This is a genomic window from Streptomyces roseus (genome assembly GCF_001044425.1).
GTDB lineage: Bacteria > Actinomycetota > Actinomycetes > Streptomycetales > Streptomycetaceae > Streptomyces > Streptomyces roseus.
Map to the genome: position 1 here is coordinate 1 of NZ_LFML01000126.1, position 111,223 is coordinate 111,223.

Consider the following 111,223-nt stretch of genomic DNA (forward strand, 5'->3'; position numbering starts at 1 on the left):
TCGGGCTCGTCCGCCGTTGACGCGGGGGTCTGATCCGGCGGCCGCACTACGCCGGCCCCGTACCCTCCGCGGGCTCCCTCCGGCATGGTCATCGAGCTGCCGTGATCCCGATTTCGTGGAGCAGGCCGCGGACGCGCTGCTCGATCTGGTCCCGGATGGGACGGACGGCCGCGACGCCCTGGCCTGCGGGGTCTTCCAGGGTCCAGTCGAGGTACCGCTTGCCGGGGTAGTACGGGCAGGCGTCGCCGCAGCCCATGGTGATCACGACGTCGGAGGCCTGGACGGCTTCGGCGGTGAGCACCTTGGGGGTCTCGGCGGAGATGTCGATGCCGACTTCGCCCATGGCCGCGACCACGGCCGGGTTGACGGTGTCGGTCGGCGCGGAGCCGGCGGAGCGGACCTCGACGCGGCCTTGGCCGAGGTGGGTGAGGAAGGCTGCGCCCATCTGCGAGCGGCCGGCGTTGTGGACGCAGACGAACAGCACGGTCGGGCGCGAGGGGGACGGGTTCACGGCAGGGTCTCCAGAGGTTGTTCAGCGGGCGTCGGGGACGACGACGATCGGCACGGGCGCGTCGGCCCTCTGCCGGAGGGCCGGGCCGAAGACGAGGGTCAGCAGACCCAAACCGGCGGCGGTTCCCAGGAGTTGGGCGGCGATGAACGCGGGGACGGAGGCGGGGGCGATGCCCGCGAAGGAGTCGGTGAAGGCCCGGCCGATGGTGACCGCCGGGTTCGCGAAGGAGGTGGAGGAGGTGAACCAGTAGGCCGCGCCGATGAACGCGGCCACCACCGCCGGGGCGAGGTTCCCCCGGCCGGTCCGGTTCAGGCCGAAGGCCACCAGCAGCAGGCCGGCCGTGGCGACGGCCTCACCCAGCCACAGGTGGGGAGCGGAGCGGTCATGGACCGAGAGGGCGAGCACGGGCCGGCCGAAGACGGCGTTGGCCAGGAGCGAGCCGGCTATCGCGCCGCCGACCTGGGCGGGTACGTACGTGGCCACGTCTCGCGGGGACGGCCCGTCGCCCGAGCGGCGGTCGGCGAGCCAGGAGCCGAGGGTGACCGCGGGATTGAAGTGGGCCCCTGAAACGGGTCCGAACACCGCGATCAGCACGCCGAGGCCGAACACGGTAGCCAGGCAGTTGGTCAACAGCTGGACGCCCGCGTCATGGGAGAGCTCCGAGGCCTGGATGCCGGAGCCCACCACGACCGCCACGAGCAGGGCGGTCCCGACGGCCTCGGCCGCCACGCGACGACTGAGCGGCACCGCGTCCGTGCTCACGCGTTCACCTCCGCTGCCTGCGGGGCCGTCAGGACCGCGGCGAGCCGTTCCAGGGCGGCGGGCAGGACCCGGTAGTAGACCCAGGTCCCGCGGCGCTCGCTGTCGACCAGGCCGGCCTGTCGCAGCAGTTTGAGGTGGTGGGAGATCGTCGGCTGGGACAGCTCGAAGGCCGGGGTCAGCTCGCACACGCAGACCTCACCCCCGGCCCGGGAGGCGATCATCGACAGCAGGCGCAGCCGCACCGGGTCACCCAGGGCCTTGAACACCTTCGCCAGGTCGCCGGCCTGGTCCTCGTCCAGCGGTGCGGAGCCGAGTCGGCCGCAGCAGCCGTCTGCGTCGTCCTGGGCGAGGACCACGAGCTCTTGTTTCGACATGCCTCTATGTTGACGTTCTTCGATCCAAGGCGCAAGGTTGATTCGACGAACATCAATGCAACCGCTCCGCCGCATCGGGCCGGGGCTTCGGCCGTCGGGAGCCATTGTCATGAGCGAGCAGTCCACCCACCTGCGCGAGACCGTCCGGGCCCGCTACGCGGCCGCCGCGCGGAAGGTCACCGACGGCGGCACCGCCTGCTGCGGGCCCGAACCGGTCGGGATCGACGCCAACTTCGGCTCGGCCCTCTACACCGGAGGTGAGACCGAGCAGCTTCCGGCCGAGGCCGTCGCCGCCTCGCTGGGCTGCGGCAACCCCACCGCCGTCGCCGACCTGAACGCCGGCGACCGTGTCCTGGACCTCGGCTCGGGCGGTGGCATCGACGTGCTCCTGTCCGCCCGCCGGGTCGGCCCCACGGGCAAGGCGTACGGCCTGGACATGACCGAGGAGATGCTCGCCCTCGCCCTGGCCAACGCCGCAAAGGCCGGCGCGACGAACGTGGAGTTCCTCAAGGGCACCATCGAGGCCATCCCCCTCCCGGCCGCCACGATCGACGTGGTGATCTCCAATTGCGTGATCAACCTGTCCACCGACAAGGCAGCCGTCTTCGCCGAGACCTTCCGTGTCCTCAAGCCCGGTGGCCGCCTCGGGGTGTCCGACGTCGTCGCCGACGACGCCCTCACCCCCGACCAGCGGGCCGAACGCGGCGATTACGTCGGCTGCATCGCCGGCGCCCTTTCCTTCGCCGAGTACCGGGAAGGGCTGGAGGCGGCCGGTTTCACGGACATTTCGATCGCTCCGACCCATGCGGTCGCGGACGGCATGCACTCCGCGATCGTCAGAGCCGTCAAGCCCGACGTCACGGGGGCGGCCTGCGGGGTTGCCGCCGGCCGCAGCCCGGCTGAGGAATCGGCGACGCCGGTCGGGACGTGCCAGGCGCACTGTTGCGGGACGACGGATTCGACGACGACTGCTGACTGAGAGGGAGCCCAGGAGGCCTGCGAGTACCGGCTGCGCGGGCGGCCAAGGGGCGCCTGCGAGCAGTTCATCCAGGGACTGCTGGAGACACTCCTTCCCCTGCTCGCCATGCGGCCAGGAGCCTGATGCGCAGGAGGCGGACGGCGGGGGAGTGCTCGTTCGGGCGTGTGACGAGGCCGAGCCGGGCGCGTGCGGCCGCGTCGCCGAGGGGGACGGCCCGTAGGTCTGCGCCTCGGGCGGAGGATGTGCTGAGTACGGCGACGCCCGCGCCGCGTTCGGCGAGGCGTAGCAGCGTGGCCGGGGAACTGGCCTCCAGGTCCACCCTCGGGTCGAGGCCGAGCCGGCGGCAGGAGTCCTCGTAGGCGGCGCGGATGCCGGTGCCCCGGGGCAGGCAGAGGATCTTCTCGCCCCGGAGGGCGGCGAGGTGCAGTTCCGCCCGGTCGAGGGCGTGGCCGGGCGGAACGACGGCGGCGAGCGGCTCGTCGATGACGACGCTCGCCTCCAGGCCGTCGGCAACCGGGCCCGAGTAGCCGATCAGGGCCAGGTCGAGGGAGCCGGCAAGGACGTCTGACTGGAGTTCGTCGGAGTCGGCCTCGTGCAGGCTCAGTTCGATGCCGGGGTGGGTGCGGCCGAGGTCCGCGAGGGTGTCCAGGAAGGGAGGGAGGGAACAGCCCCTGATCATGCCGATCCGGATCCGGCCGCGGACGGCGTCGGCGAACTCGGCGGCGGTGTGACGGATGGTGTCCAAGGTGGCGAGCGCGCTCTTCGCGAGGGGGAGGACGGCCTCGCCGACCGGAGTGAGGCGCACGTGGCGGCCGGAGCGGTCGAAGAGCCGCTGCCCCAGCTCGCGTTCCAGCTTCGCCACCTGCGTGCTGACGCCGGACTGGCTGACGTGCAGGCGCTCGGCGGCGCCGGTGAACGTGCCCTCGTCCACGACGGCTGAGAAGTAGCGCAGCTGATGCATCTCCATATCCACGGATGATAGATCCGATCGGATTCATCTGTTGGACGGATGGATCACGGATCGGCAGCATGGAGTCATGACGACGCAGACGAGTGCACGAGAGCTTGCCGAGACCTATTTCCGCGCCTGGGAGGCCGGCGATTTCGACACGATGCGCGGGCTGTTGGCCGACGACGTCGACTTCGTCGGAGCGCTGGGAACGGCGCGGGGGACGGAGGAGGCCCTGGCCGGGCTGAGGGGTCTTGGAAAGGTGCTGGAGAAGATCGACGTGAAGGTACGCGTGGCGGAGGGCGACGAGGTGATCACCTGGTTCGACCTGTGCACCGCTGTCGCACCGCCCGCGCCGACCGCGAACTGGATGCACGTGGCCCACGGCAAGATCGCCCGGATCCGGGTGACCTTCGACCCGCGCGGACTGCTGGAGGGATTCGCGAAGTCGAGCTGACGGATACCACGACGCGGCCGGAGGGGGCGGGGAGGCGCCGAGGGAAATGCGGCGGGGTCAACCCTGCGCCGCAATGTGCTTGATGACGGACAGGAACGCGTCGGTGGGCGAGAAATCGACGTACTCGCAGTCTTCGAGCGCCACGGGTGCGTGCCCGGTCGGCCAGTAGAACGCCTGTCCCGCTTCGTACACCTCCTCGCCGTCCTTGGTCGCCATCTTCAGCCGACCCTTGAGCATGTACCCCCAGTGAGGACACGGACAGAGATCATCGGGCAGGCCCTTCACCGCTGGGCGCAGGTCCGCGCCCTGGGGCAGGCGTACGAAGCCGACGGACAGGTCTCCCCCGATCTCGTGCGTACGGACTTCGACCCCGTCGCCCTCGATCGCGACAGGGGTGTCCTGCCGTGTCATCGCTGTCATGGCGGCTTCCCTTCGTTCGGGTTGCGGCTGTGTGCCTCCTTCCCAGACTGGCTCTCGCGACCGGGCCGTGCCACGCGAGCGCCGAGCGCTGCCGGACGTGTGGTCGAGGACCGGTGGCGCGAGCCGTTCCCGAGGCCTTTCAGGGGGCCGGGACGCGCACGGCGAGCAGGACGGTGTCGTCCTCGGGCTCGGCTGTCCCCACGGTCTCCAAGAGGGAGTGCAGGGCTGCTTCCAGCGGTGTCTCGGGTGGGGTGGCGGCGAGCTGCCGGCCGAGACGGTCGATGTGCTCGTCGATGTCGTGGCCGCGTTGTTCGACGAGTCCGTCGGTGTAGAGGAGGAGCGTGGTGCCCGGCGCCATCGGGCGCGTGTCGTAGCCGCGGGGCGCGCAGGGCAGCGCGGGGTGCAGCAGCACATCGTGGCGGGTCAGGCGTTCGACCGTGCCGTCGGGGTGGGCGAGCAGCGGCGGCGGGTGGCCGGCGTTGCTCCACCTCAGATGCCAGCTGCCCCCGGCCGCCGGGGTGAGGTGGGCGTGGACCATGGTGCAGCTCGCATCGAGGCCCAGCCGCAGCCAGGCCCGTTCCACGGCGCTCAGTGACCGGTCGGGGCCCTGGCCGGGATGGTCGTGATCGGCTTGCCGCAGCATGCTGCGGACCTGACCCATCACGGCGGCCGCCCTCATGTCGTGGCCGGTGATGTCGCCCACGGTGACGGCCAACGCCCCCTCGCCCTCTGCGCTCGTACCGGGGTCCGGCAGGGGATACGCGTCGTACCAGTCCCCGCCGACCAGGTCGTCGCGTGCGGCCGGCCGGTAGAGCGCGGCCAGCTCAAGACCCGCCACCGAGGGGAGGTCGGTGAGCATGGCCTGCTGGAGCTGGCGCGCGACGGTGACGCGATCGTCGAGGTGGAGGGCGCGCTCCACGGCCTGGGCGGCGTATCCGGCGAGCGTGGTCAGCACCGCGCGTTCGGCAGTGTCGATGACGTAGCGGCCCTCCCACCCCAGCACGAGCACCCCCACGACCCCGCGAGTGCCTCGCAGGGGAAGGCACACTGCCGTGCTCAGGCCCAGGGAGTCGAAGCCCGCGACGGCCTCCGGACCGTACCCGGCCGTGATCTCGGACCGGTCACCGAGCACGATCATGCGGTTCTCGCGCGCCGCCCGGGCGCTCGGCCAGCGCGAGCTGAGCGCGTACGCCGCGGGGACCCTCTCGAAGGGCTGGTCACCGCTCACCGGGTCCGCGACGCGCCGCAGCCCGCCGTGCTGCACGAGGGCCAGGCCGATGTAGGACGGTTTGAGATCCCCGCTGACCAGGTCCCCGACCCTGCGCCGTACCTCGTCCAGGCCACTGGTGTCGGCGAAGTCCTCGGCGGCCCGCAGCAGCAGCTGGGAACGGTCGAGGCGGGAGCGCAGTCCGGCGGCCGCCGCCTGCGCCGCGTCCGCCGCCTCCGCGGCCTCCTCCTGCGCCCGGCGCCCGCTCTCGGCCCGCACGCGCGCGCGGACCTGCGCACTGCAGGCGGCGGCCAGGTCGGACAGGTCCCGTACTTCGTCCGCGGTCCAGGAACGGGGCCGGTCGTCCACCACGGCCAAGACGCCCAGGAGCTCGCCGGAGCCGCCCGCCAGCGGAACGCCGGCGAACGCGAAGTCGGGATCGCCGCCGTCCTGGGAGAGGAACAAGGGCTGCCCCAGTTCGGCTACGCGCAGACAGCATCGGATGACCCGGGGCGGCACGCTGGTTCCGCCGGGCCAGCACTCGGGCGCCGCGCCCGCGGACTCACCGGGCGGGTTCAGCCAGACGAGCCCCCGGGGCGTGTCCAGCAGACGGGTGGCGAGCCGGGCGAACCGGTTCAATGCAGCTCCCTCATACCAATGGATCGTCTCCAGTCCCATTCTCGGGTACCCGAGAAATGACCCGCGGAATACGGCACCGAACGGGCATGCCCGAGTGGCGGCGCTTCCAGTGGGACGTCACCGATCCGCTGGAGGTCACGGCCGCGCGGCCCCAGGTGGACGGTTGGCGCGACTGCTGCGGGCGCGGGCCTGCGCCGAGCGGGGGTCGTCCGGCTCGTGCAGGCGCGCGTGGTGTGTGAGGGGTGGCAGGGCGGATCGCGGGTAGAGGCACTGCATGATCGCTACTGAGACTCTCGCAGCTGCGGGTCAGGCATCCCTGTTCTTGATCATTGTCGGAGTGGTGCTGGTCGTGCTCCTGATCGGCGCCTTCTGGTACGGCAGCAGACGCCGGCGCCGTGCTGAGGCTCCGCCGCAGCCCGCCGAGCAGAATCCGGTGGCCCAGAGCCGTGAGGACTCCTGGCAGACGCCGGAGGAGCATGCGAGGGACGAGGAGAGGCACCGCTACCCCGAGCAGTGAGGGGCGCCGTGGTCCGGCGAGCCTGATTCCTCGGCCGCAGACCCCGTAACCCCCCCTCGACCCGTCGCGATGCGCGCCACAGGACCACCGCCCCGCTCGACGTCGGCCGGGCGGCGCGCCCGTGGCCACCCGCCCGGGGTCCACCGCGGCGCGCCCGCCTCTGCGGAGCAGCGTGCCGCGGTGGTGTCACGTGGTGGCGGTGAGGAGGGGGAGGGTGCCGGTGATTTCGAGGAGCCGGTGAATTTGCCGGTTGAGGCCGGTGAGGTGGATCCGGGTGCCGTTCGTCTCGGCTGTGATGCGGGCCGTGATGAGGGTGTTGAGGCCGGCGGAGTCGCAGAAGGTGACCTGGCTGAAATCGACGAGGACGGGCCGGGTGGGCGAGGCGTGCCGTAGTGCCTCGGCGAGAGCGTGGCCGAGGTCGTCGGCGGTCACCAGGTCCATCTCGCCGCCGGCGCGGACCGTCACCGTGTCCTCGGAGACCTCGACGGGAAAGCCGGCCGTCGACCTGTGAGGTTCACGGTTGATGATCATTGGAAGGTGCTCCTGGTCGCGTGGCGGGAGGTGTGGGCTGCGGGGATCATGAGCGGCGTTTGTCGTCGCTGTCGGAGCGCAGACGCCGGGTCTGCTCCCGTAGTTCGTCGACCCGTTCCGCGAGGGCGGCGTGGCCGGGGCTGAGCGCCGAGTGGGTGGCCGTCAGGGCCTCGACGAGCTGGGCCGCCCCGTCCTCGCCGAGAGCCGCCGTCAGCTTCTTGATCCGGTCCTCGGACTCGGCGGGCAGGTCGGTCAGCCCGATGATCTGTCCGGCGAGCTGGCGCAAGGTGGCGATGTTCTCCCCGGCCCAGGCGGAGACGGTGCGGTCCGCGGCCCGCTGGTCGCGGACGGCCTGGACGCGCTGTTCGCCGGTGGTGTCCGCGGCTCCGGGGCGCAGGCGGAGGTAGCGGCGTTCGGCTGCCTGCCTGCTGGCCACACCGAGAGGCGGCGCCAGATCGGCCCAGCTCGCACCCGCCTCCCGCGCGGTCTCGATCAGCCCGCTCTCCCAGCCGGCGAGCTGCTCGCGGATCTCCCGCAGCATCAGCAGCGCGGCCAGGGCCGGGTGGGGGCCCGCGTCGGCCGGGAGCGGGTCGGCGGTGATCGGCGTCCGGCCGAAGGATCGCTGCGCGTCCTTCACGGACCGGTCGATGGCCTGCAGTGCCGCGGCGGCAGCGCGGAAGGGGACTGGTGTGGTCGGCGCGGTCCGTGTGGTTGGCGTGGCCGCTTTGGCGGCTTCGTTCATGGGACTCTCCGTCGTTCTGTCATCCTCTCGATGACGCCTTACTTGTCATCGTTCCGATGACATGTTACAACAGAGGCACGTTGAAGCGCATTGGCAGTCTCTGCCTGAACCAACTGGAGGTGTTTCGCGATGTTGATGCGCACTGACCCGTTCCGCGAGATGGACCGGATCGTCCAGCAGCTGTCGGGTACGTCCGGGACCTGGTCGAAGCCGTCGGTCATGCCGATGGACGCCTACCGCGAGGGCGAGGCGTACGTGATCGCCTTCGACCTGCCGGGTGTGAGCACCGAGGCGATCGACATCGATGTCGAGCGGAACATGCTGACCGTCAAGGCGGAGCGCCGCCCGGTCGCCAAGGCCGACTCCGTGAAGATGGAACTCTCCGAGCGGCCCCTGGGTGTCTTCTCCCGCCAGATCATGCTGGCCGACACCCTGGACACCGAGCGCATCGAAGCCGACTACGACGCGGGTGTCCTGACCCTGCGCATCCCGATCGCCGAGCGCGCCAAGCCCCGGAAGGTCAGCATCAGCGCCGGCTCCGGCCGCAAGCAGATCTCCGGCTGAACCACCCCCCTCAGCCGGTCGCGGAGGGCGGGAGAGCCCGTTTCCCCCTCCGGCACCCGCCCTCCGCACCCTTCGCCTCTTCACCCCTTCACCGGAGGTGGCGCGATGTCGATCCGCAGGGAGTCGTTCCTGGCCCACGTCCAGGAACGCGGCAAGTACACGACCACGGAGGAAGCCGACCGGGTAGCCCGCGTCGTCCTGGCCCTCCTCGGCGCACACCTCGTCGGCACGGTTCGGGCCGAACTCGCCGCGCGTCTCCCGGAGACGTACGCCCTGATCCTCCTCAACCCGCTGCAGGCGGCGGAGCCGCTCTCACCGGAACGGTTCGTCCGCGCGACCGCCGCCTGGATCGAGGGCGCCACCGAGAAGACGGCCCTGTGGGACATCGGCGCCGTCCTGTCCACCGCGGCCGCCACCGCAGGCGATGACCTCACCCGCGAGGTCCTGCTCCAGCTCCCACCCGGCTACGACCTCCTTTTCGGCCACCCCCACTCCACCTGACCGCCCCCACCGGCCCGAGGCCGGACCCTCCGCAGAGAAAGGCAACCCGCAGCCATGTACGACCAGCCTCGACCGAACGCGTCCCAGACGGCCATGACGTTCGACCAGATGCTGGAACGCGTGCGCTACGAAGGCGCCTACCCCACCCGCGAACGCGCCGCGGAAGCCGTCCACCACGTTCTGGCCGCCCTCGGCCGCCAGGTCACCGGCGACGAACGCATCGACCTCGCCCAGTGCCTGCCCGTCGAAGCCGCCCTGACCCTGACCGCGCAGATCCCCGACACCGAGCCCCTCACCGGATGGGGCTTCGTCAAGGACCTGGCCGCTCGTACCGGTGCCACGCCGGCCACCACCCGCTGGGACACCGGTGCCGTCCTCTCCGTCGTCAGCCGCCTGGCCGGACCCGACCTCCTCGGCCGGATCCTGCGCGGGCTCCCCGGCGGTTACGCCCTCCTCTTCGGCCAGGCGGAACTGCCCCGGCCCCAGCCTGCCTCCGCCTGACGCGCGCCGGCCGCTCACGCCCGCAGGCCTGCCGGACGCCCGCCGACATGCGCGAGGGCCGGGACCGCCCGGTCCCAGCACACGTCGGCGGGCCGGGGCGGGATCAGGCAGATCCCGTCAGGACGTGGCCGGCGTCCGGCAGCTCCCGGATGTGAGCGGCCGTCCCTTCCAGCGGCAGAAGGGGGCGCAGAGGGCAGGAAGCGGGGGAGTGGTCGTGATCGACCTTCCAGGTGGGCAGGGATTCGGCGCCGCCGCCGTTGGTGGAGACGGCGTAGAGCGTGCCGGAACAGCCTCGGCACACCAGCGAAGCGTGGATCACGAAAGTGCCCTTCCGATGGCGCCGACTCGGCTCGCCCTTCCCATGTTCGGTCTCACCTCATCAAAACGATTCTTCCGCCTCGCAGACACCCTTTCGAGCACATCGTTCGGACGATCTCGCCCTGGCCGCGGCATCGAGCAGGTCGTCCGGGCCTTCGGGCAGCCCTCGCTGGGACCTCCCCGGCTTCCACCAAGGCGCCGCCAGCCGCAGACCGGCCACCGCCCGCGTAGCCCGTGCCGTCCGGCCAGGTCTCCCGACCAGCGAGCGCCCTGGGAACCACCCACAGGCCCATGTCACAGCCGGCGGGGCGTATTCCCAGAAAATGGCACTCGGGGGAATCAATATCTGTTCCGGCGGTCAGAGAATCTGGCTCTTCCCGCAGAGAGAGTTTTTCCGCAGCCCGCACGAGGGACACATTCAACCGCGCACCGACCGCTGCCGCGTGCTACTGTCGATCTCGGTTGCAGTTTTGGTACCCAAAAACTTCAAGCGCTTCAGCAGGCCTCCGTGCCGGCCGGGCGCTTCGTATTTCCGGTCATTTTCCGGCGGGGCATCATCGCGGCGACATGGTGTCCGTGCAGTGCGGATGCCGTACTGCCCTAAAGGAGATTGACATGGCATCTGGTACCGTCAAGTGGTTCAACGCGGCCAAGGGTTTCGGCTTCATCGAGCAGGACGGTGGCGGCGCGGACGTGTTCGCCCACTTCTCGAACATCGCCGCCCAGGGCTTTCGTGAGCTGGCGGAAGGCCAGAAGGTGACCTTCGACATCGCGCAGGGCCAGAAGGGCCCGACGGCCGAGAACATCGTTCCCGCCTGACGCTGACGCGCAATCCGTAGCTGGGGCCCGCATCCCTCGGGGTGCGGGCCCCACCTGCACACGGTTCCCGCAGTGACGTCACCTGCGGAAAGAAGCATGCGGGATCCAAAGACCGCCACGGTTTCACCTGCTCGATTTTCTTGTATTCGCGCCCATATGGCGCAATCTCGCCTCGGCGTCGGCGTCAGCGGTTCTACGCAATACCAGTAGGTCGTATTCGCTTTCGCTTTCGCATTCCATTCGGTCCGTTCTCGTGATTCCCTGCGCTTCACATCCGCTGCGGGAATTCCTTGATACGTGCCGTATCAAGGAAGGTTCTGCATGAACCGCACACGTACGAACACCCGTTCTTCTCGCAGCCGTAACGGCGGCGGCTCCGCATTCGGCGCTGCCGGAGGTACGGAGCGGGGCAGCCGATTCGGATCGTCCGCCCCGAGCCGTTCCGGCAGTCCGAGTCGTTCCGGCGGTCCGAGCCGCTCGGGCGGCTACGGCCGACGGCCCGCCGCGGTACAGGGCGAGTTCGCCCTGCCGAAGACCATCACTCCCGCGCTGCCCTCCGTCGAGGCCTTCGGCGACCTCGACATGCCGGCCGAACTGCTGGCCGCCCTCGGCGCGCAGGGCGTGACCGTGCCCTTCCCGATCCAGGGCGCCACCCTGCCCAACACCCTCGCGGGCCGTGACGCCCTCGGCCGCGGACGCACCGGCTCCGGCAAGACGCTCGCCTTCGGCCTCGCGCTGCTGGCCCGTACCGCCGGGCAGCGGGCCGAGCCCCGTGAGCCGCTCGCGCTGGTCCTCGTACCGACGCGTGAGCTGGCCCAGCAGGTGACCGACGCGCTCACCCCCTACGCCCGCTCGGTCAAGCTGCGGCTGGCCACGGTCGTCGGCGGTATGCCCATCGGACGGCAGGCCGGCGCACTGCGCGGCGGTGCGGAGGTCGTCGTGGCCACGCCGGGACGGCTCAAGGACTTGATCGACCGCGGGGACTGCAGGCTGAACCAGGTGGCCATCACCGTCCTCGACGAAGCCGACCAGATGGCCGACATGGGCTTCATGCCGCAGGTCACCGCCCTGCTGGACCAGGTACGTCCCGAGGGCCAGCGGATGCTGTTCTCCGCCACCCTGGACCGCAACGTCGACCTGCTGGTCCGTCGCTACCTGAACGACCCGGTCGTGCACTCGGTGGACCCGTCGGCGGGTGCGGTGACCTCGATGGAGCACCACGTCCTGCACGTCCACGGGGCCGACAAGCACCGGATGACGACCGAGATCGCGGCGCGCGAAGGCCGGGTGATGATGTTCCTGGACACCAAGCACGCCGTGGACCGCCTCACCCAGGACCTCCTCAACAGCGGGGTCCGCGCCGCCGCCCTCCACGGAGGAAAGTCCCAGCCCCAGCGGACCCGCACCCTGGCCCAGTTCAAGACCGGGCACGTCACCGTCCTGGTCGCCACGAACGTGGCCGCCCGCGGCATCCACGTGGACAACCTCGACCTCGTCGTGAACGTGGACCCGCCGACCGACCCCAAGGACTACCTCCACCGTGGTGGGCGCACCGCCCGCGCGGGCGAGTCCGGGAGCGTCGTCACCCTGGTCACCTCCAACCAGCGCCGCGACATGACGCGACTCATGGCGGCCGCCGGCATCGTCCCCCAGACCACCCAGGTCCGCTGCGGCGATGAGGCACTGGCCCGCATCACGGGAGCCCAGGCCCCTTCCGGAATCCCCGTGACCATTACGGCGCCTGCGCCCGAGCGGCCCAGGCGCAGCGCGGCCTCGCGGGGTCGGCGCAGCCCCGGAGCGGCCGCCCGGCGCGGCAGCGTGCGGCGTTCGGCCCTGGACACGGCGGCCTGACCGCCCAGTGTTCCGGAAGCTGACCCATCTCTGCAGGAGGCACGTTGTGACGCTGGTCCAGATGCAGCCCCGCTCGGCAGGCGCCGATCCGGCGCCCCAGACCGTGGAGAACGCCATGGAGGCGCCCGGGCCCCAAGTCTGCGATGACATGACGGTCGAGGTCGCCCTGTCCGTCATGGCCGGCGCCCGCACCGGACATCTGCTCGTCTGTGACGACGACGGCCTGTGCACCGGACTGGTCACCCGGGCCCGGCTCGCCGCCGTCCGCGCCGGCGGCGCGTACACGGACCGGATCCGGCTGCGTGACGTCCTCGGCGACAGCGGGCCGTTCGCCTCGCCCATGACCATGGTGGCCGAGGCCGAGCACGCGATGCGCTACCGCCGGCTCGACGCCGTGCCCGTCGTCGACGAGCACGGCGGCGCCCTGGGCGTCCTCGCCCTCGCCCGCTGAACGGCCTCACCCCCCCCGGTCGGACCATTCACCTCTTCTCCTTGTGAGGCTTCATGCGCTGCGTCATCGCCCGCTTCCCGTTCGACCTGACCAAAAGCGGTGTCCTGGAAGCGATGAAGGGCATCAAGCCCGAACAGGCCGCCGGCGCGTCCGTGATCATCGGCCGCCGTACCTACCCCGTCAAGCAGGTGGGCCAGGTCATCACCCGCCAGGACCGCCGCGACTTCAGCGCGGGTGAAGTCCTGCGGGCCATGACCCAGCTCGGGTTCACCTGCCGCGGCCTTCCCGAGGCAGTAGCCCCCGCGCGCGCCCTCAGCCCGCTCCAGAAGGCGGCCGCCTTGCTGGGGCATCCCGCAACCGTCTGACCGACCGACGGATCCGGCGCGAGGCGACACGGACACAGCAACGAGGGCCCGACCGGCACGTGCCGGTCGGGCCCTCCTGCGTAGCGACTGGTTCCCCTGCCCGGCGCAGATCAGTGGTCGTAGTAGCTGAAGTCGCCCACGGTCCAGGCGCTGACGTCCGCGATCGAGACGCGGTACATCCCACCCGTCTCCGGGATCCCCACCGTCCCCTGCAGGATGCGGGCCACATGGAAGTGGAGATGGGTGGGAGGCCCCTCCCGGCGGGTCGTGGCGGTGAAGACGGCGGAGAACTCGGCCAGGCGGGCCGAATCCGTCAGCACCTCCGACACCCGCCGCCTCCACACGGCTTCGGGAGCCAGCCGGCCGGTGATGACGGCACCGCCGGTGACCACGGTCAGGGACATCTGGTTGCTCTGCCCGGACTCCACCAGGGTGGCGACGTCAACGAGCAGCTGGTCAGGCTTCGACATGGGAGCCGATTGTATTCACGGCCTCCGGCCCGCTCCAGCGGTCGCTACCAGGCGAGGAGCGCACTCACCGTTTTTCCGCCGGAGGCCCGTCGGGTGACCGCGGTCGCTCGGGCGAGACGGTTGACCATGGCCCAGCCGAACCCCCCGGCGCCGCCCATGTCGGGGGTGCGCGTGCGCGGCGCGTGCGGGCTGGCGTCGTGGACGGCCACTTCGAGGCCCTCCACCTGGGCCGTGAGTTCCACGGTGCAGCTGCCCCCGCCATGGCGCAGGGCATTGGTGACGAGCTCGGACACGACCAGGACCACGTTGTCCGCGGCCTCCGCGGTCATCGACGGCCGGCGCAGCCGTTCGAGGAAAGCCAGCGCGGCCCGGCGTGCATCTGCAACGAGCACCACGGAACGCACGGTTGCGACACTCTCAGCCATGGTGTGCGTCATGGTGTTCATCAGGGTCACCCTGGTCTCCGGATCCTGCGCGCTGACTTTGCCTACCTGATCCCTGTGCCCGCTCCTCCGCGCGCCAACCCGGCTCCGCCTCCGAGAGTGGTCGAGGGGCGGTCGGAGTACGACGCCGATCGGCGCGACCCGGATCCCTGCGCGCCTCGTGGCCGCGCTCGCACGGTTCCGGCCCTCCCGCCCTTCCGGGCGCCTGACCTGCGGAGCGGGCCGTCGGCGGACTCCGGCCCGACCGCAGGAGACCGACTTGTCATCAGCGCAGGCGAAAATCTGTGGTGGCCAGAGTAGACATTGGTCTGTGTCGTGGGTATGGTTTCTCTGGTAACCCAGAGAGACAAGCAAGGCCCGGCAGAGACGAACTGCCGGGCAGTGGTACCTGAAGTTGCAGTTTGCAGAACGGTCCGGTGGTGGAGTTCCGAAGCCAGGTTTGTGCAGGACGGCGACGGGGCTGACGATCGGACCGGGTGGCCCGCAGTGATGAGGGGCCGCCACAGGCGGTACAGCAGTTCACGCAGTGGCAGTACCGGCAAGTGCAGTTCGCAGTACCCAGCAGTGAAGTAGGTAAGTGGTACCTCGGTGAAGGCGTCGGCTGCGGGCGCGCGCACCGGGAGGTTCGGCAGTGGGGTTCCAAGCCAGAGCAGACGCAGGATGGGCGACGGGGCTGGCTGCCGGAGAGTGGCGCTGTGACAGGCCACCGAGCAGTTCGCTTCACCAGCAGTTCAGCAGTACCGCAGTATGTAGTTGATCATCGAGGGAAGAACGGAGGGACAAAGCGCCATCAGGATCGCCCGGGCGGAAGTCTGAGCCCGGGTACCGCAGGACATCGATAGTGAGGTGGTCTCCGGTCGAGCAGCCGCGATCCCCGCAGCCCGGACAGCATTCAGGTCGGGCTTGCGGACACAGAAGGCCGACGCAGTATCAGGGTCGGCAGATGGTGTAGTAGTTCCTTCGGGGCCCTGGTGCCATAGGCGCCAGGGCCCCTCAGCGCGTTCCATGAGAGAGGTTCCATGACAGCAGAAATTCCGACGGGCCCGCTCGGCGGCCACCTGGACGACGACGACTACCCCGCCTACACCATGGGGCGGGCCGCCGAGATGCTCGGTACCACCCAGGGCTTCCTCCGCGCTCTCGGCGAAGCCCGTCTCATCACCCCGCTGCGCTCTGCCGGCGGGCACCGGCGTTACTCCCGCTACCAGCTGCGGATCGCCGCCCGGGCCCGGGAGATCGTCGACCAGGGCACGCCGATCGAGGCCGCATGCCGGATCGTCATCCTCGAAGACCAGCTCGAAGAAGCGCAGCGCCTCAACGCCGAGTACCGCCGCGCTGCCGAGGGAGCGCGTCCGACAGACGCTGCGTGAGCCGGAGAGCGCCGGCCGACCGGCCGGCGGGTCCGCCCGCACCTGTGTCGACGCAATTTGTCCACGCACGTCCTCTGGTGACAGCGTGTTGAGGGCGTGTAGCGTATGGGTCAGCTGTCGTGGTTCGGAAGTTCCCTTTGCCCACGCCGTAGGCGTGGGCGTTTTGCTGTGCTGTGCCGCAGGAACCAGGGCGATCACCTCCGCTTTCCACATGGGTGGGAGGCGTACTCGACTGGAAGGCATGAGACATGGCTACGGGAACCGTGAAGTGGTTCAACGCGGAAAAGGGCTTCGGCTTCATCGCCCAGGACGGCGGCGGTCCGGACGTCTTCGCCCACTACTCGGCGATCAACGCCTCGGGCTTCCGTGAGCTCCAGGAGGGCCAGGTCGTGACGTTCGACGTCACCCAGGGCCAGAAGGGCCCCCAGGCGGAGAACATCACCCCCGCCTGACCTTTTTCCGCCCCGCCGCACATCCGAGGACGCACGACCCGCACGTACGGCGGTCGTGGGCTCCCTTCGGAAGCGCGGACGCCGGCCCATCCGGCGATCAGCGGCATCTGGACGCAAGAGGCCCGCACGGTAACCGTGCGGGCCTCTTGCTGTCCTGGCAGGCATGGCCTCTTGTGCGGAGGACGTGGCCGGGTCCCGACCTGGGGGAGAAACGCGTTTGCCCGCCTGCATAGATAAGAAACCGGTAAGGATCAGGCGCATGGGTGCGGGGCGGGCGGGCATGCGGTGCTTCGGAGGTTGATAACTATGGTTCCCCTGCTTCTTGTTCTCCTGCTCATCCTGATTCTCGCCGGTGCCGGTTTCGCGCTGAAGATCCTTTGGTGGGTCGCCATCGCGGTTCTGATCCTGTGGCTGATCGGCTTCGTTGCCCGTCCGAAGGGCAGTAGCGGCCGCTGGTACCGCTGGTAGCCGGGCAGACCCCAGGCCGTATGCAGGGGCCCACCCCACGGGGTGGGCCCCTGCATGTCTGGTGAGATCACGAACCCCGGAAGCCTGGATGTGGTCCATCACGGGCCGCACAAGTCCTACGCCCCAAACCTCGCTTGCGTGGACGGGGCGAGGGGGGCACCGCGCGAGTGATACGCATCACGGAAGGCGGCGGTCATGGCAGACGGTTCGGTCCGTGGAAGGCGCCGCAGGGGTTTTGTGAACGGTGTAGCACCGGCCTGAGCGTAGAAGCCTCTGGTTTAGCCTGAGCAGGAGACTGCGCGAGGTGTCGGGCAGGTCGGTCGCGCGGAGATGGGGCAGGGATGGCCAAGCAGATGGATACCGGGAGCACGCAGACTCCGGGGATGGTGGGGGAGCAGCAGCTGCGCCAGTTGCTGGCGGGGCTGACGTCCGTGCGTGACGGTGACTTCGGAACCCGGCTGCCGGATGACGCGGACGGTCTCCTGGGGGAGATCGCCACCGTCTTCAACGGGATGGTCGACCAGCTCTCCTTGTTCACCTCGGAGGTGACACGGGTCGCTCGCGAGGTCGGCACGGAGGGGACCCTGGGCGGTCAGGCCGAGGTGCCGGGCGTCTCCGGGACGTGGGCCGACCTGACCGACTCCGTCAACGCGATGGCGGGCAACCTCACCACCCAGGTCCGGGACATCGCCCAGGTCGCCACCGCCGTCGCGCGCGGCGACCTCTCCCAGAAGATCGACGTGGCGGCCCGCGGCGAGATCCTGGAGCTGAAGGACACCGTCAACACGATGGTCGACCAGCTGTCCTCCTTCGCGGACGAGGTCACCCGGGTGGCGCGTGAGGTCGGCAGCGAGGGCCGGCTCGGCGGCCAGGCCGAGGTGCCCGGCGTGGCCGGGGTATGGCGTGACCTGACCGACTCGGTGAACTTCATGGCCGGCAACCTCACCGACCAGGTCCGCAACATCGCTCAGGTGACCACCGCGGTGGCCAAGGGCGACCTGTCTCAGAAGATCGCTGTTGACGCCCGGGGCGAGATCCTGGAGCTGAAGAACACCATCAACACGATGGTCGACCAGCTGTCGGCGTTCGCCGACGAGGTCACCCGCATGGCCCGTGAGGTGGGCACGGACGGCCGGCTCGGCGGGCAGGCGGACGTCAAGGGGGTCTCGGGCACCTGGCGTGACCTCACCGACTCGGTGAACTTCATGGCCGGCAACCTCACCGCCCAGGTCCGCTCCATCGCCGAGGTCGCCACCGCGGTGGCGCAGGGAGACCTGTCGCAGAAGATCCGGGTCGATGCGCGCGGCGAGATCCTGGAGCTGAAGACGACCATCAACACGATGGTCGACCAGCTGTCCGCCTTCGCCGACGAGGTCACCAGAGTCGCCCGCGAGGTCGGCACCGACGGTCGGCTCGGCGGACAGGCGGACGTCAAGGGGGTCTCCGGCACCTGGCGCGACCTCACCGACTCGGTGAACTTCATGGCCGACAACCTCACCGCCCAGGTCCGCTCCATCGCGGAAGTGACCACCGCGGTGGCGCAGGGAGACCTGTCGCAGAAGATCCGGGTGGACGCCCGCGGGGAGATCCTGGAGCTGAAGGAGACCATCAACACGATGGTCGACCAGCTGTCCGCGTTCGCCGACGAGGTCACCCGAGTCGCCCGCGAGGTCGGCACCGAGGGCAATCTGGGCGGCCAGGCCACGGTCCGCGGGGTGTCGGGCACCTGGAAGGACCTCACCGACAACGTCAACGTGATGGCGTCGAACCTGACCGGACAGGTGCGCTCCATCGCCCAGGTCGCCACGGCAGTGGCCCGCGGCGACCTGTCGCAGAAGATCACGGTGGAGGCCAAGGGCGAGGTCGCCGCGCTGGCCGGCGTCATCAACACCATGGTCGACACGCTGTCCGCGTTCGCCGACGAGGTGACCCGTGTGGCCCGCGAGGTCGGCACCGAGGGCCGGCTCGGCGGCCAGGCCCGGGTCCCCAACGTCGCCGGGACCTGGAAGGACCTCACGGACAACGTCAACTCCATGGCGAACAACCTCACCGGACAGGTCCGCAACATCGCCCTCGTCACCACGGCGGTCGCCAACGGCGACCTGTCCAAGAAGATCGACGTGGACGCCCGGGGCGAGATCCTGGAGCTGAAGACCACCATCAACACGATGGTCGACCAGCTGTCCTCCTTCGCCGCGGAGGTCACCCGCGTGGCCCGCGAGGTGGGCAGTGAAGGCCGGCTCGGCGGTCAGGCCGAGGTCGAAGGGGTCTCGGGCACCTGGAAGCGGCTCACCGAGAACGTCAACGAACTGGCCGGGAACCTCACCCGCCAGGTGCGGGCCATCGCCGAGGTCGCCAGCGCGGTCGCCGAGGGCGACCTGACCCGCTCGATCACCGTCGACGCCTCCGGCGAGGTCGCCGAACTCAAGGACAACATCAACTCGATGGTCGGCTCGCTGCGCGAGACCACCCGGGCCAACCAGGAACAGGACTGGCTCAAGTCCAACCTCGCCCGCATCTCCGGTCTGATGCAGGGCCACCGCGACCTCGCGGTGGTCGCCGACCTCGTCATGGATGAACTGACGCCGCTGGTGGAAGCCAGCTACGGAGCCTTCTACCTGGTCGAGGAGAACGACGAGGACACCTGGCTCACCCTGATCGGCTCCTTCGGCAGGCCCGCCGACCACCCGGCGGCCCAGCGCGTCCGCGAGGGCGAGACGCTTCTGGGGCAGGCGGCCCGCAGCCGTCGCATCCTCAGCACCACCAACGTGCCGCCGAGCTACCTGATCTCCTCCAGCCTGGGCGAAGCCACCCCGGCCAGCCTCATCGTGCTGCCGATCCTGGTCGAGGACCAGGTCCTGGGCGTGATCGAACTGGCCACCTTCACCTCCTTCACCCCCGTGCACCGCGACTTCCTGGGACGCCTGATGGAGACCATCGGCGTCAACGTCAGCACCATCGTCGCGAACGCCCGCACCGACGAACTCCTGGAAGAGTCCCAGCGCCTCACCGGCGAGCTCCAGGCCCGCTCCGAGCAGCTGCAGGTCCAGCAGGAGGAGCTGCAGCGCTCCAACGAGGAGTTGGAAGAGAAGGCAGCACTCCTGGCCACCCAGAACCGCGACATCGAGACGAAGAACCTGGAGATCGAGCAGGCGCGGCAGGAGCTCGAGGACCGGGCCCAGCAGCTGTCTCTCGCATCGAAGTACAAGTCGGAGTTCCTGGCCAACATGAGCCACGAGCTGCGCACCCCGCTCAACAGCCTGCTGATCCTGGCCCAGCTCCTCTCCCAGAACCCCTCCCGCAACCTCACCCCCAAGCAGGTCGAGTACGCGGGCATCATCCACTCGGCCGGCTCCGACCTGCTCCAGCTCATCAACGACATCCTCGACCTGTCCAAGGTCGAGGCAGGCAAGATGGACATCAACCTGGAACGGGTGTCCCTCAAGGCCCTCCTCGCCTACGTGGAGGCCTCCTTCCGCCCTCTGACCACCCAGAAGGGACTCGACTTCGAGATCTCGACGGCGCCCGGCGTACCGGTGGACCTCCTCACCGACGACGCCCGCCTCCAGCAGATCCTCCGTAACCTCCTGTCCAATGCGGTGAAATTCACCGAAAAAGGCAGGGTCCGGGTCGAGATCCGGCCGGCGACGGAGGCAGAGCTCCCGGCCGAGTTGCAGGACGCGGGCTCGGTGGTCGCGTTCAAGGTGACCGACACCGGCATCGGCATCGCCGAGGAGCAGCTCGAAGTGATCTTCGCGGCGTTCCAGCAGGCCGACGGCACGACCAGCCGCAAGTACGGAGGCACGGGCCTCGGCCTGTCCATCACCCGCGAGATCGCCCGACTCCTCGGCGGTGCCGTCACCGCCACCAGCACGCCCGGCGTCGGATCCACCTTCACGCTGTACCTGCCGGTCACCCGCCCCGAGGAAGCTCCTGAAGCCAACCTCCCCGCCAAGCCGGCCCTCGAAGCGAAGCACCCCGAAGCCCTCCAGGAGGGGGACGCCGACGCGGCGGATACGACGGAGGAGCGCGGGGCGCGCCGGCTGCTGGTGATCGAGGCACGCGCCAACGGGCTCCTCAGCCTCGTCGCGGAGAGCGCGGCCTCCGAGCTGGCTGCCGGCCGGGCCCCCATCGACCCGGCGTCCGAGCAGGTGGAAGTCCTCACGGCCGTCAGCGCCACGGAGGCGGCCACCATGCTCGCCCAGGCACCCTTCCACTGCGTGGTCCTCGACCTCGCCGCGGGAGCGGAAGCCCTCAGCTTCCTGCGCGCTCTCGCCGGGGACACGGCCCTGGCCTCCCTGCCCGTACTCGCACACGACAACCGGCGCGTCACGGGAGAACTGAAGGAGGAAGTCGACCGGCATGCCTCCGGCCAGCGTCTTGAAGTACTCGCCAGCCTCGACGAACTGCGCGAGCGCATCACCCTGCACCTGTCGGTCGACCGTCTCAACGACGTCCTGCCCCTGGTGCGGACCGAATCCGCTCCCGCCGACCTGGCGCACCCCGATGCCAGCCTCGCCGACAAGTCCGTCCTCGTCGTCGACGACGACCCCCGCAACCTGTACGCCATCAGCGGCATCCTCGAACTGCACGGCATCCGGGTACTGCACGCCGAGAACGGCCGCAAGGGCATCGAATCCCTGACCAGCACGCCGGGCATCGACCTGATCCTGATGGATGTGATGATGCCCGAACTCGACGGCTACGCGGCCACGGCAGAGATCAGATCCATGCCCGCGTACGCGGACCTGCCGATCATCTCGGTCACCGCGAAGGCCATGCCCGGCGACCGCGACAAGAGCCTCGCGGCCGGATCCAGCGACTACATCACCAAGCCCGTCGACGCCAACGACCTCCTCGCGCGTCTGCGGCACTGGCTCCTGCCCTCGGACGCCTCGGGAGCCCCCCGTGCCTGACTCCGCCCCTTCCGAAGACGTCACCGCGCACGAGATCCCGGCGATGCGCGGCACCCCGGGTTCGGAACCGCCGCGTACGTCGGCCCCGGTCACCACGGCGTCCTCGGGTGAAGTCGGCCTGCTCGCGGCCACGGTCGAGCGTCTGCGCAAGGAAGCCCTGGAAGCCCAGGAGGCCGCTGACGGCCGTGCGCTGATCGAACTGGCCAAGGGCATCCTCGTGGGGCGCCTGGGCTGCGGGCCCGGCGAGGCGTCCCGCCAGCTCGCCAAGCTGGCCGAGCAGGCCGACCAGCCGGTCCTCGGCCTGGCGGTCGACATCATCAACCAGGCCGCGCACGATCACGTCAGTGAACTGGCGCGGGAGTTCCTTCGGGCCACCGATGCCGATCCGGCCGCCGCCGACACCCCAGCCCCACTCGTCCGCCTGAGGGCGGCCGAGAGCCGCATGCTCGCGGCCGGAAGCGACACCCAAGCCGTCGCCGGCGCCCTGCTGGACAACGCGCTCCACGCGCTGGGCGCCGCCGGGGTGGCGATCTGGGCGGCAGGCCCCGACGCCTCGCTGTCCCTGCACGGCCAGGCGGGGTTCACCCCCCAGGAGGCGGACCGCTGGCGCTACGTGCCTCCCGAGGTCGCGACCTGCGCCCGCCTGGCCCTCACCAGGCGCGAACTCACCATCGTGGACTCCCTCGCCGAATCCGGCATCCCCACCATCGGCAGGCGTCAGCATCCCGACGGCGGACGCATCATGATCCCGGCCGGAACGGGCGGACGCATCACCGGCGTCCTGGAAATCAGCTGGCCAGAGGCCCAGCCGCCGCGCCGGCCGGTGATCCTGCGGCAGCTGGAAGCCCTCGCCGAACTCTGCGCCCACACACTCGAGGAGCACGAGCCCGCTCCCTCGCCGCTGACGCCCAGCGCCGCGGACCTGGCAGGGGTCGCGGAGCTCACCGACCTCGCCGACCACCTCCACGACCCGGTGGTGATCCTCACCCCCACCCTCGACCAGGCGGGCCGTCTGGCCGACTTCCGCATCCACCACACCAACCAGCGCTTCACCGACCCCGCCGGGCGCACCCGCTCGAACATCACCGGAGCGCACTTCCTGGAGGCCTACCCGACGGCCGCCGAGAACAACGGCCTGTTCTCCATGCTGGAACGGGTGTACGCGACGGGGGAGCCCTGCCACGCCCCGCGGACCACCCTGACGGCAGTCGTCGACCAAGTGCCGCTGACCACGATCGCCGACGTCAGCGTCACCCGCCACGGCACCGCCCTCCTCCTCATCTGGAAGATCGAGGACGAGACCGCACGACTGGCGGCCCTGCTCCAGCACGCACAGCGCCTGGGGCGTGTCGGCGGCTTCGAGGAGCACCTCACCACGGGCGAGATCAGCTGGAACGGGCAGCTGTTCGCCCTGTTCGGCCTCCCCGCCACGGCCAGCCCGATCTCGCTCAACGAACTGACCGGCCACGTCCACCCGCACGACGTCAACTCCGTCGGCCGTTTCCTGCGCACGCTCCTGCACCGGCTGCGCGAGGCCTCGGTGGACTTCCGGCTCAAACGCGCCGACGGCATCGTCCGGCACATCCGCATGGTCGCCGAACCCGTCCTCGACCACCACGGACGCATCATCTCCGTCCGAGGCGCCTGCCAGGACATCTCCTCCCAGCACTGGACCGAAGTGGCCCTCGCCGCCACCCGGGACCAGCTCGCCGACAGCGAAGCCGAATCCGCGGACCGGACCAGGCTCGCCCTCCAGCTCCAGCACGCCATCATGCCCCCCGCCCCGGCCCCGCTGGAGGTCCCGGGCATCCGCATCGCCGTCCGCTACCGGCCCGCCGAATCCCAGTCCCTCGTCGGCGGCGACTGGTACGACTCCGTGGTCCTGCCGCACGGCAAGATCCTCATCAGCGTCGGCGACGTCGCCGGCCACGGGATCCAAGCCGCCACCGGCATGGTCATCCTGCGCAACGCCCTGCGCGGCCTCGCCGTCACCGGGGCCGGCCCCGCACAGCTGCTCTCCTGGCTCAACAGCGTCGCCCACCACCTCACCAGCAACGTCACCGCGACCGCCGTCTGCGGCATCTACGACCCCGACACCCGCACCCTGCGGTGGGCGCGCGCCGGCCACCTGCCCCCCGTCCTGGTCCGCGGAGACCACGCCGAGGCCTTCCCCCTGACCTCCGGCCTCCTCCTCGGAGCGCTCCCGGACGCCGACTACGCGGAAGAGGAAGTACAGCTCCAGCGCGAGGACACCCTCCTCATGTACACCGACGGACTCGTCGAACGACGGGACCTGTCCGTCACGGACTCCCTCGCGCAGCTCCTCGCCGTCGCCGCGCATCCCTCGGACTGCCTTGAACGCCGCCTCGACGATCTGCTGACCTACAGCGCCTCCGACACCGACGACGACACCTGTCTCATCGGAGTACAGGTGCGTTGACTCGGACGCCCCGCCGGCGGTCGTGCGTGCACGAGCGACGCCGGCCGTGTCCTGGCCGGTACGACGGCGTTGGCAGGGGGCGTAGGAGCTCTTCATGGCCGGATCCCCTCGATGCGTGTGCGGGCGGCGTTCCGGTGGGCGCGGCCGAGGCCGTCCGGCGCGGGGGGCATCATGGAGGACGTAGGAAGAACGGACTGTGAAAGGGAAGTGCGAGGGTGACGGCGACAACCACTGACATCGAGAGGGCAGCCGGTCTGCTGCGGGCCGGAGGCCTGGTGGGTCTCCCGACGGAGACCGTCTACGGTCTTGGCGCCAACGCCGAGGACCCCGCCGCTGTCACGAAGATCTTCGAGGTGAAGGGGCGCCCGCCCTCCCACCCGCTGATCGTCCACATCGCCGCCGCGGACCAGCTGGACGACTGGGTCGAGGAGGTGCCCCGGGCCGCGCGCGTGCTGGCCGACCACTTCTGGCCCGGGCCGCTGACCCTGGTCCTGCGCCGGGGCCGGCGCGTGCCGCTGGAGGCGACCGGTGGACTGGAGACGGTGGCCGTGCGCGTCCCTGACCACCCGGTCGCCCTCGCGCTGCTGTCGGCCTTCGGCGGTGGCGTGACGGCGCCGTCCGCCAACCGCTTCGGCTCGGTCAGCCCGACCACCGCGGACGACGTCCGGGCGGAGCTCGGCGACGGCGTCGACTTCGTCCTGGACGGTGGACCCTGCGAGGTCGGCGTCGAGTCGACCATCGTCGACGTCACGGGCGAGACTCCGGCGATCTTGCGTCCCGGGGGAGTGACGCGCGAGGACCTCGAAGCGGTGCTGGGGCGCCCGGTCGACGTGCCGTCCACCAGCGGTGTCCGGGTACCGGGCCAGCATCCCTCGCACTACGCGCCGCGGGCGCGGGTTGTCCTCGTCGAGCCGGAGAACGTCGTCGCCGAAGCCGAGCTCGCCCAGGAGGAGGGGCACCGGGTCGGTGTCTTCCTTCCTCCGTCCCTGGTCGGCGCGGAAGTGAAGGCGCACGCCGTGGTGACCGTGCCCGGGTCGCCGGCGGCGTACGCGCAGGGGCTGTACGGGTTCCTGCGTGAGCTTGACCAGCAGGGGTGCGACCTCATCGTCGCGTCCCTGCCGGTGGAGGCGGGGCTGGGGCTGGCGATCGCCAACCGTCTACGCCGGGCAGCCGGACCCCGGCTCCCTGTCTGAGCCACCCCTCTCGCGGGGGGCGGTGACGGCGGCGGCCCCGCCAGGCGGGTGGCTCAGGACGGGGAGTCGTCATCCCGGTCACGGGCCCTTCGCCGGTAGTCCTGCGGGGCCAGCACGTACAGCTCAGCGACTTCAGGACGGGCAGGGTCGTGTACGTCGGGTTCGTCGAGGAGCCTGCGCACCGAGCGCAGCATGGTCTCGACGGTCTGTTCCGGGCTCCACTTCGTGCTCAGCGCGTCCATGTCGATGCTGCCGCAGGTGTCGATGTTGGGGTGGTAGAGCGGCTCTGTGAATCGCAGTCGCGGTCGGTCGGCGGGATACGTGGGGGGCACCGTGATGTCCACGGGCAGGGGCCGGCCGGCGAACACCGAGGACGCGTCCGGCAGCAGGATCGCCTTCCACCGGAACAGATCACCGTCTATGCAGGGATTGATGAGCATCTCGTCGGCCGGGGGAGGCGACTGCGTCAGCTGTGTCGCTTCCGTCTTCAGCTTGACCTCAGCAGTGGAATCCACGGGGTGTTCCATCCTTCCGACGAGGTGGCGGGCTGCCGGTCCGGTCGCTGCGGCGATCCGCGACCGGGCGCATCCCGCGTATGCCCAGCTCGCCGTGTTCCAGCACGGGCGAGCCGGCATGACATACAGGGCGTGCCTTCCGGTACCGCGCAGGACGGGGCCCGGCTGTCGTCCCCATGCGCCGATCAAAAGGGCACGGACCCGGCGGCCGGACGCCGGATGGCCGCCACGTCATGAAGATCGCACGCATGGACGGTGGTCGCGCGGGCACTCGGTGCTTCGGAGGTTGATGACTATGGTTCCCCTGCTTCTTGTTCTCCTGCTCGTCCTGATTCTCGCCGGTGCCGGTTTCGCGCTGAAGATCCTGTGGTGGGTCGCCCTCGCGGTGCTGGTGCTGTGGCTGATCGGCTTCGTGGCCCGCCCGAAGGGCAGCAGCGGCCGCTGGTACCGCTGGTAGCCCAACGGCACCGGCGCGGCCGGGACATGGCACAGACGGTGGCTTGCGCCCTGGCCAAGGGCGCAAGCCACCATCACGTTTGCGCGCCCGAACGCGGACACGGATCTGCACGGGGTGAAAGCGGGACAGCGCGGGTATGCGCGCAAGCAGCCGGGGCGGTCGCCGTGACGCAGCAGGGGAATCTGCTCGCCTCCACCGATCGGCGCCCGTCCCGGCCCTGATCCGGTCATGGCAGGCGTGTGCCGTTGGGTCCATTGGCCACTCGGGGTGTGTTCCGGGGACGGCGGCCCGCACGCGGCACCCGGGGGGAAGGGGTACCGCGTGCGGTCGCCAGCCGCGGCGGTCGTCCGTCCGCGAAAACGCCGCCGTCATGAAGGCGTGTGTCCCCGATCTCCGTGCCCAAACGGCCTGTCGGTCGGCGCTGTCCACATTCCAGTCCTGCCGATCCTCTTGGGCTTGGCCACCGGGACGGCGAGGAGGGAGGGCCAACCCCGTCCAACGGCGAGCCCTGCCGGGGTCAGGGGTCAGGCGCAGGGCCCTTCCCGCCCGTAGGGCAGGCAGCGACGACGATGCCGTCCGCCCCGCGGATGCGTCGTGCTCGGGTCAGAGCATCTCGAAGTCCTCGTAGTCGAATCCGGGGGCGACGACGCACGTCACCAGGACAGGTTCGTCTCCTGCCGGGGTGGCGGTCTGCCAGACGCCGGCCGGTACCAGGAACTGGGGCTGCTGCCCGTTCTCCACATCGGGACCCAGCACCGCGGCGTCCACCTCCTCGGGTGCGGTGGCGTCGCCGCCGAGCCGGAGGGTGAGGGCCCCGCCGCGGTGCCACAGCCACATCTCGTCGGACCGTACGCGGTGCCAGCGGGAGACTTCGCCGGGGTGCAGGAGGTAGTAGATGCCGGTAGCGCACGGTCGGGTCCCGTCGCGGCTGCCGCGGGCGGCTTGCGGGCTGGTCTGCCAGGTACGGCGGAACCAGCCGCCCTCGGGGTGCGGTTCGAGAGCCAGAGATCCCGTACGGCGGCGATGAGCCTGGCCCGGCGCACGGCTGAACGCCCCGCGAGCAGGAACTCGTCTGCCTTCCATCGCTGCATGGCCCCCTCGGCGGTGGCTTCGAACCGTAGTGCCGGGGCCTGCGTACGCTTCGGCGTGCGGAAAACGGATGTCAAGGGCGCGCCTGACGCGGCAGGATGCTCCGCATGACCTTGTCCACCCCCGAGATACAGACCGCCCGGCTGCGACTTCGGCCGTTCACGGAAGCCGACGCGGCATCGCTCTACGCGCTGCACAGCAGCGCCCGTGTGCTGCGGTACTGGGACTCTCCGCCGTGGACCGAACCGGCCCGCGCCCAGCGCTTCATCGCGACTTGCCGGAGGATCGAGGAGGAAGGCGCGGGAGCGCGGGTGGCCGTCGACCGCGTCTCCGACGGCGCGTTCATCGGCTGGTGCGGCCTGACCAACTGGAACCCGGACTTCCGCAGTGCGTCCTTGGGGTATGTCTTCGACGCCGCGGCGTGGGGACACGGGTACGCCACGGAGACGGCGCACGCCGTCCTGCGGTGGGCGTTCGACAGCCTCGACCTGAACCGCGTCCAGGCCGAGACCGACACCCGCAACGTGGCGTCCGCCCGGGTCCTGGAGAAGCTCGGTTTCGTCCGCGAGGGCACGCTCCGCGAGGACTGCGTCGTCAACGGCGATGTCTCCGACTCCTGGGTCTTCGGCCTCCTTCGCCGAGAGTGGCACCCGCCGGCCACGCCGATGGACGGCCGCTGAGACCGGTACCCACACCTGCCTTTCGGACCGCAGCCTCTCCCGAGGTTGCCGAGGGGCCATCCGGCGAGACCGTCCAGGCCGACAGCGTCCGGCCAACACGCATTCCCCGGGGAGGAGGCCGATACGGTCGCCCCGCGTGGTCGCGGCCCGGCCCACCGCCGGGGTTACAGGCCGAAGGCACCGCCCTCGACGAGGATGAGCAGGCCGATGGTGATCAGTACCAGCGGCAGCAGACCGAGGTAGGGAACGGCGGACCTCGGCAGGAGCCCGATGATGCCCAGCTCCACGCGCGGCCGTGCTCCTTCGGTTCGGGTGTCCCGATGGACGGTACCGGGAGCGAACCCCGGCGACCAGTCAGAGCCAGCCCTGCTGCGCCGCTTTGAGGCCGGCTTCGAAGCGGCTCGTCGCGTGGAGGCGTTCCATCAGGGCGGACATCTGGCGCCGGACGGTGCGCAGGGACACCCCGAGGCGCTTGGCGGCGGCCTCGTCGGTCATGCCCGAGGCCAGGAGCTTCAGCAGTTCGAGTTCGGTCGCGGTGGGAAGGGTGTCGCTGGGGCGGGGCCGGTCCGCGCCGAGCGGTACCGCCGCATCCCACGTCTGCTCGAAGAGGCTGGTCAGGGAGGCCACGATCCCGGGCGCGCTGGTGCACAGGGCGCCGAGCCGAGAGTGGTCGGGGTCGATCGGGACGACCGCCACCGAGCGGTCGAATATCAGCAGGCGCGGTGGCAGGAGCGGGCTCGTCCGCACCTGGCCGCCCTGTTCGGTCAGCCACCGCGCGTAGGCCAGCGTCGTCGGATCGTTGCGGGCGCTGTCCTGGTAGACCGAGCGCATCTCGATGCCGCGGTCCAGTGCCCGCCGGTCCAGCGGCCGGGAAGCCTCCAGGCTCGCTTCCGACAGTGCGCCGCCCGGCAGGATCGCGAGGCATTCCCGGGTCAGTTCGTGGGCGAGCTGCTCCAGGCGGCTCTGGATGGCGTCCATCCCCACGAGCCGTTCCGCGCCGTCGACCTCGGTGTTGGGGCTGAGTCCGGCGAACTCGGAAACCACCTGCGCCGCGGCCGCCTTGCTGCGGGCCAGCTCCTGCTGCTGTCTGGCCAGCTCCTCCTCCTGGCGGCGCAGCAGCAGCTCCAGGCCCAGTTCGGGTCTCACCGCGCGCAGGCCGCCGGGGCAGTCCCGGGACGGTCTGAGCAGGTCGAGGTCGACGAGCCGGTCCAGGCTCTCGCGTACCCGGGTCTCGGTCAGACCGAGGCGGTCACCGAGCTCGGCGATGCCTCCCGAAGGGTCGGCGAGCATGCCCCGGTACACGGCTTCCACGTCGGCTCCGAGCCCCAGCGTGTGCAGCATCTCCCAGCCCCCCGGCTGTAGTCGGGCCGCCCCCGGCGAGCGTCGCCCCCGCGATCGTAGGCGAAGTCTGTCACCAAGGTGCCAGGCCTGTTGGTGCCAGCCGAAACCTCTTCTTCGCAGATCCCGCGGGCAGCAACATGGTGTTCACCGGGACGGCGGGGAGGGAACTCCCCGACTCAGGCCAGAGCCGCAAGGACGATCCGGACCAGCGCGCAGCACACCGCACCGAACGCCTCGCTTCCACGCCTGTGACCTGGGGGAACCATGTCCCGCACCGCCCGCTTCGCCGCTGTCGCCGCCGTCCTCACCGCCCTGTGCGCCGGCGCGGTCACCACCGCCTCGGCGGCCGCCGCCGACGACCACAGCATCAGCGCCGCCTCCGACGGCAGCATCAACTGGGACACGGCGCCCGCGTCCGTCGACGGCAGCATCAACTGGGACACCGCGCCCGCGTCCGTCGACGGCAGCATCAACTGGGACACCGCCCCCGAGTCCGCCCGGGACAGCATCAACTGGGACTGACCGCAATGCGCGTCGTACGGGCCTCACTCTCAGGGCCACGCGCCGATCCTGACCCGGAGGGCGTGCTCGCGCTCGTTTCCGATCTGATCTGGGCCCACACGCCCGCCGCCCATGGACTCGAACACCTGCGGACCAAAGCCGCAGCCGACGGCGTGGACGTCTACCTCTTCCTGAGGGCCGCCTCCGAAGCCGCGGCCCTCGTCCAGGCCCACGCCATCCTCGACGGCGCCCGCGCCCCGCTGCGGGCGCACGGCTACCGCCCCGGCGAGCCGCGCCGCGAACGTTCCCCGGGAGAACACAGTGACCGCCACCCTCCGTCAGGCCGCCCGTAAGAGCGCGGGAGCCGCCCTCTCGACCGCCCTCGGAGCCTGCCTGCTCACCGTCGGGGCCGTCGCCACCGCCCCGGCCGCCGAGGCCGCGACCACGTGCGGCGGGACCGCCTCGATCTACGGCGTCCTTCCCGACGGTCGCCTGACCTTCAGTACGATCACCCCGGCCACCGGCGCGCTGAAGAAGGTGCGGGTCGGAGCCGACCTGGGGTTCGAGCCCAGGGCGATGGCCACCCTCGATTTCAACACCGTCCTGGTGACCTCGACGACGGGCGCGCTCTACCGCCTCGACGTCCTCACCAACAACGAGTCCCTCGTACTGGAACGCCCGCCCGTCAAGATCTTCGACAGCGGCTGGACCCACGACAAGCTCACCTACGACGGACACGGCCACCTGTACGGCACGGCGGGCGGGGTCCTGCTCCGATATCTGGTCTCACAGCCCAAGCCGACCGGCTCGGCGCACATCGGCCAGCGCAAGGAGATCGGCAGCGGCTTCGTCCTGAAGACCCTCACGGCCGCCGGAGACGACCGTCTGCTCGCCACCACGTCGGCCGGCGCGCTCTACTCCTACAAGATCAACGCCGATGGCACCTGGGACCGGGACGACCTCAAGCCGTCCGGCTGGTCCGGCTTCGACCAGGTCGTATCGCCCGGCGGCGGCCTCTACTACGGTCGGATCGAAACCACGGGCGCCATGTACTGGTACAAGGACGCCGACCCGGCGGACGGTTCCGGAACCGACATCGCGTACCACAACGACATCCCCGTCAACACCGGCGGCTGGACACAACGACTGCTCTCCGCCCAGCCGGGGACCTTCAGCTGCACCACCACCGCGGACCCGCTCGACGGCCACGACATACCCGCCGTGAAGGCGGCCGGCCGCGACCTGATGAACCGGTACGACGGCGGCGCCTGGAACAGCACCGCGCAGTGGAACTGCCTGGAGCAGCTCTGGGACAGGGAGAGCGGCTGGCGCTACTGGGCCGACAACCCGAGCTCCACGGCGTACGGCATCCCCCAGGCCCTGCCCGGTTCGAAGATGGACGCCTTCGGCGACGACTGGCGCACCAACCCGGTCACCCAGATCAAGTGGGGCCTGTCCTACATCGACGGCCGGTACGGCACGCCCTGCGGCGCCTGGACGCACTTCCTGAACAACAACTGGTACTGAACGGCCCCGAGCCGCACCGGCTCGCCCGCTCGCCCGCTCGCCCGTTCCCCCTTCCTCACCTCCCGGCCCGACGCGCGTACGTCAGGGCTGCCCAGAACCAGGAGACACCCATGTCCTCGTCGTCACTCATGCGCCGCCTCGCCGCCACCCTGGCCGTCTCCGCCACCACGCTCGGCATGATCACCCTCACCTCGGCGCCCGCCCAGGCCGCTGCCATCTGCGGCGGCAACGTGTCGGTCTACGGCATCCTCCCCGACGGCCGCCTCACCTACACGGCGATAGCCCCCAACACCGGTGACCGAGTCAAGACCCTGGTCGGCGCGAACCTCGGCTTCACGCCCAAGGCGATGGCCACCCTCAACTTCAACACCGTCCTGGTGACTTCGACGGCCGGCGAGCTGTACCGCGTCGACATCCAGACCAACGACAGCGCCCTGGCCCTGGCCGGTGTCACGAAGATCTGGGACAGCGGCTGGACCTTCGACAAGCTGACCTACGACGGCGCCGGGCACCTCTACGGCACGGTCGGCGGCGAGCTCCACCGCTACAACGTCTCCCAGCCCAAGCCCGCCGGACCCGCCCACATCGCCAAGCACGCCGTGATCGACACCGGCTTCGTCCTGAAGACGCTCGCCGCCGCCGGCGACGACGTCCTCATCGCCAGCACCGCCGACGGCCGCCTGTTGTCGTACCAGATCAACGGCGTCGGAGACTGGGAGAGCTCGGAGCTCAAGAGCTCGGGCTGGTCGGCGGTCGACAGCCTCGTCTCGCCCGGCGGCGGCCTCTACTACGGCCGTACGAACGGCGGGATGTACTGGTACCACGACGCCGACCCCACCGACGGCAAGGGCGACGACATCGCCTACCACCCCGCCGACCCGGTCGACACGAGCGGCTGGACCCAGAGCCTGCTCTCCGCCTTCGCCAACGACTGCACCTACCAGCCTCCGGCGCCCCCCACCCCCACCCCCTCCACCAGGGGCGGGCAGATCGCCCGCAGCGAGATCATGAGCCGCGCCGCGAACTGGCTGAGCCGTGACATCGCCTACAACCAGGGCGCGTACGCCTCCGACCCGGACGGCGACCACACCTACCGCACCGACTGCTCCGGCTTCGTCTCCATGGCGTGGCACGCCGGTACCAGCTACACGACCCAGAGCCTGTCGGGCACCGCCGCCACCATCTCCAAGTCCGACCTCCAGCCCGGTGACGCGCTGAACACCCTGGACGGGCACGTGGTGCTCTTCGAGAAGTGGGTCGACAAGGCCGCGGGCAAGTTCTCGTACATCCACGAGGCGAACACCAACGACGACATGATGCGCGGTCAGGACTACCTGAACGGCGGCAGCGACGGCCGCATCGCCGGCCACGCCGCCTCGGGCTACGTAGCCCTGCGCTACGACCACGTCGTCAACGGCTGACCCCCGCGCGAGCAGAGGCCGGACCACCCTCCACCGGGCGGTCCGGCCCTCACGCGTGGGTCGCCCACCCGGGGTCTCACGGGGACGTCCGGCTGCTCTCGTGCCCGGGCCGGCAGGTGGCTGCGCTGGACGCCGAGGGGCGGTCGGGGACAGGAATTTCGGTCAATCTTCGAGCTTCTCCAGACCGGGCGGGACATCCCCGGATCCAGTGAAGACCGCATATGGGAGTGTGGGCCTACGGCACGAATGACGGGGGTCAGATGTCGCGCGAGGGTTATTCAGGACGGATGGTGGCCGGACGGTACCGACTCGTCAGCAAGCTCGGGGCAGGCGGATTCGGCCAGGTGTGGAAGGCCTGGGACGAGAACCTTCGTGTGGATGTCGCGGTCAAGGAAGTCTCGCTGCCGCAGGCGGGCTCGGCCGGGGAACGGGCCGAACGGGTGGCTCGCGCGGAACGGGAGGCCCGGCATGCCGCGCAGTTGCGCACTCACCCCCATGTGGTGGCCGTCCATGACGTCGTGGTCGAAAACGGTGTGCCGTGGATGGTCATGGAACTCGTGGCTGGGCGCTCGTTGGAGCAGGAGATCCGAAACAGTGGCCGAATGCCCGTGGCGAAGGTACGAAGGATCGCCGTGGCGATCTTGGAAGCGCTTCGGGCTGCACACGCGGCCGGCATCGTGCACCGTGATGTGAAGCCCGCCAACGTGCTGTTGGCCGACGACGGCCGCGTGCTGCTCGCCGACTTCGGCATCGCGGTGCACGCCGCCGACACCAAGTTGACCGGGACCGGGATGGTGATCGGCTCGGTGGAGTACATCGCCCCCGAGCGCGCCGAAGGCGACGACGGGCACTCGGCAAGTGACCTGTTCTCCCTGGGAGTGACCCTCTACCAGGCGATCGAGGGCACCTCGCCCTTCCGGCGGTCGAGCGCCTCTGCGTCACTGAGGGCTGTGCTGGCGCACGAACCGCCTCCCCCACAGCACGCCGGACCGCTAGCCGGACTCATCACGCGACTGCTGGACAAGGACCCCGCCAAGAGACCCACGGCTGAGACCGCCCTGACCATGCTTGGTGCCGGCATGACGGAAACAACAGTGACAGAGGGCTCGTCAGAGGTCGAACCGCAGACCAGGCAGGACGTTGCCGCTCTGGTCGTCGGGTCCTTGAGCCTTCTGGCAGGCGTCGCTCTCAGTATCGGCTTGCGCTTTCCGAACGCCTCCGACAAGGCTGATCCAACCATGACGTTGATCCCGCTCGTCACCCTCTTGGGGTTCGTATGGGGCCTGGTGTGGTGGGGATCTTCAATGCTGCTTGGATCAGCTGTGGACCGCTTCGCCAAACGGTTGCAGCAGAGCAGCATACTTTTCAGCCTCGTGGCTCTCGTGAACATCATGCACTGGGCGACATTGACCGCTCGCCCTTTGTGATGGGGTGAGGCTGTGGCCGCGATGCGTAGATGAGCCGGGATGTGATGAGCGCGGGCGGCGGTGACCTCGAGGGTACGGCCGGGTCGGGCAGCGGACAACCAGATCAGGTGGCCGGTCTCATCGCTCAGGGCGGGGGAGTGCAGGCCGTGATGGCGGTGTTAGCCGGGTGCCGTCGATCGGGCCGAGCCATCCGCGATCGGTTGCAGGCGAGGGCGCTGTCGCCGTTCACAAGGAGGGTGCCGCCATTCGCGCACGTCAGCCTGGTGGGACGGTCGCAGCGCCGGAGGGCCGGGAGCCGGCCCCTCCCGCGTGCGACACCCCATCAAACTCCGCGTCACCGGCTCCGGTCTCGGCTGTACCGATTGGCCCATGTGTACCGGAGAAACGCTGGCCCCCACCGCGGAAATGGGCGTGCACGGCGCCATCGAATTCGGAAACCGGCTCCTCACCGGCGCACTGTGCGCGGTAGTGGGCTGGGTCGTCATCACCGCACGCCTCCAGAAAAGGCCGATGCCCGCGGTACTGCGCGGTGGCTGGGCGCAGTTCTGGATCGTCGTGCTCAACGCGGTCGTCGGCGGAGTGACCGTATGGATGCGCCTGAGTCCGTACATCGTCGCCGCGCACTTCCTCGCTGCCACGCTGCTGCTCACCGCCGCGGTGTACACCGGGCGTGCGGCGTCCGCCGATCCTGACGCGGAGGGCAGCGCCGACGCGCAGGACGGGAGCGGCGGCAGCGAGCGCTCCGTCGCGCGGGTCGGGTCGCAGTCGGCGGACGGCGCTGCCCGCGCTCCTCGTGATGCTCCACCTGCTGGGTTCGGCGCTCGTCTGGACCGGGGTACTCCAGGTGCAGTTCACGGTCAAGCGGGCCCGTTCCGGTCATTCGGGTCCGCTCAGCGGTGCGCAGCTGCCGCGTGCGCGGGGCGCGGCGACGCACGCATGATCCGCCGGGAGGCCAGTGCGGGGCTCATGCGGTGACGCGTCCTCGTCGTTCTGCTGCGGGCTCTCCCAGGAGGATTCGCTTCGCAATGCAGTTCTTCTGGTCGGTGATCAGCTTTCGTGACGGCCTTTTCAGATCGGACATCGCCGGGACGCAATGCCCTGACCTGATATGGCAGCCCGCACCGGAGACCGACGCTGACGCGAGTGGGGGCGCGACTGCCGACTCCGGCCGGAGCGGCGTGGTGACCTGGGTGCGGTGGGGCGCGCAGGGAAGCATGCTGACTCAATGCCCGGGGGTGTCCTGTTCGGAGCCACGATGACGTGCCGTCCTCCCTGCGCGCGGCCGGCCGGAGCTATTCGCCTGCGCTCATGCGTCTGAGGGCGCCCACGCTCGAGCATGCGCTGCCGAAGATCACGAGCCCTCCGATCACGAACAACACGTTTGATGTGGTCGAATTTTCGGACTTCTGCTCTTCAAGGTTGTTACTCCCGGTCTGCTTGCCGTTCGAATAGCTGACGCAGGTGTCGCCCTCCGACATCTTCTCGCCGCCGCACTCGTCGGACGAACCCTGGAATCCGAGCCAGATGAGCGCCGCGCCAATGGCGAGGAATACGAGGCTCGCTAGGAGGTCCTGCGCCGGGGTGTTCTCTCTGCCTGACGCCATGACTTTCAGCCTTCCATCCGTGGGTGTGGGGTTTCGACCACGAGGTTGGTCCCCGGCCGGAGCGGAAGTACAGGTCACGCAACCGGTCATCTGTGACCGGCGGCCGCGGGACCGCGGTGGGCGGGGTTCTGCGGCGGCCTGCCGGCGGTTCCCGCCGGCGATCGAGTCCGCTCCACGCCGAGTTCGCCGAGCGGGGTGTGCGCGGGCAACTTCCGCGATAAGTGGCCGGCCTTCCGGTCCCGGCCTGCACGGGAGACACGTCCCAGCCGCCCCCGCCGGCCGCGCTCCGCGAAGACCTCGCGGCCGACGTGCCCTGCAGCCGCGCGAGCCTGGCCCCGGGGGCTGGGCCCTGGGTGGCAGGGTTTGATGGAAAGCTCACTCGGGGCGGGCGGCGCACCACTTCGCCCGCAGAGGTGCTGTACGCGTTCCCGCAGCGCGCCCGCTTGCCGATCATCGATCTGTATGAGCGTAAGAATTAGGCGCGGCTCTGCGAAGAATTCCGCTGAGCGATGTCATTTGATCCGCCGGTCCGCGCAGATCGCAGGCCGTAGCGGATCCCGTTTGTCGCGCACGTCCGCGAGCGCTGTCACAGCCCCGGGCGCCTCGGCGCCCCTCACCCGTCCGGGCGCGGGGATTTGCTCGCCGTTGCGGGGAGGGATCAGTGCATCCGAATCAGCGCCGGAATCAGAACAGCAGGCGTGGCATACAGCCGAGCGGGAGAGGTGTGGATGCAACATCTGTGGACGGCCCCGACTGACCGAGCCGGACCGAAGTCCGGCACCCCGCGAAATACCGGTACCTCTCCTACCGGCGCAGGCCCCGGCACCCGTCGTGCCGACGGTTCCCCGCCCACGGCGCAGGAAGCCGTCACGGCCGGCGAGGCCTTCCTCCAGGCACACCTGCGCACCGCATTGCGCACCTCCCGGCAGATCGACCAGGTGTTCACCGACGAGGTTGCGGACCGTGTCGCCGGCCTCGTGCGCAGGGGAGGCAAACGGTTGCGCACGGGGTTCGTGTGGTGCGGGTGGCAGGCTGCGGGCGGCCCCGGCGACCTCGCGGACGTGCACCGCCTCGGCGCTGCCCTCGAACTGCTCCAGGCGTGCGCCCTGGTGCACGACGACGTCATGGACGGCTCCCCGGTCCGGCGCGGCGCACCGGCCGTGCACGTCGACTTCGCGCGCATGCACCGCGAAGAGCTGACACACGGCTCCCCGGACGCCTTCGGGACCGGTGCCGCCATCCTCGCCGGGGACCTCGCCCTGGCCTGGGCCGACGACCTCTTCACCGAAATCGCCCTGCGCTCCCCGCACGGCGTGTGCCTGCACCGGGAGTGGCGGGCGATGCGTACGGAGATGGCCGCCGGCCAGTACCGCGACATCCGCGCCCAGGCCCTGGGGTCGTCGGATGTCACCGAGGCGGTCACCGTTGCGACCCTCAAAAGCGCGTTCTATTCCGTCGTGCGACCCCTCTGCCTCGGCGCCGTCCTCGCCGGCGCCGATGACTCCGTTCTCGGCGCGTTGCGGTCGGCGGGCCGCTGCGCGGGCCTCGCCTTCCAGCTCAGCGACGACCTCCTCGGCGCGTTCGGCGATCCCGCCGACACCGGCAAACCGGCCGACGATGACCTGCGCGCCCGCAAACTCACCTATCTCCTCGCCACCGCGGCCCGCCTCGCTTCGGCCTCGGGTGACGTCCAGGCCGGCGTTGTCCTCGCTCCCGGCGCGGAGCCCCGCTCGGACGCCGACATCGCGCAGATGCGCTCCGCCATGGAACGCACCGGGGCACGGGCCGCGGTGAGGGCGGAGATCACCGAACTCGCCGCGGCGAGTGTGGACCATTTCGCGTCGACCGGCGCGCCCACCCACATCGTGCGCGAGTTCGACTCCTTGGTGCGGCGGGCCGCGGGCGGCCCGGCAAGCACCGCACCAGGGGAGGCGTCGTGAAGACCGTACCGGGCCCGACCGGGCATGTCGTCGTCGTCGGAGCGGGGCTCGCCGGCCTGGCATGTGCCCTGCACCTGCTGGGGGCCGGGCGCAGCGTGGTCGTCGTGGAGCGCGAGAGCGGACCCGGCGGGAGAGCCGGCCGCGCGGAGACGGGCGGATATCTGCTCGACACCGGGCCGACCGTCCTGACGATGCCGCACCTGGCCGATGAGGCCTTCGCCGCCGTGGGCGACAGCCTGGCCGCGCGCGTCGAGCTCCTGCCCCTGGACCCCGCCTACCGGGCCGTGTTCGCCGACTCCTCCCGCCTCGACGTCCACACCGACGGCGAGGCCATGGAGGCCGAGGTCCGCAGCTTCGCCGGCGCCGCCGAGGCGGCCGGCTACCGCCGGCTGCGCACGTGGCTGGAGCGCCTGTACCGGGCGCAGATGCGTCGCTTCATCGACACCAACTTCGACTCTCCCTTCCAGCTCCTGCACCCGGACCTGGCCCGGCTCGCGGCACTGGGCGGCTTCGGACGTCTCGATGGCAAGATCGGCAGCTTCCTGTCCGACGAGCGGCTGCGCCGGGTGTTCTCCTTCCAGGCCTTGTACGCCGGCGTCCCGCCGGCCCGCGCCCTCGCCGCCTACGCCGTCATCGCCTACATGGACACCGTGGCCGGGGTGTGGTTCCCCCGCGGCGGCATGCACGCACTGCCCGCCGCCATGGCCGCCTCCGCCGAGCAGGCGGGCGCCCGGTTCCACTGGTCCTCCGAAGTCACCCGGCTCGAACACGCAGGCGGCCGAGTACACGCCGTACACCTGGCCGAGGGGCTACGGATCCCCTGCGACGCGGTCGTCCTGACACCGGACCTGCCCGTCGTGCACCGCCTGCTGGGACGCGCACCCCGCCGCCCCGTACGCCTGCGCCACTCGCCCTCCGCGGTGGTCCTGCACGCCGGCACCGACCGCACGTGGCCGGACCTCGCCCACCACACGATCTCCTTCGGCGGCGCGTGGGAGCGCACGTTCGACGAGCTCACCCGCACCGGAACCCTGATGAGCGACCCCTCCCTGCTGATCACGCGCCCCACCACCCACGACCCCGCCCTGGCGCCGCCGGGCCGGCACCTGCACTACGTCCTGGCACCCTGCCCGAACACGGACATCGGCCCCTCCGCGAGCGCCTGGCAGACCCTGGGCCCGCGCTACCGCGACTCGCTGGCCGCGGAACTCGAACGCAGGGGCCTGCACGGATTCGCCGACAGCATCGAGCACGAAGTGCTCGTCACCCCGGCGGACTGGGCCGCCCAAGGCCACGGCGCCGGCAGCCCCTTCTCCGTCTCGCACACCTTCGCCCAGACCGGACCCTTCCGGCCCCGCAACCTGGTGCGCCACCTCGACAACGTGGTCCTGGCAGGCTGCGGCACCACACCCGGCGTCGGCGTCCCCACCGTCCTCATCAGCGGAAAACTCGCCGCCGCCCGCATCACCGGCGTCCCGTCGACCGCCCGCACCACCGGCACCCGGCCGGCTCCTCCCACCGCGGCAGCCATCCCGCAGCCCGCATCGCCCGCGCCCGCCCCGCCGCCCGCCGGACCGTCGCAGGAAGGCCCCCGACGCCATGAACAGCCGTGAACTGGACGCCGCGGGCGTCACCGATCCGCACCTCAGGTCGGCCTACACGCTCTGCCGCCGCCTCAACGCCCGCCACGGACGCACCTACTTCCTCGCCACCCGTCTCCTGCCCGCCGAGCGCCGCCCCGCCGTCCACGCCCTGTACGGGTTCGCGCGCTGGGCCGACGACATCGTCGACGACCTCGACCGCCGCGAGACACCTGCCGTACGCGACCGGCAGCTCGTCGGCCTGGAGGCGGCCCTCGCCCACGGCCTCGCCACGGGGACCAGCACGGAGCCCGTCGTCCGGGCTCTCGCCCACACCGCCGCCCGCTACCGCATCCCGCACGCCCACTTCACCGACTTCATGGCCTCGATGCGCGCCGACCTCACCGTCACCGATTACCCGACCTACCAGGACCTGCGCGCCTACATGCACGGCTCGGCCGCGGTCATCGGACTCCAGATGCTGCCCGTCCTCGGCACCGTCACCGACCCGCAGGAGGCCGCACCCCACGCGGCCGCCCTCGGGGTCGCCTTCCAGCTGACCAACTTCCTCCGCGACGTCGGCGAGGACCTCGACCGGGGCCGCGTCTACCTGCCCGCCGACCTGCTGGCGGCACACGGCGTGGACCGCCCGCTCCTGGAGCACAGCCGCCGCACCGGCCGCCGCGACCCCCGTATCCGCGCCGCGCTCGTCGCGGCGGAGGCGCTGACCCGCACGGTGTACCGGGAGGCCGAACCGGGCATCGCCATGCTCGATCCGCGCGTACGGCCCTGCATCCGCACGGCCTACGTCCTGTACGGCGGCATCCTCGACGCCATCGCCGCCGACGACTACGCCGTCCTGCACGGGCGCTCCACCGTCCCCCGCCGCCGCAGGGCCGTCACGGCCGCCGCCGGGGCCGCCCAGGTCGCGGCCGCCCGCCTCTGCCACAGCAGGCCGCGCCGCAGCCCCCTCCCCGCACCCCACGACCGCATCCACTCCCCGCAGGGAACCCACGAATGAACGAGGACGCGCGTCGCCGGCGCCGACGGACCCCGCTGCGACTGCGCAGCGGCACCAACTGGGCCGCGCAGGAACCGACCTGGCGGCAGGCCCGGCCGGCGCTCATCGCCGCCGCCCTCAAGCGGGCCCAGGCCCGATCCGGCGGAAACTGGTTCGTCGTCGGGGCTTCCCGCAGCGTCGCCGCCGACGGCCGCCCCGCCGGCAGGACCGTCGCCGGCACGGAGATCGTCCTGTGGCGCACGAGCTCAGGTGACCTGCGGGCCGGCCCGGGCGCCTGCCCCCACCTGGGGGCACCGCTCCGCGAGAGCCGCGTGGTGTGCGGCACGCTGGTCTGCCACTGGCACGGCATGGCTCTGGACGGCGCCCCGTTCGCCGGATGGCAGCCGTACCCGGTGCACGACGACGGAGTCCTGGTGTGGGTACGGCTGGACCGGACCGGCGGCGAACAGTCGACCGACCGGCCGCCGCCGGTCCGCAGGCCGGATCCCGGCGGGGCCGTGGACGCGGTCGTCACCGTCGTCGGGCGCTGTGAACCCGAAGACGTGGTGGCCAACCGTCTCGACCCGTGGCACGGATCGTGGTTCCACCCCTACTCCTTCACCGACCTGCGCGTGATCAGCGCCCCCGAGGGGGAGCAGGACGAACCCTTCGTGGTGGAGGTCTCGTTCAAGGTGGCGGGCCGGCTCGTGGTGCCCGTACGGGCCGAGTTCACCGCCCCCGGGCCGCGCACGGTGCTCATGCGGATCACCGAGGGCGAAGGGCGGACCTCCGTCGTCGAGACCCACGCGACTCCCCTGACCCCGCCCGGCGCGGCCGTGCCGCGGACCGCCGTCGTCGAGGCGGTGGTGGCCGCCTCCGACCGTTCCGGCTTCCGCCTGGCGCGGTCCCTCGCCCCGGCCCTGCGGCCGCTGATGTCCCGGGCCGCGGGCCGCCTGTGGCGCGACGACCTCGCCTACGCCGAGCGCCGTTGGGCGCTGCGCAACGCCGGTACCTTCCCCGGCTGACGGCGGGGCGGGCGGCCGAACGCGGCGGCCGTCCGGTGCTCAGGACCGTGCCGCGACGCCCGCCAGGAGCCGCAGGGCGCGGGAGCGGCCCGCCCGTGGCACCGTCCACAGCACCTGTCCCCGCACCCCCCGATCGGCGAGCAGGGCATTGGCGGCGAGGAACCCGGTCGTGGCGGCCCGCTCCATCAGCGCGACCGGAAGACCGCAGCGCACCGCGTCCCCGGCGAGCGTCACCCGCGGATCTGGGGTGCGGACCGCCGGTCGGCGAAGGTAGCCGCCGACCGGGAAGAGCGGGCAGTCGGACCTCCATTCGTGGCGCGAGTCGATGATGCGCGCCTCGCGGGTCTCGGGGTAGATCTCCCGCAGCTTCGCCGTCAGGTGCTCCTGGACCTCCTCACGGCGTGCGGCGCCGTCGACCGCGTAGGCGTGGAGTTCGACGACGGAACCGCCCGTGCGCCTCGCCCAGCGGGCCGCCTCTCCCTCCCAGCGCTCCAGGACGCTGATGTTGTCCAGGCCGTCGAAGCCGCTGGTCCCGAGGAAACCCGCACGGCCCGGGTCCACCGGCCGGTCCAGCCAGAGCCGGGAGACCAGGAACGGGGGAGCGGTGCGCAGGCCCGCGACGTCCTCACGCCACGCGGCGGTGCCGAGGCCCGGCGAGCCCGCCACCGTTCGCCGCAGGCCGCGTACGTCGAGGGCCAGCACGGCCGCCTGGTGGCGGAACGTCCCGTCGCCGGTCCGCACGTCGAGAGCGCCGTCGGGGCAGGGGTCGACCCCGTGCACGGCGGTGCCGGTGCGCACCTCGGCTCCCAGCTCCCGCAGATAGGCGCCGAGGGGGTGCCACAGCGCCTGCGGGAAGGGCTCGTTGGGTACGTCGAAGAGCAGCCCCTCGGACGAGCCGAGGAAGTAGATGTGGAACATCAACAGCAACTCCGCCGCCGAGAGTTCTCCCGGGTCCGAGAAGAAGCTGCGGGAGAACACCTCGAAGGCCAGGTGGCGTGCGGCCGACGGAAAGCCGATGCGGTCGAGGAACTCGGCGGCGCCGATGCCGTCGTAGCGCGCGTACACCTCGGGCACCCGCACGTCGAGCAGCGGCAGCGCCGCCCGCGGGTCCATCGCCGCCAGATCGCGCCAGCCGAACGTCGGACTCAGCGCGACGAATCCCAGGGCACTCCACGGAGGTGTGCGCGGCACCCGCGCGAAGCCGTCCGTCGCCCCGCCGCAGTGCCGCAGCGGATAGTCGGACAGCGGCGTCAGCCGTGCGAGGGCCGGGTCGGTTCGCCGCAGCAGACCCCGCAGGTTGTAGTACTGGCGGAAGAACGCGTGGAAGCCGCGGCTCATCGTCACCTCGGAGCCGTCCGCCAGCCGGGTGGGCCATCCCGCGAGCCGGCCGCCCAGCGAGGCCTCCCGCTCGTACAGGGTGACCCGTGCTCCCCGTTCGGCCAGCGCGGTGGCCGCGGCCAGTCCCGCGATCCCCCCACCCACCACCGCCACGCTCGGGGCATCCCGACGCTCGAAGCGGGGCCGGCCCGGAGCGGGCAACACGACCTCCGCCCGCCGGTCGCGGCCGCGCCGGGCCGCGCCGGGGCCCGTACCCGAGGCGCACCCGAAGCCCTGGAGCAGGGCGCTCACCGGGCGGCCCGGGGCAGTCCGGACCCGTTGCGGCCCGTGAAGGTGTGGACGATGCCCGTCTGCCATCCGGCCACAGGAGCCGTGCGCACCGAGGTGAACCCCGCCCGGCGCAACCGGTCGGCGAAGACGGGTGCGGTGTCGAAGGCCGGCACGCTGTCGCACAGGTGCCGGTACAGGTCCCGGTCCCCGGTCAGAGTGCCCGCCGGCACGATGACGCACCGGCTGACCGCCTCCCACACGGCCCGGTGCCCGGCCCTCCCCGTGAGGCTGTACTCGTGCACCGCCAGGCGGCCGTTCGGGCGCAGCACTTCGCGTACCGCGGCCAGTACCGCGTCCGGATCGGTGACGTTGCGGAAGAGGTATGCGGCGAACACGGCGTCGTACGGACCGGTTCCCGCGGCGGGCAGGTCCTCCGCGGCGGCGTGGGCGAACCGCACGCGGGCCGGCCACGGCTTGGACCGCGCGCGGTCCAGCATCCCCGCGGAGGCGTCGACGGCGGTGATGCGGGCCAGCGGGGCGGCGCGCAGCAGCGCGCGGGTGGAGGCTCCCGTGCCGCAGCCGAGGTCCAGGACGTGCAGGCCCGCCCCGCCGCCGGGCAGTTGCAGGCGGCGTGCCGAGCGGTACAGCTCGGCGCGGTGGCCGGGGTTGAGGGCGGTCAGCCGGTCGTAGGAGCGCGAGGCGTGGTCGAAGGCGTGGGCCAGATCGTGGTCGCGGAGCAGCGTCACCGCGGGTTCTCCTCGGGTCGTGGGGCGCCGATGGCCCCAGGGCGGGTGCGCCGGCGCAGGAACGGCAGCTCGGCTACGGTGCGCAGCATCGGGGCGACGGGCGTGCGCAGTCCGATGGCGAACTCCTCCCGTGGCGTCGTCCGCCCGTCGAGGAAGCGCAGCAGCCGCTCACCGGGGACGGTGCGGAAGAGGTCCGTGAAGAAGGCCGGTCCGTCGATGCGGCCCGCGTCGATGCCCCGCAGGAGGACCGCGTCCATGGCGAGCGCGCGGCGGCTGTACGGGGGTGGCACGATCTCGCGGCCCCCCGCCCGCAGCGCGGCCGCGATGTCCCTGCTCTGCCGCTGCACGGCGGAGAAGGTGTAGCCGGTGGCGGGGCGGGTGGCGCCCCCGGCCGCCCCGATCCGGTACACGGACGGGCCCACGCGGCGCGGAAAGCGTGCGTCGGTCATCGGGATCACGCCCTGCTCCTCCGCGACGACGCTGTACGGGCCCAGCCGCAGCACGCGGCCCGCATAGTGGCGCAGGGCGGCCCCGTACCCGGCCGATGTCAGGGGCGCACGCGAGAACTCGGTGTACTCGACCAGTGCGTGATCGGGGGCGAGGGGCAGGACGTAGCCGAACGCCAGACCGTGCCGGGGCTGCGGCACCCGGAAGTCCATCAGGTCGGCGACCCCCGGGTCGAAGCGGTCGGAGGCGGTACGCACGAACCATCCCCGGAAGTGCTGCAGCAAGACCGTCCGGGCGGGAGGCAGCAAAGGCAGCGGCCGGGAGTCGAAGACGTACCGCCCGTGCAGCGCCAGACGGCCGCCCTCCGCCAGGGTGCACACCACCTCGGCACCCCCCGGGTACTGGCGGATCCCGTGCACGGCGCCCCGCACCAGCCGGGCCCGCGGATGGCCCGCCAGTCCGCGGTGCACCAGTTCCTCGAAGGCACCCGAGCGGATCATCCGGTAGGTCATGGGGGAGGGGTCGCTGACCACCGCGCTGCCGTCGGGGCCGCGGACCCGCAGGCGCTGCCACGATGCCGAGACCGCACTTTCGAACTCGCCCGGCCCCTCGGCCCAGTGGCACCAGGTCCGCTCAGGGGGGCGCAGCGGTCCGTGGGACGGCTGCACGACGACGAAGTCGCCGGTACCGGTGCGCGCCAGCCGGTGCGCCAGACTCAGCCCCGCCGCGCCACCTCCCACGATGACGACGTCAGCGAACTCCGCGCGGGCGTTCGACGACACCGCTGGTGTGTCCGCCGCCCGGCTCACCGCGCCGCCCGTGCGGTCCGGTCGACGGTGGGCGGAGCCGCCCCGGATCCGGTTGTGCACATGTCGTGGGCCCTCCCTGTTCCGGCCGGAGCGCGGGTGACCATCAGTCTGCCGGGAGCAGGCCCCGACTCGCCGCTTCCCCACGCCGGATTCCGGCCGGGAGCCCGCCACGGATGCAGCGGGCTCTGACATGCCGGCCCGCTGCCGAACGCCCCGTACTGGTCGAAGCGCGGATCAGCGTCGATACCGCCATCGACCTGCCCGGCCCCATGGCACCAGCGCTGTTTCCCCGTACGCCGGATGCCGAGCCGTTGTCGAGCACTCGGCGACGTGGTCTGTTCGGAGGCGTAGGGCCCGGGAGCCAGGGGGGAAGGGGTGGCGCCCGGGCCGTTGTCGCGGTACCGCGGGGGAGCGGTGTGCATTCCGTCGCGACAACCGGAGAAACGATTCACCGACGAGAAGGTAACGCCGACCCAGAGGGCAACGAGTTCTGCGTCGGGTGACCGAGTGGTCGCCCGGATCCCGTCGCGGCGGAACCGTCTTTGGTATGGACCTGCCAAACAGTGGCGGCTAGCGTAGCAGCTGACGCTCTGTGAGAGCGCTCTCAAGCGCTCGATCCCCCACACGAGGAGGTCTCGTGAAACACACCCGCCCCTTACGTGCCGCCGTCGCCGCCCTGCTCCTGACCGTCGGCCTGGGCGCCGCCCACGCCGGCGTGGCGAGCGCCGTCCCCCTCCCGGAACCGGCCGCAGCGCCGTCCGCCTCGGCCGGACTGCTCGACGCGATGCGCCGGGACCTCGGACTCACCGCTTCCCAGGCCGAGCAGCGGCTGAGCGCGGAAAAGGCCGCCGCGGCCGTGGAGAAGACCGCACGGCAGACCGCGGGCGATGCGTACGCCGGTTCCTGGTACGAGCCGTCCACCGGCCGGCTCGTCGTCGCGGTGACCGACCGCGCGCAGGAGTCCGAGGTGCGAGCCCTGGGCGCCGACACCCGCCTCGTCCGGCACAGCGCCGCCGCGCTGGACCGCGCCAAAGCGGGCCTGGACACGCTGCGCGCCCCCACCGGCGTGGCCGGCTGGCACGTCGACCCGCGGGCCAACAGCGTCGTCGTCACGGTCGTAGGTACCGAGCGGGAAGCCCCCGCCGTACGGGCGTTCGTCGACCGGGCCCGGGCAGGCGGTCCCGTCACCGTCGTCGAGACGGCGCAGGCACCCCGTACGTACGCCGCGGGCACCGTCGGCGGCGATCCGTACTACACCGGCAACGTCCGCTGTTCGATCGGCTTCTCCGTGTACGGCGGCTTCGTGACGGCCGGGCACTGCGGGCAGGCTGGGGCCGCCGTGCGCGGCTGGGACGGGTCCGCGATGGGCACCTTCCAGGGATCCTCGTTCCCCGGCAACGACTACGCGTACGTCGGCATCCACAGCGGCTGGTGGACCGTACCGGTGGTGCTCGGCTGGGGCACCATCCCGGACCAGCTGGTACGCGGCTCCGCCGAGGCACCCGTGGGCGCCTCGATCTGCCGGTCGGGGTCCACGACGCACTGGCACTGCGGCACCGTCCTCGCCAAGAACGAGACCGTCAACTACAGCCAGGGCGCCGTCTACCAGATGACGAAGACCAGCGTGTGCGCCGAGGGAGGCGACTCCGGCGGCTCGTTCCTCAGCGGGGACCAGGCCCAGGGCGTCACCTCCGGCGGCTGGGGCAACTGCTCGTCCGGCGGTCAGACGTGGTTCCAGCCGATCAACGAGATCCTCGGCCGCTACGGCCTGACGCTGCACATCGCCTGACGCTGCACCTCACCTGAGGCCGGCGCGGCACCGGGCGCCCGGCTCCCCGTACGGGTCTGGCGGCGCTGCTCGTCGAAGGTGTCCGGTGCCGCGGAACCAACCGTCAGCCGGGGCCGGGTTCGTGGGCGGAAGCGGGCAGTGAGTACACCGGCGCGGAGTGTTCCCGGCGGCGGTCGGCCGACGATCACGTGCGGCTCGGATTCACACCTCCCCGCATCAAGCCAGCCTTAAGAGAGCGTTAAGCCGAAGTCCCCAAGAGAAAACCGCAGTTCAGAGGCGTGCGAGGAGGGGCGTCTGACGTTGCCATCACGGTTACCTCTCCGTAATACTCGCTGCCTCGGGTGACCTTGCGTCACGTTTGAGAGCGCTCTCGCCTCGCTCGCGCCTCCCTCGTGCCGCTCTTCCCGGCTCGCCCGGTCTGGCCCTCCTCCTCCCCCCACCCAGACAAGGAACCATGCCCATGGCTGCTGCTCATCGCGCGCGTCGCCGCTCCCTCGGCGCAGTGGTGCTCCTCGTGGCCACCGCCCTGGTCGCGGCGGTGCTCATGTCATTGACCCGTTCGGTCGCCCAGCACGCCGGTGCCGCCGTCGTCGGGCAGAGCTGGTCCGACGAGTTCGACGGCGCGGCCGGCCGTGCTCCTGACGCCGCCAAGTGGACGCTGGAGACGGGTGGTTCGGGCTTCGGCAACCACGAGCTGCAGTACTACAGCAGCAGCACCTCGAACGCCGCGCTCGACGGCCAGGGCCACCTCGTCATCACCGCACGGAAGAGCAGTGACGCCGGCCTCGGCTGCTGGTACGGGCAGTGCCAGTACACCTCGGCCCGGCTGAACACCGCCAAAACCTTCACCCAGGCCTACGGCCGCTTCGAGGCCCGCATCAAGGTCCCGCGCGGTCAGGGCGTTTGGCCCGCTTTCTGGATGCTCGGCAACGACCTCGGCAGCGTGGGCTGGCCCAACAGTGGCGAGATCGACATCATGGAGAACATCGGCCGCGAACCCAACACCGTGCACGGTACGGTGCACGGCCCCGGCTACTCCGGAGCGGGCGGCCTCGGCGCCCCCTACAACCTGCCGGGCGGCCGCGCCTTCGCCGACGACTTCCACGTGTTCGCCGTCGACTGGAGCCCGAACTCCCTGGTTTGGTCGGTGGACGGCACCACGTACAAGACCCTCACGCCGGCCGACACCGGCGGCCACAAGTGGGTCTTCGACCACCCGTTCTTCGTCATCCTCAACCTCGCGGTCGGAGGGGACTGGCCCGGCAGCCCGGACGCCTCCACGTCCTTCCCGCAGACGATGACCGTCGACTACGTCCGCGCCTCCTCCGCCGACGCCCCCGCCGCACGCCCGGTCCGGGGCATAGGCGGCATGTGCGTCGACGTCGCCGGCGGCTCCGACGCCGACCGCACCCCAGTCCAGCTCCACGACTGCACCGGCAGCGCTGCCCAGCAGTGGACCATCGGGGGCGACGGCACCGTCCGCGCCCTCGGCAAGTGCCTGGACGTCGCGGGCGGCTCCACCGCCGACGGCGCCGTCGTCCAGCTCTACACCTGCAACGGCACCAACGCCCAGAAGTGGACGTACAGCGCCGGCCGTGACCTCACCAACAGCGGTGGGGGCAAGTGCCTGGATGCCAAGGGCAACTCCTCCGCCGACGGCACCCGCTTGCAGACCTGGTCCTGCACCGGCGCCGCCAACCAGAAGTGGACGGTCGGCTGACCCACCAGCCCCGCCGCCCTCCCCATTCCCCGTCCCTGCGTCCGACCGATCCCCGCCCGACCTCACGAAGAACGGACCCCCACCGTGACGGCTCGTCATCAGCGCACCATGCCCCGTAGAAAACTCCTCGCCGCGACAGCGGGCCTGGCCCTGGCCGTGCCCGCCGCGGCTGCCTGGCTCGAGGTCGGCGCCAACGCGTCCACCACCCCCACGCTCCCCTTGGACCTGGTGAACACCACCGGTAACAGCACGGTGTACGCCTATGTGCTCGGCCGTGACCCCGCGGCCGGCGGCACCTGGGCCTTCGTCCAGGCCAGCGGCTCCGGCCTGTACCACCCACCGGCCCCGGCCAACGACCAGACCCCGCTCGGCGTCGACTGCGCCATCCCGCTCAACGCGTCCGGCGCCGGGCCGCGGAGGGTGACGCTGCCGCGCCTGGACAGCGGCCGCATCTACTTCTCCGTCGGCACGAAGCTCACCTTCCTGGTGAACCGCGGCGGCGGCCTGGCCCTGCCGTCGGTGAGCAATCCGACCGACCCCAACGCGAACGTCCCTCACGACTTCTGCGAATTCACCTTCAACAGCGACCAGTTGTACGCCAACATCACGTTCGTCGACATGGTCTCGCTGCCGATCGCCTTCCAATTGGAGACCGGGCAGGGCACCCAGACGGTGCGCGGACTACCCGCCGACGGACTGTCCCGGGTCACCGCCGCGCTGCGGGCCCAGTCCGCCGCCGACGGCAGCGACTGGAGCCGGTTGATCGTTACCGCGGGCGGCCGCGACGTGCGGGTACTCAGCCCCAATCTGGCGATCCGCGGTAACAGCGCCCTGTTCCGCGGCTACTTCGACGGCTACGTCGACGAGGTGTGGAACAAGTACCGCTCCACCGACCTGCGCATCGACACCCAGTTCACCTGGGGCACCGTCACCGGCCGGGTGAACGGCGACGTCCTCACCTTCCCCGGAGTCGGCAGCTTCGCCAAGCCGTCCACGCTGTCGATCTTCTCCTGCAGTGACGCGCCCTTCACCACGGGCAACGACCTGATGGGCAATCTCAGCGCACGGCTCGCCGCCGCCTTCAACCGCACCACCCTGCTGGACAACCCCTACCAGCCGACCGCCGAGAATCCCGCCGCCTTCTACACCCGGCCTCGCACCAACCACTACGCCCGCATCCTGCACAACACCACGCCCGACCGTCTCGGGTACGCCTTCCCGTACGACGACGTGCACCCGGCCGGAGTCGACTTCGAGGGCAAGGTGCAGTCCGGCAGCCCCGGCCGCTGGACCATCACGGTCGGTGGTGTGGCCGGCGGCGGCACACCGACCCCGACCCCGACGCCGACCGCCACCACCCCGGGCGGCGGGGTCAGCGCCTTCACCACCATCCAGGCCGAGGCGTTCAACGCCCAGTCCGGAGCACAGGTCGAGGCCTGCTCCGACGGCGGCGGCGGATCCGACGTCGGCCATCTGTCCAACGGCGACTGGCTCAAGTTCTCGGCCGTCGCCTTCGGCACCACCGGTGCCACCCGCTTCGACGCCCGCGTCGCCTCGGGGGCCGCCGGCGGAGTCAGCGGCCTGGTGCAGGTCCGCCTCGACAGCCCCACAGCCACCCCCGTCGGCGGCTTCGCCGTCGCCAACACCGGCGGCTGGCAGGCATGGCGCACCGTCCCCGCGGACATCAGCCGCACCACCGGAACCCATGACGTATATCTCACCTTCGACAGCGGCCAGCCCGCCGACTTCGTCAACGTCAACTGGTTCACCTTCGCCTGACGAGCTCGTGCCCGGTGGGCCGTCTCCACCGGGCAGTGGGACGGCGCCTTCGGCGGCGTGTCACGGCCGCTCACTTCTCGTCGGAACCGGACTCTCTGTCTGAGAGGGTGTGGCGGCCGGTTCGCGCCAGGCGTATGAGGCGGGGTCGAAACGGCTCAGTCTGCGGACGAGGTGCCCGGTGGACCACGGCCAGGCGAAGGTGTTGCGTCCGCTGGGGCTGAAGTAGTAGCTGGTGCAGCCGCCGGAGTTGTACACGGTCCCGTCCAGCGCCTCCTGCACCGCCGCGTTGTACGCGGCCTGTACGCCGGGCCGCACCTCCAGCGCGCGGTGACCGCCCTCGTCGAGGCGGGCCAGGGCGGCGGTGAGGTAGGCCAGCTGGGCTTCCAGGACGGTGATCGCGGAGGTGGAGCCGCCGAGCAGGTTGGGCCCCAGGAGCAGGAAGAGGTTGGGGAATCCGCTGACGCTGGTGCCGAGATACGCCTTCGGTTCGCCGCCCCAGGCCTCGTGCAGGCTCCGGCCGTCCGGGCCGTACAGGCTGCGGGACAGGGGCAGTTCACCGACGCGGAAGCCCGTGGCCGTGATGAGGACGTCGGTGGGGGCGGCGGTGCCGTCGGCGCCGATGACCTCGTTCCCGCGTACGGCCGTCACGGCGGTGGGATGCAGGCGGACATGCGGCCGGGCCAGGGCGGGGTAGAAGGTGCTGGAGGTCAGCAGGCGCTTGCAGCCCAGCCGGTAGTCCGGCGTCAGCGCCTGGCGCAGCCGTCGGTCGCGCACCGCGAGCCGCAGGTGCGCACGGGCCCCCGCCTCGAGGACGCGGGCGAGGTGCGGGTGGCGGAAGGCGTAGCCGAAGCCCTCTTGGAGCGCGTACTGCCCGGAGCGCATGGCGCTCCGGGCACCGGGGAGGCGGTCCAGGGACCGGTTGAGTGCCGGGGGCAGCGCCAGATCGGGTTTGGGCAGCACCCACTGGGCGGTCCGCTGGAAGAGACGGACCGTCGCCGCGCGGGACTGGATGGCCGGGACGACCTGCACGGCGGAGGCCCCGCTCCCTACGACGGTCACCCGGCGCCCGGCGAGTTCGACACCGTCGTCCCACTCGGCGGTATGGAGCACGGGTCCGTCGAACCCCTCGATCCCGGGCACATCGAGGCGGCGCGGGACGTGCCACGGCCCGGTGGCCAGGACCAGCACCTCGGCGCTGTAGGCCCCGTCGCTGGTCTCCAACCGCCAGCGCCCGGCCGCCGGATCCCACCGCGCTCCCAGCACGCCCACTCCGCAGCGCAGTACGTCGCGCCCGAGCCCGTGGCGCTCGGCCGTGGTCCGCAGGTAGGCGTGGATCTCGCGCTGTCCGGCGAAGAGCCTGCTCCAGGCCGTATCCGGGGTGAAGGAGTAGCTGTAGAGCGTCGAGGGCACGTCACAGGCGCAGCCCGGGTAGGTGTTGTCCCGCCACGTGCCGCCGAGTTGGGGTCCCTTCTCCAGGAGGAGCACATCGCGTACCCCGGCCTGGCGGAGCCGGATGGCGGCGCCGATCCCGGAGAACCCGGCTCCGACGACCACGACGCGTACGTGCCGTAGTACAGGCCCCGAGGCCTGTGCCGGGATCACAGCGCCGGTCCGGCGGGAACGTCCAAGCCTGTGCCTTCGCGGCGGTCGACGGTGGTCAAGGGCGGGCCTCCTGCATCAGTGCGTTCTTCCGGCTGCACGGCATCCTGCCGACCCGCCACCGGGACGGAGCACCCGAAGCCAGGCCGCGACCGATCCCCTCGACCCCCTGACCAGCGGCGAAGCCCGCACCACACCCTGGCGGCGACCCGGGAGGAGCGCCCTTACGGGTGAACGATCTCCGCACGCGCGGACCGGCCGCCACCCTTCGGCGCGGCCCCGACCGGTGTGCCCGGCCTGCGTCAGGAGCTCGCCAGCGTGCTCAGGTAGGGTGCGCCGCCGTCGGTGTTCCCGACAGCCCTGTGTAAACGGAGGCGAAGGCCGAAGCTGCGGCGTCGATGGAATAGCGCCCCCGAACCGTGGCACGGGCGCGGCGGGTCATGGCATCGACGGCCGCCGGGTCGAGTTCCAACAGCCGTTCCAGCCCTTCGGCCAAGGCCTTGGACGACGAGGTGTCCAGAAGCAATCCGTTGACCGCGTCCTCCACATAGTGCGGAATGCCGCCTCGGCCGGTACCTGCGACCGGCAGGCCCGCGTCCATGGCCTCCAGCACGGCAATGCCGAACTCCTCCTTCGCGCTGGGGCAGACGTAGTGTGCTCGACCTGTGGTTCCTCCGCGGGCCAACGCCCGCTCCAGGCAACGGACCGCGTGGTTGGGCATCGCAGGCACCAGTGCCAATCGCGCGGCCGCATCCGGGTGCTCGTCGATCAGGTCGGCGATGGCCTCACGCACGTGGCGTTCTGCCGGATCTCGCACCACGGCCCGGCCGGACCCGCCCACCAAAACGAGCGTCGAACGGAGGTGGAGACCGGACTCGATCCACGCGCGGACCAGGACGTGCTGCTGCTTGAGCGGGTGGAGACGCCCCACGGTGAGCAGCAGGGGCAGGCCGCGCGCGGCTGGGTCGAGCGCCGAGGGGAGGTCGGTGACGAAGAGGCCCTCCAGCAGGTTCTGCTGCCTCAGTGCTTCATCGTCGGCGGGCCGGTAGGCGGTGATCCCCTCTTGGGGCGCGCGGGGTCCCTTCCCGTCCCTGACGGCGGCGAGCTGCGGAAAGTAGCGGATCAACTCGCCCGTGCCGCCGCGGCCGGGGATGCCGATGACTTCATCGGCACGCTCGACGAGCCTGTCCGCCGCGAAGACGCGGTGGAGATCTTGGCGTAGCTCCTCCACTTCGGGCTCGCCGGCTGTCGTGCGTCCGGCGTGCCGTTCGCTGATGCGCCGGTGCGGATCGGGCGTCGCGGTGAAGACCAGGCGTGCGCCCAGTCGCCGGGCGGCCTCGGCCACCGCGAGGGACCCTTCGTCCGCGTACCTGACGTGAACCAGGTCGGGGCGTCGGCCCAACCCGGTCAGTACCCTGCTCGCCCACCAGGTCAGGGCGGTTCCGGGGGTACTCCCGGGGGCTGCCTCGTCGTAAGGGTCGGTCGGCAGGGTGAGCGTCCAGTGTCCAGGCCCCCGACTGCTCAGGAGGTCGGGCTCCTCACCCAGTTCCCGCGCGTCTTTGGTCACCAGCGTGACCACCCCGTCGATGCCCGGCGTGCGCGCGAGTGCGTCGCCCAGACCGGAGAGGAGGACTCCGAGACCTCCGCTGCTCCCCTCACCGGGACTGTCCATCTGGCCGAGCAGCATCGACTGGACGACCAGAAGGCCGGACCTTTCCGGCATCGGGGGAGATGCGAACAACCGGTGGCCGGCGGCGGCCGCAAGCAGCAGGCGTTCGTAGGCGTTGTCGGCCGTGTCGGGCAGTGGAAGTATCTCGCGCAGGTCGATGCGGCTCGCGAGGTGACGCCACAGGGCGAGTCTGGACGTCCTTGCCTTGAGCGGCGGTGTGCGGGCCACATCGGCCCATCGGTCCGGTTCCAGAACGTGCAGGCGTCCCAAGGTAGCGAGGTCGATCAAGTGGGCCAGCGTCGCTGGGGCCGTGCAGCGCAGGATCTCGTCGCCCAGCTCCCGGCGGACCCTTGCGGTGCCATGGAGGGAAAGCGACAGAGGCCACGCCTCCGCGACCGTATTGCGCAGGCGGTGGTCCCCGCTGAGTGCTGCGGCCAAGAGCTCTTCGGGCGCGGGAGCCCTCCGGAGCCTCAGGTCGCGACGCAGTGAAGCGACTCTTTCGTCGAGGGGATCGGTCAGAAGGCGGACCGGATGCTCGTGGTGTTCGGCGAAGTACTCGGCGTGCAGGAAGGACGCCAGGACGTCCGGGGCGAAGGCAGTACTCGATGCAGTCCCAGGAGCCCAAAAGATCTGTCGGGCATCTACGAAGGGGTCGGTCCCGTCCTGCCGGGTGTTTGCGTCCATGGGGCGCTGCTCTCGCTCGGGCGAATGGTCACCTCCCCTTCCGTCACACCCCCGGCTTCGGATGCGGGCACACGTCTGTCGTACTGCTGCGTCCGGATCCGGTCCCGACCCCGAAGAGAAGGGCAAACCTCTGCCGGAAGCAGGTCTCTCATGCCGCGTGTCACCGTCATCGCTCCGCCCTTCCACTCACACGCGGCTCCCCTGTCGGTACTGGCACGCGAGCTTCAGGCAACGGGAGCCGAGGTCACGTTCGCCTGCGCGGAGGCCTTCGTACCGCTGGCCGAGGCCGCCGGGGTCGACTTCGAGCCGCTGAGGATCGGCCGCAATGCCAACACGGGAATCGCCCGGCGCACGCTCCAGGGCGAGGATGAGGCCAGACGCCTTGAAGAGTTCCTGGAGGCCACGCGCGCGGGCGCCGTTCCCGCCCTGCTGGTCCAGGCCCGCCACCGCAGGGCAGACATGCTGGCCGAACCGGAACGGGTCCTCTCAGAGCTGCGGGCACTGCATGCCCGCAGGCCGGCGGACTGGTACGTCGTCGATCAGCTGAGTTATGCGGTGACACTGGCCCTGCACTGTCTGGACCTGCCGTACGCGACCTTCTGTCCGGGGCATCCCAGCTACCTGCCGGCCGCACCGGGCGACCTGTTCGGCGTTCCCTACGCCTGGCCCCAGGCGGTGCGGCCGACCGCCGCAGACCTGCGGACGCTGCGCCGGGAGGCGCAGACCAACGATCACTCCTTCACCGCGCTGTTCGCCCGGTTCATCGCCCGTCACGCGCCTCACCGACCTGTACCGGGTCGGGCGTTCGCTCTGTGCTCCGCGCAAGCCGTCGTACTGAACTATCCGCGGCTGGACTGGCTGCCTCCACTGCCTGAAGGCCCGGCCTACGTATTCACGGGGCACCTCACCCACACTGGCGACCTCGACCCCGGCCCGTTCTGGAACGCCGAAGTGAGGCGGCTGCGCCAGGCCGGCCGCCGTCTGGTGCTGGTCGCTTTGGGAACGTTCCTGTCGGCCCGGCGGGACGTACTGGAGTCAGTCGCACGGGGCGTCCTCGCCGAGTGCCCCGACACGTCGGTGATCATCGCGGCCGGAGACCAGGCGCAGGCGCTGAGGACTCTGGCCGGTCCCCGAGTCGCGGTAGCCGCGACCGTCCCGCAGCAGGCACTGCTCCAGCAGGTGGATGCCATGGTCCACCACGGAGGCAACAACTCGTTCACCGAATGCCTGGCGGCCGGCGTTCCCGCCCTCGTGCTTCCGTTCTCCAGCGATCAGTTCTCCGTCGCCCACGACGCCGAAAGGTCCGGCGCGGGCCTCTGTCTCGATCCGCACCAGCTGGACTCCAAGAAGGCGGGTCGGGCCGTTTCCGCGCTGCTGGAAGCCCCGGGGCACGCCCTCGGCGCACTGTCCAGATACGTGCGCTCCCACGGTCCCCGGCACGCCGCCCGGGAACTGGCCACGCTGATGGCCTGACCCGCGGTCGGGTGGCTGGGGGGCGGGCCGGTCCCGGTGGGCAGCCGGGGCGCAGGACGGGAATCGCCGTCGGCCTCGGGCAGCGCCGCCCTCGGGCGGGTCGGAACTGAAGCGATGCACGAACGGTGCGATGTGCGGTCGGGTGGTCGGCGGCGGATGGTTCAGGAGTAGAAGCGACTGCGTCTGACAGAGGAGGCACGATGAGCGTCCAACCGGTTGCGCCGCAGGAAACCCCGTTGTGTGAGGGTTCCACGGCCGAAGCGCACCAGGAACGACCTGATGGCGGGATTTGGGAACACCCCTGGTTCTTTCTCGGGCTCATCCTGCTCGGCACGATGCTCGTGGCGGGATTCTTCGTGGCGCGGATCGCCGACCTGTAGGGGCCGGGGGACCGCCATGGATCACAGGGCGGCTGCGCTCGAACTGGTCTGAGGGGAGCGCGGGTGATGGTGGTGGGACGGCCGCTTGACCTCCCGAAGGACGGCGTCCCGACCGAGGCCTTGCGCGACTTGGTCGACCGGCGCAAAGGTGCGGCTCCCGCCGCGCGATGAAGCAGGGAGTGGCCATGAACGCGACCGAGACACCGGGCCGGCCCGCCGAGTCCGTGTGGGACTACCCCCGACCGCCGCGCGTCGAGGTGGACGTCCGGCACATCGTCGTCGAGTTCGCCGGGATCCGCATCGCCGACACCCGTCGCTCGGTCCGGGTGCTGGAGACGAGCCATCCCCCGGTCTTCTACATTCCGCCCCAGGACACGCGCCGCGAGCTGCTGCGGCAGTCCGATGCCCGGACGTATTGCGAGTGGAAAGGCGCCGCGACCCACTGGGACCTGTGTGTCGAAGGTAGGACCAGGGTCCCGGACGCGGCGTGGAGCTACGAGCAGCCCTCCCGCGGATTCATCGCGATCGCCGGCTTCCTGGCCTTCCACCCGTCCCGGGTGGATCGCTGTCTGGTCGACGACGAGGAGGTGCTCCCACAGCCGGGCACCTTCTACGGCGGCTGGATCACCTCCGAAATCAACGGACCTTTCAAGGGCCCGCCCGGGACATGGGGGTGGTGATGACCCAGCCCCGGCGCCGACGAGCGCGCACCCGGCCTGAGCAGCGGCGCACCGCGCGCCGGCTTGCGCTTGAGGTGCGGCGTCTGCCTGGTTCGACGGGGCCGGAGCGTCAGGCTTCGCTGTGGTGGGCCCGCACCGCAGACGGCAGACGTCCGGCCACCTTGTCCGCCAGCGCCTCGAACTCCCGCCTCAGGAACGGCTCGGCCAGCCTGGCCAAGCCGTTGAACCGGAGAGAGGCGACGTAGGTCAGACGCGTCGTGGTCGCCGACTGGGCCTCGAAGCGCATCCGGTCCCTGGCCGTCACGGTCTTGTTCACCCCGACGAACACCAACTCGCGCGGCCCTCGGGAATCAAGGCGGTACACCAGATCGGTGGTGCGCCCGCGAAACCGAGAGGTGTTCCGCCAACTGGAGCCGGCCCGCACGGGCCCCTCGTCGATGCGGAGACAGCGCACCGTGCCCGGGTCCCATTCCTCGGCGTGCCCGAAGTCCTGCAGGTAGGCCATCGTGGCGTCGAGCGGAACCTCGATGAGAAACGTGCGTTCCACAGTTATCACTGCTGATGCTCCTTCTGAGGTCCGAGAGGGCGGTGGGCTACCGCGCACCCACCTCTCCTTCGGCGTCCGGCCCCCCGGCGGATGCACGCCGACGCAGGGACGATGCTGAAAGGCCAGCCTTCCGGCGTCGCCGACAGGACGATCGCCGTCGGTATGCGAAGCCAGGAGGAGGAGGCCAACGCCGTGTCTTGCTCCGGTCCTCAGAGCCAGCCGTTGCGGCGGAAAGCTCGGTAGAGGGCGCCCGAGGCGAGGGCCATGAGGGCCACGGCAAGGGGATAGCCGTAGGTCCAGCGGAGTTCTGGCATGTGCTCGAAGTTCATCCCGTACACGCCGGCGACCATCGTGGGGATCGCGAAGATCGCAGCCCACGCGGAGATGCGACGCATGTCATCGTTTTGCCAGGTGCCCACCCGGGCCTGCTAGGCGCCGAGGACGGAGTCCAGGAGCTCGTCCAGGGTCCGGACCTCGATGTCGGTGCGGTGCAGGTGATCGGCGACGTCACGGATGTACGGGGCGATCTTCGACAGGTGGTCCTTTGCGCCCGGGCCGTCCAGGAGGCCCTGAAAGACCGGGACGAGTGGCTGCACCGCATCACGGAACTCGCGGACCTCCCGCTTGAGGGAGTAGATGCTTGGGGTGTGGTCGACCCGGGAAGTCGAGAACACCTCGTCCTCGAGCCGGTTCAGCGTGGCACGCACCCGGTGGGCCGCGTCGGTGTACGCATCGACGCAGACGTCCAGCACGGCGTGGAGCACGGCCCAGGGCCCCGTGCTCAGCATCTCCGGATGGGCGTCCAGCCGGCGTGCGGCCTCAGCGCACGGGTCGATCCTTCCGTGATTCACGGTGAGGACGCTGCGCGGGCCGACAAAAATCATGATGTCCCCGGTCTCCACCGCTGCGTCATCTTCGACGTACCGCAGCGGCTTCAGGGCTACGGCCAGGACGTCGCCGAAGCGCTCGCGCTTGGGGCGCTGTCGCCCGTGGAGCGCGTCTTCGACGGCCAGTGGGTGCAAGCCGAGGCTCCCGGCCAGCTCGGTCAGCTCGCCCTCCAAGGGGTCGGTCAGCCGGACCCAGGCGAACTCCCCGTCGCTCAAGTCCCGCAACCGTTTGAGGGCCGAGCCACAGTTGTCGTCCGCCAGCTCGCACTCCACATGCTCCGACCGGCCCGTGGCCCGCTCGTAAATGACGCATTCCATCCTCTGCGGATGCTTCAGCTCGCTGATTTCATGCGCCCTTTTCCTGGCGTCACGCGGAGGCCGCAGGCTCAGCCTGGCCGAATTGTCACCCGTCGCCCTGATTCCGGGCCTGCCCGAGGCGTCGGCCGGTCGGTGCCGGCCGACGCCGGGAGGTCAGGAGGTCGGGGCGGGGAAGCGCGCCCAGACGCGGTGGGTTCCCATCAACGCGGTGAGCTGGCGCAGTGCGGTCGGCCCGTCGGTGGCGATGACGACGCCCGCCTCACCGTTGTGGATGCCCGCCGCTTCGAACAGGCGCTCCGCGCCGTTCCAGCCGCCGACGGCCTTGCCGTGCTGGTACGCCTCGGCGAGCAGGGCTACGACGCGGGGATCGCCGACGGCGGCCCTGGGGTTGCCGGCCTTCGCGTCGCGGGCGCCGTAGGCGTCTGCTCCCGCTTCGGGCACCCCGGCGAGCAGCAGCGCGTCGAACTCGACCGAGCGCGCGGCCGCGTAGGTGCGCTGCACCGTCACGGGGTCTTTGTCACCGAGCAGTCGGCCGCCCGTGGGCGCGATCACCAGTGGCACCATCCCGGCGTCCAGGACGGCCTGGCGGACCTCCGCCACGCCGGCCAGGTCGGTGGTCGCGTCGGTGACGATGCCGACGGTCCGTCCGTCCAGCGGCCAACTCTTCCCGATCTGGGACAGGCTCGGGCTGGCGCCTACCTCTGTCGGCGGTTCGGTCGCGGAGGGGGCCTGCAGCCCCAGCCCGGCGGCGACCTCGCCGCACAGCTCGGCGTCGATGTTGGCGAGCGTCTGCAGGACCCGTTCCTTGATGGCCTGTTCGTAGACCTTGGACAGCTCGAAGGTGTAGGCGGCGATGATGTGCTCGCGTTCCACCGGGGTCATGGACTGCCAGAAGAGCCGGGGCTGCGAGAAATGGTCGTCGAAGGAGGCGGGTGCCTCGCGGACCTTGCGTGCGCTGGGGATCTCCACCGGGACTTCGATGTAGGCACCGGTGTCGGCGCCGGCGAAGAAGGGGCAGCCACCGTCGAGGCTGTTGGGTTTGTAGGGGGCCACCCCGCGGTGCACGGCGCTCTGGTGGGAGCCGTCTCGGAGCATGTCGTTGACGGGTGCGTGGGTCCGGTTGATCGGCAGCTGCGGGAAGTTGGGTCCGCCGAGCCGGGTGATCTGCGTGTCGAGGTAGGAGAACAGCCGGCCGGCCAGCAGCGGGTCGTCGGTGACGTCGATGCCCGGAACCAGGTGGCCGACGTGGAAGGCGACCTGCTCGGTCTCGGCGAAGAAGTTCGACGGGTTGGCGTTCAGGGTCAGCAGGCCGATCGCCTGCACCGGGGCCAGCTCCTCCGGGACGATCTTCGTGGGGTCGAGGAGGTCGATCCCCTCGAACATCTGGTCGTCGTTGTCGGGGAAGGTCTGGATGCCGAGCTCCCACTGGGGGAACGCGCCGGCCTCGATCGCGTCGGCCAGGTCGCGGCGGTGGAAGTCGGGATCCATGCCGTTGATCAGCTGTGCCTCCTCCCAGACCAGGGAGTGCACACCGAGTTTCGGCTTCCAGTGGAACTTCACCAGCGTCGTGTCGCCCTGGGCGTTGACCAGGCGGAAGGTGTGGACGCCGAAGCCCTCCATCATCCGGTAGGAGCGCGGGATGCCCCGGTCGGACATGTTCCACAGCGTGTGGTGGGTGGCCTCGGTGTGCAGGGACACGAAGTCCCAGAACGTGTCGTGCGCGCTCTGCGCCTGCGGGATCTCCCGGTCCGGGTGCGGCTTGCCGGCATGGATGACGTCCGGGAACTTGATCGCGTCCTGGATGAAGAACACCGGGATGTTGTTCCCGACCAGGTCGAAGACGCCCTCCTCGGTATAGAACTTCGTCGCGAATCCCCGGGTGTCGCGCACCGTGTCCGCCGAGCCCCGCGAGCCCAGGACGGTGGAGAAGCGGACGAAGACGGGCGTCTCGACATCGGCGGCCAGGAACGCGGCCTTCGAAATGGCTTGTGCCGTGCCGTAGGACTGGAAGACGCCGTGCGCGGCGGATCCGCGGGCGTGGACCACGCGCTCCGGAATCCGCTCGTGGTCGAAGTGCATGAGCTTCTCGCGCAGGTGGTGATCCTGTAGCAGCACCGGCCCGCGCGGGCCGGCCTTGAGCGAGTGATCGCTGTCCGCCAGCCGGGTGCCCTGGGCCGTCGTCAGGTACGCGCCGCTCTGCGCCATCCGTGCCTGATCGGCCCCCGTGGGCTGCCCGGTCGGGCTGACGGTCTCCGGGCCGCTCTGATCCGCCTTCGGGGGCAGGGGTTCGACCGGCTGGACGGGCTCGGCGAGCTGGGGGGAGACGGGTGCCGGCTTGCCGGGGATTCCCTCCTCCGGGCCCTCGCGCTTCGTCCCTCCGCCCGGCATGGCATCTGCGATCTTGTCGGACACGGCCTTCAGCGGGTTCTTCTCTGCCATCACATCTCCCATCCTTGGAACAAGGCGATACACGTGTGACCCCGGCCAATGCCTTTCAAACAGTGCTATATCGATTGAGCGGACTTCTGGTGCCGAGCCCGAACGCAGCACGTGATGCTCTGCCCCGGCTCCATCGGGCCCATCCATGGCGTGGCAGCGGCCGCTGCACGGCCCGGATGATCACGAGTTCCTCCTGCTCGTCGCCTGCGGTGGCCAGGCCTGCGCGGTGGAGCCATCGCCTGCGGGAGCGCGGTACGGTCCCCAGAGCGCGAGCCCTGCACCGCCCCCACGTCCCACCGGGGCCACGAAGGACGCAAGGACCCCTCCACGGCGGCTCGATCGCATGGGTTCCCCGAGGTCAGGGGCGTGCCGCGGCTGCGGACGTGTGCGCGGCAGCCGCAGAAGGCGGCCCACACTCGGAGGCGGCGGCCGGGCACCCGCAAACTTTTCTCGGAATCTCCGGTCGGGGATGTCGAAATCCGGGAACCTGCTCCTACCTCACCGTGAGAGCGGCCCTCCGACGCGGCGAGGGCAGGCGCACAGGAGAAAGAGGCACGGGACCATGAAGTACATGCTGCTCATGCAGTTCAGCGAGAAGACCGTCGACTTCCCGGGGATCGACGGGTGGACTCCCGAGGAGCTCCAAGCCCACATCCGCTTCATGAAGGACACCAACCGGCAGCTGGCCGATGCGGGTGAGCTCGTGGACGCCCAGGGCCTGGCGATGCCCGAGACCGCGCGGATCGTACGATCGCACGAGGGCGGCGCGCCCGTGATCACCGAGGGACCGTTCCCGGAGACCAAGGAGTTCCTCGCCGGCTGGTGGATCGTGGACTGTGACGGCGACGAGCGCGCGGTCGAGATCGCCGCGCAGGTCTCGGCCGCGCCCGGACCGGGCGGGCGGCCGCTGAACATGCCGATCGAGGTGCGCCAGGTGATGTCGGCGCCGCCGACCGAGCTGTGACCGAGGGCGATCACACCGTCGAGGACCTGCTGCGCGCACTCGCGCCGCAGGTCGTCGGCGTGCTCACCCGCCGCTACGGTGACTTCGCCACCGCCGAGGACGCGGTGCAGGAGGCTCTGCTGGACGCGGCCCGGCAGTGGCCCGGGGAGGGGTTGCCGCGCAATCCGCGAGGCTGGCTGATCCAGGTCGCCGTCCGCCGGATGACCGAGCACGTGCGCAGCGAGGAGGCGCGCCGCCGCCGCGAGGACCTGGTGGCCACCCGGACTCCGGCCGACCGGCGGGCTGCGCCGCCCGCGGACTCGGAGGACGGGGCGGCCCGTGACGACACCCTGACCCTGCTGTTCCTGTGCTGTCATCCGGCGCTCTCGCCCGCTTCCGCGATCGCGCTCACCCTCCGTTCGGTGGGCGGGCTCACGACGGGTGAGATCGCCCGCGCCTTCATGGTCCCGGAAGCGACCATGGGGCAGCGGATCAGCCGGGCCAAGCAGCGGATCAAGGCTTCCGGGGTGCCGTTCCGGATGCCCGGCGCGGACGAGTGGCCGGCCCGGCTGGACGCGGTGCTGCACGTGCTGTACCTGATCTTCAACGAGGGCTACGCCAGCAGCGCCGGGCCCGACCTGCAACGCACCCCGCTCGCGCGGGAAGCCATCCGCCTGGCCAGGGCCGTCCACGCGCAGCTCCCCGACGACGGCGAGGTCACCGGGCTGCTCGCGCTGATGCTCCTCACCGACGCCCGCGGGCCGGCCCGTACGGGGCCCGGAGGCGAGCTCGTACCGCTCGCCGAACAGGACCGCGGCCGCTGGGACTCCGCCGCGATCACCGAGGGCGTGGCGCTGATCACGGCGGCCCTGCCGCGCGGCCCGGTCGGTCCCTACCAGGTGCAGGCGGCCATCGCGGCCGTCCACGACGAGGCCCCCAGCGCACAGGAGACCGACTGGCCGCAGATCCTCGCCCTTTACGGGGTCCTGGAGAGGATGTCCGACAACCCCCTGATCACCTTGAACCGGTCCGTCGCGACGGCGATGGTCGACGGTCCGCGCGCGGGGCTCGCCGTGCTCGCCGCCGCGCCCGCCCTGCGGGAGCACCACCGCCTGTACGCGGTACGCGGCCACCTCCACGAGCTGGCGGGGGACCGCGAGGCGGCCGTCGCCGACTACCGGGCCGCCGCGAGGCGGACGGCGAGCCTCCCGGAACGCGACTACCTCACCCTACGGGCGGCCCGCCTCGCGAGCACCGCGGACGACGCCCGACCGTCGGCCGGCGGTCTTGCCGGAGCACCTGGGCAGGACGGGACGCGGCCATCCGGACCGGATCCGCGATGAGGAATCCGAGTCGGTGGGGCGAGGGCCGGTCTTCAGGGCGCGCTACTTGCCCTTCTTCCGCAGCGCGCTCGCCTTGTGCACTGCGGACCGGCCCGTCTTGTGGCTTTCCACCTCGTACTGGGGCTCCTCCGCAGAGGCGTCGACGGTACGGCCCGCCGCCCGGGTCCGCTTCGTGATCTTCTTCTTCACCTTGCCGGCGACCGTCTGGCCGTGGCTTTTCCACGTCACCTCGTCGCCGCGCCCCGGTTCCCTGTCGCCGTCCATGGGCGTCGCCTCCCGGTCCCTGTCCGTGTCCGTATCTGGCCGACTGCGTCTGCCCCCGCCGAACCGGTTCCATGTCATGCGGCGATCAAGAGGGTTCATAACCGCCTGAAACGGGCATGCGCCCGCTCGTGAACGGGAAAACGTCGCCGCCCCTCACCCCCGACGGGCACCATGTCGTCATCAAGGGCCGCCGGTGGCGCGCCACCGATCCAGCCGTCCCGGACGACGCGTCCGCCCGGCTGCGCGCCCACCTGATGGCGGCCCGCCGCGCGGTGGCCGCCGCTCGGCGCGCCGACGATCCGGAGGCGGAGCAAGCCGCCCGGGACCGGGTGCAGGTGGCAAAGGTGGCTCTCGGGGAGCGCGGTGTCCCCTGGTGGGAGCAGAGTGCCGCGGAGCGCCGGGCTCGGTGGGGTGACGGGCTGCGATCGCTCGACGCGTGAGGCGAGAAGTACGGGGGCCCTCGTGCCGTGATCAGGAGCGGGCGAGGCGGGCCGCGAGATAGGGCGCGGTCGCGCTGCGGCGGGCCTTCGCCACCTTGGCCGGCGGGCCCGCCGCGACCACCCGCCCGCCCGCGTCGCCGCCCCCCGGTCCCAGGTCGATGACCCAGTCTGCGGTGGCGATCGTATCCAGATCGTGCTCGACGAGGACCACGGTGTTGCCGGCGTCGACGAGCCGGTGCAGCTGTCTCAGCAGCAGCGCGATGTCCGATGGGTGCAGCCCCGCCGTCGGCTCGTCGAGCAGGTAGAGCGCATGCCCGCGGCGGGCCCGCTGCAGTTCGGTGGCCAGCTTGATGCGTTGCGCCTCGCCACCGCTGAGTTCCGTCGCGGGCTGGCCCAGCCGCAGGTATCCCAGTCCCACCTCGCGCAGCGTCTCCAGACTGCGGGAGGCGGCCGGGACGGCGGACAGGAACTCGGCGGCGTCGTCGACGGACAACGCCAGCACCTCCGCGATGTTCTTGCCGCCGTAGGTGACTTCCAGTGTCTCGGCGTTGTACCGGGCGCCCTGGCAGGTCGGGCACGGCGCGTAGGTGCCGGGCAGGAACAGCAGTTCCACCGCGACGAACCCCTCGCCCTGGCAGGTCTCGCACCGCCCGTCCGCCACATTGAACGAGAACCGCCCGGCCGAGTAGCCGCGCGCCCTGGCCTCGTCCGTCGTCGCGAACAGCCTGCGCACCGCGTCGAACATCCCCGTGTACGTGGCCAGGTTGGACCGGGGAGTCCGGCCGATCGGCCGTTGGTCGACCCGGACCAGCCGGTCGAACGACTCGACCCCCGACGCGTCCTGGACGTCGACCTCCAGCTGCGCCTCGTCCGGCTCCTCGGGTGCGAGTCCGAGGTTGCCGCGGACGACCTCGGCGAGCACCTGCGTCACCAGCGTCGACTTCCCGGAACCGGACACGCCCGTCACCGCCGTCAGCACGCACAGCGGTACGTCGACGGACACGTCGTGCAGATTGTGCCGCGAGACACCGCGCAGGTGCAGCCAGCCGTGCGGCGTGCGCGGCCGGTGATCGAGCGGCCGGGCGCGTCCGAACAGGTGCCGGCTCGTGGCCGATTCCGCGACCCGCTCGAGCCCGGCGACCGGGCCGCTGTACAGCACGCGCCCGCCGCCCTCGCCCGCACCGGGGCCGATGTCGACCACCCAGTCCGCCCGCCGTACGACGTCCATGTCGTGCTCCACGACGAACAACGAGTTGCCCGCCGCCTTGAGGCGGTCCAGCACGTCCAGCAGCGGCTCCGCGTCAGCCGGGTGCAGGCCCGCGGAGGGTTCGTCGAGGACGTAGACGACGCCGAACAGCCCCGAGCGCAGCTGGGTGGCGATGCGCAGGCGTTGCGCCTCGCCGGGCGACAGGGTCGTCGAACGGCGCCCGAGGCTGAGGTAACCGAGGCCCAGGTCAAGCAGTACGTCGATCCGCGCGACCAGATCGCCGCAGATCCGGACCGCGACCTCGGTCGTCTCCCCGGACCGGGCGGTCGACGTGGTGGCGTCGGCCTTGGACCGCCTCGCGACGGGCCGCAGCAGTGCCACGACGTCGGTGAGCGGCATCGCGTTGATCTCGGCGATGGAACGTCCGGCGAAGGTCACGGCGAGCGCCTCCGGCCGCAGTCCGCTGCCGTGGCACTCGGGGCAGGGCACACTCCTGACGAATCGCAGCGCCCGTTCGCGCATCTTCTCGCTCTTGGAGTCGGCGAGGACGTGCATGACGTGCTTGCGGGCGCTCCAGAACTTGCCCTGGTAGCCGTAGTCGATCCGGTCCTCCTCCGGCTCGATGTACACGGAGGGCTGCTCGTCCGTGTACAGCAGCCAGTCCCGGTCCTTCTTCCTGAGCCTGCGCCACGGTCGGTCGATGTCGATCCCCAGGCCGCTCACGACACTGCGCAGGTTCGCGCCCTGCCAGGCACCCGGCCAGGCGGCGATCGCCCCTTCGCGGATGCTCAGCGAGGGGTCCGGGACGAGCAGGTCCTCGGCGACGTCGTGGACGACGCCCAGTCCGTGGCACTCCGGGCAGGCGCCGGCCGCGGTGTTGGGGGAGAACGACTCGGCGTCCAGCCGTGCGGCCCCGGGCGGATAGGTGCCGGCGCGGGAGTACAGCATGCGCAGCAGGTTGGACAGCGTGGTGAGGGTGCCGACCGTCGAGCGCGAGCTGGGCGATCCGCGCCGCTGTTGCAGGGCCACGGCGGGTGGCAGTCCGGTGATTTCCTGCACGTGGGGTGCGCCGACCTGTTGCAACAGCCTTCGGGCGTACGGTGCCACGGACTCGAAGTAGCGCCGCTGGGCTTCCGCGTACAGCGTGCCGAACGCGAGCGAGGACTTGCCCGAACCGGAGACTCCGGTGAAGGCGACCATCGCGTCCCGCGGAACGTCGACATCGATGTTCCGCAGGTTGTTCTCACTGGCGCCCCGGACATGTACGAAAGGGTCCCTCGCGTCGTTGTTCACCCTTCCTGAGTACCTGATCGCGCCGGGAACCGCGCGACCGGCGCCGTCGCCGGATCCCGCTCACACGAGTACCGCGCTCAGTCGCACACTGTGACCTGCGGAGGTGCTCAGGTGTCGGATCCCGGGTGCGCAGGGGGTGTGCGGCGGTGTGCGGCGAGGGCGGCCTTCGCGGCCGCGCGCACGCCTCCGACATTTGCTGGCCCCCATCCTCGCAAAATACCCCTGGGGGGTATACGGTTGTGATGTGGGTCCGCGGGAACGGGGCCACACTGGACGGGATGGGGGATGACGGTCATGGAGCACAGCGCACACCACACAGCCGCCGCGCACGACCACGCAGCGCACCGGGCGCACGCGGGCCACGCCGGGCATCAGATGGGCGGGGTGACGTGGGGGGCAGCCGCGAAGGCGACGTTGCACTGCCTGACCGGATGCGCCATCGGCGAGATCCTCGGCATGATGGTCGGCACGGCCCTGATGTGGGGCAACGTGCCCACCATGGTCCTGGCGATCGTGCTGGCGTTCGTGTTCGGCTACTCGTTCACGCTGTTCGCGGTCCGCAAGGCCGGTCTGGACTTCAAGACCGCGATCAAGGTGGCACTGGCCGCGGACACCGTCTCGATCGCGGTGATGGAGCTCGTCGACAACGGGATCATCGCCCTGGTCCCCGGCGCGATGGACGCCCAGCTCTCCGACACCCTGTTCTGGACCTCGCTGCTCGGCAGTCTCGTGATCGCGTTCCTGCTGACGACACCGGTCAACAAGTGGATGATCGGCCGCGGCAAGGGTCACGCCGTCGTCCACGCCCACCACTGACCGTCTGCCGCAGCGCACCGCGCCCGGCCGCACCTTCACGATGCGGCCGGGCGCGACCGCGTGTGGGGGCGTTGGCTGGAGGTGACCGGTAGCGCGGCGTACCTGGTGGCGGCGGTGGGGGGAGGCCGCCGAGCTCACGGTTCTGCCCAGGGACGGGCCGTCGGCGCGCGGGACTGCATGCGGCGGCCGATGGGAACCGGCCGGGGGCCGCACGTACGGGCGGGCGTCCCGCCCCGCGGCGCCTCCGGCACCGCGGAGCTTGTCGCAGTCCCGGGCGGGTGTCGTCGTGCGACTGTCGCGCTCGGCGTACCGGTCCCCATCACCCTCTTCGGCGTTGGTGCCCTCCCCTGGCGGATCAGGTGTGGAGGCGGCTGTTGGTGCCGTCGTGGTGGTCGGCGGTGGGGTCGTCGAACCAGTAGTCGCCGGCGGCGAGGTAGCGGAAGGAGTGGCTGGTGTGAGCCGGCAGAGCGACGCTGGCAGCCCGGGTGCCGTCGCCGCGCGCCTCAAGGGGGTGGGCGGCAGGATTCCACTGGTTGAAGTCTCCGACGACGCTGACCGGCCCTTCGGGGGTGTCCTCGGGGAGGACGAAGGTGACCTTGGTTCGGCTGCCCTGCCGCTTGCGTTCGAGCACGGGAGATCTCCGTCCGTGAGGAGTCGTCGGGTGTGGGAAGTCCGGCCCGTGCCGCAGCCGGCCGCCTGGCACGGGGGCCGGGGCCGCGCGGCTGCGCCCGTCTCGGTCCTCTGCCGGGGCGGAGGAGGCGCCGGGCGGGGCGTGCGTGGCGGGGCCCGGCCGGGGTGGCTCTGTCCGGCCGGGCCCCGCGGTGCGTGGACCTCGCTCTGCCACCGTGCCACGCACGTGCCCGGGCTGCGCGGCGTTGTGGGCCGCTCGGGTGAGTCACGCCGCGCACACCCCCTTTTGCCCATCGGCGAGGGCGGGGCCAGCCTTCCACCAGTACCTCGTTTTCACCTACGCAGCCACGCCCCTCACCGCCAGGGTGGGACGGTTTCCTGCGGGAGTGGGTCGGCGTGGCACGATGTTCTGCCCGTGTCGTATCCGGCTCGGGCCTGCCATGTCCGGGTATGTCAGCCCGGGCGCTGTCGAGTAGTGAGGTGCCGTAGTGACCGTGGATGTGCCGGACAACGGCACCGGGCAGTCTTCCCGCACTGACCTGGGCGCAGGGCACCAGGTGGCTGCGACGACGTTGGCGGAGATGTTGCAGGCTGCGGAGACCGCGCCTCCGGTGGAGTCCCTCGATGTGGTCGCTCGAATCCTGAAGGACCGGCTCGGGGCTGTCTCCGTGTCGTTCCTGATCACCGACTTCACCGGGAGTTCGGTGGTCCGGCTGGGGGCCGCGGGCAGCGTCGCCACCGGGACCACGGCCCGGCGCATCCCGTTGGCGGGCACGGTCTACGACGACGTGATCCGCACCCAGCGCCCGACCGTGGAGAGCACGGGCCGGGGAGCACAGGTGCGGATCGTCGCCCCGGTGACCAACCGCGGCGACGCCATGGGACTTCTCGAAATGTCCCTGCCCCACCCGCCGGATGAAGCGGTGCTGCGGGAGGTCGGCGAGGCGGCGCACGCGCTGGCGTACGTCGTCATCGCCAACCGGCCGTTCACCGACCTCTATCAGTGGGGTCGGCGCACGCTGCCGCTCAGCCTGGCCGCGGAGATCCAGCACCGGCTGCTCCCGGGATCGTTGACGTGCGAGGCTGCGCAGTTCGCGGTCTCCGGCGCGCTGGAGCCGGCCGACCACGTCGGGGGCGACACCTTCGACTACGTTCTGGATCGCGACACGGTCCAGCTGTCGATCACCGACGCCATGGGCCACGATGTGCAGGCCGCGATGCTGGCCACGCTGGCGGTGGGCGCCTTGCGCCGGGCGCGGCGGGCGGGCGCCGACCTGCGAGAGCAGGCACGCCAGGCCGACAAGGCCATGCGGGAGCACAATCAGCCCGGATACGTCACCGGCCAGCTCCTGCGGATCAACCTGCTGGACGGTGCCACCGAGTTCGTCAACGCCGGCCATCCCTGGCCGTTGCGGCTGCGAGACGGCCAGGTGGAGGAGATCCGGCCCGAGGTCGATCTGCCCTTCGGCGTTCATCCCCTTCACGACTACCGGGTGCAGGAACTGGACCTGCGGCCCGGTGACCGCTTGGTGCTTCTCAGCGACGGGATGCTCGAACGCAACGTCAAGGCCCTGGACCTCAACGACTTGATCGCCCGCAGCCGGGAACTGCACCCGCGGGAGGCAGCCCGCGCCTTGATCGGCGCGGTCGTCGAAGCGGGCAAAGGCCGCCTGAAGGACGACGCCACCGTCATCTGCCTGGACTGGCACGGCACTGGCACGTCCCGGCGCGACGCCGACAACGGAGCCAACCTCGCCGACGCCTCCGCGGCGTCGCCGCGCAGGCACTGAACCCCGTGAAACTCTCGCGGGGCCTGCGTCCTTCGCACGAGCACGCATGGCCCCACGAGGAACGCCGGTTCCATGGCACCCGCAGATCACCTGGCGGGAGGGCAGGCGCTGACCGTCACCGCACACGAAACGGCGGACATGTGCTTCTCGTACCCGCCTCCGGCACCAGGGCGCCTCGTATCGCCTTACCCCGGGGTCACCGCTGTGGTGTGCCTGGTGGCGCCGTAGTCCCGGCTTCGATGGCCGGGGGGCGGGCGCCGCGGGGGAGCAGGCCCGCGGCAATCAGGCCGCCCAGGCCGATGACCGCGAGGGCCGCCATCGCCGCCGCGTACGCGCCCTTGCTGAGCCCCGATACAAGGATGGTGCCTGCAATAGCGGTGCCGAGTGAGGAGCCGAGGTTGGAGATGCTGCGCGAGAGGCCGGAGATCTCGCCCTGCTGTGCCTCGGAGAAGCATGACTGGACGACGTTCACCGAGGGGGTGAGCATCGCTCCCAAACCCAGGCCGATCAGCAGCAGGCCGGGGGCGAACGCCCACGCGCCGGGTGTCCAGGCGACCAGGGCGAGGAGTACGGCGATGCCCGCGATCGCCACGACGAAGCCGACCATGATGAGGGTGCGTTGCGCATGGCGCCGTGCCAGCTTCTCGGCGGCCAGTGAGGAGGCGAGGATGCCGAGGGTCGCGGCGGTGAAGATGACGCCGGTCTCGACCGCGTCGTAACCGCGGACGACCTGCAGGTAGGCGGCGACGGTGAACGAGACGCCCATCAGCATCAGCCACTGCGTGTTCTGGGTGACCAGACCGAGGTTGGAGGTGCGGTTGCGGAACAGCGCGGTCGACAGCAGCGGCTCCCGCCCCTTGCGTTCGCGGCCCCGCACCCAGGAGAAGAAGCCGGCCAGCACCAGCGCACCGCCCAGCAGCAGGCCCAGCGCCAGCCAGCCGTTGTTGTCGATGGCCAGGATGCCCATCACCAGCAGCACCAGGCCGGCCGCCGACAGTACCGCTCCTACGGTGTCGAAAGGCCGGGCAGGATCGGCCGGCAGCGGATCGTCGATCTTGCGGCTGAGCACCACGATCACCACGATCACCAGTGCCTGGAACACGAACGCGGCCCGCCAGCTGATCGCGCTCGTGATCAGCCCACCGATCAGCGGACCGGCGGCCGCGCCGACCCCGCCCATCGCCATGATGGCTCCGAAGGCCCGCGCCCTCGACGCCGTGTCCGTGAACAGCAGCGTGGTCAGGATGTAGACGGGCGGGATCAGCAGCGCGGTGCCCACGCCCTCCAGGATCGAGTTCCCCAGGATCAGCACACCGAGCCCCGGCGCGACAGCGCTGAGCACCGCCCCCACCCCGTACACCACCAGCCCCGCCAGCAGACAGCGCTTGCGCCCCCACTTGTCGGTCAGCTTCCCGCCCGGGATCATCAGCGCGGCCATCACCAACAGGAAAATCGTGATCGCCACCTGCACACCCTGCACTGTGGTGTCCAGGTCCTCACTGATGTCATTGATCATCACGTTCATGTTCGAGCCGGCGAAGCTGCAGATGAACTGTGCCAACGCCAGCGGAGCGAGCACCCGCCGCGCCTCCGTCGCTGCCATCCCGGCCATAGCGCCACCTGCCCATCCGCCAAGTCCGATGCTCTCAGGAACTGCGACTTTCCACGCGAGCAGCCTGCCGCTGACATCAGGCGACCGCCCTCCCGACCGTCGCACGGCAGAACGCCGCCGGGCCGAAGGCGCGCGGCAGCCGTCCCACCGGGACACCGCTGTTCGCTGCTCCATCCCTGCTGAGGGCGCGAACTGCTGGCCGTCGTCGGCGCGGAGGTCGCCCCGGTCACTGCCCGCGTATGGGGCGGGATCCTCGGCGAGGGCCTGGCCGCCGCAGGCCGCGTCCTCGCCCTGGTCGCCGAGCGCGCGAATACGGAGCTCGCGACGCTGACCGCCTGAGCGGCCGTAAACGCTCAGCTCAGGATCGAATCATGGATTCAGACTTCGTTCGCTTGCTGATCGGGGTGAACGCTGCCGGGGCCGACCCGCTCGGTGGCGATCTGCGCAAGGGCGTCCTGCAGTCGGCGGACGGCGTTTTCCGCCTCCGTGTAGTCCTCGGAGCTCGGCAGGACGGTGCCGAAGGTGCCGCCGCCGTCAGATGGCAGGGCGCGCCAGCGCAGGACCGGTTCGAGTGCGTGGAGAGCGCCGGAGAGAAACCAGGCCATGCGGCCGTGCGTGCGCGCGAGGGAGATGGCCAGGACGGCGAGAGTTTCCCGCAGATGTTCGAGACGCTTGATCTGCGGCAACGCGTCCTGGACGTCCTGCGGGGCGACAGCGTCGCGCAGGCGGCCCTCGGTCTCACGAGCCATTGCGCGGTCGCTCGAATCCAGATTCCACACCTGATCCCGGATCTGTTGCTCAGCTTCCTCAGCCAGCACCACGACGATTCTCTGCATGTCCATGCGGATCACTGTAAAACGAGCGGCTCACGCCGCTCTACGCGCCCCTTGCCCTCCGGGCAGCGACCGCCACCGGCCCGCACGGGGCCGCCGTCCGGGGGTCGGCTTGTGGAGTGCTCGCAGGCAGTCGCCGTGGGGCGCCTGCCGTTCCCGCACGGTCGGCTGTCGCCATGCTGGTTGTGACAGGTCCACGAACCTTCGGCGCCACCGGCCGCCCCCGTCACCGCCCCCGCCGGCTGTTCGCCCATACCTGACCGGCGCCGGCCGGCTACAGCGGGCCGGGTAGGGCGGCACCCACTTCCGGTCCGGCAGATCCTCGCCCAAGCCGTCCAGGACGATCCGCACCGTCAGGTCCGGCCGGCGGGCGCTGTACTTCTCGCCGATCAGCCGCGCCGTCGAAGTCCAGCCAACTGACGACTAATCAAGTCATAGGCCGTAACATGGCGGGGTCGGCTTCGACGCCTTCGGCAAGGTCACCGACCCCGACTACCCCACCGCCACCACCTACGGCGAGTACAGCTATTTCAAGCCGCGCGACGCGTACGCGCTCAAGCGCCGCATCACCCGCGACCAGCAGCGACTGCAAGCCCTCTACGAGTCGATCTCGACCGACGTCGGCCACAACTCGGGCACGGAACCGGCCGAGATCCAGGCCAAGGCGGTCCTGCGCTCGATGGGCATGTCCGCCGAGCAGCAGGACAGCGCCGGCTCCACCACCGGCAGCGCCACCGCCGCCGGCTTCTCCCACCGGGACCTGGTCAACACCTACGTCTGGACCGCCCAAGGCGGCTTCTTCGCCGAAACCCCCGAGGCCACCGACGCCGTCAGCGAGACCACCTCCGGCTCCTACAACTTCACCTACTCCTACGGCGGCAACCTCGACCTGAGCTTCGGCGCCCTCGGCCTCGGCTGGGCCTTCCACCTCGACGCCTCCCGCGGTGGCGGCTTCAGCACCACCCGGGCCAAGAGCAAGGAGTCCTCCCGCAGCTTCGGCCTCGACGTTCAGTGCACGCCCTCGAACGACCTCCAACGCCGGGACAGCAACGGCAAACCCCTGTACGACGCCGCCGGCAAGCCGGTCCTCGTGCCGGGCAAGGTCGACGCCTACCGCTTCCTCACCTTCTACCTCGGCGAGACCAGCGCCAACTTCGACGACTTCTACCACAAGGTGGTCGACCCGACCTGGCTGTCGGGCAGCAACGCCCCTGACGCGGCCGCGCTGCGCCAGACTCGCCAGAGCTCCGCGAAGCCCCCGTGCTGGCGGGTCCTGCACCGGGTCACCTACATCAGCCGGGTGCTCGCCCCCGTCCCGCCGCCCGGAGCGTCGCCGCTGGAGCGGGCCATGCGCACCGAGAACATCGCAAGCAACTACGAGCTGATCAAGCGCCTCGAACCGTACGTGCGACCCGCCGCCACCAGCTCGGCCACTCTCGCAGCCGCCACTCGAAGCGCCCTCGCCGCCCAGCTGCCCGAACTCCTGCCCCACGCGGCCGAGATCACCGAATACCTCGGCCACTACTTCGGAATGGAGAACTGAGCTCCGCGCGGCTCCCCGACCCGTCGGGGAGCCGCGCCGTCGGCGGTCCGGGCGCGGCCGGCGGGGCCAACGCGACCGTCGCGTTCGTCTGCAATGCGGTGATCGTGGCCGACATGGTCGCGGCGCTGTACGGCGGGCGGGCGCCTGAGGGTGGGGGCCAGGTCGATGCGTCCGGCCGAGGCCGGGTCGACGAGCTGCTCCACGTGCTCGGGCTCGGAGCCGTAGTGGCCGCGGACCGGTTGACTTTGAAGCAGAATCCGATGCTGTCGGCGATCGTGACCGGCTCCGGGGTGAGTCCGGCGAGGACGAGCGAACCGAACGGGCCGAGGACCGACGCGGCTTGGGCGCGGGCGGCGCCCACGCCAGCGAAGTCGAAGGCGACGTCAACGCGCCCGGCCGTCGCCTCCCGACCGGCGGCTCACCACGTACGCCGACGTCGAGCTGATCGACGCGCTCACGAAGGACCGGCCCGGCGCACGCCGGGTCGTCCGTCCGATGCGTCGAGCGGAGTGGCCGGCGACCCGGCCGGATGAGGCGGGGCGCCGGTGGGGTCCGCGTGCGGTTCAGGGTCGGGTGGTCCCGGCGAGGCGGGTGGCGAGGGTCTCCAGGATCAGTTCGAGGCCGTAGTCGAACTCCGACCCGTACGCGTAGCCGGGCTGGAGCACATGGTGGGTCGCGAACTCGGCCAGGTGCGGGTAGGCCCCGGCCGGGAAGGCCGCGAGGTGGTCGCCGACGGCGATCTCCACGTCCTGCGGGGCGAAGGGCAAGGCCGCCTCGGTCAGGGCGAAGCCGTACACGTAGCTGTCCAGGAGCGAGTAGGCGTGTCCCGCGAGGGCGTAGGGGAAGCCGGCGCGGCTGAGGATCCCCAGGACGGCGTCGTGGTGGTGCAGGGTGGCGGGGCCGGGGTGGGTACGCGACTCCATGAGGGCGATGGCCCAGGAGTGCCGTCCGAGTACCGTCCGGGCGCTGTGCGCGCGGTGGCGCAGGGCTGCGCGCCAGTCCGGTTCGTCGAGGGGGAGTTCGATCTCGGCGAAGACGGCGTCGACGATGCCGTCGAGGATCGCCTCTTTGTGGGGCACGTGGTGGTAGAGGGACATCGGTTTCACCCCGAGCCGCTCCGCCACCGCCCTGATGGTGACGGCGGCGATCCCTCCCTCGTCGGCGATGTCCACGGCGGCCCGAAGGACGCGGTCGCGGCTGAGGGGTGCGTGCTCGGGCACCTCTGTCTCCGTCCTGCTCCGTACTGGATTGACCGGCCGGTCCACGCTACCGTACTAAGTAAGTCGTACTAAGTACGGCAGCAGGCCGGGCGAGTAGGACGGGATGACGCGGATGGACAGCTCGACGATGAAGGCGGTAATGCAGACCGGGTACGGGGCTCCCGAGGTGCTGCGCCTCACGGAGGTGGCACGGCCGACCCCCGGTGCCGGGCAGGTGCTCCTGCGGGTCCGGGCTGCCGGCGTAGACCGGGGCACCTGGCACCTGATGGCCGGCCACCCCTACGCGGTGCGCGCGGCCCTGGGGCTGAGACGGCCCCGCAATCCGCTGACCGGGCTGGACGTGGCGGGCACGGTGACCGCACTCGGCCCGGGGGTGACCGGGTTCGCCGTGGGCGACGAGGTGTTCGGAACCGCCCGCGGGGCGTTCGCCGAGTACGCGGTGGCGCGCGCCGACCGGCTGGCGCCCAAGCCCGAGCGGCTGGGGTACCCGGAGGCGGGTGCGCTGGCGGTGTCCGGCCTCACCGCGCTCCAGGCGCTGCGCGGCGCCGGGCGGGTCCGGGCCGGCCAACGGGTGCTGGTCACCGGGGCGTCGGGCGGTGTGGGCACGTACGTCGTGCAGCTGGCCAAGGCCTTCGGGGCCGAGGTCACCGGGGTGTGCGGGCCGACCAAGGCGGACCTGGTGCGCTCGCTGGGCGCGGACCGCGTACTCGACTACACGCGCGAGGACGTCACGGCCGGGGGCGGCGGCTACGACGTGGTGGTGGACATCGCGGGCGGCACCCCGCTCGCTCGGCTGCGCCGGATACTGGCCCCGCGTGGCACGCTCGTCATCGTGGGCGGCGAGGACTGCGGCGACTGGGTGGGAATGGGCCGCCAGTTCCACGCGGTCGTGCGCTCGCCCTTCACCCGGCAGCGACTCACGATGCTGGCCAGCCGCCAGAACCGCGCGGACCTGGACGAACTGGCCTCGCTCGTCGACGCGGGGCGGGTCAGCCCCGCCGTGACCGCGACCTTCCCGCTCGACAAGGTCCCGCAGGCGTTGGAGATGCTGATGGCGGGCACTGCCCGGGGCAAGACCGTCATCACGGTCTGACGGCTCTGGTGAGGGCGGAGGGGCCCGGGGCGGGATGCAGCCCCGGGTTCCCCTTCGGGGCTTGGGGAGGTGCGAGGGTGCTGATGGCTTCGACCAGCCCTGCTGCCTCGTAGTAGACCTGGCCGTGGAGACCTGGCCCGCTTGGCTCACTGAAATCCGCTCAGGAGCCCGCGTAGTTCGGCGGCCGTGTCGGCAGCGCCTGTGGTGGGCGGCGGGCCGATGCCAGCGTCGTAGCCGTGGTGGGGACCGGGGAGGACGACGGGCGGATGTACGTACCGGACGAGGAGCAAGTACTGGGGGCCGTGCGGTCGCTGGGGCGTCCTTCGACGGCGGAAGAGGTCGCCGCGCGCCTCGATGAGCGGATCGCAGGCGGTGACGCCGCGCCGCCGGCTTCCGTGGAGGCGGTGCTCGGCCTGCTGCGCGAGCTGGAGAACAACGTGCAGGTCAAGAGCTACACGCCCGCCCAGTGGCGCACTCTGGGGGTCAGCGTGCCCGGTGCCGCGCCCTACATGAGGTTGTGGTGGTCGGTGGAGCAGTGGGAGAAGCGGGCCGTATCCGGAGGGCAGGGCTACCAGCGCGACAGGCGCGGCCGGGAGCCGCAGGGGACGGCGGACGAGGAGAGCCCGGTCAAGGCGAATCTGGAGCGCGTCGCGGAACGGTTCCGGCAGCGGTACCGCGCCCGGAACCGCTTCGAAGGTCCGGGCGGCCCCTGACCACGCGGTGCGGACCAGGACCGTTCGACGCGCCGAGAGCTTTCTCGCGCGCGCCATGTGCGGCACGCGGCCGGAGGGATCCCGGCGCCCCACCCCGGCCCTGCTCCGGCCGCTGCCACACCGCACTCGACGCCCCCCCCCAACACCCGCGCGAACAACGCTCCGGACCAGTACACCTAGACGACGACCGTGCCGTCCCGTCCCGGAAGGTCGAGGACCCGGGACAGGAAGCGCCGCGTGGCCTGCTCCCGGGGGGCGGTGAAGACCTGCTCCGCGGTGCCCTGTTCCACGATCACGCCGTTCTCCAGGAAGCAGACCTGGTCGGCGACCTGACGGGCGAAGTCCATCTCGTGCGTGGCCATCAAGATGGTCAGGCCGCGCCGCTTGAGGTCCGCGACCACGTCCAGCACCTCGCCGACCAGCTCGGGGTCGAGGGCAGAGGTGATCTCGTCGAAGAGCAGCAGGTCCGGTTCCGTGGCGAGCGCGCGGGCGATGGCGGCGCGCTGCTGCTGGCCGCCGGACAACCGGTCGGGGTGCTCCCGGGCCTTGTCCGCCAGCCCGAACCGGGCCAGCAGCTCGCGGGCCGTCTCCTCCGCCTGTTTGCGGGGGACGCCGTGGACCCGGCGGGGCGCCAAGGTGATGTTGTCCAGCACGCTCAGGTGCGGGAACAGGTTGTAGGCCTGGAAGACGATGCCGATCCGCTTGCGGGCGGCATCGGTGTCCAGCCGGGGGTCCGTGAGCTCGATCCCGGCCAGGTGGATCGTGCCGTCGTCCACGACGTCGAGCATGTCCACGCACCGCAGCAGGGTGGACTTGCCCGATCCGGAACCGCCGATGAGGCAGACGACCTGGTGCTCGGAGACGTCCAGGTCGATGGAGCGCAGGACCACCCGCGGTCCGTACTGCTTGCGCAGGCCCCGGACCCGCAGCAAAGGTTCGCTCATCGGCCGGCCTCCGCCCAGGTGCGCTGCGCGGCCCGCCGCTGGAGCCGGTCGGCGAAGCGGGTGAGCGGGATGGTCACGGCGATGAACAAGAGGGCTGCTCCCAGGTACGGGGTGTAGTTGAAGTCGTAGTCCGCCTTGATCTGGGCCTGCCGCAGCGCCTCCAGCGGGCCGAGGACCGCCACCAGCGCGGTGTCCTTCTGCAGGGCGATGAAGTCGTTGAGCAGTGGCGGGACCACGTTGCGCACCGCCTGCGGCAGCACCACGTGCCGAAGGGTCTGGCGTTCGCTGAGCCCCAGCGCACGCGCGGCGGAGCGCTGCGAGGGATGGACAGAGTTCAGCCCGGCCCGCAGGACCTCGCCGACGTACGCCCCGTAGGAGAGGACCAGGGCGATGACGCCGAGCACCCAGGGCTCGGAGGGGGTGCCCTGCAACTGCAGCGCGGGCAGCCCGAATCCGACCAGGAACACGAGCAGCAGCGTCGGTATGCCACGGAAGACGTCCACGTAGAGCGTCGCGGCCAGCCGCAGGGGCTGGAGGCCCGGCGCGCGGGTCACGCGCACCAGGGCGGTCAGCAGTCCGAGGAGCAGGATCAGGACTTCGGCGATCACGAACATCCGGATGTTGAGCCAGAATCCGTGGAGGAGGTCGGGGAAGGCCTCGCGCAGTTCGGTGCCGTCCAGGAAGAGGGAGTCGACGCGCTCCCAGCCGGGTGAGGAGAGCGCGCCCGCTGCCACGGCGACCAGGAAGAGCAGGGTGCACACGGCGGAGATCCAAGTGTGCCGCCGCTTGCGGGCGCGCCGGAAGCGCCGGCGTTCGACCTCGCGCTCGCTGGGCCGGTAGGCGTCGTCCGCGGGGGCGGTGCCGGCCGCCCCGTGCGGTGCGCGGGTCTTCGTGAAGTCCACGGCGGGCCCTCTACGGCTTCAGCGCCGGAACGTTCGCCGAGGCGGACAGCCACTGCGAGCTCAGCTTGGAGAGGGTTCCGTCGGCCTTGAGGGCGTCCAGGGCCTTGTTCACGCACGGGGTCAGCTTGCTGCCCTTGGACAGGAGCAGTCCGAACTCTTCCGGGGTGCCTCCGGCGTACCCGAACTGGCCGACGATCTTGGCGTTGTCCAGTTCCGCGCCGGCGAGGTAGAACACGGTCGGCAAGTCGGTGACGATCGCGTCGATCTGCCCGTTCTTCAGCGCGTTGACCTCGTCGTTGGTGGTGTTGAAGACGCCGGGCTGCTGGGACGGCTTCAGCTGGTCGAGCACGGCCTGGTAGCTGGTGGTGGCCACTTGCACGCCGACCTTGGCGTCCTTGAACCCGGCCAGCGAGGTGGCGTTCGCGAATTTCGAATTGTCCAGGGTCAGGATGGCCTGGTCGGCTTTGTAGTAGCTGCTGGAGAAATCGACGGCCTGTGCCCGCTGCGGGGTGATGGAAATCTGGTTGATGTCGAAATCGAAGTTCTTCGCGCCGGGTGCGTAGGAATGTGCGAAGGGTTCGACGACCCACTTCACCTGGTCCTTCTGGAAGCCGAGTTTCTCGGCCACCGCATAGGCGACGGCACTCTCGAATCCCTTGCCGTTGGCGGGGGTGTTTTCCTCGAACCACGGAGAATAGGCGGGGGAGTCGGTCGCCACCGTCAGCCTGCCCTTCTCGTGGAGGGCTAGTGCGTCAACGGTGCAGGTGGGAGCGGTGGAGGCGCCGGATGAAGAGGCGGCGGAAGTAGTGCTTCCGGGCTGCGGCGCGCAGGCGCCCGCCGTCAGTACGACGGCAGCGGAGAACACCAGGGCTATACGAGTGCGGGACATCGGAGGTCCTTCGGGAAAGGGGTTCGGCAAAGGGGTACGGGAAAGGGGCGGAGCTGTGTGGTCAACGACACAGGTCGGCGGCGCAGCGCACGTTGTCCACGTGGCGGCGGCGTACCAGGGGAATATTTCCGAACACGTGTTCAGTATTCCGGGTCGTTGCTATCGGTGTCAATGCGGACCGTGTTATCGGGACAGGTGGTGGACGCGCTGTGTGGCGCCGTGTCAGCTGGTGAGGTGGAAAACCCGGTCCCCCTGGCTCAAGCCGAACAGCTCCGCCGCGGAGCCGCCGCGGACCACCAGTTCGGCGAAGCCGACGCCGGAACTCCCGACGGTGATCCCGGGTTCGCCCAGCGGGACGTCCGGGAGCCTGTCGTAGCAGCGGACCGTGACGCTGCGGCGCTCGCGCCGGTTGTGGACGGTCAGGTGGGCCGTGGCGCCGGTCCCCTCGTAGCCCGGCAGTTCCGCGGCGGGGCGGTCCAGCTTGCAGTTGCCGAAGTTGTCCACGACGGCGACCCGCACGTCCTGCGCGGCGAGGGACCGCACCGGTGCCGGCTCGGCGGGCACCGGGCGGCCGTCCGCCAGCCAGCGGGCCAGCAGCGGCACGTACCAGAGGCTGCGGAACTGGGTCCGCACCATCTCCTCCACCTCGGCCGGAGCCAGATCGGCCCATCCGGCGGCGCCCGCCTCCAGCACCTCGCGCACATCGGTGACCTGGACCTCCGTCAGCCCCAGGTAGTTCGCCAGCGGGGCGAGGACCCGGTGGCTGAGGGTGGAGATGACCAGGTGCTGCCCGTGGCGGAAGTAGCAGAACGGCACGCCGTTGGGCCAGTGGCCGTCACGCGGGGCGATGTTGACCAGCACCACCAGGGGCTGCGTCGGCCCGCCGGTCAGGTCCGTGGAGCGGAGCAGGTCCAGCAGGGTGAGGGCGGCGGCGCCCTCCGGGTCCGGCCCGTCCAGCGGGACGACGGTGGGAGTGGCCCCGAAGAGCGCGGCGATCCGTGCGGACTGCCGGGCCAGCGCGTTGGGGTCCGCGCAGTCGGTGAGGGAGACGACCGGTACACGGGTCATGGCGGTTGTTCGCCTTCTGTCGGGGTCTGATGGGGGGCCGGATGACGGATCCGGGCAACAAAAAAGGACCCTCCGATTCCGGAGGGTCCGTCGCATCTCGTGCGCACACGGCTTCGCTAGCGAAGCGCCTCCGAAGGCGGGGGCATCATTCGCATCATGGCGAGGTGGAAGGTGTGCTGCATGGGCGGGACGATAGCACCGCGCGGACGCACCGTGGACAAGCCGTCCAGAATGTGAAACGGGGCCATGGCCCCGGGCCACACTCATGGCAGCCCCTGACTGGCTCGACGGCCGCGACGGCAGGGGCCGTCGCTGGTGCTCCTGCCGGAAGACGTCCGGTCCCACTCGGGCCCCAACCGGCAGGCCGCCGCCGAAGCGGCGGAACCAGCCGAAGCGCGCCGTCGCGGCGACATCGCCTGACCCGCTCTCGCGGCCGCGCGTTCACGCATGGCCTGGCTCCACCGGTTCACTTGCCGGCGGATCAGGATCCGGTACGAGACGCGCACCGACCTCCTCCGCCCCAGACACCTCACCTGCCGAGGCGTCTACGGGCGGATGACGCGCAGGTAGGCCACCTCGTATGACATCGCCGATACGTCCCGGTCGGGGGCCGGGTGGTAGCGGCCGGCGCAGACAGAGAGGTTGACGATGAGATACGCGCGCCAGCGGCGACCCACCCCGCGCCGGTCGGCGAACACCTGTTTGCCGTTGACCCACCACACCACCGAGCGTGATCCGAACTCCACCTTGAGGTCCACCCAGCTGCCCGGGCCGACCGCCGGGTCGCGGTGGTAGTGAGAGCTGCCCTTCACGTGGTTGGACAACTCGAGGAGGTCGGGGTTGTCCGGGTGGTACTCGAAGACATCGATCTCGTTGTCGCCGTCCAGCCAGGTCCAGATCGCGGGCCAGGCCCCGAGTGCGGAGGGCAGGCGAACCCGGGACTCCAGCACGTCCCCGGTCCGCACCATGAACCCTTCGCTGCTGCCCTCCGTGGTCAACAGCCCCGTGTTCCACTTGCCGTCGGGGCGGCGGGTGGCCCGAAAGGTTCCGGTGCGGCTGAAGGATGCGTCAGACACGAGGTAGTCGAGCTTGTTGTCGCCGGGATTGGTGGGTCCACCGTTCGGATAGGCCCAGGAACGTCCCGCGACCCACTGGGCAGTCGAGCCGAAGTCCGCCGTGAAGACCGGGACCGGGGCGCTCGCCCGGGTGCCGCCGACAGGTGCGGGTGCGGATCCTGGGGCGGGAGTCGGGTCGGGGGTTGAGGTGGGGGTTGAGGTGGGGCGTCCGAGGAGCCGTCGGATCCGGTCGAGAACTTGAGAGAGCACATCGCTCCTTCCGGAGAACGCGAGCTCTTGCAGCATGCCCGCCTTCACAGAAGCACATACCGGTCCACCGGTTTGTATTCAGACCGCCGCGGGGCGGAACCTGGTCACCGCTCATGTGTACGAGGAGGCCTGCTCTTGCCGTGTGCACGTGCGGTACGGCTCGGTCCGTAACCACGCCCGCCGTTCAGGGTCGCCGAGTACTTCCTCACGGCCGGTATCACCCCGAACCACGCCCCTCGCCGGCACGCGGTATCGCCGGCGTACGTCGCGCCCGTGGCGAGTGACTGCTGTTCCCGGCAGGACGCCTTACGGCTGGTCTGGTCCAGCCCGCAGGAAGTGGTCCTACGGGCCGTGCAGAGCGAGAGGCCGGACGGCAACGCGTGTTTCCGAAGCAGGCCCTCGCACACGTCGGGCACGTCCACTCGCCCCGACGAGCAGTCGGCTGCGCGTGGCCCGTCGTACGGATCCGCTGCGCGCGGAGCGGGCCGATCCGCTGCCCGGGCACCTCACCGAGACCCCCTGTCCCGCGCGGGATCCTCAGCCCGGTCCCGTTCACGCTGACCCGAGGGAACCAGAAAGCCCCCGTGGCGATCTATACCTGCGAGATCCGTTCGATACCCGTTCGAGATCCGTCAGTCTGCACCGGAGTACGAAGTGAAACACCGTTCCGCCACGCTCTGCGCGGCCCTCGTCGTGTCCGTGGTCGCCGCGCTGTCCGGCTGCTCCAGCGAGGGAGATCCGGTTTCCTTCGCACCGAAGCAGTCGGCAAGGCCGGAGGAAAGCAAAGCCAGCGATGTCCTGATGCCGACGCACCCGCGCGAGTGGACGACGCAGCGGGAGCTGCCGGACGGGACCCGGGTGGTGCGCACCGACCTGGCAGGGCCGAAGTCCGGCTTCACCGGCCGGGTGTGGGCCTGGGTTCCGAAGCAGTACGGCAAGCCCGAGTACAAGGACAGTGCCTTCCCGGTGCTGATGGCGCTGCCAGGCGCCGTGGGATACCCGACGAACTATTTCTTCTCCAAGGAGTTCCGCCTCCAGGAACGGATCGGGGAAGCTGCCGACAAGGGCGAGAGCCTGCCTTTCATCGTGGTCATGCCGGTGCTGAACGCGAACAAGGACACCTACTACGACGGCAGCGACATACCGGGGCAGCCCAAGATGGGCACCTGGATCTCGGACGACGTCCCGGATCTGGTGCGGGAGAACTTCCGTACGTACGCCGACCCGAAGGGCTGGGGCTTCTTCGGCTCGTCCTCCGGCGGTTACGTGGGCATGAAGATGGTGCTCCAGTACCCCGAACGATTCAGCGTGGCGATCGCGGGCGGCCCGGACGCGGCACCCGATTCACCACTGTGGAACGGCCATCCGAAGGAGAAGCAGGAGAACAGTCCGGCTTGGCTGGCCGAAGAGTTGATCAGGAAGAGCAGCCCCACCCCGAGCAGCAGCCCCACGAGCGGCCTCAAGGGCACTCCCAAGAGCAGCCCGCCGAGCAGCCCGGCAAGCACCCCCGCGAGCGGGGCCACGGGCAGCCCCAAGAGCGCCTCCAAGGTCGCGATCTCCTTCCTCATGGGTACGAAGGAACCGAAGCAGGAGGTCGCAGCGCTGGAGAAGCTCCGCAAGGAGATCACCAAGGGGCCGATAGAGACCCGTGTGACGTCCTTCGAGGGCGGTCACGACGGGTACAAGTACACGGACACCCTGTTCAACGGTGACCTGAAGTGGATGAGCGACCGGATGCGCGGTCCGGTCGCCGCCAAGTGAGCGTTGCCCGGGGCCTCGACCACTTCACCGCCGCACTCTTTCGGGGCGCCGCCTGCCGGACCTCCAGCGAGATCCAGGCCGTCGGGCGGCCCCCGCAGCATGCGGGGTGATGGGACGGTGATCTTCGGCCTGATGACCGCCGTGCCCCTTCTTCTCGCGCGATGGGGCGTTCGGGTGAAGGTCCGGGATCTCACGTCACGGCACCGTGCAGTCCGGTCCCCCCCGGAAGTCGAAGCTGCTGCGCACCGCGGGCCCCGGGTCCCCGGGGTGGTGGGCGGCCGGTGGTGGTGTGTCCGCCGCGTAGAGCAGGCTACGCAGGCCAGGGCGCAGGCATGCGATGCCGGGGACGGCGAGGACGGCTTCGGTGACTTTCCGGGTGAGGGCCGTGACCCGTTCGCTCTTCACGGCCTGGTCTCCTGTGGCTGGTTGGGGGGTTCGTGGAGGTCGGTGATGTTGATGTGCAGGTTTGCGATGGCCAGGCCGAGTCGGTACTGGGCAGCGCAGGCCAGACCTTCGCGTACCGCGCGGGTGGTGGCCTGCGGGTCGTGTCCGCAGGCGACGGTGATGCCGAGGCGGGCGGCGACGGGTCCGCGGGTGGGGCTGGTGCTGCTGCCGGGCGCGGCGATGCGGCAGCTCCCGGCCAGGACTCCTGGACGTCCAGGAAGCCGCGATTCAACCGTGCTGGCCGCGGCGAGGCGCGCGTCCGGCCACGCCACGTGACGAGCGGGGGCAGGCCCGCTCGGTGATTCAGACACCGGGATCACTCCTCGTGGGCGCCCTCCTCTCCTGTGGGCTCCTCACTCGCACGCCGCACTCTCGACGCATCGGCCGGAGGGTACCCATCCGCGCCGGTCCGAGACGCTTCTCCCGGGCGACGACCGTGCTCGTCCACCGCAGCACCCCGGTCCGGTACGGGCGGGGTCGCCTGCGGCTCCTGGTTCTGATCGCTTCGACTCGCATCCACGGCCTTCGACCTCCTGCGTCGACACGACACCTCACCGGGCCCGTACCCCGGGCACCCGACTTCACTCCCGGGACGTCCGGCACATCGGCGACACGACACCGCCGGGTCCCTGAGGCCCTCCTCGTCGCCGGTGACCTCAACGCAGGACACGCTGCGCACCCGCGGCCGCAACCGCGGCTCCGCCTCTACCTGGGCGAGTTTGGAAGTTCCTGATCGGATGGCCGTCCCAGGCGCACCTGCCGTCGGGACGGCGTCGGATTCCTACCGGGCGGGGTCGTCGATGCACGCGGCCTGGCGACGAGCCACCGCCCGACGGTGACGGTAGTGCCGGGTGGGGCGGGGTACACGTCAGGCATGAGTGTGCAGGACCGGCACGGGCCGGACGCCGAAGAGGGGCTACTCGCCGGCTTGAGTGTGGATGCGAGCCGGCCGGAGCAGCCGGTGTTGCTGGACGAATCGGGGAGGCCCATTCGAACGTGGCGGGAGAACTACCCCTACGACCGCAAGCTCGGCAGGGCCGAGTACGAGCGGGCGAAGCGGATCCTGCAGATCGAGCTGCTGAAGCTGCAGCGCTGGGTCAAGGAGACCGGAGCGCGGGTGGTGGTGATCTGCGAGGGCCGGGACGCGGCCGGCAAGGGCGGCACCATCCAGCGTTTCACCGAACGCCTCAACCCCCGCGGAGCCCACATCGTGGCCCTGGACAAGCCGAGCGAGCGGGAGGCCGGACAGTGGTACTTCCAGCGCTACATCGCCCACCTCCCCGGCCCTGGCGAGATCGTCTTTTTCGACCGCTCCTGGTACAACCGGGCCGGCGTGGAGAAGGTCATGGGCTTTTGCACCGACGGGCAGTACGAGCAGTTCCTCGTCCAGTGTCCGACCTTCGAGGACATGCTCGTCCAGGACGGCATCGTGCTGGTCAAGTTCTGGTTCTCGGTCTCCCGCGCCGAGCAGCGCACCCGCTTCGCGATACGCCAGGTCGACCCGGTGCGGCAGTGGAAACTCTCACCCACGGACTTGGCCTCGTTGGACCGGTGGGATGCCTACACCGCGGCCAAGGTGGAGATGTTCCGTGCCACCGACACGGCCCAGGCTCCCTGGACCGTGGTGAAGAGCAACGACAAGCGGCGTGCGCGGCTGGAGGCGATGCGCAGTCTGCTGTGGCGTATCGACTACGCCAGCAAGGACGAGGCGGCGGTGGGCCGCCCGGATCCCTTGATCGTGGGGACGGCAGACACCCTCCTGGAAGCCGGTGAGGACCCCGCGGTCCTTTCTCCCACGCCTTTGGCGGACCTGACCGGCGGGCCCGGCCACCACCCCGCCCCGCCTCCCGGCCCTTCGCCGGGCGGCACCCCGCGCGGCAGTGCCCAGCCCGGGTATCCGTAGTCGCGGTCTCGAACCACCCTGCGAGACTGCGTCCGGCGGTGCGCCGCTACATGAGCCTCGTGCTCCCGGGCAGGGGAGTTGACCCGGTGTCGGCCGGGCCGCTTGCTCATGCGCAAGGGAGTGTGCTTCTCCGGAGTGCAGGCGGGGGTGTTATTTGGCGATGATGGCGACTGGGGCGTCCCAGGTGCTGCGGTCGACGGTGAGGGTGACGCCGCCTCGGGTTTCGGTGCTGTTGGCTGCGTACTGGTGGGCGCGGCGGTGGTTGGTGTACAGGTTCGGGTCCCAGCGCCAGTCGTCGGTGGTGGTCTCGTTCTTGTCCCACAGGGCGTACCAGAGGATGGCGGGGAGGTCGCGACGGTTTGAGGCGGTGGCGACTGCGGCGGCGCTGCTGCTGGTGAACCCGTACATTCCCGGCCAGTAGCGCTGTGCGCGGACAGCTGCGTCCCAGGCCCGGACGTAGGTGAGGACGGCGTCGAGGCAAGAGATGTCGGAGAGGTTGAAGGGTTCCATGTCCAGGTAGAGGGCGCTGCCTGGCTTCATGCCCAGGGCCGAGGCGTTGGCGACGGCGTCGTTGCCATTGGCGGTGCCGACGGTAGTGGCATTGGCTGCGGTGAACCGTTCCTGGTTGCTGCCGGTCTGGCAAGGTGGCTGGGCGCCTACGTAGAGCGGTACGAGTTTCCAGCCGGCCGCGTCCACTGACTTCACCCAGGACGGCGTCAGTTGCGGCTGGGCGCAGCCTCGGTTCTTTCCCCCGATGTAGACGGCTGCGCCACCGTAGAACTGGTCGGAGCGCCATGCCTTCATCGCGGTGAGGGAGGGAGCGGTGCAGGTGTCGAACACGCGCCCCGCGTAGAGGGAAGGGGGCAGGAGGCCGCGCCCGGAGACGGCGCCGCCGAAGGTCACGGCGTTGGCGCTGACCGCCACCGTCGCGGACAGCGCCACCCCCGCGGCTACCCAGGTCAGGAAGCGTGCGCGCCGTGATCGGCGGTGCTCGGCCACAGGTACCCCTCAGCTGATGCGAATCGTCGGTGCCGCAGGCCGTGCCAGGCCTGGCACCAGTTGTCCAGAGGACAGGGGCCCGTGCGGCGAGGTGATCCTAGTGCCACAGAAATCGGGCGGACGCGCGGGGCCGCCTTGCTGCCCCGCCTCGGGCCGGCGTGCCTGTCCTCATGCCGCGGGGCAGAGCTGTCGCACTGAAGCGAGATTCCGCTTTCTGCAAGCCGCTGACCGGGTAAACGGCGGCTCAGCCGCGTCGGCTACCTGGGCTTGCCGCACCGGATGACACGGCTGTAGGCAGAAGTCTGACGGGCACCAGGCCCTGCTGTTCACCCCGGCCGGGCCGGGCGGGGTGATGCTGTCGGCGACCGGCGCGGCAGGAACTCCTCGTGCCGCACATCGGGCGAGCTGCGCCGACCTTGGTGTCGCCCATGTCGGCGCGGCGGAAGAAGTCAGTGTCGGTGGGCCCCGGCATCAGGGCAGTGACTGTGACAGGGGTGTCTTTGAGCTCGTGCTGGGGAGCTTGAGCGAAGCACTGGAGGAACGACTTCGAGGCGTTGTAGACGGCCTGGAAGGAGCCCGGCATGGTCGAAGCGATGCAGGAGGTGATCAGCGACGACTCCCGTCATCGACGGCTACACCCTGACCGGCACCGTTGGCCGCGGAACACGGGGGCACGCCACGTTTTGCTTGCTCCGCTGGTGGAGCCTCGCACAATGCCGCAGAGTTACCTGGTGTGAACACCTAGTCGCGTGTCGTGAGCGACATGCGTGACTGGTGCGTGGCCGACATGATCCATGCGGACGGAGCGCTTCATGAGTGACTACGCCATACCGGAATTCGGCAGCGAGCCCGGCCCCGGACCCGAAGGGGACAGAGCTCCGACCCGGACCGAGAGGGCCGCTCAGCCCACACCTGCGGCCTTGCCGGATTCCGCGTCCGCTGAACCCGCGCCGGCCGCCCAGGCTGAAGACGTGGACGCGGCGGCGCGCTCGGCTGAGGGCACCGCCAGCCTGCGGATGCTGCTGGAGACGGCCGTGGCCCGACGGTCCGTGGACGAGATCGCCAAGCTCGTGACGCTTCTGCGTGAGTCCGAAGGACTCCCCGAAGGGGCTGACCAGGCCCTTCAGGCGGCCGCCGCCTCTCGTCCCATCGAGGACGTCATCTCTTTGGCCGTCCTCCTCGCCGACGCGCAGAAACAGGAGCCGCATACGGCACAGGCTCGCCAGGCGGACGGCCCCCAGTACGACGATGATCCCCCACCGGAGCCGCAGCGGCCCCACCCCCACCCGCCGCAGCCCGGCCCTGAGGCCGCTCTGGCGGATCGCAGGACCCCGGCACAGGAGCCGCGGCCACCCTCGCCTGACCTCCAATACGCCACTCGCCCGCCAGGCGCGGAAGAAGACGTCGTGGTGCAGGCGAGCACACCCGGCAGGATATTGCGTTGGCCGGTGGCCCTCACGCTGGCTGTCTGCGCTCTCCTCTACGCGCCGCGCCCGCCTCTGGGGATGCCCACCGGGGGCCTGGCCTGGCTGCTGCTGGGCCTGGCAGGCGGGTGCCTGGCCCTCGGCGTCCTGCTGTTGGTCGGCGACCGTACATGGGTGTGGTGGGCAACGACCCTGGTCGGCATCGCACTCGTGTCACTCCACGCACTGACAGCCACTCTGAACGTCAACCTGCTGGGAAGGGCGGGGGGCGCGCTCCTCCCGTGGCCCACCGGCGCGTCGATCCTCACCGCCGGCCTCACCGCCGTCCTTTCAGTGATGGCGCTCCTGTACCGATCAGACAGGCCGCATCCTGGGGTCGCCGCCGAACTGCAGGGCTTCGCGCCCACGGAAGCAGATCCTCATACACCCGATAGCGCCCACGAGCCGGCCGTCGGGCTCGCACCGGAAACCGGGGCCTGACGGAGCTGCCAAGACGCTCGGCAAAGCCGGCCGCAGGCCGCCCCATCGCGGCTGGTCACCCCTGGCGTCGGTCGCAGCGCTCGCCCCGAGCGCGCGGTCGACGCAGCCGTGCCTGCAACCGCGACGTGGTCACGGTCAATCCACCACGTCGCGGTTGAGGCGGCCGGGTCCTGGAGGACCCCAAAAAAAGGGGGGCAGCGCGTCGGCGAGGCGCCGCAACATCGTCGCCTGGCGGGCGGGCGCCTGCCCTTGGCCACCGCCCGCAACGCCGGCGCCGCACGCGCCCTCGCAGGCGGCGCGGACCTCCTGGTCTTCCTCGACGTGGACCATCTCCCCGGCCCCACCCGTCCTCGACGGCTACGCCCGTGCCGCCCGGCGAACGACAGTCCCCAGAACAGCCAGGGGCCTCCTGGGCGGACGACTTGCCCGTCCGCGGGCGCGGGGCGGGCCGGATGGGGCGGTGCCGTGTCGGCGGGGTCGTCGAGCCGGTAGCCGTGGTCAGGTGGGTGCGGCAGGTAGGCGACGGTGCCGCAGAGCAGAGCGCCGTCCTGCCTCACCGACCGCCTATCACCAACCCCACCCGACCCGGAACCCTCCCATCCAGCACATCGACGACATCATCCCAACGGGGCTTTCTGCAGAAGTCGCTGGGGGACATGGCCCATGCAGAGATGGCTGCGCGACAAACAACTGGGACTGGTGCAGTACATTCCCGCCACGGATACGTGGTGCACAACGCGAAGCCGCGTACGGTTTTTGATCTTCGCGGGATCACGCACGCGTTTCCACCCCGCCGCACCTGCAGCGGGGCCGGTGCTCCGACAGCGGAAGGGGCCGCCCGAATGCCCCGCGTCTCAGCCGTGACTGGCGGGGGAAGGGCATCATCCTTCGCGGCTGGGGAGCATGGCCAGGGCCCGGGAGCGCTGTGCTACGAGGTCGTCGTAGGTGCCGTCGCGTTCGGCCCAGCGGTGCATGAGTACGCCCTTCACGAGGATTTCGTGCGGGGTGGGGTTCTGCGAGAGCAGCTGCATGACCTCGGTGGCGAAGTCGTCGAGCGGCAGCGCGAGCGGGTTGACCTTTTCCTGTCCTGCTGTGGAGACAGCCGGTGGGACGAGCTCGACGACGTCGACGCCGGTGCCGTCGAGCTGCGCTCGCAGTGCCTCGGAGTAGGCGTGCACTGCGGCCTTCGAGGCGGCGTAGCTGGGCATGGGCGGAAACGGCATGAAGGCGATGCCGGAGGTGACGGTGATGAAGGTGCCGGCGCACCGCTGCATCATGTGGGGGGTGAAGGCGTCGATGACGCGGATGGTGCCGAGCAGGTTGGTGTCGATCGTCGTCCTGGCCGCCTCGAAGTGCGCGGGGTCGTGCAGGTCCTCCAGGAGCATGACCCCTGACATGGTCACCACGGTGTCCAGCTCGGGATGACGGGCGAGCACGGCATCACGAAGAGATACGACGGAGGCACTGTCCCTGACATCGACGCCGAACGCTCCGAACCCCTCGCCGTCGAGTTCCGAGAGTGCCTGTGGGCTGCGGCCGCCGACGGCCACGGTGCTGCCCGCTGCGGCGAACCGGCGGGCCAGTTCGCGTCCGATACCCGAGGTTGCGCCGACGATGAGATCAGTGCGGTTGGAGAGATCCACGAGATCGTCCGTCCCTTCACTTCAGGGCGCCGACGGCGTGCAGGTCCGCGGCGCAGACGGTGTTGCTCTCCGTCTCTTGCGAAACGGTGTCACCGCGGTCTTGACGGCATGCGCCGGGTGTGGCGGGGCCCCCGTCTTCCCTGGTCTTGCCAGGGCCCCCTCTGGGATACGCGCACCGCGTTACGGGTGACAAGAACCCCTCACCCCAGGTACTCGAATCCCTCGCGCGCGTCCTGCGGCTCGACGACATCGAGCGGACATATCTGCTCGGCCTCGCGGCGGCACACCCCAAGGCGCTACGGCGCAGGCGGCCCGAGCACGTACCGGCGCGAGTGCACGAGCTGCTCGCCCATCTACAGATCCCCGCGTTTGTCGAAGGACGCGCGTTCGATGTCCTGGCTTCCAACCCCTCGGCCGTGACGCTCTCCCCCCGGCTGCGGCCCGGCCAGAACCGGCTGCGCTCTCTCCTCCTCGACCCCGAGGAACAGGCATTCCACCAGGACTGGACGAAAGCCACCGCCGATTTCATCGCCGCCCTTCGCACCACCATCGGGGACGACACCGACGACCCCCGGTTCGTCGAGCTCGTCGGAGAACTCGCGCTGTCCAGTCAGCGGTTCCGTACCCTGTGGGCCCGCCACGACGTCCGCAGCCTCGGCGGAGGCACGGTCACGGTCCACCACCCCGTCGTCGGTGAACTACGCCTCCACCGGGACAAACTCCCCGTCGACGACGTCATCCTCGTCGTCTACCACCCCGACAAGGACAGTGACAGCGACGAGAAACTGCGGCTCGTGGCCGCTCTCTCGCGTACCGGGTCCGCCGACACAGCGCACACCAGGGCGGCCGAGATCCCGCGCCTGAAAACACTTTGACGAACACGCGCCGTCTTGGCGTTGCAGCCAGAACGCGCACGCCATGGGTTCGTCATCCGCGAAATCGCCCAGGCATCGGTCGCGGGCCGGCTGCCTCGACCTTGTCGCGCAGCGGCGGCAAACCCCATGGCCGCGGCCTGTCCGGGCGTAGCCGTGCAGTCGGGTCATTTTTCGTGGCACCGGTCCGAGCCCGTTTGCCCATCACGGCGGGCGAATTCAGCCGGCCAGGAGTCGGTGGATGGGCGCCCGGTCCACATGCGGCGGGCCGGGCCGGCAACTGGCCCGTGTCCGGCAGATCATGTGGCCGTGACGCCACCGGGTGGGTTCTCGCGGGCCGAACTGCATCCGCTTGCTAGGCGTTTCCGGCTTTACTGATCGTTCCAGAATGAGTTGAGCTCGGGTCTTGCGCTGGACGATCTTGGTCGGCAAGGTGTCCGGAGTGCGTGCTGATCTTGTTCCTGACGACCTGTGGGAGCAGCTGGCCCGCTGCTGCCACCCGCTCCCGAGCGACGCCGCCGCTATCCCGGGCGGCTGCGTGTTCCCGACCGGGCGGCGCTCGCTGGCGTCATGTACGTGTTGCGGACTGGTGTCGCGTGGCGCGATGTCCCCGCGGAGACTGTGGGCTGTTCCGGAGTAACAGCCTGGCGTCGGCTTCGGGACTGGACGGAGGCCGGCGTCTGGCCCCGCCTGCATGCCGCCCTGTTGACCGAACTTCGACGCGCCGGCCTGCTGGACCTGAACGACTGCTCCGTGGACGGATCGCACGTCCGGGCCCTCTAAGGGGGGATCACGTCGGCCCATCACCCGTCGACCGAGCCCGCCCCGGCTCCAAACACCACCTGATCGTCGACCGGCACGGAACTCCGCTCGCCGTGACGCTGACCGGCGGGAACCGGCACGACGTCACCCAGCTCCTGCCACTGGTGGACGCCGTCCCATCGATCCGGGGCCTGCGGGGACGCCCCCGCCGCAGGCCCCGGCGTCTGTACGCGGACCGGGGCTACGACTACGACAAGTACCGCCGCCTGCTGTGGAAGCGCGGCATCAAGCCGTTGATCGCGTGACGCGGTGTTGCCCACGGCTCCGGACTGGGCAAGGTGCGCTGGGTGGTCGAGCGCGCCTTCGCCTGGCTGCACCAGTTCAAACGGCTCCGCACCCGCTATGAGCGACGCGCCGATCTTCACCTGGGTCTGCTCGAACTGGCCTGCAGCCTCATATGCCTGCGCCGCCTGCGCACCTCATCCTGAAGCGATCAGTTGGCGACGCTGAACCACCCCGGCCGCACCTCGTGCAGAAGCGGTTGCAGGGACCGCACTGCGGACCGCAGGTCATGATCGGTGACGTCAAGAGGCTCCGGCAGGCTCAGCCCATAGCAACGCAGCCGCCAGAAGTCGAAGACTTCGCTCCCGTCGGCTGCGAAGTCCACATCGACCTCAGCACCGTCGTCGCTGACGAAGCGGCACCCTGCCCCATGAACCGTGTAGGAGTAGGTGCCGACGTGTCCACTCCGGCTGATGATCCGGCGCGAACGAACCAGGCCGAGGACATCTCCCAGTCGCTCCAGCGAGGGGATCGCCACCCTCAGGGCCTCGTCAATTGCGTTCAGAGCGTGGACGTAACCGAGCACGAGCTCCCGTGCGGCCCCAACCCGTTCCATACGGCGTCATCCCCCTGATCCCGCGGCTGAAGGGATTGTTCCATGGGGCCACCAGCGTCTCCGCAGGACGGCATTCTGAAACGACCAGTTAGGGCCTGGGCAGGAGGTCCAGTGCGGTGTCTGCGATGTTCCGTAGCGTCTGCGGGTCCACGCCGGCCTTGCCTACCGCCTCGATACCGCGGACCACCGTCAACAGCAGTGCCGCCAGTCGCTCGGGATCCGCAGCGCCATCGATGTCGCCGTGCCGCTGGGCGGCGCTGATCTCCGTCCTCAGCAGAGTCATCAGTGCCGCCATGGTCTCGGCCGACCGCCCGGCGACCGTCGGATCTTGCTGGGCCAGTTCCGCCGCGCCCTTGGCCAGCAGGCAACCGCGGCGCTCGGTGTCGCAGGCGGTGTTCTCTGCCATGAGGCGCACGTATCCCGACAGCCGTGCCAGGGCTTCCGCGTCCGGGCCCCCGGTCAGCCGCCCTTCGGCCACCTCGACGACTGCGGTGCACCACTCGCTGAACACGCGGTGAAACAGCTTGCCCTTGTCGCCGAACGCGCCGTACAGGCTGCCCTTGCCCAGACCTGTCGCCTGGGCGATGTCGTCCATCCGGGTTCCTGCGTAGCCGCTCGCCCAGAACTGCTCCCGGGCCCGCTCCAGGACCCGGCGTTCGTCGAATGCGCGTGGTCTTGCCATGGCCTCACCATAACCATTCTTGACTCGATCGTCCATTACTGCCTAAGTTGTGGACGATCCATTCCACAACTGAAGGGGATCGACATGCCAGGCGTGCTGCAGGAGAAGGTTGCTGTCATCACCGGAGGCACCAGCGGAATCGGGCTGGCCATCGCCCATCGCTTCGCCCGGGAGGGCGCACGGGTCTTCGTGACCGGCAGAGACGCCGATCGCCTCGAAGCGGCGGTCAAGGAGATCGGTCCCGCCGCCACCGGCGTACGATCCGACGTCTCGGTCCTGGCCGACTTGGACGCGCTCTACGCCCGAGTCCGTCAGGAGGCCGGACGGATCGACGTACTGGTGGCCAATGCGGGCATCGTCGCCGACGCCGCGCTCGGCGCACACACCGAGGCGAACGTCGACCTGACGCTCGCCGTCAACGTCAAGGGCCCGCTCTTCACCGTTCAGAAGGCGCTTCCGCTGCTCGCGGAGAACGCCTCCATCCTGGTCGTCGGCTCGAGCAACAGCCTGCGGCCCAATGAGCAACTCGAGGTCTACAGCGCCTCGAAGGCGGCGCTGAGCAACCTCGTCCACAACTGGGCCCGGCAGTCACGGGAGCGTCGGTTCCGCGTCAACGTGCTCAGCCCGGGACCCACGCGGACCCCTGCCCTGCTGCGCGCCGCGGGGCCGGACGTCGACCGGTTCGCCGAGGCCGTCGTGCCCCTGGGGCGGCTGGCCGACGCCGAGGAAATCGCCGAAGCAGCCCTCTTCCTTGCTTCGGACGCCTCCTCGTTCGTCACCGGCGCGGAACTCTTCGCCGACGGCGGCTACACACGGGCCTGAACGGCGGCCGGTGGTGCGCACCCGCTCCCGGGAAGCGATCGAGCGCACTCCCGGCCGCGCGGGCGCATCGCACGAGGCCGGTGCGCCCCAAGTGTCCGGTTCTACCAGGACCTGCCGAAGAAGACGACCTCGCAGGGCGCCGGCAGTCGGTGAACCGCTGGATCGCGTCGCCCTTGGCCGCCGCGTCCCCGCCCTTGCAGATCACCACCAGGCAGGTGCCACTGTCCTTCACCCGCTGCTGCTCGGGTGGCCCACCGCCGGGTGAGCAGCACGGCAGTGGTGGGAGCGGCGGCGATGGCGTGCAGTCCCTGGTGCACGGCCACCCTGCTCCTCCTGTGGTTTCGTGCGACGGGACGGGCGGCGTCGGCCCTCGGGCCGGGTGGCGCCACCAAACTCGGCGCTGCCCGGGCAGATGATCGCGCGCCAAATGGAGCTTTGACCCGTACTTGACTGTGCCGACAGGATTCATTCCGGAAAGGGCCCCCTCTTTCGTTTCGCGCCGAATGCGACGGGTAGCCGCACGGTGCGCCGCGGTCCGAGCCTGACGCCTCGCCTGGCGGGTCGTCGGCGGCGGCGTCACCGTCCCCGCCCGATCCGGGTGGGCGGACCCGGAGACGTGTGCCCGGAGCCACGGACCCCGTCGTAAGAGGCAACTTCCAAGAGTCAGGCTTTTTGCGCCGTCTCATCATCGTCGTGCCGCGGTCCTGCCGTGACACCGAGGGAAGTCATCATGAGAGCAGCGGTATATGAAGGACCGCGAACGGTCACAGTGAAGGACGTACCCGACGCGAAGATCGAACACCCATGCGACATCATCGTCAAGATCACCACAACCAACATCTGCGGTTCGGACCTGCACATGTACGAGGGACGCACCTCGTTCGAGTCCGGTCGAACCCTGGGACACGAGAACCTTGGCCAGGTCGTGGAGGTCGGCTCGGCCGTCCGCAAGGTCCAGGTCGGCGGGTACGTGGTCCTGCCCTTCAATATCGCCTGCGGCTTATGCAAGCAGTGCGAGCAGGGTCTGACCAACTACTGCCTGACCATGCAGCCGGAACCCGCCCTCGCCGGCGCCGCCTACGGATTCGCCGACATGGGCCCCTACCAGGGCGGCCAGGCGGAGCTGCTGCGCGTGCCCTACGGCGACTTCAACGCGCTGCGGCTGGGTGAGGACGCCGCCGAGCGGCAGACCGACTACGTGATGCTCGCCGACATCTTCCCCACCGGGTATCACGCCACCGAGATGGCCCACGTCAAGCCCGGTGACCAGACCATCGTCTTCGGGGCCGGTCCGGTCGGGCTGATGGCGACCTATTCCGCCCTCCTCAGGGGCGCCGACCGCGTCTGGACGGCCGACCACCAGCCCGACCGGCTGCGAAAGGCGGAGGAACTCGGGGCCATCCCGATCAACACCGCCGAGCAGAACCCGGCGGAGGTCGTCAAGGAGGCCACCCTGGGCCTCGGCGCCGACAACGGCTGCGAGTGCGTCGGCTACCAGGCTCACGACCCCCAGGGACGCGAGGACGCCGGCCTCACGCTCAACGGCCTCATCGACTCGGTCAGGTTCACGGGCGACATCGGCGTGGTAGGCGTGTTCCTGCCCCAGGATCCAGGCGGCGCAGAGGCTCAGGGTGAGCTGGAGGCGCAGGGCAAGGTTCCTATCGACTTCGGGCTGATGTGGTTCAAGGGCCAGCGCATGGGGACCGGGCAGGCGCCGGTGAAGAGGTACAACCGCGCGCTGCGGGACCTGATCGCCGGCGGGAAGGCGAAGCCGAGTTTCGTCGTCTCCCACGAGCTCAGCCTGGACGAGGCCCCCACCGCCTACGAGCACTTCGACGCCCGTGACGAAGGCTGGACCAAGGTCGTCCTGCACCCCAACGGACACGGCAACGGCCACAAGCGGTAAAAGAAGGCCGGACGGGCCGTCGATCGTGCACTGCTCGACGGCCGCGCCACCCCGCCCGCGCGCCGACGCCCTGAGGGCGTGGTGCGCGGGCGGCTGGCGCGGTGTCGCCGAGTACTCACCGGACTGAGCCGCGAGCGTTGATCCTCCGCCCTTCCGGGCGGATATCGATCTCGCGGGACCCCTTGCGGACTAAAACAGCGCCTGCCCCTCGTCCGCGACAAGACGGCATCGCTACCCGAGCTGCTGGCCGCTGTGCTGGTCGAGGCCGCCGAGCAGCCGTCCTCCACCGTCGCGGACGCGCCGCCGGCCGCGCTGCGCGCCGCCGGAGCGGGTCGCCGCTCACTCGATGCCGAGTACGGCGTCGGGCCGGCAGTGCGGGCAGGCCTGTACGCCCTCGGCCAGCGCCCGCCGCGCTTCATCCGTGCTGATGCCCGTGCAGCGTTTGCGGGCGTCCCAGCAGCCTCCGGCGTGGACGCGCACCGGGAGGCGGCCCACCCCGATGCCGCGTTCGATCAGCCATGCGGGCGGCTCGGCGGGCGGGCGGCGCCTCGCGGCAAGGGCCTCGCGTTCTTCCGCTGTGTTCAGGGCGCGTTCGGCGCGGTTGAGCTCGCCGCGCAGGTAGGTGACGACGGTGCGCAGACGGGGGAGGTCGGGCGGGAGTTCGGACACTGCTCAGCTCCCGTACTGCGCCTGCCGTGCGGCCTTGCACGCCGGGCAGAGCGGCGAGGCCCCGACTCCGTAGCGGCGTGTCGGGGCGTGGCAGCGGGCGCAGGGTCCGGTCCGGCTCGGGGCCCAAGCGGCGGGCTGCGGTTCGGCGGGGGGTGCGGGGGCGCTCATCGTGGGCTCCTGGCGGTGCGGAGGCTGTCACTCCCATTAGATCGCATGTTCGAATTATCTTGCGAGTGTGTGCAGGTCAGCGGCATGAGCCCATGGGGCTGGTCGCTGTGGTTGTCACTCTCTGAGGTGGGGTGTGCAGGCGGGCGGAGGGAAGGCGGATCCGCCGACGAGGGCAGGTGTGCGAGTCGGGGGGTAGGTTTGGAGGTAGCCGTTGGCGATCCCCGCGCTGCCGCGTCCTCCTCGGGGAGGGCGCCTTGGGTACGGACCTCCTCGACGTGCGGCCGCATGGGTGCGCACTTCCACCCTTGAGGTGGCGGAGGGCTCCGACCGATGGGACGGGGACCGATGGGGCGGGGACCGATGGGACGGGCACCATGGAACACGACCCCTGCGTTACCCCTGCGCACGACACCGAGAGCCTCGTGCCCGATCCGGTGGCCCCGAAGCTGAGTTTCCACCGGCTTTCAGGCCCTGCGGGGACGCGTGTCCTGGCGGTGGTGGGGGAGGCCGACATCGATACCGAGCCTGCCCTGGCCCGCGCTTTGACCGCCGCCCTGCGCGAACCACCCCCTCCGCGGGCTCTGACGGTCGACTGCTCCGGCCTGGCGTTCTGCGGGTGCGCCGGCCTCAACCAGCTTCTCACCGCCCGACATGCTGCCGCGGAGGCCGGCGTCTCCTTCGCCCTCACAGCCCTGAGCCCGCAGGTCGCCCGCCTCATCGACCTCACCGAGACCCGGGCCGTCTTCGATGTCCTGCCCTCACCCTCCGCAGGGCCCCGCAGGCCGGCAGAGCCCGCAGGACAGATCCCATCGCCCCAGCGGCCGGGCGGACCGGCCCCAGAGCCTGACGCCATGCGGGGCGGCATGGGCATAGGAGCACAGATCGCCGCACTGACAGCGCAGATCGAGCGGCAGACCCGTGCCGGCCAGTGGGAGCTGTCCGAAGCCGACGTCGTCTTGGCCCGCGACACCGCCACGCGTCTTGGGGCGTTCGTGGGCTCCGCCGCCGTGCAGGAGGCTTTGCCGGGCATCGAACGCCTGGAGTATCTGCGCGAAGCCCTCGCGGTCTTGGCCGTCGGCACCGCCCACACCCACGGACAGCTCGCCTGGTGCCTCGGCCGCGCGGCCACCGCCGCGGCCCGGCCCCGGTCTTGCAATGGCGCGCTCTGGCGGCGGACCTGGAGCAGGCGCTGGGCACCGTCGTACCCTCGCTGGAGGAGTTCACCGACGCGGAGAACGCCGTCCGCCGTCTGGAGGCTGTCTTGGCCCGCACCACCACCCACGGCCCCGCGACCGAAGCCGCCCCCGCCCGCATCCGAGCCGGCAGCCGCGACCTGTAACCGTCCAAGGCGGCCTGTGCGGAGTTGGATGCAACTCCGTAAGGCGAGCAGGAGGCTGACCAGGCATGATGACGGACGCAGAGTGGCTTGATCGCTGGTTGCAACGGTCTCCAGCCCTCTCAGGGGAGACCCTGGAGCGACTCATGGAGCACCTGACCGAGGATGAAGATGAGTGACCACCAGGTCTGCGCAGCCGGTTCGAGCTTGCGAGGCTCGAAGTCGGCTCAGGCTGGAGGCCACGTACGGCCTCAGCCCTCGGGGTGGAGCAGGCCGCGCTCGTATGCTTTCACCAGGCGCTGCGGGACCTGGTAGACGGAGCCGTCGACGGTGACCGGCGCCAGCTGGGGCGTGGTCGCCTTCCACTGGGCGCGGCGGTGACGGGTGTTGCTGCGGGACATCTTCCGCTTGGGGACGGCCATATGAAGCTCCTCGCCTCGGTTGATTGCTTGTTCCGTCGTGACTGCACGGCTGACTCGTGAGTCCGTGTGCGGCACCTCGCAGAGCCCCCTTGCTTGCCCGTAGGGGTGCCGCACACGAACCGACGCACCTTAGCCTCTAACGGTAATCATTTTCAATAGAGGGGTCCGGTGTGCGTGCGGCTGGGCTCGACTACCAGGACGACTTGGTGACTCCGGGCAGGAATCCCGCGTGTGCCTGCTGTCGCGTCCGTACGCGGGAGAGTCCGAACTTGCGCAGGTAGCCCCGGGGGCGGCCGTCCGTGCTGTCGCGGTTGCGCACGCGGGTGGCGCTGGCATCGCGCGGCTGTCGGCGCAGCTCGGCGAGGGCGGCGTCCCGGTCGGCCGTGCTGGAGGACGGCCGGCGGATGATCTCCTTGAGTTCAGCCCGCCGGGCCGCGTACCGCTGGACGACCGCCTTGCGCTTCTCGTTCTGAGCGATCTTGCTCTTCTTCGCCATCAGACCTTCCCTCCTCGTGCGCGGATCCGGGCCGCGGCCGCCTCGATGCCGATCGCGTCCACCGTCTTGATCGCCTTGGCGCTCAGCGTGAGGCGAACGTGGCGCCCCTCGCTGGGTAGCCAGTAGCGCTTGTGCTGGATGTTCGGGTCGAAGCGGCGCGAGGTGCGCCGGTGCGAGTGGGAGATGGTGTTGCCGAATCCCGGCTTGGTGCCGGTCAGTTGGCAGTGGGCTGACATGGATCTGTCGCCTCTCTCGCGGAGTGCGCATATTGGTAATGGAAACCATTGTCATATACTGGGGCCATGCCACGCAACGAGATCCGCCCGATCATCAAGCTCCGCTCCACGGCCGGCACCGGATTCACCTACGTCACCCGCAAGAACCGGCGCAACGACCCCGACCGACTGGTGCTGCGCAAGTACGACCCCGTCGCCCGTCGCCACGTCGACTTCCGTGAAGAGCGCTGACCGCCCCGCAACCCCGCCCCACCGCCGAAAGGTTCCTGCCATGAAGCCCGGAATCCACCCCGCCTACGGCCCCGTCGTCTTCCGCGACACCGCCTCCGGCACCGCCTTCCTCACCCGCTCCACGATGACCAGCGACAAGACCGTCGACTGGGAGGACGGCAACACCTACCCGCTCGTCGACGTGGAGATCTCCTCCGCCAGCCACCCCTTCTACACGGGCACCGCACGCGTCATGGACACCGCCGGCCGCGTCGAGAAGTTCCAGCGCCGCTACGGGGCACGGTGATGGGCCGCGAGCACCAGCTCCCCGTCGTGATCGTCGCCGGGATGCACTCCGAAGCCCGGCGGGAGGTCGTCGATCAGCTCCTGCGGACCGTTCCCGGGAGCGTGGCACTGCACCACGACCTGTCCGCCGCGCCCCACGGCACCGTGCTCCGTCTGATCCGCGACGCCTCCGGCACCCTCTCCCGCGCTGAGACACCGCTGGTCAACGACTGTGCCTGCTGCGCCCTGCGCGAGGACCTCGTCCCGGAGCTGGAGCGGATGGCGGACGGCGGCCTGACCCGGCTCGCGGTCGTCGAACTGTGGGACTCGGTCGAACCGAAGGCCACTGCGGAGGTTATCGCCGGGCATGGCGCGGGCCGTCTGGTGCTGACGAACGTGATCACCGCCGTGGATCCCGCCCTTGTCCTGCCCTGCCTCGCCAACGGTGATGACCTGGCCGAAGCAGGTCTTGCCGCCGCCCCCGCCGACCAGCGGACCGTCGGCGACACCTGGGCCCGCCAGCTGGAGTACGCGCCGGTTCTCGCCCTCGTCGACAGCGAGGGAGCCGACGACGAGGACCGGGCACTGGTCGCGCAACTGCACCCCACCGCACGGCGCGTACCGGCCGATTCCCTCGACCTCGCCCGGGCCGCGTTCGCCGGATTCGATGTCGAGGCCGCGGCAGCCGCGCAGCATCCGGCGTGTGCGCTGCTGCCGCAGGAGGCGGACGAGTCCGGCGTGGCCACGTTGGTCTGGCACCGTCGACGACCGTTCCATCCCCAGCGCCTGTACGAGGCGTTGGAGGACCTGTGCTGTGCGGCGGCCCGCAGCCGTGGCAGGTTCTGGCTTGCCGACCGCCCCGACACCCTCTTGGCCTGGGACGCCGCCGGCGGCGCACTGTGCGTCGAGAGCGCCGGCCCGTGGCTGGCGTCATTGCCCGACGCGGCGTGGGACATGGTCCCGCCGATGCGGCGGGCTGCGGCGGCTCTGGACTGGCACCCCGAGCACGGCGACTGCTGCCAGCACCTGGTTTTCACCTCGCCCGGCCTCGACCGGGACGGGCTGGAACGGCTCCTCGACTCCTGCCTGTTGACGGACGAGGAGTACCGGTCGGGGCGCGAGTCCTGGAAGGACCTGCCCGCCGCCTTCGACTCTCTCCTCGACGCCGCCTGACTCTCGTACCCGCCACCTGCTCACGGCCTCATGAGGCCGTATTCGAAACGTACATTCAAGGAGGCGCCACCATGGCCCGACGCCCCGTTCCCCACAAGCCGGTCAAGTTCCGGCCCAACCCGCTCGACGCCGCAGGGATCACCCACCTCGACTACAAGGACACCGACCTGCTGCGGAAGTTCATCTCCGACCGGGGGAAGATCCGCAGCCGGCGCGTGACCCGGGTGACGGCCCAGCAGCAGCGGGCCCTCGCCGCAGCCATCAAGAACGCGCGGGAGATGGCGCTGCTGCCGTACGCCGGTCGCTGACGTGCCCCACGGCTCCGGGCGGGCGGTGGTCGCAGCCACGGCACCGCCCGCCCCGGCATTCCTCGCATCGCATCCGATCGCCCTGGCTCTCACGCCATCCAGAAGAAGACCGCCGTCATGCGCTTGACCTCGAGGGTGGTGCCCCAGTAGCCGGTGGCGGTGTGGATCATGTTGGCGGTGTAGAGGAGCAGCCTGTTGTAGCGGTGCGGTACGCGGATGTCCTCGGTGAAGGAGTCCGGCGGGACGAATCGCGTACCCAGGGCGTCGACGAGGTTTTCGTGAGGCGCTGTCACCATGTTGCCGCCGAGGACGCCGCCCGCCAGGCTCTGCCGGTAGAAGCTGGTTCCGCAGTCCTTGGGCACGTTCGGATTGAGATACAGGACCACGGCGTAACGGCAGAGACTGCGCGAGTCCGTGTGCGGGCGCGGCTCGCACCTTCGGTGGGTGTGGCGCCGGCGGTCCGCCAAACGCTCACCCGCGCTTCATCCCCGTCCCTTTCGCCCTGACCGATGCCGTCACCTGCGACGTGCGCCTGGTGATGACCATGCTGCCCATCCCCTGCCCCTGCGCCGCGGGCATGGCTGCCACCCTGACCGCCATGCCATGCGACTGGCCTGGAAGCCGACACTTCGGAGGGACGCGACGAGGGGGATTAGACATACCTTAGGAGCGGGACGACGCGTCTGCGATGCAGGAGCAAGCCGATGCGGTGCGTGTTGAGCACCTGGAGCACTCGGAGGATGGAGAGGGATGGCTGACAGGCGCCGGGACGACAGGCGGCCGCACGGTGAGCTCGTCGCGGATGTGCTGGCGATCCTGTGGGAAGCCGGAAAGCCGATGACCGCGCAACAGGTCAACGCGGTGCTCGACCAGGGGCTGGCACGTACGACGATGGCCACCATCCTCACCCGCCTCTATGAGAAGGGGACACTGCGCCGTAGCCCGTCCGGCCGGGGATTCGCCTACGAGCCCGTAGAAGATGCAGCGGGACTCGTGGCCGGGCGCATGCGCCGGGCGCTGGAGAGTGAGCCGCGTCGCGATCTGGTGTTGCAGAGGTTCGTTTCCGCTCTGTCCGACGACGACGAGGAGACGCTGCGGAAGCTGCTCCGTGAGGTCGAGGGTGACTTCGGATGACGTACGTACTGGCTCTGGTCGTGCTGACGTTGGCCCTTCCCTGGGGCGCTGCCTGGTTGGCCGGCTGTCTTGCCGCTCTGCTTCCACCTCGTGAGGCGTGCCGGGCGCTCACGGGTGCCGCGGTCCTGATGGCCGGCGGCACGGTTGCGGCGCTGGCGGGTCTGGCCCACGTACCGTGGCTGGCTTCGCTGGAACGGCTTCCTGTGGCGCACGTGCTGGAGGAGTGGCCGGCGGCGGTGCCGGTTGCGTGCGCCGCGGGCGTGGCGCTCGCCGTCCAGGTGTCCTTGCTGGCGCGGCGCTGGCGGAAGCACCGTTCCCTGCTCAGGCGCGCCTGGCAGTGAGCGGCCGGCGGGGTGGACCAAGGAGACGTCCTCGTCGTCCCAGGAGACGGGGTGGATGCCTTCGCGCTCCCGGGTTATCGGCGGCGCTTAGGTCGGGTCGTGATCACGTCGGGCATGGTGAGAGCGCTGAAGCCCGGAGAGTACGAGGTGCTGCTGGCGCACGAGAGGGCTCACCTTTCCGGTCGTCACCATCTGCTCGCAGCCGTGGTGGACCTCGCCGCGATGGTCCACCCGGCGGCAGGGCGCCTGAGGAAGCTGCTCGAGTTCCACCTCGAGCGGTGGGCGGACGAAGCAGCGGCGCTCGCCGTAGGCAACCGCAAGGTGGTGGCGGGAGCCATCGCGCGAGCGGCTCTCGCCGGGGCGGCGCACCGACGGCTCACCGGCGGGGGGTCCCCCGTACTGTCGGTGAGGGGCGGCCCTGTGCCCCAGCGGGTCGGGGCCCTGCTCCTTCCGCGGCCGACGGCACCGCGGGGCCGTGCCCGCCGGGCACAGGTTCTGGGTTTGGCGCTGACCGTCGCCCTCTCGACGCTGACGGCCGTGGCGTCGGCCTACGGTTTGCACGAGTACGTCGAGTACGCGGCCAGGGCGTTGCTGTGAGGCCGCCGGTCACGGCCGTTCGCTGATGCCATGCTCGCTTTCGAGGCGATAGCCGAAGCCGCGCAGTGTGGAGATGCTCGGGGGGTCCGCGGGCGGTACGGACTGTGCCGCACTCTGGGCGAGGCGGCGGCGGAGCGAGGCCAGGGTGACGTCCAGTGTCTTGGTGGGACCGAACCAGTTCTCGTCCCACACCCGGGCCATGAGGTCCTCGCGTGACACGGCGGTGCCGGCGTGCTCGGCCAGCACGGCGAGCAGGTCGAATTCCTTCGGGCGCAGGGCGACCTCTGCACCGCCCAGGAGGCACGTCCGCGCGCGCGTGTCCACGACGAGGGCCCCGATGCGGTGGACTGTCTCCTGATCGTCGTGTCCGGGGGGAAGGCGGCGGAGGTGGGCGCGGAGCCGGGCCAGCAATACGGACAAGGCGAAGGGTTTGACGAGGTAGTCGTCGGCGCCGGCGTCGAGCCCGGCGATGATATCGATCTCTTCGTTGCGTGCGGTCAGGATGACGAGCAGCAGATCGGGATGGCGGCTGCGGAGCTCCCGCGCGATGTCGATGCCGTCCGCGTCCGGCAGGCCGAGGTCGAGCAGGATGATCTCCGGCGGTGCGGTCCGGGCTGCTTGGAGCCCCCCGTTCCCGGTGCGGCACCACGTGGTGGCGTACCCGTGCGCCCGGAGTCCGGTGTCGAGGTGACGTCCGATGGTGTCGTCGTCCTCGATGATCAGGAGGGCGGGGGAGTGGTTGCGGTCGTGGGGGGCGGGCATGGTGAGCAGCGTAGGCCTGCGTGTCACAGTTCGCGCAGTTCCTCGACAGGTGGGCGGACCGAGCGTCGGGCAGCGTTCAGGGCGGCCGCGGTGAGGGCCGCGACGGTCGCCAGGGCTGTGACGGCCAAGTAGCCCCAGGGGACGGCCGTGCTGGCCGGTGGCGGGTCGAAGACGCCGGTCAGCACCTTGATCAGCATGTGGGACAGGGCCCAGCCGACGGCGGCGCCGCCCACGAACCCCGCGGCGCTCAGAGCGGCTGCCTCGGCCAGGACCAGGCCGCGCAGCTGGCGACGTGTGGCGCCGAGGACGGTGGTGATCGCGAAGGTGCGGCGGCGTTCGGCCAGGCCCAGGGCCAGGACGATGCCTCCGGATGCGGCGGCCAGGAGCACGGCGAAGCCGAGTTCGATCCGGGAAAGGCCGGCCAGGTCCACGGAGGTGAGGCTGGAGCCGACGTTCGAGCGGGTCTGGGTGATGTCGGTGACCGTGGCGGAGGGGCCCAGCTTGTGGCGCAGGGCGTCGGCGATGCCGTGCTGGTTCGTGCCGCCCGTGTCGATGAGGAACGAGCCGACGGCGTCACTGCCCGTGGCGCGGCCCAGGTACTCGGCGTTCGCGACCAGGAAGCTGTCCTTGGGTGCGGTGGGGAACTCCTTGACGATGCCCTCGTAGTGGAAGGGAACGGTGCGCAGGGACTGGGTGCGGCTGTCCCGAAGGCGCAGGTTGACCGTGTCTCCGGGGGCGAGTCGGAAGTCCTTGACGGTCTCCTCGCTGACGAGCAGGGCGTCGGGGCGGGCGGCGAGCTGGTGCATCAGGGCACGAGCCGTGCCGCCTGCGAAGTAAGCGTCCTGGAGCGAGGTGGCGCTCGTGATGGTGGCGGGCCGGACGCCGTACAGGTCCTGGAGGTCCGCCCCGACGTAGGCGAAGCGGTGGACGAGCGGTTCGACGTGCCGGACGCCCGCCACATGCAGGGCCGAGGCCGCGCCGGGCCCGGTGCTCGTACCGGGTGGCTGGGTGACCGTGACGTCGGCGCCGTTGGTGAGGCGGGCGTCGACCTCTGCCTGCTGCCGGTAGGTGGCGTTGAAGATGGAGGTGGAGATGGCGAAGGCCAGGGCCAGGCCGAGCAGGACGGCAGCGTGTGCCAGCGGCCGACGCCTGCGCGACATGCCGGCCGCCGTGGTTGCGGCGAGCGTGCCCGTCAGGGGCCGTGCGAGGCGGGAGAGGACTGGTCTGCCGTGCGCGAGGGCGAGGTAGATCAGGCGCCACAGGAGCAGGGCGCCGCCGAGCCACAGCAGGGCGGGCCCGAGGAAGGCCCAATAGGACACCGAGATGCTGGGCACGCCCTCGGGGGCCAGTACGAGGGCGTACTGGTTGGCCCCGGCTGCCTTGAAGACCAGCAGGGACAGGGCGAGGAGGACGAAGTCCAGGCCGTAGCGCATCCAGCGAGGGGAACGGGTACGCCGCACCTCACGCCGGGCCTGAGCGATCGTGGTGGCCCGCAGGTCACGGAGCGCGGGCAGCAGGATGGCTCCGCCGGCCACGGCAACGCCCAGGATGAAGGCGGCGGAGGACCAGGCCAGGGCGGAGGCGGCGCTCACCCCGAAGGAGGCGGTGCCGAAGGCGGCCAGGCCGGCGAGTGCGGCGATCCCGATGCCCAGCAGGCCTCCGGTGATGCCGACAACGGCGGCCTCGGATGCGGCCAGGGCGGCCACTCGGCGAGGTGACAGGCCGCGGGTGCGGAGAAGGGCTTGTTCCTGGCGTCTGCGATCCGCCCCCGCTCCTGCCACCGCGGTGGTCAACAGTGCGGCGAGCACAGAGCCGGGAACCCCCAGGAACAGGAAGAGGACTTGGGCGTAGAGGGCGTCCTGGCGGGCGGCATCGAGTGTGGCGGCCAGGTTGTCTCCGACGACGACGCCGCCGGAGGTACGGGCTTCCAGGTTGCGTGCGGCAGCGGTGACGGCGGTGTAGGCGGCTGCCGGGTCCGCCGGCAGAGGTGCGCCGCGGGCGATGTGGATCTGTGTGGTGACGGCGGTAGGGTCCGTGGCGGCCGTCGACGCGGTCAGCCGCGTGAACAGGTCTTGCGGGACGATGACGACGTTGTCGGGCGGGGCGGAGGGCTGGGACTGGGGCGGGGCGCCGACCTTTTGGAAGAGGGAGTCGGCCTGTGGCAGGTCCACTACCCCTGCCACGGGCACAGAGACGGGTGCGGTGCCCGGCAGATGGACGGTGACGGTGTCACCAAGTGCCGCGTGCAGGTTCGCCGCGGTCTGTTGGGCGAGGAGCACTCCGGTGCCGGTCCCGGTGAGCATACGTACGGCTTGGGGGAAGGTCTGGCGGTAGCCGTCGGGAAGCCCGAGGACGACGCCCGGACCAGTGCTCTGGGTGCTGCCTGCGGTGGTGGACTGCAGCCCGGTGCTCCGGATCATGCCGACCGTTTCACTGGCACGGACTCCCGGGTCGGCACGGATCGCCGCGACGACGGCGCGTGTGTCGGCACCGGGCTGGATCTCGGCCTGCCAGTCGACAGCCACCGAGCGCACGGCGCGGTTCGTCATCGTGGACTTCGACGCGGTCAGGAAGGAACCGAGGGCGGCGACGAGTGCGACCGCGAGGGCGATGCCCGCGGCGGTGGCGGCGAGCCGGCCCGTCCGGTGGAGCAGGAGTCCCCGGACCCAGCGGCCGATCATGGCTCGGCTCCCTGCGGAGTGGCCGGTGCGGAGGGTGAGAAGGCGTCGGGATCGGGCTGGAGGCGGCCGTCGCGCATGGACCACTGCTGGGTCAGGCGCCCGGCGACACGCGGATCATGGGTGGTGACGACCAGGCCGGCACCGAGGGTGTCCGCGGCGGCCAGGAGCACGTCGATGACGTGCCGTCCCGTGGCCCGGTCGAGTTGTCCCGTCGGCTCGTCCGCGAGGATGAGCCGGGGGGCTGCCGCCAGTACCCGGGCGACGGCTACGCGCTGTGCCTGGCCGCCGGAGAGTTCCTCGGGCAGTTTGTCCGCGAGGTGAGCGGCGGCTACGAGGGCCAGGCAGTCCAGGGCGCGGCGGCGGGCGGATGGCTCCGGCTGCCCGCACAGGACCAGAGGGAGGGCCGTGTTCTCCACGACGTCCAGGGCAGGGATCAGACTCGGACCCTGGAAGACGACTCCTACGGTGTCCGGCCTGGGCTTGCCTGCCTGGCCAGGCCATGTGACCTGGCCGGTGGTCGGCTCTTCGAGCCCGGCCAGCAGGTGGAGCAGGGTGGACTTGCCGGATCCGGAGGGACCGGCGATCGCGATGCGGTCCCCCGTACGGATCTCGCAGGTGGCGCCGTGGACAGCGACGACAGCGTTGGCTCCCGTGCCGTAGGTGCGGGCTGCCGCCTCGCACCGGACCAGGACCTCGGCGGTGTTCACCGCCTGATCCTTCCGTCGCGCAAGGAGATGACCCGGTCGGCGATCCTGACCACCTGCCGGCTGTGGGTGACGAGGAGGACCCCGGATCCGCGGCGGGCCCGGTCCTGCAGCAGGTCGAGGATCCGTTGTTCGGTGGGGCCGTCGAGTTCACCTGTCGGCTCGTCGGCGAGCAGGACATCGGGATCGTTGGCCAGGGCGACCGCCAGACCCGCGCGGGCCCGCTCACCTCCGGCCAGCTCGCGGGACAGCGCCCGACCGCGGGCGCCCAGTCCCACTTGGTCGAGAAGTTCTCCGGTGTCGGGCTGGTGGGATGAGGGGCGGGGAGCGCGGGCCGCCGAGCGGGCCAGGAGGATGTTGGCGGCCAGATCGAGGTGGGGCAGGAGGTTCCCGGACTGGAGCAGTACGCCGATGCGCCGGGCCCGCACCTGAGCCCGTGCCGCTTCCGGGAGGTGGCTGACACGCTCGCCGCCCACGTACACGTAGCCGCCGTCCGGCTCGTCCAACCCGGCCAGGCAGGCCAGCAGGGTGGACTTTCCCGACCCGGACGGGCCGATGACGGCGAGGGTCTCCCCGCGCCGCAGGCTCAGACTGATCCCCCGCAGCGCGAGGGTCTCCTCCTCGCCCGAACGGTAGAAGCGGTACAGGTCGTGGGCGGTCAGGATCTCGGGTGCACTGCTGTCGGCCTGACTCATCACTGCCACCTCAGCGAGTCTGTGACGGTGCGCCAGGGGTCGACGTTGTCGGCTCCGACCGGGCCCGAAAGGGTGAGGGCGGTCTCGTGGCCGGCGTGGAAGAACGCGTATCTCTCGAAGGCGTCTCGTACCGCCTTGCCGGTCACCGGGTCCGCGGGGCCGGCCCCTTGGTAGGTGAACAGGACTGCCTGCCCGGCGGGCCGGGTGACCGTGGTGGTCTTGCCGGCGGTGAAGCCGGGGACCTGCCCGTGGAGCGCCGGTACGACCGATGCGTTGACGCTCTGCGCAGTAGCGGGCGCTGCCGCTGTGCTGATGTGGATCGCGATCCGGTTCAGCTTGTCGGTGAAGGTGACGTCCCCGTTGGCCGCGTCCGTACGGGACCACCCTTCGGGCACCTTCAGGGTGAACGAGCCGGGGGCGGACCGGTAGGTGACGTAGGCCTGGTTGTCGGGGATGTCACCGGCCGGGTTGGACTCCGCGGGGACCGGTGCGGTGACGGCGACGGAGGCCCGGGGAGGGGCAGGAGAGTTCGTGGAACCGCAACCCGCCAGTGCGGACACGGCCACGGTCAGCGCGACCACGGGCAGGGGAAGGACGTAGGTGAGTCGCATGGTCCTCGTGCTCCCTCACAGGAGGCGGACTGCTCTGTCTGCGACGCTATGCCCACGCTGGTTAGCGCCCGCCCCGCGCACGGTGAGAGGACGGCAAAACCCGCCGCATCGGAAGCACCGGCGGCGGGCTCTTCGCCTTCATGATGGGCGCTATGAGAGCACGCGTGGTCCGCGTGGCCCTGGTGGCCGCGACCGTCGCCCTGATCTTGCTCGCCGTGCCGCTGGCTGTGGCCGTCCGCTACGCGTTCTTCGCCGACGAAGGCGGAGAACTGGAACGTGACGCCATGGCCGCCGTCGTCCAGGTGGGACCCGAATTCGCGACGGGGGACCCGGTCGAACTGCACGCGGCTCGTCCGGGCGAAGGACTCGCCCTCTACGACACTGCGGGAAGGCTACGCGCAGGGGCCGGGCCGGCCCACGCAGGGGGTGCCGTCCCCCGCGCACTGAACGGGAGCGTCACCCAGAGCCGGTCCGACGGTGAACTGGTCGTCGCGGTACCCGTCTCCAGCGGCGAGCAGGTCATCGGAGTGATCCGCGCTTCGACGCGTGCGAGCACGGTGTGGGCGCGGGTCCTGTGGGGCTGGGCCGCCCTGCTGGGCCTGTGCCTGGTGGCGCTCGGCGCGGCGGTGATCGTCGCCCGCAGACAGGCATCCATCCTCGCCGCGCCTCTGGAGGCCCTCGCCGGTACCTCGCTCGCCGTCGCGGACGGAGACCTCACCGCGCGAGCGGAGCCGAGCACGATCGCGGAGATCGACGAGGTCGCCCGTGCCCACAACACGATGGTCGACCGCCTGGCACAGCTCCTCGAACATGAACGCCATTTCACGGCCAATGCCTCCCACCAGCTCCGTACCCCCTTGGCCGGGTTGCAGCTCGGTCTGGAAGCCGCCTTGGCCGATCCGGACGCAGACCCGCGGGCCGCCCTTGCCGAGGCCGCGGAACGATCCAGGCACTTGGACCACACCATCGAAGAGGTCCTCAGACTCGCGAGGTCGGGCGCGGGTCCGCTTCCGATGGCTCGTGAACAGTCTGCCGAAGACGTCCTGGAGGCCGCTGAGCACCGCTGGCACGGTGCCTTCGCCGAGGACGGCCGCCGCTTGACCACGACCTGGGAACCCCAGGCCGGCGGGTTGGAGGTGCCAGGCCGTACGGTCGAACAGATCGTCGACATCCTCCTGGACAACGCCCACCGGCATGGCCGGGGAACCGTCACCCTGACTGTGCGCGATCTGGGGACGGCCATCGCCCTGGACGTCGCCGACGAGGGAACCGCCGACCTGGACCCTCAGGTGATCTTCCAGCGAGGTATCGGCGAAGGCTCGGGCATCGGCTTGGCGCTGGCACGACAGCTCGCCGCTGGGGCCGACGGCCGACTCTCGCTGACCTCGACCGCTCCGACCCGCTTCACGCTGTTGCTGCCTCTGCGTGAAGAGCCGTGATCCGGTTCGCGGCGAGCTTCTGCAACACGCCGAAGACGAGTACGGGCAACAGGATCTGCGGCCGATCCGGCATCGCAACGGTGATCAGCACTGCACTCGCACTGCTGTTGCTCATGCCGCACGCCAGCGTGAGGGACCTGCCGGTGCCCGCCGGCAGGCGGAGGGCACGAGCGCACCAGCTCCCGCCACCGAAGGACAGAGCACAGACCGACACCGCCGTGACCGCCGCCACGAGCAGGAGCAGCGGACGGGGGCGGACGAGGAGCTGCCCCAGCGCACCGCTGGCATTGACGTATGTGAGCAGGAGCGCGGCGAGCAGTGCCACCGGAGCTGTCAGCCGTAATACGACGTGTTCGGCTCGGACGGCGAGGAGGCGTCGGACGCCCATGCCGAGCGCGCACGGAACCACGATGCCGGTGAGCGCGAAGCCGATCCCTGTGTGTGCTGCGGCAGCGGTCACGGGATCTGCGTAGGAGGCAGTGAGCAACGGCGCCAGGGTGCTGATCGTGAGCGGCATGGTGAGCGGACTGACCAGGGCGGAGACCAGGACCAGACCGAGCATGGTGGGTTCGTCCCCCCGACCCTCAGTCGTCCATACCGT

Annotated in this window: 108 protein-coding genes and 6 pseudogenes (1 of these 114 cut by a window edge); 61 read left to right on the forward strand and 53 right to left on the reverse strand. The window is 70.6% G+C overall.

Going from position 1 to position 111,223, the window contains the following annotated elements; translation table 11 throughout:
• Positions 1-88 precede the first annotated feature (88 nt).
• The 3 genes from ACS04_RS27870 to ACS04_RS27880 are packed head-to-tail and all read right to left on the reverse strand — an operon-like array spanning position 89 to position 1,647.
• A complete protein-coding gene (locus ACS04_RS27870; protein WP_048479566.1) occupies positions 89-511 on the reverse strand; it encodes an arsenate reductase ArsC in 423 nt (140 codons plus the stop codon).
• A 21-nt stretch (positions 512-532) separates the two neighbouring features.
• Positions 533-1,273, reverse strand: coding sequence for an aquaporin (locus tag ACS04_RS27875; protein ID WP_048479567.1), 741 nt, complete (start codon positions 1,271-1,273; stop codon positions 533-535).
• Positions 1,270-1,647: an ArsR/SmtB family transcription factor gene (locus tag ACS04_RS27880; RefSeq protein ID WP_048479568.1), complete on the reverse strand. Its 378-nt coding sequence runs from the start codon at positions 1,645-1,647 to the stop codon at positions 1,270-1,272. Before ACS04_RS27880 ends, ACS04_RS27875 begins: the two co-directional genes overlap by 4 nt.
• A gap of 109 nt (positions 1,648-1,756) precedes the next feature.
• Between ACS04_RS27880 and arsM the strand changes: the two genes are divergently transcribed.
• Complete coding sequence (arsM, locus tag ACS04_RS27885) at positions 1,757-2,626, forward strand: arsenite methyltransferase (RefSeq protein ID WP_078865417.1); 870 nt, start codon at positions 1,757-1,759, stop codon at positions 2,624-2,626.
• A 64-nt stretch (positions 2,627-2,690) separates the two neighbouring features.
• Here the strand turns inward: arsM and ACS04_RS27890 are convergent, their stop codons facing one another.
• Positions 2,691-3,593: a LysR family transcriptional regulator gene (locus tag ACS04_RS27890; protein ID WP_048479569.1), complete on the reverse strand. Its 903-nt coding sequence runs from the start codon at positions 3,591-3,593 to the stop codon at positions 2,691-2,693.
• A 70-nt stretch (positions 3,594-3,663) separates the two neighbouring features.
• Between ACS04_RS27890 and ACS04_RS27895 the strand changes: the two genes are divergently transcribed.
• Positions 3,664-4,032: a nuclear transport factor 2 family protein gene (locus ACS04_RS27895; RefSeq protein WP_048479570.1), complete on the forward strand. Its 369-nt coding sequence runs from the start codon at positions 3,664-3,666 to the stop codon at positions 4,030-4,032.
• Positions 4,033-4,089: 57 nt separating this feature from the next.
• Here the strand turns inward: ACS04_RS27895 and ACS04_RS27900 are convergent, their stop codons facing one another.
• Both ACS04_RS27900 and ACS04_RS27905 read right to left on the reverse strand, forming a co-directional pair.
• Positions 4,090-4,452, reverse strand: coding sequence for a cupin domain-containing protein (locus ACS04_RS27900; RefSeq protein WP_048479571.1), 363 nt, complete (start codon positions 4,450-4,452; stop codon positions 4,090-4,092).
• A 139-nt stretch (positions 4,453-4,591) separates the two neighbouring features.
• Entirely contained in the window at positions 4,592-6,298 is a 1,707-nt protein-coding gene (locus ACS04_RS27905; RefSeq protein WP_053080974.1) for a SpoIIE family protein phosphatase, read from the reverse strand.
• A gap of 274 nt (positions 6,299-6,572) precedes the next feature.
• On the opposite strand from ACS04_RS27905, the gene ACS04_RS27910 reads away from it, so the two are divergent.
• Entirely contained in the window at positions 6,573-6,815 is a 243-nt protein-coding gene (locus ACS04_RS27910; RefSeq protein ID WP_048479573.1) for a DUF6479 family protein, read from the forward strand.
• Positions 6,816-7,001: 186 nt separating this feature from the next.
• Here ACS04_RS27910 and ACS04_RS27915 read toward each other — a convergent pair whose 3' ends face one another.
• Together ACS04_RS27915 and ACS04_RS27920 are read right to left on the reverse strand one after the other, a co-directional pair.
• Positions 7,002-7,346, reverse strand: a complete 345-nt coding sequence (locus tag ACS04_RS27915) for an STAS domain-containing protein (protein WP_048479574.1) — start codon at positions 7,344-7,346, stop codon at positions 7,002-7,004.
• Positions 7,347-7,392: 46 nt separating this feature from the next.
• On the reverse strand, positions 7,393-8,088 hold the full coding sequence (locus ACS04_RS27920) for a hypothetical protein (protein WP_048479575.1): 696 nt from the start codon (positions 8,086-8,088) through the stop codon (positions 7,393-7,395).
• Positions 8,089-8,217: 129 nt separating this feature from the next.
• Between ACS04_RS27920 and ACS04_RS27925 the strand changes: the two genes are divergently transcribed.
• The 3 genes from ACS04_RS27925 (at position 8,218) to ACS04_RS27935 (ending at position 9,654) form a co-directional block, all read left to right on the forward strand.
• Positions 8,218-8,652: an Hsp20/alpha crystallin family protein gene (locus ACS04_RS27925; RefSeq protein ID WP_048479576.1), complete on the forward strand. Its 435-nt coding sequence runs from the start codon at positions 8,218-8,220 to the stop codon at positions 8,650-8,652.
• 105 nt (positions 8,653-8,757) lie between these two features.
• Entirely contained in the window at positions 8,758-9,153 is a 396-nt protein-coding gene (locus tag ACS04_RS27930; protein WP_048479577.1) for a DUF2267 domain-containing protein, read from the forward strand.
• A 54-nt stretch (positions 9,154-9,207) separates the two neighbouring features.
• The gene (locus tag ACS04_RS27935; RefSeq protein ID WP_048479578.1) at positions 9,208-9,654 is read left to right on the forward strand and encodes a DUF2267 domain-containing protein; all 447 of its coding nucleotides are present in this window, start codon (positions 9,208-9,210) and stop codon (positions 9,652-9,654) included.
• Positions 9,655-9,757: 103 nt separating this feature from the next.
• On the opposite strand, the gene ACS04_RS27940 is transcribed toward ACS04_RS27935, so the two are convergent.
• A complete protein-coding gene (locus tag ACS04_RS27940) occupies positions 9,758-9,973 on the reverse strand; it encodes a hypothetical protein (protein WP_048479579.1) in 216 nt (71 codons plus the stop codon).
• A 614-nt stretch (positions 9,974-10,587) separates the two neighbouring features.
• Here ACS04_RS27940 and ACS04_RS27945 point away from each other — a divergent pair.
• The 4 genes from ACS04_RS27945 to ACS04_RS27960 all read left to right on the forward strand — a co-directional run bounded on the left by ACS04_RS27945 (position 10,588) and on the right by ACS04_RS27960 (position 13,458).
• Complete coding sequence (locus ACS04_RS27945) at positions 10,588-10,791, forward strand: cold-shock protein (RefSeq protein ID WP_030722003.1); 204 nt, start codon at positions 10,588-10,590, stop codon at positions 10,789-10,791.
• Between the two features lie 321 nt (positions 10,792-11,112).
• On the forward strand, positions 11,113-12,642 hold the full coding sequence (locus ACS04_RS27950; RefSeq protein ID WP_048479580.1) for a DEAD/DEAH box helicase: 1,530 nt from the start codon (positions 11,113-11,115) through the stop codon (positions 12,640-12,642).
• Between the two features lie 46 nt (positions 12,643-12,688).
• Complete coding sequence (locus ACS04_RS27955; protein ID WP_048479581.1) at positions 12,689-13,093, forward strand: CBS domain-containing protein; 405 nt, start codon at positions 12,689-12,691, stop codon at positions 13,091-13,093.
• Positions 13,094-13,146: 53 nt separating this feature from the next.
• Positions 13,147-13,458 carry an SCO5918 family protein gene (locus ACS04_RS27960; protein ID WP_048479582.1) on the forward strand — a complete coding sequence of 104 codons (312 nt, stop codon included), beginning with the start codon at positions 13,147-13,149 and terminating at the stop codon, positions 13,456-13,458.
• Positions 13,459-13,568: 110 nt separating this feature from the next.
• Here ACS04_RS27960 and ACS04_RS27965 read toward each other — a convergent pair whose 3' ends face one another.
• Both ACS04_RS27965 and ACS04_RS27970 read right to left on the reverse strand, forming a co-directional pair.
• On the reverse strand, positions 13,569-13,928 hold the full coding sequence (locus ACS04_RS27965) for a hypothetical protein (RefSeq protein WP_048479583.1): 360 nt from the start codon (positions 13,926-13,928) through the stop codon (positions 13,569-13,571).
• 44 nt (positions 13,929-13,972) lie between these two features.
• On the reverse strand, positions 13,973-14,374 hold the full coding sequence (locus ACS04_RS27970; protein ID WP_048479739.1) for an ATP-binding protein: 402 nt from the start codon (positions 14,372-14,374) through the stop codon (positions 13,973-13,975).
• Positions 14,375-15,390: 1,016 nt separating this feature from the next.
• Here ACS04_RS27970 and ACS04_RS27975 point away from each other — a divergent pair.
• From ACS04_RS27975 to ACS04_RS28000, 6 genes are all read left to right on the forward strand, one after another.
• Entirely contained in the window at positions 15,391-15,741 is a 351-nt protein-coding gene (locus tag ACS04_RS27975; protein WP_048479584.1) for a MerR family transcriptional regulator, read from the forward strand.
• Between the two features lie 248 nt (positions 15,742-15,989).
• Entirely contained in the window at positions 15,990-16,193 is a 204-nt protein-coding gene (locus ACS04_RS27980) for a cold-shock protein (RefSeq protein WP_031142743.1), read from the forward strand.
• Positions 16,194-16,499: 306 nt separating this feature from the next.
• Positions 16,500-16,661 carry a hypothetical protein gene (locus ACS04_RS27985; protein WP_048479585.1) on the forward strand — a complete coding sequence of 54 codons (162 nt, stop codon included), beginning with the start codon at positions 16,500-16,502 and terminating at the stop codon, positions 16,659-16,661.
• 341 nt (positions 16,662-17,002) lie between these two features.
• Positions 17,003-21,577, forward strand: coding sequence for a HAMP domain-containing protein (locus ACS04_RS27990; RefSeq protein ID WP_078865419.1), 4,575 nt, complete (start codon positions 17,003-17,005; stop codon positions 21,575-21,577).
• Positions 21,578-21,620: 43 nt separating this feature from the next.
• Positions 21,621-24,017 carry a SpoIIE family protein phosphatase gene (locus tag ACS04_RS27995; RefSeq protein WP_048479741.1) on the forward strand — a complete coding sequence of 799 codons (2,397 nt, stop codon included), beginning with the start codon at positions 21,621-21,623 and terminating at the stop codon, positions 24,015-24,017.
• Between the two features lie 215 nt (positions 24,018-24,232).
• Positions 24,233-25,210, forward strand: coding sequence for an L-threonylcarbamoyladenylate synthase (locus tag ACS04_RS28000; protein WP_048479586.1), 978 nt, complete (start codon positions 24,233-24,235; stop codon positions 25,208-25,210).
• 53 nt (positions 25,211-25,263) lie between these two features.
• On the opposite strand, the gene ACS04_RS28005 is transcribed toward ACS04_RS28000, so the two are convergent.
• Entirely contained in the window at positions 25,264-25,725 is a 462-nt protein-coding gene (locus tag ACS04_RS28005) for a ubiquitin-conjugating enzyme E2 variant (protein ID WP_158977561.1), read from the reverse strand.
• A gap of 295 nt (positions 25,726-26,020) precedes the next feature.
• On the opposite strand from ACS04_RS28005, the gene ACS04_RS28010 reads away from it, so the two are divergent.
• Entirely contained in the window at positions 26,021-26,182 is a 162-nt protein-coding gene (locus tag ACS04_RS28010; protein WP_048479588.1) for a hypothetical protein, read from the forward strand.
• A gap of 603 nt (positions 26,183-26,785) precedes the next feature.
• On the opposite strand, the gene ACS04_RS28015 is transcribed toward ACS04_RS28010, so the two are convergent.
• Entirely contained in the window at positions 26,786-27,265 is a 480-nt protein-coding gene (locus tag ACS04_RS28015; protein ID WP_078865425.1) for a cupin domain-containing protein, read from the reverse strand.
• 113 nt (positions 27,266-27,378) lie between these two features.
• Between ACS04_RS28015 and ACS04_RS28020 the strand changes: the two genes are divergently transcribed.
• A complete protein-coding gene (locus tag ACS04_RS28020; RefSeq protein WP_048479589.1) occupies positions 27,379-27,951 on the forward strand; it encodes a GNAT family N-acetyltransferase in 573 nt (190 codons plus the stop codon).
• A 164-nt stretch (positions 27,952-28,115) separates the two neighbouring features.
• Here the strand turns inward: ACS04_RS28020 and ACS04_RS40135 are convergent, their stop codons facing one another.
• Together ACS04_RS40135 and ACS04_RS28025 are read right to left on the reverse strand one after the other, a co-directional pair.
• Entirely contained in the window at positions 28,116-28,238 is a 123-nt protein-coding gene (locus ACS04_RS40135; RefSeq protein WP_280921033.1) for a hypothetical protein, read from the reverse strand.
• 67 nt (positions 28,239-28,305) lie between these two features.
• The gene (locus ACS04_RS28025) at positions 28,306-29,292 is read right to left on the reverse strand and encodes a helix-turn-helix transcriptional regulator (protein ID WP_048479590.1); all 987 of its coding nucleotides are present in this window, start codon (positions 29,290-29,292) and stop codon (positions 28,306-28,308) included.
• Positions 29,293-29,556: 264 nt separating this feature from the next.
• Here ACS04_RS28025 and ACS04_RS28030 point away from each other — a divergent pair, with 264 nt between their 5' ends.
• From ACS04_RS28030 to ACS04_RS39615, 6 genes are all read left to right on the forward strand, one after another.
• Entirely contained in the window at positions 29,557-29,814 is a 258-nt protein-coding gene (locus tag ACS04_RS28030; protein ID WP_048479591.1) for a hypothetical protein, read from the forward strand.
• Positions 29,815-29,876: 62 nt separating this feature from the next.
• Positions 29,877-30,146: a hypothetical protein gene (locus tag ACS04_RS28035; protein WP_053080976.1), complete on the forward strand. Its 270-nt coding sequence runs from the start codon at positions 29,877-29,879 to the stop codon at positions 30,144-30,146.
• Positions 30,115-31,320, forward strand: a complete 1,206-nt coding sequence (locus ACS04_RS28040) for an aggregation-promoting factor C-terminal-like domain-containing protein (RefSeq protein ID WP_048479592.1) — start codon at positions 30,115-30,117, stop codon at positions 31,318-31,320. The genes ACS04_RS28035 and ACS04_RS28040 overlap by 32 nt, the downstream gene beginning before the upstream one ends.
• 110 nt (positions 31,321-31,430) lie before the next feature.
• Positions 31,431-32,741: an NlpC/P60 family protein gene (locus ACS04_RS28045; RefSeq protein WP_048479593.1), complete on the forward strand. Its 1,311-nt coding sequence runs from the start codon at positions 31,431-31,433 to the stop codon at positions 32,739-32,741.
• Positions 32,742-33,001: 260 nt separating this feature from the next.
• Positions 33,002-34,168 carry a serine/threonine-protein kinase gene (locus tag ACS04_RS28050; protein ID WP_158977564.1) on the forward strand — a complete coding sequence of 389 codons (1,167 nt, stop codon included), beginning with the start codon at positions 33,002-33,004 and terminating at the stop codon, positions 34,166-34,168.
• Between the two features lie 369 nt (positions 34,169-34,537).
• Positions 34,538-35,143 (forward strand): COX15/CtaA family protein, encoded by a 606-nt coding sequence (locus ACS04_RS39615; RefSeq protein WP_245236571.1) that lies wholly within the window; start codon positions 34,538-34,540, stop codon positions 35,141-35,143.
• A 317-nt stretch (positions 35,144-35,460) separates the two neighbouring features.
• Here the strand turns inward: ACS04_RS39615 and ACS04_RS28065 are convergent, their stop codons facing one another.
• Positions 35,461-35,772 (reverse strand): hypothetical protein, encoded by a 312-nt coding sequence (locus tag ACS04_RS28065; protein WP_048479595.1) that lies wholly within the window; start codon positions 35,770-35,772, stop codon positions 35,461-35,463.
• A 728-nt stretch (positions 35,773-36,500) separates the two neighbouring features.
• Here ACS04_RS28065 and ACS04_RS28070 point away from each other — a divergent pair.
• The 4 genes from ACS04_RS28070 to ACS04_RS28085 are packed head-to-tail and all read left to right on the forward strand — an operon-like array spanning position 36,501 to position 41,317.
• Positions 36,501-37,712 carry a polyprenyl synthetase family protein gene (locus ACS04_RS28070; protein WP_048479596.1) on the forward strand — a complete coding sequence of 404 codons (1,212 nt, stop codon included), beginning with the start codon at positions 36,501-36,503 and terminating at the stop codon, positions 37,710-37,712.
• Positions 37,709-39,325 (forward strand): phytoene desaturase, encoded by a 1,617-nt coding sequence (locus tag ACS04_RS28075; protein ID WP_048479597.1) that lies wholly within the window; start codon positions 37,709-37,711, stop codon positions 39,323-39,325. The genes ACS04_RS28070 and ACS04_RS28075 overlap by 4 nt, the downstream gene beginning before the upstream one ends.
• Positions 39,312-40,313 carry a phytoene/squalene synthase family protein gene (locus tag ACS04_RS28080; protein ID WP_048479598.1) on the forward strand — a complete coding sequence of 334 codons (1,002 nt, stop codon included), beginning with the start codon at positions 39,312-39,314 and terminating at the stop codon, positions 40,311-40,313. Before ACS04_RS28075 ends, ACS04_RS28080 begins: the two co-directional genes overlap by 14 nt.
• Complete coding sequence (locus tag ACS04_RS28085) at positions 40,310-41,317, forward strand: Rieske (2Fe-2S) protein (protein WP_048479599.1); 1,008 nt, start codon at positions 40,310-40,312, stop codon at positions 41,315-41,317. The genes ACS04_RS28080 and ACS04_RS28085 overlap by 4 nt, the downstream gene beginning before the upstream one ends.
• Positions 41,318-41,356: 39 nt before the next feature.
• Here ACS04_RS28085 and ACS04_RS28090 read toward each other — a convergent pair whose 3' ends face one another.
• The 3 genes from ACS04_RS28090 to ACS04_RS28100 are packed head-to-tail and all read right to left on the reverse strand — an operon-like array spanning position 41,357 to position 44,900.
• A complete protein-coding gene (locus tag ACS04_RS28090; RefSeq protein WP_245236572.1) occupies positions 41,357-42,946 on the reverse strand; it encodes an FAD-dependent oxidoreductase in 1,590 nt (529 codons plus the stop codon).
• Complete coding sequence (locus ACS04_RS28095) at positions 42,943-43,671, reverse strand: class I SAM-dependent methyltransferase (RefSeq protein ID WP_048479600.1); 729 nt, start codon at positions 43,669-43,671, stop codon at positions 42,943-42,945. Before ACS04_RS28095 ends, ACS04_RS28090 begins: the two co-directional genes overlap by 4 nt.
• Complete coding sequence (locus tag ACS04_RS28100; protein WP_048479601.1) at positions 43,668-44,900, reverse strand: lycopene cyclase family protein; 1,233 nt, start codon at positions 44,898-44,900, stop codon at positions 43,668-43,670. The genes ACS04_RS28095 and ACS04_RS28100 overlap by 4 nt, the downstream gene beginning before the upstream one ends.
• Positions 44,901-45,564: 664 nt before the next feature.
• On the opposite strand from ACS04_RS28100, the gene ACS04_RS28105 reads away from it, so the two are divergent.
• The 3 genes from ACS04_RS28105 (at position 45,565) to ACS04_RS28115 (ending at position 50,215) form a co-directional block, all read left to right on the forward strand.
• The gene (locus ACS04_RS28105) at positions 45,565-46,716 is read left to right on the forward strand and encodes a S1 family peptidase (RefSeq protein WP_048479602.1); all 1,152 of its coding nucleotides are present in this window, start codon (positions 45,565-45,567) and stop codon (positions 46,714-46,716) included.
• A 460-nt stretch (positions 46,717-47,176) separates the two neighbouring features.
• Positions 47,177-48,436 (forward strand): glycoside hydrolase family 16 protein, encoded by a 1,260-nt coding sequence (locus ACS04_RS28110; RefSeq protein WP_048479603.1) that lies wholly within the window; start codon positions 47,177-47,179, stop codon positions 48,434-48,436.
• A gap of 108 nt (positions 48,437-48,544) precedes the next feature.
• Positions 48,545-50,215 carry a beta-1,3-glucanase family protein gene (locus ACS04_RS28115; protein ID WP_048479604.1) on the forward strand — a complete coding sequence of 557 codons (1,671 nt, stop codon included), beginning with the start codon at positions 48,545-48,547 and terminating at the stop codon, positions 50,213-50,215.
• A 60-nt stretch (positions 50,216-50,275) separates the two neighbouring features.
• Here ACS04_RS28115 and ACS04_RS28120 read toward each other — a convergent pair whose 3' ends face one another.
• Both ACS04_RS28120 and ACS04_RS28125 read right to left on the reverse strand, forming a co-directional pair.
• Positions 50,276-51,769: a flavin-containing monooxygenase gene (locus ACS04_RS28120; RefSeq protein ID WP_245236573.1), complete on the reverse strand. Its 1,494-nt coding sequence runs from the start codon at positions 51,767-51,769 to the stop codon at positions 50,276-50,278.
• Positions 51,770-52,136: 367 nt separating this feature from the next.
• Positions 52,137-54,167, reverse strand: coding sequence for a glycosyltransferase family 4 protein (locus ACS04_RS28125; RefSeq protein ID WP_053080978.1), 2,031 nt, complete (start codon positions 54,165-54,167; stop codon positions 52,137-52,139).
• 150 nt (positions 54,168-54,317) lie between these two features.
• Here ACS04_RS28125 and ACS04_RS28130 point away from each other — a divergent pair, with 150 nt between their 5' ends.
• The 3 genes from ACS04_RS28130 (at position 54,318) to ACS04_RS28140 (ending at position 56,700) form a co-directional block, all read left to right on the forward strand.
• Entirely contained in the window at positions 54,318-55,640 is a 1,323-nt protein-coding gene (locus ACS04_RS28130) for a glycosyltransferase (protein ID WP_048479605.1), read from the forward strand.
• Between the two features lie 200 nt (positions 55,641-55,840).
• Positions 55,841-56,020, forward strand: a complete 180-nt coding sequence (locus ACS04_RS28135; protein ID WP_048479606.1) for a hypothetical protein — start codon at positions 55,841-55,843, stop codon at positions 56,018-56,020.
• Positions 56,021-56,205: 185 nt separating this feature from the next.
• On the forward strand, positions 56,206-56,700 hold the full coding sequence (locus ACS04_RS28140) for a DUF427 domain-containing protein (RefSeq protein ID WP_048479749.1): 495 nt from the start codon (positions 56,206-56,208) through the stop codon (positions 56,698-56,700).
• Between the two features lie 109 nt (positions 56,701-56,809).
• Here the strand turns inward: ACS04_RS28140 and ACS04_RS28145 are convergent, their stop codons facing one another.
• The 3 genes and pseudogenes from ACS04_RS28145 to ACS04_RS28155 all read right to left on the reverse strand — a co-directional run bounded on the left by ACS04_RS28145 (position 56,810) and on the right by ACS04_RS28155 (position 60,891).
• Positions 56,810-57,256, reverse strand: a complete 447-nt coding sequence (locus ACS04_RS28145; protein ID WP_048479607.1) for an SRPBCC family protein — start codon at positions 57,254-57,256, stop codon at positions 56,810-56,812.
• A gap of 200 nt (positions 57,257-57,456) precedes the next feature.
• Positions 57,457-58,452 (reverse strand): annotated as a pseudogene (locus ACS04_RS28150) (magnesium and cobalt transport protein CorA).
• Between the two features lie 153 nt (positions 58,453-58,605).
• A complete protein-coding gene (locus ACS04_RS28155) occupies positions 58,606-60,891 on the reverse strand; it encodes a catalase (protein WP_048479608.1) in 2,286 nt (761 codons plus the stop codon).
• A gap of 562 nt (positions 60,892-61,453) precedes the next feature.
• Between ACS04_RS28155 and ACS04_RS28160 the strand changes: the two genes are divergently transcribed.
• Together ACS04_RS28160 and ACS04_RS28165 are read left to right on the forward strand one after the other, a co-directional pair.
• Positions 61,454-61,855: a YciI family protein gene (locus ACS04_RS28160; protein ID WP_048479609.1), complete on the forward strand. Its 402-nt coding sequence runs from the start codon at positions 61,454-61,456 to the stop codon at positions 61,853-61,855.
• Entirely contained in the window at positions 61,852-63,177 is a 1,326-nt protein-coding gene (locus ACS04_RS28165) for an RNA polymerase sigma factor (RefSeq protein ID WP_048479610.1), read from the forward strand. The genes ACS04_RS28160 and ACS04_RS28165 overlap by 4 nt, the downstream gene beginning before the upstream one ends.
• Positions 63,178-63,219: 42 nt before the next feature.
• On the opposite strand, the gene ACS04_RS28170 is transcribed toward ACS04_RS28165, so the two are convergent.
• Positions 63,220-63,441, reverse strand: coding sequence for a hypervirulence associated TUDOR domain-containing protein (locus ACS04_RS28170; RefSeq protein ID WP_048479611.1), 222 nt, complete (start codon positions 63,439-63,441; stop codon positions 63,220-63,222).
• Positions 63,442-63,569: 128 nt separating this feature from the next.
• Here ACS04_RS28170 and ACS04_RS28175 point away from each other — a divergent pair, with 128 nt between their 5' ends.
• Positions 63,570-63,881, forward strand: coding sequence for a hypothetical protein (locus tag ACS04_RS28175; RefSeq protein ID WP_425337852.1), 312 nt, complete (start codon positions 63,570-63,572; stop codon positions 63,879-63,881).
• Positions 63,882-63,912: 31 nt separating this feature from the next.
• On the opposite strand, the gene uvrA is transcribed toward ACS04_RS28175, so the two are convergent.
• Complete coding sequence (uvrA, locus tag ACS04_RS28180; RefSeq protein WP_048479613.1) at positions 63,913-66,381, reverse strand: excinuclease ABC subunit UvrA; 2,469 nt, start codon at positions 66,379-66,381, stop codon at positions 63,913-63,915.
• Positions 66,382-66,675: 294 nt separating this feature from the next.
• On the opposite strand from uvrA, the gene ACS04_RS28185 reads away from it, so the two are divergent.
• Positions 66,676-67,197 (forward strand): DUF4396 domain-containing protein, encoded by a 522-nt coding sequence (locus ACS04_RS28185; RefSeq protein WP_048479750.1) that lies wholly within the window; start codon positions 66,676-66,678, stop codon positions 67,195-67,197.
• A 355-nt stretch (positions 67,198-67,552) separates the two neighbouring features.
• Here the strand turns inward: ACS04_RS28185 and ACS04_RS28190 are convergent, their stop codons facing one another.
• Positions 67,553-67,828 (reverse strand): isoamylase early set domain-containing protein, encoded by a 276-nt coding sequence (locus tag ACS04_RS28190; RefSeq protein WP_048479614.1) that lies wholly within the window; start codon positions 67,826-67,828, stop codon positions 67,553-67,555.
• 580 nt (positions 67,829-68,408) lie between these two features.
• Here ACS04_RS28190 and ACS04_RS28195 point away from each other — a divergent pair.
• Complete coding sequence (locus tag ACS04_RS28195) at positions 68,409-69,617, forward strand: PP2C family protein-serine/threonine phosphatase (protein ID WP_048479615.1); 1,209 nt, start codon at positions 68,409-68,411, stop codon at positions 69,615-69,617.
• A 196-nt stretch (positions 69,618-69,813) separates the two neighbouring features.
• On the opposite strand, the gene ACS04_RS28200 is transcribed toward ACS04_RS28195, so the two are convergent.
• Positions 69,814-71,229 carry an MFS transporter gene (locus tag ACS04_RS28200; protein WP_048479616.1) on the reverse strand — a complete coding sequence of 472 codons (1,416 nt, stop codon included), beginning with the start codon at positions 71,227-71,229 and terminating at the stop codon, positions 69,814-69,816.
• Positions 71,230-71,412: 183 nt separating this feature from the next.
• Here ACS04_RS28200 and ACS04_RS39620 point away from each other — a divergent pair.
• A pseudogene (locus tag ACS04_RS39620) lies at positions 71,413-71,568 on the forward strand (MarR family transcriptional regulator); the annotation flags it as partial.
• 38 nt (positions 71,569-71,606) lie between these two features.
• On the opposite strand, the gene ACS04_RS28205 reads toward ACS04_RS39620, so the two are convergent.
• Positions 71,607-72,071 (reverse strand): hypothetical protein, encoded by a 465-nt coding sequence (locus ACS04_RS28205; protein ID WP_048479751.1) that lies wholly within the window; start codon positions 72,069-72,071, stop codon positions 71,607-71,609.
• A gap of 676 nt (positions 72,072-72,747) precedes the next feature.
• Between ACS04_RS28205 and ACS04_RS28210 the strand changes: the two genes are divergently transcribed.
• Positions 72,748-73,605, forward strand: coding sequence for a hypothetical protein (locus ACS04_RS28210; RefSeq protein ID WP_048479617.1), 858 nt, complete (start codon positions 72,748-72,750; stop codon positions 73,603-73,605).
• Between the two features lie 563 nt (positions 73,606-74,168).
• On the opposite strand, the gene ACS04_RS28215 is transcribed toward ACS04_RS28210, so the two are convergent.
• Entirely contained in the window at positions 74,169-74,825 is a 657-nt protein-coding gene (locus ACS04_RS28215) for a TetR/AcrR family transcriptional regulator (protein WP_048479618.1), read from the reverse strand.
• Positions 74,826-74,937: 112 nt separating this feature from the next.
• On the opposite strand from ACS04_RS28215, the gene ACS04_RS28220 reads away from it, so the two are divergent.
• Both ACS04_RS28220 and ACS04_RS35490 read left to right on the forward strand, forming a co-directional pair.
• A complete protein-coding gene (locus tag ACS04_RS28220; RefSeq protein ID WP_245236574.1) occupies positions 74,938-75,918 on the forward strand; it encodes an NAD(P)-dependent alcohol dehydrogenase in 981 nt (326 codons plus the stop codon).
• Between the two features lie 236 nt (positions 75,919-76,154).
• Positions 76,155-76,631 carry a hypothetical protein gene (locus ACS04_RS35490; RefSeq protein WP_158977569.1) on the forward strand — a complete coding sequence of 159 codons (477 nt, stop codon included), beginning with the start codon at positions 76,155-76,157 and terminating at the stop codon, positions 76,629-76,631.
• Between the two features lie 176 nt (positions 76,632-76,807).
• Here the strand turns inward: ACS04_RS35490 and ACS04_RS28230 are convergent, their stop codons facing one another.
• The 5 genes from ACS04_RS28230 to ACS04_RS28250 all read right to left on the reverse strand — a co-directional run bounded on the left by ACS04_RS28230 (position 76,808) and on the right by ACS04_RS28250 (position 81,759).
• Positions 76,808-77,575: an amino acid ABC transporter ATP-binding protein gene (locus tag ACS04_RS28230; RefSeq protein ID WP_048479619.1), complete on the reverse strand. Its 768-nt coding sequence runs from the start codon at positions 77,573-77,575 to the stop codon at positions 76,808-76,810.
• Positions 77,572-78,477, reverse strand: a complete 906-nt coding sequence (locus tag ACS04_RS28235) for an amino acid ABC transporter permease (protein ID WP_048479620.1) — start codon at positions 78,475-78,477, stop codon at positions 77,572-77,574. The genes ACS04_RS28230 and ACS04_RS28235 overlap by 4 nt, the downstream gene beginning before the upstream one ends.
• A gap of 10 nt (positions 78,478-78,487) precedes the next feature.
• Positions 78,488-79,366: an ABC transporter substrate-binding protein gene (locus ACS04_RS28240; RefSeq protein ID WP_048479621.1), complete on the reverse strand. Its 879-nt coding sequence runs from the start codon at positions 79,364-79,366 to the stop codon at positions 78,488-78,490.
• 222 nt (positions 79,367-79,588) lie between these two features.
• A complete protein-coding gene (locus ACS04_RS28245; RefSeq protein WP_048479622.1) occupies positions 79,589-80,434 on the reverse strand; it encodes an SAM hydroxide adenosyltransferase in 846 nt (281 codons plus the stop codon).
• A gap of 545 nt (positions 80,435-80,979) precedes the next feature.
• Positions 80,980-81,759, reverse strand: a complete 780-nt coding sequence (locus ACS04_RS28250; RefSeq protein ID WP_398021930.1) for a glycoside hydrolase family 16 protein — start codon at positions 81,757-81,759, stop codon at positions 80,980-80,982.
• A gap of 216 nt (positions 81,760-81,975) precedes the next feature.
• Between ACS04_RS28250 and ACS04_RS40505 the strand changes: the two genes are divergently transcribed.
• Together ACS04_RS40505 and ACS04_RS28255 are read left to right on the forward strand one after the other, a co-directional pair.
• Entirely contained in the window at positions 81,976-82,320 is a 345-nt protein-coding gene (locus ACS04_RS40505; protein WP_398022279.1) for a DUF4916 domain-containing protein, read from the forward strand.
• Between the two features lie 240 nt (positions 82,321-82,560).
• Complete coding sequence (locus ACS04_RS28255) at positions 82,561-83,520, forward strand: alpha/beta hydrolase (RefSeq protein WP_078865473.1); 960 nt, start codon at positions 82,561-82,563, stop codon at positions 83,518-83,520.
• A 195-nt stretch (positions 83,521-83,715) separates the two neighbouring features.
• On the opposite strand, the gene ACS04_RS28260 is transcribed toward ACS04_RS28255, so the two are convergent.
• Together ACS04_RS28260 and ACS04_RS28265 are read right to left on the reverse strand one after the other, a co-directional pair.
• Complete coding sequence (locus tag ACS04_RS28260; protein WP_048479624.1) at positions 83,716-83,925, reverse strand: hypothetical protein; 210 nt, start codon at positions 83,923-83,925, stop codon at positions 83,716-83,718.
• Positions 83,922-84,275: a hypothetical protein gene (locus ACS04_RS28265; protein WP_158977572.1), complete on the reverse strand. Its 354-nt coding sequence runs from the start codon at positions 84,273-84,275 to the stop codon at positions 83,922-83,924. Before ACS04_RS28265 ends, ACS04_RS28260 begins: the two co-directional genes overlap by 4 nt.
• Positions 84,276-84,838: 563 nt before the next feature.
• On the opposite strand from ACS04_RS28265, the gene ppk2 reads away from it, so the two are divergent.
• Positions 84,839-85,867 (forward strand): polyphosphate kinase 2, encoded by a 1,029-nt coding sequence (gene ppk2, locus ACS04_RS28270; protein WP_048479625.1) that lies wholly within the window; start codon positions 84,839-84,841, stop codon positions 85,865-85,867.
• A gap of 150 nt (positions 85,868-86,017) precedes the next feature.
• Here the strand turns inward: ppk2 and ACS04_RS28275 are convergent, their stop codons facing one another.
• Positions 86,018-86,866, reverse strand: coding sequence for a DUF1906 domain-containing protein (locus ACS04_RS28275; RefSeq protein ID WP_048479626.1), 849 nt, complete (start codon positions 86,864-86,866; stop codon positions 86,018-86,020).
• Positions 86,867-87,272: 406 nt separating this feature from the next.
• A pseudogene (locus tag ACS04_RS36745) lies at positions 87,273-87,476 on the reverse strand (SDR family NAD(P)-dependent oxidoreductase); the annotation flags it as partial.
• Between the two features lie 202 nt (positions 87,477-87,678).
• Here ACS04_RS36745 and ACS04_RS28280 point away from each other — a divergent pair.
• Positions 87,679-88,770: a hypothetical protein gene (locus ACS04_RS28280; protein WP_158977575.1), complete on the forward strand. Its 1,092-nt coding sequence runs from the start codon at positions 87,679-87,681 to the stop codon at positions 88,768-88,770.
• 881 nt (positions 88,771-89,651) lie between these two features.
• Here the strand turns inward: ACS04_RS28280 and ACS04_RS28290 are convergent.
• The gene (locus ACS04_RS28290) at positions 89,652-90,413 is read right to left on the reverse strand and encodes an SDR family oxidoreductase (RefSeq protein ID WP_048479629.1); all 762 of its coding nucleotides are present in this window, start codon (positions 90,411-90,413) and stop codon (positions 89,652-89,654) included.
• A 146-nt stretch (positions 90,414-90,559) separates the two neighbouring features.
• Here ACS04_RS28290 and ACS04_RS28295 point away from each other — a divergent pair, with 146 nt between their 5' ends.
• The gene (locus ACS04_RS28295; protein WP_245236575.1) at positions 90,560-91,288 is read left to right on the forward strand and encodes an MmyB family transcriptional regulator; all 729 of its coding nucleotides are present in this window, start codon (positions 90,560-90,562) and stop codon (positions 91,286-91,288) included.
• Between the two features lie 439 nt (positions 91,289-91,727).
• A pseudogene (locus tag ACS04_RS36755) lies at positions 91,728-92,535 on the forward strand (IS5 family transposase).
• Between the two features lie 5 nt (positions 92,536-92,540).
• Here ACS04_RS36755 and ACS04_RS28310 read toward each other — a convergent pair.
• Complete coding sequence (locus tag ACS04_RS28310) at positions 92,541-92,945, reverse strand: DUF6896 domain-containing protein (protein ID WP_048479632.1); 405 nt, start codon at positions 92,943-92,945, stop codon at positions 92,541-92,543.
• Positions 92,946-93,033: 88 nt separating this feature from the next.
• Positions 93,034-93,627 carry a TetR/AcrR family transcriptional regulator gene (locus tag ACS04_RS28315; RefSeq protein WP_048479633.1) on the reverse strand — a complete coding sequence of 198 codons (594 nt, stop codon included), beginning with the start codon at positions 93,625-93,627 and terminating at the stop codon, positions 93,034-93,036.
• Positions 93,628-93,711: 84 nt separating this feature from the next.
• Between ACS04_RS28315 and ACS04_RS28320 the strand changes: the two genes are divergently transcribed.
• The gene (locus ACS04_RS28320) at positions 93,712-94,449 is read left to right on the forward strand and encodes an SDR family NAD(P)-dependent oxidoreductase (protein WP_048479634.1); all 738 of its coding nucleotides are present in this window, start codon (positions 93,712-93,714) and stop codon (positions 94,447-94,449) included.
• A gap of 730 nt (positions 94,450-95,179) precedes the next feature.
• Positions 95,180-96,355 (forward strand): glutathione-independent formaldehyde dehydrogenase, encoded by a 1,176-nt coding sequence (locus tag ACS04_RS28325; protein ID WP_048479635.1) that lies wholly within the window; start codon positions 95,180-95,182, stop codon positions 96,353-96,355.
• Between the two features lie 339 nt (positions 96,356-96,694).
• Here the strand turns inward: ACS04_RS28325 and ACS04_RS28330 are convergent, their stop codons facing one another.
• Positions 96,695-97,024: a DUF6233 domain-containing protein gene (locus ACS04_RS28330; protein ID WP_048479636.1), complete on the reverse strand. Its 330-nt coding sequence runs from the start codon at positions 97,022-97,024 to the stop codon at positions 96,695-96,697.
• 542 nt (positions 97,025-97,566) lie between these two features.
• On the opposite strand from ACS04_RS28330, the pseudogene ACS04_RS36760 reads away from it, so the two are divergent.
• A pseudogene (locus ACS04_RS36760) lies at positions 97,567-97,926 on the forward strand (STAS domain-containing protein); the annotation flags it as partial.
• A 416-nt stretch (positions 97,927-98,342) separates the two neighbouring features.
• A complete protein-coding gene (locus tag ACS04_RS38710; RefSeq protein WP_167352607.1) occupies positions 98,343-98,531 on the forward strand; it encodes a hypothetical protein in 189 nt (62 codons plus the stop codon).
• 248 nt (positions 98,532-98,779) lie between these two features.
• Here the strand turns inward: ACS04_RS38710 and rpmF are convergent, their stop codons facing one another.
• From rpmF to rpmB, 3 genes are all read right to left on the reverse strand, one after another.
• Positions 98,780-98,950, reverse strand: coding sequence for a 50S ribosomal protein L32 (gene rpmF, locus ACS04_RS28340; protein ID WP_048479638.1), 171 nt, complete (start codon positions 98,948-98,950; stop codon positions 98,780-98,782).
• A gap of 190 nt (positions 98,951-99,140) precedes the next feature.
• Entirely contained in the window at positions 99,141-99,446 is a 306-nt protein-coding gene (rpsN, locus tag ACS04_RS28345; RefSeq protein ID WP_048479639.1) for a 30S ribosomal protein S14, read from the reverse strand.
• Positions 99,446-99,682, reverse strand: a complete 237-nt coding sequence (gene rpmB, locus ACS04_RS28350; RefSeq protein ID WP_048479640.1) for a 50S ribosomal protein L28 — start codon at positions 99,680-99,682, stop codon at positions 99,446-99,448. Before rpmB ends, rpsN begins: the two co-directional genes overlap by 1 nt.
• A 66-nt stretch (positions 99,683-99,748) precedes the next feature.
• On the opposite strand from rpmB, the gene rpmG reads away from it, so the two are divergent.
• The 4 genes from rpmG (at position 99,749) to rpsR (ending at position 101,658) form a co-directional block, all read left to right on the forward strand.
• Positions 99,749-99,913, forward strand: a complete 165-nt coding sequence (gene rpmG, locus ACS04_RS28355; protein WP_048479641.1) for a 50S ribosomal protein L33 — start codon at positions 99,749-99,751, stop codon at positions 99,911-99,913.
• Positions 99,914-99,953: 40 nt separating this feature from the next.
• Entirely contained in the window at positions 99,954-100,199 is a 246-nt protein-coding gene (locus ACS04_RS28360; RefSeq protein WP_048479642.1) for a type B 50S ribosomal protein L31, read from the forward strand.
• The gene (locus ACS04_RS28365) at positions 100,199-101,350 is read left to right on the forward strand and encodes a CobW family GTP-binding protein (protein ID WP_048479643.1); all 1,152 of its coding nucleotides are present in this window, start codon (positions 100,199-100,201) and stop codon (positions 101,348-101,350) included. The genes ACS04_RS28360 and ACS04_RS28365 overlap by 1 nt, the downstream gene beginning before the upstream one ends.
• 71 nt (positions 101,351-101,421) lie before the next feature.
• Entirely contained in the window at positions 101,422-101,658 is a 237-nt protein-coding gene (rpsR, locus tag ACS04_RS28370; protein ID WP_048479644.1) for a 30S ribosomal protein S18, read from the forward strand.
• Positions 101,659-101,747: 89 nt separating this feature from the next.
• Here rpsR and ACS04_RS28375 read toward each other — a convergent pair.
• Positions 101,748-102,089, reverse strand: a pseudogene (locus tag ACS04_RS28375) (DUF6445 family protein); the annotation flags it as partial.
• A gap of 319 nt (positions 102,090-102,408) precedes the next feature.
• Between ACS04_RS28375 and ACS04_RS28380 the strand changes: the two are divergent.
• From ACS04_RS28380 to ACS04_RS39630, 3 genes are read left to right on the forward strand one after another with little or no spacing between them, the layout of a single operon-like run.
• Positions 102,409-102,792: a BlaI/MecI/CopY family transcriptional regulator gene (locus ACS04_RS28380; RefSeq protein WP_048479645.1), complete on the forward strand. Its 384-nt coding sequence runs from the start codon at positions 102,409-102,411 to the stop codon at positions 102,790-102,792.
• On the forward strand, positions 102,789-103,133 hold the full coding sequence (locus tag ACS04_RS39625; RefSeq protein WP_245236576.1) for a hypothetical protein: 345 nt from the start codon (positions 102,789-102,791) through the stop codon (positions 103,131-103,133). Before ACS04_RS28380 ends, ACS04_RS39625 begins: the two co-directional genes overlap by 4 nt.
• Before the next feature lie 51 nt (positions 103,134-103,184).
• Positions 103,185-103,730: a M48 family metalloprotease gene (locus tag ACS04_RS39630; protein WP_245236577.1), complete on the forward strand. Its 546-nt coding sequence runs from the start codon at positions 103,185-103,187 to the stop codon at positions 103,728-103,730.
• A gap of 9 nt (positions 103,731-103,739) precedes the next feature.
• On the opposite strand, the gene ACS04_RS28390 is transcribed toward ACS04_RS39630, so the two are convergent.
• Genes ACS04_RS28390 through ACS04_RS28410 form a run of 5 tightly spaced genes read right to left on the reverse strand, consistent with a single transcriptional unit; the run spans position 103,740 to position 109,183 of the window.
• On the reverse strand, positions 103,740-104,492 hold the full coding sequence (locus ACS04_RS28390; RefSeq protein ID WP_048479646.1) for a response regulator transcription factor: 753 nt from the start codon (positions 104,490-104,492) through the stop codon (positions 103,740-103,742).
• A 23-nt stretch (positions 104,493-104,515) separates the two neighbouring features.
• Positions 104,516-107,173: an ABC transporter permease gene (locus tag ACS04_RS28395; RefSeq protein ID WP_048479647.1), complete on the reverse strand. Its 2,658-nt coding sequence runs from the start codon at positions 107,171-107,173 to the stop codon at positions 104,516-104,518.
• Positions 107,170-107,880, reverse strand: coding sequence for an ABC transporter ATP-binding protein (locus ACS04_RS28400; protein WP_048479648.1), 711 nt, complete (start codon positions 107,878-107,880; stop codon positions 107,170-107,172). Before ACS04_RS28400 ends, ACS04_RS28395 begins: the two co-directional genes overlap by 4 nt.
• A complete protein-coding gene (locus ACS04_RS28405; RefSeq protein ID WP_048479649.1) occupies positions 107,877-108,572 on the reverse strand; it encodes an ABC transporter ATP-binding protein in 696 nt (231 codons plus the stop codon). Before ACS04_RS28405 ends, ACS04_RS28400 begins: the two co-directional genes overlap by 4 nt.
• Positions 108,572-109,183 carry a lipoprotein gene (locus tag ACS04_RS28410; protein ID WP_048479650.1) on the reverse strand — a complete coding sequence of 204 codons (612 nt, stop codon included), beginning with the start codon at positions 109,181-109,183 and terminating at the stop codon, positions 108,572-108,574. Before ACS04_RS28410 ends, ACS04_RS28405 begins: the two co-directional genes overlap by 1 nt.
• 152 nt (positions 109,184-109,335) lie before the next feature.
• On the opposite strand from ACS04_RS28410, the gene ACS04_RS40140 reads away from it, so the two are divergent.
• On the forward strand, positions 109,336-110,622 hold the full coding sequence (locus ACS04_RS40140; protein WP_048479758.1) for a sensor histidine kinase: 1,287 nt from the start codon (positions 109,336-109,338) through the stop codon (positions 110,620-110,622).
• Here ACS04_RS40140 and ACS04_RS28420 read toward each other — a convergent pair.
• Positions 110,588-111,223 carry the 3' portion of a bile acid:sodium symporter family protein gene (locus tag ACS04_RS28420; protein ID WP_048479651.1) on the reverse strand. 426 nt of this gene lie beyond the right edge of the window, so 636 of the gene's 1,062 nt are visible here — the last part of the coding sequence; its start codon lies off the right edge, out of view; its stop codon occupies positions 110,588-110,590. The two genes, ACS04_RS40140 and ACS04_RS28420, sit on opposite strands and share 35 nt — an antisense overlap.

Bases quoted from the DNA above. Each gene is read 5' to 3' on its own strand.
- ACS04_RS28280 (WP_158977575.1), top strand. From the start codon at position 87,679: ATGAGTGACTACGCCATACCGGAATTCGGCAGCGAGCCCGGCCCCGGA.
- ACS04_RS28185 (WP_048479750.1), top strand. From the start codon at position 66,676: ATGGAGCACAGCGCACACCACACAGCCGCCGCGCACGACCACGCAGCG.
- ACS04_RS28240 (WP_048479621.1), bottom strand. From the start codon at position 79,366: ATGTCCCGCACTCGTATAGCCCTGGTGTTCTCCGCTGCCGTCGTACTG.
- arsM (WP_078865417.1), top strand. From the start codon at position 1,757: ATGAGCGAGCAGTCCACCCACCTGCGCGAGACCGTCCGGGCCCGCTAC.
- ACS04_RS27910 (WP_048479573.1), top strand. From the start codon at position 6,573: ATGATCGCTACTGAGACTCTCGCAGCTGCGGGTCAGGCATCCCTGTTC.
- ACS04_RS28050 (WP_158977564.1), top strand. From the start codon at position 33,002: ATGTCGCGCGAGGGTTATTCAGGACGGATGGTGGCCGGACGGTACCGA.
- ACS04_RS28065 (WP_048479595.1), bottom strand. From the start codon at position 35,772: ATGGCGTCAGGCAGAGAGAACACCCCGGCGCAGGACCTCCTAGCGAGC.
- ACS04_RS28130 (WP_048479605.1), top strand. From the start codon at position 54,318: ATGCCGCGTGTCACCGTCATCGCTCCGCCCTTCCACTCACACGCGGCT.
- ACS04_RS28395 (WP_048479647.1), bottom strand. From the start codon at position 107,173: ATGATCGGCCGCTGGGTCCGGGGACTCCTGCTCCACCGGACGGGCCGG.
- ACS04_RS27925 (WP_048479576.1), top strand. From the start codon at position 8,218: ATGTTGATGCGCACTGACCCGTTCCGCGAGATGGACCGGATCGTCCAG.
- ACS04_RS28030 (WP_048479591.1), top strand. From the start codon at position 29,557: ATGTCCCGCACCGCCCGCTTCGCCGCTGTCGCCGCCGTCCTCACCGCC.
- ACS04_RS28315 (WP_048479633.1), bottom strand. From the start codon at position 93,627: ATGGCAAGACCACGCGCATTCGACGAACGCCGGGTCCTGGAGCGGGCC.
- ACS04_RS28025 (WP_048479590.1), bottom strand. From the start codon at position 29,292: ATGCTGCACACGCTGGGGCTCGGAGCCGACGTGGAAGCCGTGTACCGG.
- ACS04_RS28110 (WP_048479603.1), top strand. From the start codon at position 47,177: ATGGCTGCTGCTCATCGCGCGCGTCGCCGCTCCCTCGGCGCAGTGGTG.
- ACS04_RS28010 (WP_048479588.1), top strand. From the start codon at position 26,021: ATGGTTCCCCTGCTTCTTGTTCTCCTGCTCGTCCTGATTCTCGCCGGT.
- ACS04_RS27970 (WP_048479739.1), bottom strand. From the start codon at position 14,374: ATGAACACCATGACGCACACCATGGCTGAGAGTGTCGCAACCGTGCGT.
- ACS04_RS27965 (WP_048479583.1), bottom strand. From the start codon at position 13,928: ATGTCGAAGCCTGACCAGCTGCTCGTTGACGTCGCCACCCTGGTGGAG.
- ACS04_RS28135 (WP_048479606.1), top strand. From the start codon at position 55,841: ATGAGCGTCCAACCGGTTGCGCCGCAGGAAACCCCGTTGTGTGAGGGT.
- ACS04_RS27950 (WP_048479580.1), top strand. From the start codon at position 11,113: ATGAACCGCACACGTACGAACACCCGTTCTTCTCGCAGCCGTAACGGC.
- ACS04_RS28320 (WP_048479634.1), top strand. From the start codon at position 93,712: ATGCCAGGCGTGCTGCAGGAGAAGGTTGCTGTCATCACCGGAGGCACC.
- ACS04_RS28405 (WP_048479649.1), bottom strand. From the start codon at position 108,572: ATGAGTCAGGCCGACAGCAGTGCACCCGAGATCCTGACCGCCCACGAC.
- ACS04_RS39625 (WP_245236576.1), top strand. From the start codon at position 102,789: ATGACGTACGTACTGGCTCTGGTCGTGCTGACGTTGGCCCTTCCCTGG.
- ACS04_RS27985 (WP_048479585.1), top strand. From the start codon at position 16,500: ATGGTTCCCCTGCTTCTTGTTCTCCTGCTCATCCTGATTCTCGCCGGT.
- ACS04_RS28080 (WP_048479598.1), top strand. From the start codon at position 39,312: ATGAACAGCCGTGAACTGGACGCCGCGGGCGTCACCGATCCGCACCTC.
- ACS04_RS28160 (WP_048479609.1), top strand. From the start codon at position 61,454: ATGAAGTACATGCTGCTCATGCAGTTCAGCGAGAAGACCGTCGACTTC.
- rpmB (WP_048479640.1), bottom strand. From the start codon at position 99,682: ATGTCAGCCCACTGCCAACTGACCGGCACCAAGCCGGGATTCGGCAAC.
- ACS04_RS39615 (WP_245236571.1), top strand. From the start codon at position 34,538: ATGTGTACCGGAGAAACGCTGGCCCCCACCGCGGAAATGGGCGTGCAC.
- ACS04_RS28155 (WP_048479608.1), bottom strand. From the start codon at position 60,891: ATGGCAGAGAAGAACCCGCTGAAGGCCGTGTCCGACAAGATCGCAGAT.
- ACS04_RS28085 (WP_048479599.1), top strand. From the start codon at position 40,310: ATGAACGAGGACGCGCGTCGCCGGCGCCGACGGACCCCGCTGCGACTG.
- ACS04_RS27890 (WP_048479569.1), bottom strand. From the start codon at position 3,593: ATGGAGATGCATCAGCTGCGCTACTTCTCAGCCGTCGTGGACGAGGGC.
- ACS04_RS28115 (WP_048479604.1), top strand. From the start codon at position 48,545: ATGCCCCGTAGAAAACTCCTCGCCGCGACAGCGGGCCTGGCCCTGGCC.
- ppk2 (WP_048479625.1), top strand. From the start codon at position 84,839: ATGAGTGTGCAGGACCGGCACGGGCCGGACGCCGAAGAGGGGCTACTC.
- ACS04_RS28045 (WP_048479593.1), top strand. From the start codon at position 31,431: ATGTCCTCGTCGTCACTCATGCGCCGCCTCGCCGCCACCCTGGCCGTC.
- ACS04_RS28195 (WP_048479615.1), top strand. From the start codon at position 68,409: ATGTTGCAGGCTGCGGAGACCGCGCCTCCGGTGGAGTCCCTCGATGTG.
- ACS04_RS28015 (WP_078865425.1), bottom strand. From the start codon at position 27,265: ATGGAAGGCAGACGAGTTCCTGCTCGCGGGGCGTTCAGCCGTGCGCCG.
- ACS04_RS28200 (WP_048479616.1), bottom strand. From the start codon at position 71,229: ATGGCCGGGATGGCAGCGACGGAGGCGCGGCGGGTGCTCGCTCCGCTG.
- rpsN (WP_048479639.1), bottom strand. From the start codon at position 99,446: ATGGCGAAGAAGAGCAAGATCGCTCAGAACGAGAAGCGCAAGGCGGTC.
- ACS04_RS28245 (WP_048479622.1), bottom strand. From the start codon at position 80,434: ATGACCCGTGTACCGGTCGTCTCCCTCACCGACTGCGCGGACCCCAAC.
- ACS04_RS40140 (WP_048479758.1), top strand. From the start codon at position 109,336: ATGAGAGCACGCGTGGTCCGCGTGGCCCTGGTGGCCGCGACCGTCGCC.
- ACS04_RS28365 (WP_048479643.1), top strand. From the start codon at position 100,199: ATGGGCCGCGAGCACCAGCTCCCCGTCGTGATCGTCGCCGGGATGCAC.
- ACS04_RS27895 (WP_048479570.1), top strand. From the start codon at position 3,664: ATGACGACGCAGACGAGTGCACGAGAGCTTGCCGAGACCTATTTCCGC.
- ACS04_RS27930 (WP_048479577.1), top strand. From the start codon at position 8,758: ATGTCGATCCGCAGGGAGTCGTTCCTGGCCCACGTCCAGGAACGCGGC.
- ACS04_RS28255 (WP_078865473.1), top strand. From the start codon at position 82,561: ATGCCGACGCACCCGCGCGAGTGGACGACGCAGCGGGAGCTGCCGGAC.
- ACS04_RS28170 (WP_048479611.1), bottom strand. From the start codon at position 63,441: ATGGACGGCGACAGGGAACCGGGGCGCGGCGACGAGGTGACGTGGAAA.
- ACS04_RS27975 (WP_048479584.1), top strand. From the start codon at position 15,391: ATGACAGCAGAAATTCCGACGGGCCCGCTCGGCGGCCACCTGGACGAC.
- ACS04_RS28310 (WP_048479632.1), bottom strand. From the start codon at position 92,945: ATGGAACGGGTTGGGGCCGCACGGGAGCTCGTGCTCGGTTACGTCCAC.
- ACS04_RS27900 (WP_048479571.1), bottom strand. From the start codon at position 4,452: ATGACAGCGATGACACGGCAGGACACCCCTGTCGCGATCGAGGGCGAC.
- ACS04_RS28390 (WP_048479646.1), bottom strand. From the start codon at position 104,492: ATGCCCGCCCCCCACGACCGCAACCACTCCCCCGCCCTCCTGATCATC.
- rpmF (WP_048479638.1), bottom strand. From the start codon at position 98,950: ATGGCCGTCCCCAAGCGGAAGATGTCCCGCAGCAACACCCGTCACCGC.
- ACS04_RS28210 (WP_048479617.1), top strand. From the start codon at position 72,748: ATGTCCGCCGAGCAGCAGGACAGCGCCGGCTCCACCACCGGCAGCGCC.
- ACS04_RS27990 (WP_078865419.1), top strand. From the start codon at position 17,003: ATGGCCAAGCAGATGGATACCGGGAGCACGCAGACTCCGGGGATGGTG.
- ACS04_RS27945 (WP_030722003.1), top strand. From the start codon at position 10,588: ATGGCATCTGGTACCGTCAAGTGGTTCAACGCGGCCAAGGGTTTCGGC.
- ACS04_RS27920 (WP_048479575.1), bottom strand. From the start codon at position 8,088: ATGAACGAAGCCGCCAAAGCGGCCACGCCAACCACACGGACCGCGCCG.
- ACS04_RS28205 (WP_048479751.1), bottom strand. From the start codon at position 72,071: ATGGACATGCAGAGAATCGTCGTGGTGCTGGCTGAGGAAGCTGAGCAA.
- ACS04_RS28070 (WP_048479596.1), top strand. From the start codon at position 36,501: ATGCAACATCTGTGGACGGCCCCGACTGACCGAGCCGGACCGAAGTCC.
- ACS04_RS28020 (WP_048479589.1), top strand. From the start codon at position 27,379: ATGACCTTGTCCACCCCCGAGATACAGACCGCCCGGCTGCGACTTCGG.
- ACS04_RS27915 (WP_048479574.1), bottom strand. From the start codon at position 7,346: ATGATCATCAACCGTGAACCTCACAGGTCGACGGCCGGCTTTCCCGTC.
- ACS04_RS28230 (WP_048479619.1), bottom strand. From the start codon at position 77,575: ATGAGCGAACCTTTGCTGCGGGTCCGGGGCCTGCGCAAGCAGTACGGA.
- ACS04_RS28410 (WP_048479650.1), bottom strand. From the start codon at position 109,183: ATGCGACTCACCTACGTCCTTCCCCTGCCCGTGGTCGCGCTGACCGTG.
- rpmG (WP_048479641.1), top strand. From the start codon at position 99,749: ATGCCACGCAACGAGATCCGCCCGATCATCAAGCTCCGCTCCACGGCC.
- ACS04_RS28380 (WP_048479645.1), top strand. From the start codon at position 102,409: ATGGCTGACAGGCGCCGGGACGACAGGCGGCCGCACGGTGAGCTCGTC.
- ACS04_RS27995 (WP_048479741.1), top strand. From the start codon at position 21,621: ATGCGCGGCACCCCGGGTTCGGAACCGCCGCGTACGTCGGCCCCGGTC.
- ACS04_RS28125 (WP_053080978.1), bottom strand. From the start codon at position 54,167: ATGGACGCAAACACCCGGCAGGACGGGACCGACCCCTTCGTAGATGCC.
- ACS04_RS28325 (WP_048479635.1), top strand. From the start codon at position 95,180: ATGAGAGCAGCGGTATATGAAGGACCGCGAACGGTCACAGTGAAGGAC.
- rpsR (WP_048479644.1), top strand. From the start codon at position 101,422: ATGGCCCGACGCCCCGTTCCCCACAAGCCGGTCAAGTTCCGGCCCAAC.
- ACS04_RS28140 (WP_048479749.1), top strand. From the start codon at position 56,206: ATGAACGCGACCGAGACACCGGGCCGGCCCGCCGAGTCCGTGTGGGAC.
- ACS04_RS28220 (WP_245236574.1), top strand. From the start codon at position 74,938: ATGGACAGCTCGACGATGAAGGCGGTAATGCAGACCGGGTACGGGGCT.
- ACS04_RS27960 (WP_048479582.1), top strand. From the start codon at position 13,147: ATGCGCTGCGTCATCGCCCGCTTCCCGTTCGACCTGACCAAAAGCGGT.
- ACS04_RS27935 (WP_048479578.1), top strand. From the start codon at position 9,208: ATGTACGACCAGCCTCGACCGAACGCGTCCCAGACGGCCATGACGTTC.
- ACS04_RS27980 (WP_031142743.1), top strand. From the start codon at position 15,990: ATGGCTACGGGAACCGTGAAGTGGTTCAACGCGGAAAAGGGCTTCGGC.
- ACS04_RS27880 (WP_048479568.1), bottom strand. From the start codon at position 1,647: ATGTCGAAACAAGAGCTCGTGGTCCTCGCCCAGGACGACGCAGACGGC.
- ACS04_RS28360 (WP_048479642.1), top strand. From the start codon at position 99,954: ATGAAGCCCGGAATCCACCCCGCCTACGGCCCCGTCGTCTTCCGCGAC.